This window comes from Halorubrum sp. DM2, from assembly GCF_901686465.1.
Taxonomy (GTDB): Archaea; Halobacteriota; Halobacteria; order Halobacteriales; family Haloferacaceae; genus Halorubrum.
In genome coordinates this window covers 112,614-221,569 of the sequence record NZ_LR594487.1, presented here as the reverse complement: position 1 = coordinate 221,569, position 108,956 = coordinate 112,614, and the positions used below count along the sequence as shown (strand labels likewise).

Below are 108,956 nucleotides of genomic sequence, written 5' to 3'. Positions count from 1 at the left end.
GCTTCACCGGTTCATGCGCGACGAGAAGCGACACGAACTCCGTCGACTGAAGTCGATCGAGCAGCGGCTCGTCGAGAACCGGTGGGACATCAAACGCTACGTGGTCTCGGGAGAGGACCGAGACACGGTCGAGGAACTCCGACGGCGGATGGAGATGGTGAGCTCGACGAACGAGTATCCGGCGACGTTCAGCATCTGGTCGCAGCTGCTTCTCAGCATCATCATTCCGAAGGCCACCCAACTACTCGTTGCAAGAATATAGCGACGCGAGTCGAGCGCCGTCCTACGCAAGTCGAGCGCCGTCCTGCCGGTCGACACTCGGGAAACGGTACGACGGTCGATTCCGACTGTTTCGACGGCCGCCGAGCCGCCGGGCTATCGTTCTGTCACACCGCGGGGCGCTCCGCGGGTTCGGGCTCGGTCTCGTCAAGCGCGATCGGACGCACGTCGGCCCACGTCCAGCCGATGATCGCGGCCGCAGCGACGAGCGCGTAGAACTGGACGAAGACGCCGGCGATCGTACCGAGGACCGGCACCACGGAGAGGACCCCGATCGCGAGTGCGCCGGCGAGGACGACAACGGCCGCGGTGAGCCAGCCGGTCGCGTACGCGCGCTTGGTGACGACGCCCCAGAGGGTCGTCACGGCGAAGCCGTCGCCGACCTTCCCCGATTCCGCGACGGCGGCGACGGCCGCCGGCGTGACGTACAGTCCCGCGAGCGAGAGGGCGAACCCGACGAGTCCGAGTGCCAGCACGAGGATGCCCACGACGGCGGCTCCGAGGAACGTACCACCGCCGCCCGCGCCGCCACCGGGCACCACGACGAACGTCCCGAGGGCGACCACCGCCGCGACCGCGACGACCGCGAGCGGAACGAGCGAGTAGACGAACGTGACGGCGAACGTCTTCAGACCGTCGACGAGGAGGTCGCCCCACGCCTCGAAGACCGGCGGCTCGTCGTCGCCGTCGGCGGTCCCCCGGACGACGCGAGCGACGTAGCCGAACACGAGAAACGAGGGAATGACGAGCGGACTCGCGAGCAGGAGGAGTCCGCCGATAACGGTCGTGACGACGGCGTCGTCGCCGTCGCGAAGGTAGTTGAGAGACGATTCTATCATGATGTATCACCCCTTCAGACGCGCGCTGAGGTATTAAGCTAGTACGGCGACGGGCCGCAATCGCGACGCCGGGTCGTGCGGCGCGCGAGCAACCGCGTAGATGGAGGGTTCTGGACTCCGCAACTTGGATTTCGTGACGGATTCGAGGGCCCCGTAACGGACTCGGAGGCTTCGCGGCGGATTCAGAGGCTCCGCGGCGAACTCGGAGGACCGCAGATTTATGCCGCGGACGCGCCGAGCCGCTGGCATGCCGGATCTCAACCCCGTCGCGAAGCGGATCCACAACGTCCAGCCCCGGCCGGTGCGACTCGAACTCGACTCCGGCGAGACCGGCGTCTACGAGTTCTCCTCGACAGAGTTCTTCCAGCGTGAGTTCCGCGGCGAGGGCGTCCGGGTCGACGCCGACGGCGACGCCGACTTCCGGCTGATAAGCTCCGAGGACTACGAGCAGATTCTGCTCGGCCGGTCCGAACCCGACGAGGAGGGCTGGTCGATGGTCGGCGAGGTGGTCGCGGCCGAGCGCGCCGAGGAGTGACCGCCGGCGCTCGCCGGAGGCCGCCGACGTTCACCTAACGACGGTGACGGGCACTTCGGCGCGGCGGACCACGCCCTCCGCGACGCTACCGAGGAGGACCCGAGAGAGTCCGGTTCGACCCTGACTCGCCAACACGACGTGGTCGAACGGTTCGCCGGATCCCTCGTCCTCGCCGACCGCCGCCTCGCCGCCCGCTACGTCGAGGATCGTCCGCTTCGGGCGTCCGACCTCCAGTCTCGTCGCGACCGGGCGGTCGACCGCTCCCGTCGCCTCGGCGAGGATCCGCTCGCCGCGCCCTTTGGCGCTTTCGTACCACTGATCGGAGGCCCCCGGGAAGCCGCCGTCGGCCCCCGTCGCCGAGTCCGCCGGGTTGATCACGTGGAGGGCCGTGAGGTCGGCGTCGGGCCACTCCTCGGCGGCGAACCGTAGCGCCTCAGTCGCCTCCGCGGAGCCGTCGATCGCAACGAGGATACGCTTGGACATACGCGAGGGTTCGCTCGCTCGGATTAAAAACCACCGCGCCGGCTCCGATACGGCGACAATCCGGCTCGGGAGGCGACGAGAGGGAACCGCTCGGCGGGAGAGAGGGCGCGTCGTCAGCGTATTCGAGGCGGAGCCTCCGGCCTCAAGGAGCGAGCGGAGCGAGTGAGTAGGCCGGAGAGGAAGCCGACAATCCCGCCACATCCCACGAACTGTTGCCGTCCTTTCTCCCCAACGTTGATAAATCACCGGGTACACATCTGACGTATGGAAGTGCGGCGAACTGTCCCGGTCAAACTCGACGTAAACAGCGACGACGCCGCACTTCTGCGCGAAACAGTAGACGAGTTTCTGTGGGCCGCCAACTACGTCGTAGACCACGCTTGGCAGGGCGAATATAAGACGGCCAGCAAGGCTCAATTGCAGGAGGAAACCTACGACGAGGTACGCAATCAGACACGCTTACACGCGAACCTCGTCCAGAACGCCCGCAACAAGGCCGCCGACGCCGTACAGAGCGTCGTCGCCCGCTGGAAACAGGGCGAGTACGCGGGCAAACCGCACTTCTCGACCCCGACCGCTGTGTACGACAAGCGGTGTGCGACCTTCCACGACGAGTACGTGTCGCTGGCAACCGTGGACGGACGCATCGAAGTTGACTACGTACTCCCTGACCCGGAGCGGGACACGCCTCACAGTCGGTATCTCGACCATAACGACTACGAGGTGACGGGCGCGGAACTCCACCACAAGGGGGGCGAGTGGTTCCTTCATCTCCGAACAAAGGCGGATTTGGAGTCTGACACGCCGGAACAGGCAACGACCGGGCACAGCACAGTCCTCGGCGTTGACCTCGGCGTGAACCAACTTGCGGTCACTTCGACAGGCACATTTTGGAGCGGCGACGAGTTCGACCACTGGCGGCGCGAGTACGAGAAGCGGCGGGCATCACTCCAACAGTGCGGAAGTCGTCACGCCCACGAGAACATACAGGCAGTCGGGCGGAAGGAGACGGGGCGGTTCAAGATGACACTCCACGGGATTGCCAACGGCATCATTGAGGAAGCCGCCGAGAACGGGTGTACGGTTATCGTTTTTGAGGAGTTGACTGGCATCCGTGACAGAGTTCCCGAAGCGGCGTGGGGGCACAAGTGGGCCTTCGAGCGGCTGTACGAGTACGTTGAGTACAAGGCCGAACCACGCGGTATTACGGTTGGACGAGTGGAGCCGGAGAACACGTCTCGTCGGTGTTCAACGTGTGGCTTCACGCACCCAGACAACCGCAACGGTGAGGAGTTTGAGTGCCTGAAGTGCAACTACAAAAACCACGCCGACTACAACGCGGCGAAGAACATCGGTCTGCGGTATCTCCGCCGTAACCAAACTGGGGACGGCGGAGGCGCACCCGTAGGCGTGCGCTTGAATCGCGGGATGTTGAACGCGAACGGAGAATTTGAACCTCCTGCCGGACATTCCGGCCAGAGCGGGAGTCCACGCGAAAGCCCCACCCTCAACGAAGCGAACGGCGAAGCCGTGAGCGAGTAGGGTGGGGTAGTTTACTCGTGTCGCGTCACGCACTCGGAGAGGCCGATCAGCTCGACCGGCTCGGAGTTGTCCGGCGAGTAGACGACCATCTGTCCCTTCTCCATGTACGGGACCTTCCCGGCGAGGTTCGAGGGGATGTTGACGCTCGATATCGCGTCCTCGTCGCCGAGGTTCAACACGACCTTCGTGTTCACCTGTTTGAACACCGACTCGGCGACGTCCTGCGGGTCCTGCGTGATGAGAAACAGCCCGAGCCGCTCCTTGCGGCCCTGCTTCGCCGCCTCCGTGAACTTCTGGACGACCTTCTGTGCCTGGACGTTGTCGGCGTCGGCGAGGAAGTTGTGCGCCTCGTCCATCCCGACCAAGAGCGGCGTCTCCTTTATCCGGTCGCTCGCCGGGTCGTTCGAGAGCTTGTCGTCGATGAGCAGCCCCGCGACCGCGAGGACGACGATCTCCTTCTGCCGGGAGGTCGGCAGGTGGTAGGTGGGGACGACCGAGAGGCCACCGGGACGCACGAGGGTGTGGTCGAGTTCGGTGATCGGCTTCGCGTCCTGGTCGAAGACGCCGCTCGGGACGCCGCGGACGCGGCGCTTGACGGCGTCGAACGTCGCCTCGTGGACCCGACCGCTCTCGTGAAGCTCCTCTTTGAGCGCCGGGTCGTCGAGGTACGAGAGGAACTGGCTGTACGTTCCCGAGTCGCCGTAGTTGTCGAAAAAGCGGTTGAGAAGCGTCAACAGCGCGGGGTACTGGTTGTCGTTGAGTCCGGACCCGGCGACCAGCCACGGCATGTCCCGTGCCAGCGAGAAGGGGATCGTAAACTCGACGCGCTCGGCGCGGTGGCCCTCGCCGGGGTACGTCGCGTTCGCGGCCCGGGGAACGAGGGCGACGGTGTCGTCGTGACCGCCGTGGGCGATCCCCTCGCGCTCCAGCCGTCGCGCGAACGCGTCGTCGAGGTCGGGGTTGTCGTCGTGCATCTGCGCGTACTCGTCTTGCGGATCGAACTGGACCACCGCCATCCGCGACTCGCGGCCGTCACCCATCGGGTACGTGCGGTCCGAATCGAGGTACTGCCGGAGGACGTTCTTCGAGGCGTGGGTCTTCCCCGACCCCGTGCCGCCGGCGACGAGCGTGTGCCGGAACGCGAGCGGGTCGCCGTCGGCGTAGTCGTCCTTCACTCGGTAGTCGACGGTGGGAGGCTCCGCCGCGGTCCGCACCTTCTCGCCGCCGACCGAGAGGTGGCCGAGGAAGACGCCGTCGTCGGGGATCTTCAGCCCGGTCTTGATCTCGGCGTCGTCCGCGGCCTCCTCGGCGACCGCGCCGGGTTTGGGGACCCGGTCGGTCATCCGGCGTTTCATGTCGTCGCCCTCCCCGTACACGACCGACATCGGCTCCAGGTCGGCGACGAACTTGTAGTCGCGCTCGGCGAACTCGTCGCGGCGCATCTGCCGGCGGGCGTGGATCTCGGTCGCGTCGTCCGACTGGAACTCCTGTGCGTACTCCAAGCCGGTGATCCGGCAGAACAGGCGCTCGCCGTCCGGGTACGGGATCAGGAGGTACTTCCCGAGCCGCACCGCCTCGCGGTTGTCCGTCGTGACGAACGCCTTCAGCGACGTCTCGTCCTCCTCCTCCGCGATGCGGAGCCCCTGCGACACCGACACGACGCCGAGCCCCGCGTCGCTGCCCGCGGGCGTGGCGTCGTAGGCGGCGAAGTCGTCGTCCTCGCGGTCGCCGGACGGATCGCCCCCCCGCGTCCCGGAGTCGACCGCGCTCCCGCCGTCGACCGCAGACTCGGGACCGACCTCGGACTCGCCCCTGCTCTCGGCGTCGGCGACCTCGTCCGGAGCGGCGGCGTCGTCGCCCTCGGCCGCGGCGTCACCCTCGCCGTCACCGTCTCCGGTGTACTCGGTGAAATCCTCCAGCGTCATGGCGTATCCACCGGTCGCCGGGCCGAAAGCGTTTGCCCTCGTGTCGCAGCGGCCGTCTCTGGGCTCGGTGTCCAGATGAGGATTTCAACAGAGCCGGAGGACAGGCACTTAAACGCGTCTTGACAGAGATCACCGAGACCAGACCTTTTTATTCGTTGCCAAATTCTCCTAGTTTATGAATAGGCGGAATGTCTTACAGTTTTTCGGGGTATCCAGTGCGGCAGCGTTGGCCGGCTGCGGAGACTCCTCTACTGTAGATAATGAATCCTCTAACGGAGATAGTGAATCTTCGAACGTAGCCAGTGAACGGATCGTGATTAGAGACATCGAATGGGATTGGGGCGACGATGGCTTAGATCAGGTTACGATTGTGGTGGTGAACAAAGGAGAGTACCCCGTTCAACTCGAAAGAGCAGAATTCACGCTAGAATCTCCTGACACAGATTTATCGAGAAGTCTCAACACTACTCTTAGCCCCGGTACCGCGGATAAAATTGCGATCTCATCATCTCAGAGTATAAAAGTGGAAAACTTGGGAACACAGATCGGGACGGCAACCGTTGAGACAGACATCGGGACGGTGAGTGAGAGCTTCCCGTATGATCCAGGTCTCCCAGCTTTACTAACATTCGTATCGTTGAGACCGAGCTGGGACGGAAACACAATAACCGATGCTACTTTTCGTGTTGGAAATCTGGGCGAATTACTGACTAGTGTCCAGATCTCGGCAACCGCCAACGGTGAAGAGGTAGCGACGGCTCCGACTGAGAAGATCTATCCGGGCACAGGCCGGAGTCTAGTGGTTAGCGATCCGGAATCGCTACAAACGGCTACTTCTGGTGAAGATGCGGAGCTTGAATTCACCGCAGACTCGCCGGCAGGGCAGGCTGCCGGAATAATATCGCAGCAGATCACCGATACTGACCTCTCGGTCGACTCGATGTCGTCCGGGTGGGCGAACGGACAGTTCGTCGAACTGCTGGCAACGCTTAGCGTCAACGCAGATACTGATCTCAGCCCCTCGGCCCAGATAACGATCGACGATAACAAAATTAAGAATGGAAGTTTCACGATCCAAGCGAACGAGAGGCTTGAGGATCTACCGTTCTATGACGAAGCATCGTCTCTTGGCCGGCAAGCTATTGAGCCTGACCCGTATGAAATTCGGACCGGCGGAACACACGAGGTGGTCTTGAATCTGGAGCTAGAAGACGGGTCAATCTCGGCGTCTCATTCGAAGGAATTCGACGGGCTGGATACTGTCTTCTCAGATATCGAAGCGTCGTTTTCCAGCCCCGGCAACGGCACAGACGATGTCGAACTCTCTGAGGTGAAGTTCGGTGTGCGAAACGATGGGGACGTAGTTCTGCGCTATGACTCGATAGAAATCGGGATCGGAGATCCCTCACGCACGGACGAACTGACTTCCAGTAAGGGGTTACTTCCGGGTTCATCGGAGCAAGAACACGTGAGATTGAGCAACGGAATAGCGGTGTCACCGGGCGAAAAAGAGCTCACGATTTCGCTGTTGTACAAAGGTGACGAGATTGAACGTACGACGACCACGGTAACAGCATAATCGGAGAATCAGTACGACGAATACGACCTCGGTAGGCGGGAGTTGGCGGCAACGACAGCCCTGAGGTAGGACAGTCTTCATGTCGAAAAATCGCAGATATCGCTGGGGCCGTGGCGGTATTCGACCGAAGCGAAATTCGCGATCTGTTACGACTGTCCGAGTGTGCGATTTCATCGCGGAATCGGTGTTGCGGCAGAATATCTGACTCCTTGAGAAGTTCGCGTGGAACGGCTCATCCGAACAGTATCTCCCAGCACACCGCCCTTATCCGGCTCGACCCCTTACTTGTGGCATGATACTCGTTCGCGGCAGCGGCGGCGGCACGGACCTCACCGGCACGGTGTTCGAGCGCGGCGAGGAGCCGCCCGCGTACAAGGGCGCGCCGAACGAGGACGCGCCGTACGTCTGGGTGTGCGACGCCTTCTACGAGGTCGAGAGCGGCGGCTCGCCGCTCGTCGTCGACGGCGAGGAGATCCGGGTCGCCTTCGAGGAGCCGATGCCCCGCGGGTTCGACACCCGCGATCAGGCGGTCGAGGCCGCCCGCGACCACGTCCGCACGCAGTTCGCCCGGATCGGCGTCGACCCCGCCGACGTCGAGGTCGAAGTGAGCGCGGCGGACCCGGCCTGAAACCCAGTAGCGATTCGGCTGACGCCGGTCAAGGGCTTCGACCGCTGTCGGCCCGGGCGCGACCCCGCCGTCCTCGTGGTTTTTCCCGTTCCGCCTCGGTACGGGAGGTATGCCCGACCCACCGGAGGACTTCGACCCCGAGTCGCGGGAGGAGCGCGAGGTCGCGGCCGAGGCCGCGAGCGACCGGTCCGACTTCCTCTCGCTGATGGGCCACACGTACCGCGGCGAGCTCGGGCGGACCAGCTCGTGGCGGACGCGAATCGACCGGACGACCAACTGGGCCGTCGTGGTGACGGCATCGCTCCTGACGTGGACCTTCTCGAACGAGTCGCGGCCGCACTACGTGCTGCTCATCGGACTCGTCATGCTCAGCGTCTTCCTCGGGATCGAGACCCGCCGGTACCGGACCTTCGACGTCTGGCGGTCGCGCGTGCGGCTCTTGGAGGAGAACGTGTTCGCGAACGCGCTCGACCCCGAGGGCGTCGAGCAGTCGAACTGGCGGGAGCTGCTGAGCGAGGACCTCCGCGAGCCGACGATCAAGATGCCGGGCGTCGAGGCGGTCTCTCGGCGGCTCCGCCGGGTGTACGCCCCGCTCTTTTCCGTCCTGATCGCCGCGTGGGTCGTCAGGCTCACGGTGTTCACGCCGCCGGGAAGCGGCGTCGTCGCGACCGCGGCGGTCGGTGCGATCCCGGGCGCGTTCGTGCTCGCGCTCGTCACCTGTTTCTACGTCGTCGTCCTCGGACTGACGCTTCGCCGGGCCCCGCGGCAGGCCAAAGGCGAGATGGGGACGGCCGAGGACGCCGACGAGTGGAAGTGAGCCGGCCGGGCCGCCGGTACCCGCAACCCCTTTTCGGTCTCGGCCCAACCACGTCGTATGACCGAGCTACCGGACCGCGTCGTGGGCGACGCGCGGACGAGCGACTTCGGGTGGAGCCTCCTCACGGACCTGACCGACATCGGTAATCGGATGGCCGGATCGGCCGGCGAGCGGCGCGGCGCTGAGCGTGTCGTCGAGGCGTTCGAGGCGGCCGGGCTGCGGAACGCCGGCCTCGACGAGTTCGAGATCCCCGGCTGGTGGCGCGGCGAGTCGTCGCTGTCGGTGTCGGGGGCGGTCGACCGCCACCACGAACGTTCCCACGAGGTGATCGCGCTTCCGGGCACGCCGAGCGGGGAGGTGACGGCCCCGCTGGTCGACGTCGGCGACGGCACGGACGAGGAGTTCGCGGCCGCGGGCGACGCGCTGGAGGGCGCGGTCGCGATGGCCTCCTCGCGCACGCCGGAGAGCCACGACCGGTGGATCCACCGGATGGAGAAGTACGTCGCGGCCGCCGAGCGCGGCGCGGTCGGGTTCGTCTTTCGAAACCACATCGAGGGAGCGCTCCCGCCGACCGGCGAGATCGGCTACCACAACCGCCCCGGACCGATCCCCGCGGTGGGCGTCTCGAAGGAGGTCGGCGACCGGCTCTCGCGGCTCGCGGTGGGAGCGGGGAAGGGAGGCGGGGTGGGCTCGGAAGGCGACGACGGGCCGACCGTCTCGCTCGACGTCGACTGCCGGAACGAGCCGACGACCTCGGTGAACGCGGTCGCGGAGGTCGGGCCGGACACCGACGAGGCGGTGTACCTCACCGCGCACGTCGACGCCCACGACGTGAGCGACGGGGCAAACGACAACGGCGCGGGGTCGGCACTCGTCGCGGAGGTCGGCCGCCTGCTCGCGAGCGTCGAGGACGACCTCGACACGCGGGTGCGTCTCGTCACGTTCGGCTCCGAGGAGATCGGCCTGTGGGGCGCGTACCACGCCGCCGAGACCACGCCCCGGGAGGAGATCGCCTGCGTCGTCAACCTCGACGGGGCGTGTAGCTCGCGGAACCTCCGCGTGGGGACGAACGGGTTCGACGGGATGCGGTCGGTGTTCGAGGCGGTCGTGGACGCGTTCGATGCACCGCTCGCGACCGGTGAGACGATCTCACCCCACGGCGACCAGTGGGCGTTCGTTCAGGAGGGCATTCCGGCCGTGATGGTCTCGACGACGAGCGACCAGTCCGGTCGCGGCTGGGGCCACACCCACGCCGACACGCTCGACAAGCTCGACTCGCGGGACCTCGGCGAGGTGGCGACGCTCGTCGCGGCGTCCGTCTATCGGTTCGCGACGGGAGAAGTCGAGGCGGCCCACCGGTCGCGGGAGTCGATCCGCGACGCCATCGACGAGGGGTACGTCGAGGAGCTGAAGACCGGCGGACGGTGGCCCTACGAGGGGTGAGCAGGCACGAAAGGAGGTTCGGCGCGCGCGGCGGCTCGGGGACGGTTCCCCGCCCGTCGGACGGCCGACTCACTCCTTCTCAGAGCAGTCGGAGACGCCGAGCGGGAGGCTCTCCGGGGAGTCCGAGTCCGCGTCAAGGCCGGCGTACGCGTCGTCGATGAGCCGGGCCAGCTGCGTCTCGGGACTCACGCCGCGGGCGGCGGCGAGAGCCGCGAGCCGCTCGTACTGCTCGTCCGGCACGGAGACGGTTCCGTCGTCCATACGCGGCGCTCTGTCCCGAAGCTACAAAAGCGTTGTTCGGGGGGAGGTGGCGGCGGGTCCGCGATTCGCGACGGATTCACGATTCACGACGAGTCCAATCGGTCCGCCTCGCGGACGGCGGTGACCGGCTCTCCCTCCGCGAACCGGTCGAACAGCGCGTTCATCACCGCCGACTCCGCGCGAGAAATGTGTTCCCACACCGTCGTCGAGCCGAGTCCGAGTTCGGCGGCGACCTCCTCGACGCCCACGCCGCCGCCGTGGTCGTAGTAGCCCGCGGCGATGGCGGTCGCGAGGACCTCCCGCTGTCTGTCGGTGAGGTCGTCGAGGAGACCGGACGCCGGGAGCTGCGGGGAGCGCTCGATCGACGCCAGCTCCACGTTCCGCGCCAGCTCCACCTCGTTGCCGCCGCGTTCGAGTTCGCGCATGACCGCCGAGAGGTCGTCGGCGTCTTCGAGGTACGCCGTCCAGCGCTCGACGCCGCCGGAGATGGTCGTCCCCGTCCGGTAGTGGATCCCCATCCGCGAGAAGCGGTCGCCGATCCCCTCCCAGTCGGCCGCCGCTACGTCGATCGTCAGGGCGACGTACGCGTGGGTGCCCTCGATCGGCGCGAGCGGCTCGGCGGAGACTATCAGGTCGAACTCGCGGAACTCCTCGACGAACGCCTCGATCTCGGCCGGCGGACCGGTGAGTTCGGCGATCCGCTTGCGCTCCGGACCGCTCCCGGTCATCGACGATACGGACCGGTAGCGCACCTCCGGGTGGTTCGCGCTCACCTCGCACTCCGGCTCCCCCGCGTGGTAGATCCGGAACGTCACTTCCCGCATGCGGGAGTCGAGGCGGTCGAGGTTCAAACGGGTTCCGGAGCGTCGCGAGCCATTTATATCCGCGACCGCGCAATCGTCGGTGTGGTGGCCATGACGATCCGTTACCCCCTCTAAGCCCCTTGTGATGAAAACTTCAACCGAGCCACCACTTCTACATGCCGAGTTACAACACTCGACACACTCGCCACGGTCTAGTAGTAGTTCTCGACTTTCTCCACCGAGCCACCGTTCCCACGACCGCCAGCGACCCGGTCCGTTCACGACCCGCTCGCGGCCCGAAACCTCGCCGATCGTTCGCGGAGCGGCCGCTCGCGCGGTGCGGAGTGAAAGTGATCGTGGAGGGCGAATACGCTCCGCTGTCCGGCGGTTTCGACGCGAAAGAAGCGGGTCAGTCGGAGCGTCGAGGCGGCGGTCCGTCCGGCGCTCAGTACGACGCGGCGCGCTTGTCGAGGCCGGCGGCCTCAATGTCGTCGCCGTCGACGGAGGTGCGGAGCACGTCCATCCCGTCGTCGCGGTCGATGTCGAAGTTGCGGGCGTACAGCTCGTCGACGCGCTCGTACTCGGCGTCGGAGAGCGGCGGCACGCCCGCCGCGCTCCACTCGGCGATGTCGTCGCCGTCGCGGAACGTCGGCGTGACGGAGGCGACCTCGTCGTGCGCGAGCAGCCAGCGGATCGCGGCCTGCGCCATCGTCCGCGTCCCGTCGGCGTGGTCCGGATCCTCGAGGAACCGGATCGCCTCGACCTTCTCCCAGCCCGTCTCGTACCACTCCTTCGGGCGGTGCGAACGGTGGTCGCCGTCTTCGAGGACGGTGTCGGGCGTCACCTGCTCGTTGAGCAGGCCGGAGGAGTGCGGGACGCGAGCGATGACGGAGGTGTCCGAGTCGGACTCGCGGATCGACTCCACGAAGTGTCGCCCCGGCTCCTGCTCGAAGAGGTTGAAGACGGTCTGGACCGCGTCGAACTCCTCGTACTCGACGGCGGCGTCGCCCTCGGCGAGCCAGCCGATCGAGGGGCCGAGCGCCCAGCCGAGCGCGCGGACGCGGCCGTCGGCCTTCCACTCCGCGAGGAGGTCGCGCACCTCGGGGGTCACCTCGTCGACGTTGGCGTTGTGAAGCTGGAGCACGTCGACGTAGTCGGTGTCGAGCCGGTCGAGCGAGGCCTCGAACGCCTCGGTGAGGTACTCGCGGTTCAGCTCCTTCGGCAGTTCGCCGTGGCCCGCCTGCGGGTTGTCGTAGAAGTCGTAGCCGATCTTCGTCGACAGCGTCACCTCGTCGCGGCGGCCGTCGATGGCCTGCCCGATTATCTCCTCGCTGTCGCCGTGGCCGTACACGTCGCCGGTGTCGACGTAGGTGACGCCCGCGTCAAGCGCGTCCTCGACCATCCCGACCGCCTGTTCGTCGGAGCGGTCGCCCCACCAGTCGGTGCCGACGACCCACGCGCCGAAGCCGATCTCGGAGACCTCGACGCCGGAGTTCCCCAGTTCGCGGTGTTGCATACCCACCGATTGGCGGTCGGGACACTTATCGGGCGCGGTCGGTCTCGCTGGCGCGGAACGAGGGCGTGACCGCCGGTCCGGATCCGAGCAGACCGGTGAAATTTACGGGATCGGTCGCGTTCGTGGCCCGTATGGAGAACTCCCTCCGTCGGCGGCTCGACGCCATCGTCGGCCTGCTCGCGGTCGTCGCCCTAACCTATACCCGTCCCCGCGGACTCATCCGCGCATGGACGAGTCCCTCCACGACGCGCTCGACGTGATCGCCTTCCTGCTCGCGGTGATCGCCGCCGCCGCGCTCACGGACCTCACTCTCCGGTACGGTCCGATCGGTCTCATGGTCGCGGTGCTGTTTCTGATCGTGTTGGGCTTCGTCGGCGTCGCGATCGGGCCGGACCGCGACGGACTAGTCGACGGCGGCGACGGCAGCGACGGAGACGGCGACACGGGCGCGTCCCACAGAGGCGACCGACCGAGTAGCGACGCTCCCTGACGCCGCGGTCGCACAACCGAATCCCTTTGAGGCGTCGCGCCGAACGGAAGGGCAATGACGAAGCGACACGTGTCCCTGCCCGACGGCGCGGAGGCCGGGGTCCGAGGGTTCATCGACGAGGTGGACGAGCGGCTCTCCTCGGACGAGGACACCTGCGAGGTCGTCCGCGACGTGCTCGTCGACCTCCACGGCGACCGCGAGGCGTGGGATGCGTGGCAGGACGGCGAGTCCGTCTCGCGGGCCGAGCGCGTCCGCCTTCAGGGGTACGACCCGTGTAACGCGACGCTGGAATCGGAGTACTACGCCGAGAAGGACGAGGACCGCTTCCAGCGCTCAAAACACCTCCAGTGGCTCTGGCGGCAGTTCGACGCCACGCCGATGGCGGACAACGTCGAGTTCGCGCTCCGCTTCCGGCAGATGCTCGGCAACCACCTCTTCGCCGAGTGCGGAGACAACTGTCGGTTCTTCAAGGGTATCTCCGTCACCTACGGCCACAACATCGAGGTCGGCGACAACGTCGTGGTCCACGACGGCGTCCACCTCGACGACCGCGGGAAGCTGACGATCGGCGACCGCGCGTCGATCTCCGACGGCGTCCACCTCTACAGCCACGACCACGACATCGTCGACCAGACCACGGTCCGGAACTTCCACACGATCGTCGAAGCCGACGCCCGCGTCACCTACGACGCGATGGTTCGGGCGGGCTGCCGGATCGGCGAGAACAGCGTCGTCGGCGCGCGCTCCGTGGTCCAGGGCGACGTGCCCGACCATCACGTCGTCGTCGGATCGCCCGCCCGATCCGTCCGCGTCAAGCCCGGCTGGGAGTCCGCCGCCGAGGAATTAGAGGACGGGCGGCTGCCCGACAATCAGGACGACCGCGAGATCGAGTACGAACTCCCCGACGACCTCGATCAGTTCGACGAGTTCGGCCGGGACCTGAAGCCGCCGGACGTCGAGAACCCCTCGCCGCCCTCGACGGAACGGTAGGACGCTAAAACGCGTTTTCGCGAACAGCCTGTAGCGGCTGTCAGAAGGTGAGTCGATCGGTCAGACGGCGGTGTTCCTGCTCGTAAATTGCTGATCGGCACGAACCGTTCCGAAGCCCCAGCCGCGAGGCGGGCAGACGCTCGCTGTGCTCCTCGCTCGGTCGCTTCGCTCCCTCGCTGCGGTGCTTACGTCGTCATCAGAACGCTTCGCGTTCTGATTGGCTCACGAGAGCTTCGCTCTCGTGAACGCCTCTGCCCGCCTCGCGGCTGCCCCTTCGAGTCCCGCCCCGCAACCGCACAGCACCTCATGCCTCCCCAACCTCGTCAGTCGCCGTCGCTCCGCTCCGGCGACTGACTCCCTCACGCGGCGCTCCTCGGCCGCGATGCGGCCTCGGAGGCGCGCGCCACCGCGAACTGCGGTCGCGGTCGGTTGTCGAGATTAGTTCGTGGTGTGCTACCGCTCGCCAGTATCGTTATCTGCCAGCAGCGCGTATTCCGAGGTGGTATTACAAACATGACAGGACAGCAGATACTGATGATCGTCGGCGACTTCGGCGAGGACTACGAGATCATGGTGCCGTTTCAGGCGCTTCAGGCGGTGGGCCACGAGGTCCACGCGGTCTGCCCGGACCGGGAGAGCGGCGAGTCGGTCAAGACCGCGATCCACGACTTCCGGGGCGACCAGACGTACCTGGAGACCCGCGGTCACAACTTCGAACTCACGCACGGCTTCGACGAGGTCGACCCCGCGGAGTACGACGCCTTAGTCGTCCCCGGCGGACGCGCCCCCGAGTACCTCCGCGGCTACGACGAGGTGCTCGACGCGGTCCGACACTTCTTCGAGGCGGACAAGCCGGTCGCGTCGATCTGTCACGGCCCGCAGATCCTCGCGGCCGCCGGCGTCCTCGACGGCTACGAGATGACGGCGTACCCCGCCGTCAGGCCGGAGGTCGAGGCCGCCGGCTGCTCGTGGGTCGACGGCGTGACGACCGACGGGAACCTCGTCACCGGACAGGCGTGGCCCGACCACCCGGAGTGGATCGCGCAGTTCCTCGACCTGCTCGGGACGGAGATCGAGCACGGACCGGCGGCCGCGACCGCGGACTGACCGCGTCGGACAGGCTGTCCTCCGGCGGCTGCGGTCGACACCGCGATTTATGTCGTGCGCTACCGTTACACTAGCCATGAGCGACGACGCAACCGATTCGACGGACGACCTCAACCGCGGCGCGCCCTCCCAGCTCGGCCGCGTGCTGCTCGGGGTCGGCCTCGCCGCGCAGGCCTCGGAGGACTTCCGCGACATGGACGACACGGTCGAGTACGCCGAGTCGGCGGGCGTGCCGATGCCCGAGGTCGCCGCGCCGTTCGCCTCCGGGATGATGGTGGTCGCCGGAGCCGGCATCGCGCTCTGGCGGCTCCCGCGCGTCGCCACCGGTGCGGCGGTCGCGTTCCTGACGGTCGTGACCGCGACGATGCACGACTTCTGGAACGCCGACGAGGACGACGCGAGCGGCGAGCGACTCGCCTTCTTCGGGAACCTCGCGATGCTCGGCGGGGCCTTGGTGTTCCTGCGGGAGGCGTACAAGAACTGAGCGACGATACGGAGCGCTGTTCCGAACGGCCGGTTGATTGGTTATAGTCCGGTAATCTCGGAGCGACGGCAAACACCGCCGAAGCCCCAGCCGTGAGGCGGACAGACGCTCGTTGCGCTCCTCGGTCGTTCGCTTCGCTCACTCCCTGCGGTGCTTACGTCGTCTCTGTCCGCCTCACGGCTGCCCCTTCGAATCCCGCCCCGCACAGCACCGCAACCGCACCTCATACCTCCCCAGCCTCGTCGCTGGCGGTCTTCGCTCCGCTCAACCGCCAGCGACTCCCTCGCGCGTGCGGTTCGTGGCCTACCGGCCACTCACCGGCACGCGCCACCGCAGCGGATTTATAAGTCGCCCGCGTCCAGCGGGTCCTCCAACTGGCCCATCACCGCCTCCAGCGCATCGGTCGCGGTGATCAGCCCGACGACCGCGCCGTCCTCGATCACGAGCGCCAGTTCCTGTCGCTCCGCCTGGAACTGGTCGAAGGCGTCGCTCACGCTCGTCGCGGCCGAGACGGTCATCGGCGGGGCGGCGATCTCCGCGAACGTCGTCTCGCCCGCCCGGAGCTCGTCGAAGTGACTCACGATCGACGGCGCGTACACGATCCCCTCGAACGCCGTCAGGTCCGTGCCGACGAGCGGGAACCGCGCGTGCGGCGTGTCGCTGATGCGGTCGAGGTTCGCCTCGGCGGACGCGGTCGTCGACAGCGAGACGATCTCGTCGGCCGGCGTCATGACGTCGCCGACCGCCACCTCGTCGACGTCGAGCGCGGCGAGGACCTCCTGTCTGCGCTCCTCGGGCAGGTCCACTTCTTCCATCATCGAGCCGAGACGGGTGCGGAGCTGCGCGCGCGTCTCCAACACCTCCCCTTCGGTCTCGGTCCACGACCCGGTCATCTCGACGCCGAACAGCCGGAGCGTTCCCTTCGCGACCCGGTCGCCGAACGTGATCAGCGGGGAGATGAGCCACGCGAACCAGTAGAGGGGACGCGCGCCGTACTCGGCGACCTGCTTCGAGCGCTCGACGCCGAGGTACGTCGGCGTCTGCTCGCCGTGCGTGAGGTGGACCATGTTGATGAGGAAGAAGGCGAGGAGCGACCCGGCACCGGCGGAGGCGAGCGTCGTGTTCTCGAACACCGGTGCGAACACCGCCGCGAGCCCCGGCTCGGCGACGATACCGAGCGCGATGCTCGTGCCCGAGATCCAGATCTGGCAGGTGGTGAGGTAGAACTCCAGATCGTCGGTCATCTCCCAAGCGCGGCGCAGGCCGGGAGAGTCCATCTCCGACTCGGGGTACTGCCTGAGGCGGGTCAGTCCGAACTCGATCGCCACGAAGTACGCGTTGATCAGGATGAGGAAGACGCCGGCCGCGATCCGGAGGGCGACCTCGCCGGGGGGCATCGCCGTCGCGAGCGGGATCATCGTCCCCACGGTCTCGACGCGGGACGCAAAAGCGTTGAGGGACGGTCGGCGGTCGGCGAGGCGGACGGAGGTCGGGCGCTACTCGTAGTCCTCGTACGTCGGCAGTCCCTCCTCGGGCGGGAACTCTTCGACGGGAACCGTCGTCTCGTCGCCGCTCGACATGTCTTTCACCGTGTACTCGCCGTTCTCCAAGTCGCGTTCGCCGACCACGACGACGGTCTCGGCGTTGATCGAGTCGGCGTAGCCGAGCTGCGCGCCGAACGAACGGCCGGAGACGTCCTGCTCGACGACCACGTCGTCGTCGAGCGCGCGGAGGTCGTTCGCGAGCGCGGCCGCCTCGCTGCGCGTGTCGCCCACCGAGAGCACGTAGTAGTCGGTCGAAAGCTCCTCGTCGGGCCAGACGCCGGCGCGCTGACAGAGGAGCTTGAGCGTCGCGTGGCCGGGCGCGACCCCGACCGCGGGGGTGGGCTGGCCGCCGAAGCTCTCGATGAGGTCGTCGTAGCGCCCGCCGCCGAAGACGGAGCGGGACACCTCGCCCGTGGAGTCGAAGCACTCGAAGACGACGCCGGTGTAGTAGTCGAGTCCGCGGGCGGTCGTCAGCGACACCTCGCAGAACTCGCCCGCGCCGAAGTCGTCGGCGGCGGCGAGGACGTTCCGGAGGTTCTCGACCGCCGCCTCGACCTCCTCGCCGCCGGCCTCGGCGACGGCGTCGAGGTCCTCGACCGTCTCGACGCCCGAGATGAGGTCGTCGAAGTCGCGCGCGGTGTCGCGGGCGAGGCCCGCGTCGGAGAGCAGGCCGACGTACTCGCCGTCGTCGACCTTCGCGCGCTTGTCGACCGCGCGGATCGCGGCCTCCGTGTCGACCGCGCCGGGGTCGTCGGCGAGCGCGCGGACGAGGCCACCGAGGATGTCGCGGTGCGAGACGCGGAACTCGAAGTCGTCGCCGGTGAGTCCGAGGGACGTGAGCGCGTCGGCCGCGACGGCGAGCACCTCGGCGTCGGCCTCGGGGGCCGAGGAGCCGAACACGTCGATGTTCGTCTGGTAGAACTCGCGGAACCGGCCCTGCTGGACCTGCTCGTAGCGCCAGAACGGCCGGGTGGACATCCACTTGATCGGCTTCGACAGCTCTTGTCCCTTCGCGACGACCATCCGCGCGACGGTCGGGGTCAGCTCCGGCGTCAGCGAGACGCCGCGCCCGCCCTTGTCGTCGAAGGCGTACAGCTCCTCGACAATCTCCTCGCCGGACTTGTCGACGTACATCTCCGTCCGTTCGAGGGCGGGGGTAGCGATCTCGCGGAAGCCGTGCCGGCTCGCGGCGTCCTCGATGGCGTCGGTCACCTCGCGGCGGGCGGACTGCTCGCCGGGGTAGAAGTCACGGAATCCCTTGAGGCCGTCGTACATGGGCGTCGGTTCGACGAGCGCCCGCTTGAAAGCATCCTTTCGGGGCGGGAGCGCGATCGTCGATGCCCGGAATGTGTTCGACGAGACGCGGCTCGTCTCGGCTAGTCGTTCTGGTACTCCTTCTGGAACCCGCGGAACTCGGTCCGGTGGGCCTCCTCGTCGGAGAGGAGCGTCACGGCGAGGTCTTCGGTGACCGGGTCGTCGGCTTCCTCGGCGGCGTCGATCAGATCGTGGTACGTCGCGATCGCGCCCTCTTCGGCGTCGAGCACGCCGTTGATGACCGTCAGTACGTCGGTCGAATCCGCGGGCGGCTGTAGCGAGTCTTGCTTGGCCGTGAACTCGGCCGATCCCGGCGGGCGCGCGTCGAGCTGTTTGAGCCGCTGTCCGAGCTGTTCGGCGTGACCGAGCTCCTCTTGGACGTCCTGTTTGAGGCTCTCTTTGATCTCCTCGGCGCGGACGCCGTCGAGGACGATGGCGTTCGTCTGGTAGTTCATCACGGTCTCGATCTCGTCGGCATACGCCGTCTTCAGCAGGTCGACGACTCGTTCGGATGACATACTCGACCCTACGCCCGCGGGGTCGAAAGTAGTTCCGGCTATTGCGAGTCGACGGAAGTCCGCCGACCGCGCCCGGTGCGGCGCGCGGCGCGATCGGCCGCCGAGGAGGGGGCGCGAGGTGACCGGCCGCCGCGGGGGAGGGGACGGTCGGGGCTGACGAGGGAGGCCGCGACTCAGTCGTTCCGGCCGTGGACGTACGTCTGGTCGTGGTCCGGGAACACGTCGCCGACGGTCTCTTCGCCGTACTCGCCGGCGATGAGCGTCCGGAGCTCGTCCTCGTAGTCGGCCTTGGGGACCTCCTCGCTCGGGCCCTGCTGGACGTCGAAGGTGGCGTCGACGAGCTGGTCGACGGCGTGCCGCCCGAACCCGGAGAGCGGCGAGATGTAGTCGATCCCGTTGCGGTCTTCGAGGCTCTGCGCCTGCGCCCGCGACACCGTTGGGACGCGGTCGTCGCGGCGCGTCCCGTCGGCGATGGCGTCGACGTCGAGCGCGGCGATGGTCTCTAACGCGTGCTCGTGGACGCGCTGGATCCCGTTTCGGGGGTAGCCGTCCGCGACCATCGTCTCGGCGGCGCCCTCCGCTACCTCACGGTCGAGGTCGACGCGCTCGAACGGGAACCCCAGTTCGTCGGCCGCGCGCTCCGCGTGCTCCCAGTCATCCGTGAGTCCGAAGCTGCCGGTGACACAGCGGACGTCGTAGAACCGGTCGAGCAGGTGGGCGGCGAGCGAGGAGTCTTTCCCCCCACTGTACAGCAGCGCGAGCTCCATCTACCGGCGGCGGATGTCGAAGCTCTTCTGTTCGGGCTGAAGCTCCTTGAGGAGCTCGCGCATCTGGTCCTCGTCGATCTGTCCCTGAACGCGCCCGCTCTGTGCCAGCGCGGCGACCTGCTGTTTCACCTTCTCGCCGAACTGCGGTTTCGACATCTCGACGGCGTTGAGCCGCTGGCGCGCGCCGTCCGTGAGGTACTGCTTGAGCACGGCCTCCTGCTGCTGCTCGGCGCGCTCTTGGGCCTCCTTCTGGGCCTCGGCGGCGTCGCCCTCGCCGCCCTGTCGCTCGCGAAGCTCCTCCATCTTCTGTTCGCGCAGTTCCTCGAGCCGTTCGTCGTCGGGGTTGCCGCTCATACACGCCCGTTCTCGGTCCGTGCGAAAAACCATTTCGGAGGTCGAGACCCGCGCGGATCGCCCGGCTCCGCGCTCGCAGCCGGCGACAGCGACCGGCGCGGTCCGCGCCGCTTAAACGGGTCCTCGGCGTAGCCGCGGGCAATGAGCGAGTCGCGAGAGTTCTGTCCGCGCTGCGGCGACCCGGTCCCCGAGCGGCGCGACCCCCTCCCGGGCGAGCCGCGCGGGCGGGACGCGCTGCTCTGTGACGACTGCTACTTCGAGGACTTCGAGCTGGTCGACGCGCCCGACCGGATCGAGGTGCTGGTCTGTTCCGGCTGCGGCGCGGTCCGGCGCGGGGAGTCGTGGCGCGACGTGGGCGCGCGCGACTACACCGACGTGGCGGTCGACGAGGTCGCGGAGGCGCTCGGCGTCCACGTCGACGCCGACGACGTCGAGTGGGGCGTCGAGCCGGAGCAGGTGGACGAGAACAACGTCCGGATGCACTGCCGCTTCTCGGGGGTCGTGCGCGGGACGCTCCGCTCCGCGGAGGTGACGGTCCCCGTCAAGATCTCGCGGGGGACCTGCGACCGCTGCGGTCGCATCGCCGGCGGCTACTACGCCGGGATCGTTCAGGTCCGCGCCGACGAGCGCGACCTCACGCCCGCGGAGCGCGCCGAGGCGCTCGACATCGCCGAGACGTACGTCGCCGATCAGGAGGCCGACGGCGACCGCGAGGCGTTCATCACCGAAGTCAACGAGACGGACGACGGCCCGGACATCAAGCTCTCCTCGAACCGGCTCGCGCAGAACGTCGCGACGCGGATCACGGAGTCGCTGGGCGGGAGCTTCGAGTCGTACCCGACGCTCGTCACCGAGGACGGCGACGGCAACGAGGTGTACCGCGTCACGTTCGCGGTCCGGCTCCCGAAGTACGCGGACGGCGAGATCATCGACCCCGAGGACGGCGACGGCCCCGTCCTCGTCACCGGCGTCTCCGGCCGCCTCCAAGGCGTCCGCCTCGCCACGGGTGCCGAGTACACCTCCGCGTTCGCGGACGGAGAGGCCCCCGACGCGACCCGACTCGGGACCCGGGACGACGCGACGGAGACGACCGTGGTGACCGTCGAAGACGAGAACGCGATCCAGGTGCTCGACCCGGTCACCTACGAGGCGAAGACCGTGCCGAACCCCGCGTTCGTCGACGACGACGCCGACGAGGTCCTCGCGTTCGAACACGAGGGAGCGGTCCACCTCGTGCCGAGAGAGGGCGACGCTCCGACGGTGACGGGGCGTTCGGACTCGGAGTAAATATTCTACGGTCAGAACGCTTCGAGGACTGTTCCGCCAAGTCACTACAGTGGCGCGCGCCTGCGAGCGGTCGCCCCCGGCGACCGCGAGACAGCGTCGCGCGAGGGAGTCGGCGGCGACCAACGGGAGCCGCCGACGAGGCTGGGGAGGCGTGAGGTGCGGTTGCTGTGCGGGGCGGGAATCGAAGGGGCAGCACCGAGGGCGAACCTCGGCGACGTAAGCACCGCAGCGAGTGAACGAAGTGAACGAGCGAGGAGCGCAACGAGCCGCGGGAGTCCTCGGGGCTGGGGCTTCGGCAGTCGTGTCGATCAGCGATTTACGAACGCCTTCGAGCGACAAAGCGTTTCAAGCGGGGATGTCGCTGAAAGAGAGAATTTCGACAGAAACAGAAATCGATCATCCGTGGCGTTCTCGCATCTCTGCCGGGAGATGAATGCCGACCGAGAGCGCGACAGATCAGTCGGCGCGGGCGGGCTGTTCGTTGCCGAGCGCCGCGGCGCGCTCGGAGTCGGTCACCTCGATGCCCCGGCGTTCGAGCTGCTCGATGAACTCGGCCTCGCTGAGCCCCGCCTGCGCGGCCGCCTGTGACAGGGTCAGGGTTCTCGCACCGTACAGCGTCAGCGCACTCGACAGCCCGTTCGTGGCCATACACTCAGTAGTCGAGTGAGGGATTATGAAGGTTACTACTTCATTGAGGGACCTGATACACCTTATACGATATATATTGACGAGTGATCGAAACGGTGATAATAATACACGGAGCCACGGCTACCGGTTTCGCGGTCGTGTCAGGAGCGCGATCGCGCGCGTTCGGCTGTACAACCGTCGCCCGCAGGAGTTATGTCGCTCTACGGTCGAGACGCGGGCATGGACAGACAACAGCTCTTCGCGCTGTTCTTCGCGTTTCTCATGGTGAGCTCGATGGTCGCCTACGGCGTCTCCCTGCTGTAGCCGGCGAGAGATCCCCGCTCCGGTCGACGACTCCCGGATTCACCCGTCGCCCCAGACGTCGGACAGGGGGTGGTCCTTCCGTCGCTCGGCGTCCCGTTCCGAGCGGGTCCGGACCGAGCCGCCGTCGTCCGAGTCGGCCGCGGCGGTCGCGCCCGCGTCGCCGTCACCGTCGCGACCCCCTGAGCGGCCGTCGCCCGCACCGCTCGACCCGCTCGACTCGCTCGACCCGCCCGACCGGCGGCTCCGTCGCCGTCCCGCGCCCGCGCCGCGGGAGGGCGACGCGTCGATTCCGGCGAGCGCCGCCTCGGGGTCGAACGCCGGCAGCGACGGGGTGGTCATCGCGTCGACCTGATCGCGGAACCACGGGGGAGTGTCGGCCTCGGCGCGCTCGAAGAGGTCGAGCAGGGAGTCGTCCGCGAGGTACGTCGCGCCGTAATCGTCCGGGGCGCGGACGACCCGCCCGCAGGCCTGAATGACGGTGCGCAGCGCGGTGCGGTGGTACCACGCCCACTGGCCGTCCGCCAGCCGGCGGGCGACCCGCGAGTCGTTCGTGTTCCGGTACGGGGCCTTACACACCACCTGCCAGCGACACAGGTCACCTTTCAGATCCAGCGCCTCCTCCATCTTCACCGAGACGAACACCTCGGGGTCGGCGCTCGCCTTCCACGCCTCCAGCTCGGCGTCGCGGTTCTCGCGGTCGTGCCGCCTGACGCGCGCGGCGACGCCGAACTCGCCGAGGCGCTCGGTGAGCCGCTCGGCGATGTCGTACGAGTGCGCGTGGATCAGCCCCTTCTCGTCGGGGTGTTCGGCCATCAGGCGGACGATCAGGCGGGCGATCTTCGGGACCGTCTCGTCGCGGTGTTCGTAGGTCATCGATCCCTGCGTCACGTCGTACAGCGGCCGGTTTTCGAGCGGGAACGTGTGCTCGACGTCGACCAAGGCGACGTCGGCGGGGTCGAGTCCGACGCCGCGGCAGAACGCCTCCTTCGAGAGGATCGTCGCCGACAGCAGCGCGAACCGGTTCCCGCGGTCCCACACCGTGTGCCGGAGGTACCGCGCCGGGTCGAGCGGCTTGACGTCGATCGCCGACCCCTCGCCGCCCGGCTGGTCGACGACCCACGAGGTCGGCGACTCCGGGTCGCGGTAGTCCTCGAGGAACCAGCCGAGCTCGCTTATCAGCTCCTGGAGCCGGTCTCGGCGGGCGACCTCCTCGCGGTCGAGTTCCGGCCGCCCGACCAGCTCGTCTTTCGCGCGGATCGCCACGTCCCGGAGGGTCTCGACGAACCGCGCGGTCCGGTCGACCGCGTCCTCCTCGGGGCCGGCGTCGGCCTCGACGTCGGGGACGCCCACGTCGTCCCACACCGGGACGCGCTCGGGCGAGATCTCGATGGTGGCGTACATCTCGGACCACTCCGCGAGCCCGTGGGCCTCGTCGATCACGACGACATCGCGCTTCCGGAACACTTCGGAGCCGGCGGTGCGCATGAAGTAGGCGAGCGTCATCGCGGCGAAGCGGTTGCCGGAGGCGATCGCGCGGTCGGAGAAGTACGGGCAGCGGTGCCGGATCGAACAGTCGAACCCCTGCTGGCGGGCGCAGGGCGCGCGGTTCACGGGCGTGTCGTGCTCGCCGGGGAGCACGCAGTCGTAGTTCGACTTCCCGCGGATCACCGCCAGATCGTCGAGGAGCTCGTCGGCCTCGATGTCGTCTATCTGTGACACCTGTGGGGTCGTGTAGTACGCGCCCGTCGCCTCGCTGGGGGCCGCCTCGCCGGCGGTCTCGGCCGCGCCCATGATCGCCCGGGCGAGCAGCGACTTGCCGCTCCCCGTCGGCGCGCGCACCAGCACGACCCGGTTCCCGGCCGCGAACGCGTCGCGGATGTCGTCGAGCGCCTGCTCCTGTGCGCCGCGGAAGCTCGGCGCGGGGAACTCGTCGGGGATCCGGCTCGGGTCCACACGACGCCCTCGCGCGCTGGCGGAATTAAACCCTCGCTTGGCGGACCGAGCCCCGGACACCGCGCCGCGATCCGTCGCCTCGGGCACCGCGCCGCGACCCGTCGGCCCAGACCGGTCAGTCGTCGGCCGCCGCCTCGTGCGGCTCCGGCTCCTCGGCGGGGGTGTCCTCGGCCGCCGGCTCGATCCGGACCGCGCACTGCTTGAGGTTCGGTTCGTCGGAGCGCGGGTCGGTCGCCGGGAGCGTCACGGCGTTCGTCTCCGGGTGGTGGATCGGCAGCCAGACGACGCCGCGCGGGACGGCCGCGTCGGGGGTCAGCCGAGCGCGCACCCGACCCCGACGCGAGGCGAGCCGGACGGGCGACCCGTCCGCGTCCCCCTCGTCACCGAGCGTCGCGGCCGTGTCCGGGTGGACGCGGGCGACGGGGGTCGCCGGGTCGTCCGGGTCCCGAGACCGGACCCCGGTGTTGTACCCGTCGGGATCGCGGCCGGTCGTGAGGGTGAGCGGGTAGTCGTCGTCGGTCGGCTCCGGGACGCCGCCGTGCGTTCCGGTCGAGAACCGCGCCCGGCCGGAGGGCGTCTCGAACTCCCAGTCGCTACCTGTTGCGGCGTCGCCGTCTCCGTCGCCGCCCTCGTAGTACCGGTAGCCCCCCTCGGAGACCGGCGTCGGCGCGGGCCAGCGCACCGCCCGCTCCTCGTCGAGGCGGTCGTAGGAGAGGCCCGACAGGTCGGCCGGCGTGCCGGCGGTCAGCGCCGCGAACTCGTCGAAGACGGCCTCCGGGTCGGAGTCGCCGAGCAGCCCCGGCGCGAGCGCCTCGCCGACCGCCGCGATGATGTCGAGGTCGGTGCGCACGTCCGGCGCGAGGTCCGAGGCGGGTCGGACCCGGGAGACCCGTCGCTCCATGTTGATCGCCGTGCCCTCGGACTCGCCCCACGTCGCCGCCGGAAGCACCACGTCGGCCAGCGCCGTCGTCTCCGTGTGAAACGCGTCCTGCGCGACGAGGAACGCGTCCTCCAGCCGCTCGCGGGCGGCGGCGGCGTCGGGCAGCCCGGCGGCCGGGTTCGTCGCGACCGTCCAGACGGCCTCGACCGGTCCGTCGTCGACCGCCGCCACCGTGTCGATCGGGCCGGGACCGGTGTCGTCCGGCAGGCGGTCGACGGGGACGTCCCACGCCGCCGCGACCGTCCGGCGCTCGGCGGGGTCCGCGAAGCCGCGCATCCCCGGCCACGACCCCTTCGACGAGACCACCCGCGTGCCCATCGAGTTGGCCTGCCCGGTGAGCGAGAAGGGGCCCGTGCCGGGACCCATGTTCCCCGTCGCCAGACACAGGTCGATCAGGGCACCGGCCGTCGGGGTCCCCTGCGTGCTCTGGTTGACGCCCATTCCCCAGTAGACGAGCGTCGGGTCCGCGAGCGCCGCGGCGATCCGGTCGACGGTCTCGACGTCGACTCCGGCGGTCGCCGCCGCCGCGGCCGGGTCCGGGAGTTCGTCGAGCAGGGCGTCGAACCCGGTCGTCGCCTCGGCCACGAACGCCTCGTCGACGTCGCCGCGCTCGACGACGCGGGCGAGGACGGCCCGCGCCAGCGCCAGATCCGTCCCCGGTACCGGCGCGACGTGACGGTCGGCCGCCTCCGCGGTCTGCGTCTCGACGGGGTCGACCACGAGGAGCCGGCTCCCCTCGGCCTCGGCGCTCTCCGCGATCCACCGGAACATGACGGGGTGCGCCACCGCCGGGTTCGCTCCCCACACGACGTGCGTCTCCGCGTCCTCGATGTCGTCGTAGGTGGGCGGCGGCGCGTCGCTCCCGAAGGCGTCGTAGTACGCCGTGACCGCCGAGGCCATACACAGCGTCGTGTTCGCGTCGTAGAACCGCGTGCCGAAGCCGCCGCGGGCGAGCTTGCCCAGCGCGTACGCCGCCTCGTTCGTCTGCTGGCCGCTCCCCAGGACGGCCACGCCGTCGCGGGTCCGGTCCAGCGCTTCGCCGAACGCGTCCGCGACCCGCGACAGCGCCACGTCCCACGTCGTCGGGTGGAGGTCGCCGTCCCGCCGGACGAGCGGCCGGGTGAGCCACTGCCCCTCGGGGTCCGCCGTCTCCCGGATGCCCCGCGAGCACGCGAGGCCCCGGTTGACCGGGTGCTGGACGTCGCCGCGGACTCCGTCGATCCCGTAGCCGGCGTCGACCCGGCCGGTGAGGTGGCCGCAGCCGACCGCGCAGCGCATACACGTCGTGGGGACCGGGTCGTTCACGGGTCCCTCCGGCCGAGGTCCGCGCGGCCGTCCGAGGACGCCCGCGTCGCGTCCTCGCCGCCGTCGGCCGACGCCGGGAACAGTTCCGGGGCGACGTCCATCGGAGCCACCGGAACCGACTCGCACACGTCACTCGCCGCCTCGCGCTCGTCGTCCGCCGCCTCGCGCCGCCGTCCCGCGTTTGCGTCTGTCATCGGTGTGTCCGTCATCGGTGGATCAGTCGTCGCTCTCGGCCGCGGGGGACGTTCCGTCAGCGGCCGCCGCGGGACCGTCCCCGTCGGCGAACGGGTACCACGACTGCTTCGCGTCGTGGAGACAGGGGTCCTCGTAGTCGGTCTCCTCGGGTTCGGCCAGTTCGACTATCGCCTCGGTGCCCGTCGCCTCGACCCACTCCCGGAACGTCTGTCCCGCCTCGCGGTCGGCCGCGAACGCCTCCAGCAGGTTCCTCAGGAGGCCGGGGACCTCGTCGGCGGGCACGCGCTGGCGGACCCACTCGACGAACGAGGGGTCGGGACCGACGCCGCCGCCGACGCCGACGTCGAGCGCCTCCACCATCTGCCCGTCCTTTCGGGCCCGCATCCCTTGAAAGCCGATGTCGGCGGTCATCGCCTGTCCGCAGTCGGCGGTACAGCCCGAGTAGTGCAGCTTGACCTGCTGGACGTCGTCCGGGAGGTCGACGTTCGCGCGCAGCCAGCGGAGCATCGCGGCCATCCGCGCCTTCGTCTCGGTCAGCGCCAGCGAGCAGAACTCCGTACCCGTACACGCCATCGCGCCGCGGGTGAAGACGTTTGGCTCCGGCGTGTGGGTGTCGAGCAGGTCCGCGGAAAGCAGCGCGTTGAGCTCCGACTCGGGCACGTCCACGATCAGCGGGTTCTGCCGCCGAGTGAGCCGAACCGCGCCCGAGCCGTGTTCGTCGGCGAGGTCGGCGAGTTCGATCGTCTCCGCGGCGGTCAGCCGCCCGATGGGGACCGAGAGGCCCACGTAGTAGTCCCCGTCGTTCTGCTCGTGGACGCCGACGTGGTCGTGTTTCCCCTCGTCGGGGGACTTCCCAGCGTTGTAGGTGTACTCCTCGCGGAGGTCCTCGCCGGCCGTACGCAGTTCGAAGTCGACGTATTCGTCCTGAAGCAGTTCGCGGATCGCCTCGGTGCCGCGCTCGTCGACGAAGAAGCGGCTCCGGTTGTTCTGGCGGTTCTCGCGGTTCCCGTGGTCGTGGTACAGTTCCACGAATCCGCGGACCACGTCGTAGGCGCGGTCGGGTTCGACGAACACGTCGAGGCTCCGGGCCCGGCGCGGCTCCCGGCCGCCGAGCCCGCCGCCGACGCGGACGTTAAAGCCGCGGACCGCCTCGCCGTCGACCGCCTTCTCGGCCGGTTCGAGACCGATCCCGTTGATCGAGTCCTGCGCGCATCCCTCGCGGCAGCCGGTGACGCTGATGTTGAACTTCCGCGGCATGTTCGCGAGCGCGTCGTCGTCGCGGAGCTTCGCCTTGATCTCGTCGAGGACGGGCTGGGCGTCGACGAACTCCGCCTTGTCCCGCCCGGCGACCGGACAGCCCGAGATGTTCCGCATCGTGTCGCCGCCGGCGGACCGCGAGGTGACGCCGACGCCCTCCAGCTTCTCCCAGATCTCGGGGACGTCCTCCAGCTTGAGCCAGTGGAGCTGCACCGACTGTCGGGTCGTGAGGTCGATCCACGCGTCGCCGAACTCGGGGTTCGCGACCGGACCGGCCGCGTACTCGCGGGCGATCTCACCGATCGCGCGCAGCTGTCCCGGTTTGAGGACGCCGTTGGTGTTCGCGAGCCGCATCATGAAGTACCCCTCCTGCCCGGAACGCTGGTGGAAGACGCCCCAGAACTTGAACCGGGAGAACCACATGTCGCGTTCGTCCCCCGGGATCGACTCCCAGCCCTCCTCGGCGAACTCGACGATCTTCTCGCGGACCTCGTCGCCGTACATCCCGTCTTTCCACTCTTCCTTCTTGTTCGCCATCAGCGACCACCCGCGGCGGCCGGTGTTTCGGACGGCCGCGACGTATTGGTTGATTGCTTCATTTTCACGGTGTATCATTCACAGTAGAGCATAAAATACTGACTGTTTAAAAAATACAGAAATTATTGGGCGATCTCTGTGAAATACACGCCGGCGCGCACGACCCCAGTTGAATCCATATTGAAGAAGAAGAAATTTAATTCGGAGAAGTTTCGATCGCCGAATCTTCACAGTTCCGTAATGACACGGTTTATAATCATAAACAAGGGTTATCTATGGTCCAAGTTACCAAACGGTTGAACGGCGAATGACAGAATGATCGAACAGGAAGCGTCACGACCGACTGAACGGTGCGAGACCGCGGCCGGAACGGCCGGCCGGCGGAACGGCGGATCGATTGACGGAGCGCCCGGTGGATCGATCGACGGAGCGCCCGGCGGAGCGGCGGGGAAACGATGACCGATCGACGGCCGACGACGTGTATGCGGTGTGCGGTCGGCTGCGGGTACCTCCAGACGGGCGCGGACGACGGGTGCGGCGTCGACGTCAGCGGGAACCCCGACCACCCCACGAGCGCCGGGCTCAAGTGCCAGCGCGGGGTCCGCGAGACGGTTGATCCGGACGCCGAGCGCCTGACCGAGCCGCTGATCCGGCGCGGCGGCGAGCTCCGGCCGACAGACTGGGACACCGCCCTCGGCGTCGTGACGACGCGGCTCGTCGAGGCCCTCCGGCGGGACGCGGACAACGTCGCGGTCCTGGGCAGCGGGCAGCAGACGAACGAGGCGGCGTACGCCTTGGGGAAGGTCGCGCGCGGCGCGTTCGGGACGCGGTACTACGACGCGAACACGACGCTGTGTATGGCCTCCGCCGTCGCCGCGTACTACCAGGCGTTCGGCAGCGACGCGCCCCCGCCCACCTACGACGACGTGCCGCTCGCCGACACGCACGTCGTGTGGGGGGCGAATCCCGCGGTCGCGCATCCGGTGTTGTACCGCTGGATCGCCAACAGCGCGGCCGACGGCCGGCTGATCGTCGTGGACCCCGTGGAGACGAAAACGGCGGCCGACGCCGACGTCCACGTCGCGCCGGAGCCGGGGACGGATCTGGCGCTGGCCCGCGCCGTCCTCACCCGCGTCGTCGAGCGCGACGGCGTCGACGAGCGCTTCGTCGACGCCCACACCGAGGGGTTCGACGAGACGCGGGCGGCGCTGCCGGACGTCGAGACGGCCGCGGCGACGGCGGGGGTCGACGTCGAGACCGTCGAGCGGATCGCGGCGGCCCTCCACGCCGACTCGCTCGTGTACTGGGGGATGGGCGTCAACCAGAGCATCCAGGGCACGGACACGGCGCGGGCGCTCATCGACCTGTGTCTGGCGACGGGCAACGTGGGCCCGGGGACCGGCCCCTTCTCGCTCACCGGACAGGCCAACTCGATGGGGAACCGCGTCTGCGCCTCGAAGGGGACCTGGCCCGGCCACCGCGCCTTCGACGACCCGGACGAGCGGCGGGAGATGGCGAAGTTCTGGGGCGTCCCGCTGAGCCGGCTCCCGGAGTCCGCGGGCCCGGGGTTCGTCCGCATCGTCGACGAGCTCGCCCGCGACAACGTCGATGTCTGCTGGACGGTCGCGACCAACCCGGTCGCGGGGATGCCCGACGCCGGCCACGTCAGGGACGCCCTCTCGGAGACGTTCCTCGTCGTCCAGGACGCGTTCCGCTCGGACACCGTCGAGTGCGCCGACGTGGTCCTCCCGGCGGCGACGTGGGGCGAGTCCGCGGGCACGACGACGAACATGGAACGGCGCGTCTCGCGGGTCAGTGCCGCCGTCGACCCGCCCGAGGGCGTCCGACAGGACGTCGACATCATCGCCGCGATCGGGAACCGGATCCACCCCGGGCTGTTCGACGCCCCGCCGCTCGACCCCGAGTCGCTCTTCGAGGAGGTCCGCGAGCTGACCGCGGGGACGAACGCGGACCTGTCCGGAATCTCCTACGACCGGCTGGACGACGAGCTGGCCGTGCGCTGGCCCGCGCCCGACGCGGACGGCGAGGGCAGCTACCGGTACTACGACGGCGACGCCGACGCGGACGGTCGGTGGTCGTTCCACACCGACTCCGGCCGGGCGCGGTTCTCGACCGCGACGCACGGGCGCGTCCCCGAGCCGACCGGCGACGACTATCCGCTCACGCTGACGACCGGCCGGACCGACGGCGTGTACAACACCGGGATGCGGACCCGCGGCGAGGGCGGCGAGGCCGGTACGGGACCGCCGACCGCGCGGATCCACCCGGAGACGATCGCCGAGCTGCTCCCGGCGTTCGACCGCGGCCGCACCGTCCTCGCGTCCCGGCGCGCGGAGGTCACGGTGGCCGTCGCTCCGAACGACGGCGTCCCGCCGGGAATGGTGTGGCTGCCGATCCACAACGCGGCCGCCAACGAGCTGACGCTGTCGGCGGTCGACCCGGACTCCGCGGAGCCGAACCTCAAGCAGTGCGCCGTGGCGCTGCGCGCGCCGGAGCGGTCCGACCCGGAGCGCGACGAGGTCGCCGCCCCGCGGTAGGGGCGACCGGCGCGAGTCGCCCCGGTCCGAACGCCGCCACCGAGCGGAGAATCGACCGAATAACGCCTAAAACAGTCATTTTCACCGATTCGAATCGGCTCGTCGGCCCGCGCTCAACCACGCCGGACGTCCGGGATATTTTGTTATCGATCGTGTTGTTTCGAGTCGTCGACGAAGAGCGCGCCGAAGTTGACAGAATTTAATTCTTACCTTTAATTCTGTAATAATATTGTACCGACACGCGCGGTTAACCATCGGTCGAAACACGACTCAGATGTGTATGTTCGGTCAGCGAACTCCTTATTAAATCGGAGTATATTCGGCTAAGACGTGAGAAACAACAAATTCATCGGGACCTCATTCGATTCCGTGCGGATGTCACGTAGCGAGTTGACCGATCGGTTCCCGTCCCGGCAACGCGTGGTCGATCCGTTCGACGACCGGGCGGTCAATCCCGTCGACCACCGGGCGAGCGCGTCGGAGGGGATCGCATGAACAGCCCGATCGAGATGACGAAGTACCGGACGCTGCTGCTCGCGACGGTCGGATTCAACTTCTCGTTCCTGATCTGGTTCTCGTTCGCGCCGTTCACGGGGCCGATGGCCGAGGAGTTCGGGCTGTCGGTCGCGGAGATCGGGATCTTGGCGAGCGCGGCGATCTGGCTCGCGCCGTTCGGCCGGATCCTGACGGGGTGGCTCTCCGACAAGTTCGGCGCGCCGGCCGTCTTCGCCATCGTCTTAGCGTACGTCGGCGTGTTCTCGATGTGGAGCGCGGTCGCGGAGTCGTACGCCGTCTTCTTCGGCACGCGGCTGATCGTCGCGACGGCCGGGATCACCTTCGTCATCGGGATTCAGCACGTCTCCGAGTGGTTCGACGAGGCGGAGCTCGGCACCGCCGAGGGGATCTACGCCGGGATCGGGAACGCGGGCGCGGCCGGCGGCGCGCTGCTGCTCCCGCGGGTGTTCTCGACCGGCTGGGACGGCCCCCTGTTCAGCGTCAACTGGCGGGCCGCGTTCTTCTACACCGGGGTCGTCTCGATCCTGCTCGCCGTCGTCTACTACGTGTTCGGCGAGGCCGCGAAAAGCGACGAGAAGCGGCGGGCGACTGCCGAGGGCGCGAGCTTCAAAGAGTGGGTGTTCACCGCCACGCGGTACGGGACGGTCGTGCTCGCGTTAGCGTACGTGATGACGTTCGGCCTCGAACTGTCGATGAACGGCTGGCTCGCGACCTACTACCGCGAGGGGTTCAACACGGAGAACCTCGTCCTCGCCTCGACGTTCGCGGCGACGTTCTCCGTCGCGGCCGGCCTGCTGCGCCCGATCGGCGGGTACGTGAGCGACCGGCTGGCCCGCGCGGAACGGAACATCCTCCCGATATTCCGGGGGCGGTACCGCGAGCAGTGGACGTTCGTCTCGCTGTGTTTCGTCGTCGTGACGATGTTCGCGATGACGCTCGCTGGGCTGAGCGGGCGGGTGGCACTCGCCGTCGGCACCGGGTTCCTCGTCGGGATGGGCTGTGCGTTCTCCGAGGGAGCCATCTTCGCGCAGGTGCCCGCGATGTTCCCGAACAGCTCCGGGGCGGTCGCGGGCGTCGTCGGCGGCGTCGGCACCGTCGGCGGGATCGTCTACCCGCTCGTCTACGCCGCGCCGTTTCTCCCGAACCTCCACCTCGGCTACTCGATCGTCGCCGTCACGATGGTCCCGATCGTGCTGCTGACGGCGTGGGTGTTCCAGCCGCACGTCGCCGAGCGGGCGACCGACGCCGGGTTCGTCGGGGACGACGAGTCGGCGGCCGTCGCGGACGACTGATCTGGCGCGGCCGACCCGGTACAACCGACCGACACGGGGCGGCCAACCCGGCGCGGTCAAGACGGGACGCGTCGCTCTAAGAGAGTTCAGCGCGCGTCGTTCGAGAAAATGCTCCGGCTGGGATTCGAACCCAGGTCATCACCGTGAGAGGGTGATATGATTGGCCGGACTACACCACCAGAGCACGTCCGTTCGTCGCAATCTACGGTAGGAAAGACGATACTAAAACAGTTCCGCTTCGACGCCGCCGTGCCCCGGTTTGTCGTGGCGAACCGACCGAGAGCGGACGGATCTCGGAGCGGGCTCCGACGGCGAGCGAGTCAGACGTCGACGGCGAACGGGTTCGGCGTCGAGTCGGCGTCGCCCGCGGCAGATCCGATCGCGGCGAGGAGGTCGGCGACCGCGTCGAGGTCCGTCGTGTCGATCACCTCGACCGGGGTGTGCATGTAGCGGTTCGGGATCGAGACGTTGAGCGCCGGCGTCCCGCCCCGCGTCGTGTAGAACGCGTCCGCGTCGGTGCCGGTCCGGGTGCCGGCCGCCTGAAGCTGGACGTCGACGCCGGCTCTCTCGGCCGCGTCGCGCGCGAGGTCGACGAGGACCGGGTGGTTCGCGCTGCCCCGCCCGATCACGGGGCCGGCCCCGAGTTCGACCGGGCCGCGCCGCTCGCGGTCCACGTCGGGGGTGTCCGTGGCGTGCGTGACGTCGACCGCGACGAACGCGTCGACGTCGTCGAGGTCGACACCGACCATCCGCGCGCCCTGGAGGCCGACCTCCTCCTGGACGGTCGAGACCGCGTAGACGGTGGCTTCGACGTCGCGCTCGGCGGCGCGCCGGAGGCCCTCCGCGGCCGCCCACGCGCCGGCCCGGTTGTCGACCCCGCGGGCGGCGATCCGGTCGCCGACGAGCTCCTCGACGCCCGTCGAGAACGTGACCGGGTCGCCGACCTCGACGTGCTCGCGCGCCTCGTCGGCGTCCTCGGCACCGACGTCGACGAACTGGCCGGCGATCTCCTCGTACTCGTCGTCGTCGCCGTCGCGCAGGTGGATCGCGGTCTGGCCGATCACGCCCTGAACCGGCTCCTCCGCGTGGACCGTGACGTGTTGGCCCTTCGAGACGGTGCGGTCGGCACCCCCGATGCGCGCGATGCGGAGGAACCCGTCGTCGAGCACGTCGCGGACGATGAACCCGATCTCGTCGGCGTGGCCGGTGACGGCGACCGTCGGCGCGTCGGGGTCGCCCTCGTGGACCGCGACGGCGTTGCCGTACGCGTCGGTGTCGACCCGGTCCGCGAACTCGCGGACGTAGTCGGTCCAGACGCGTTGTGCGGCGGTTTCGAAGCCCGAGGGACTCGGCGTCGCGAGGAGGTCGTCGAGGAACGCTCGGCGCGTGTCGTCCATGCGTGGGGCTGTGTGGGGTCCGGCAAGAAAACGTCGGATCCGGCTCTCCGGGGCCCGCAGAGGGCCGGCCGACACAAGCGCTTTGAGGCGTCCGCCCGTCGGATCGGCATGGACATCCTCCGAAGCGTCCGGGCCGTCGCCGAGGCCGAGGGACCGGGCGTCGTGGACTGGGACCGGGCCGCGTCGGCCGCGAAGAGCGCCACCGACCCCGGATCGATCGCGCTCACCGACGCGGAGCGAGCGGGGTACGCCGAAGACGTCCGCGACGCCCGCTCGCGGCTCTCGACTGTCGCCGGAATCGACTTCGACGTGCCCGACACCGTCGAGGTCCAGAACCGCCACCACTGGATCGACGCGAGCGTCGGCACGTTCCGGCGCGTGATGGGTCCGATCGAGACGGCCGCGGCCGAAGACGCCGGCGGCGGTCTCGGTGGCGACCCCGGCGACAGCCCCGTCGGCTCCGACGCAGAAACCGGCTCGATGGACGTGATGCCGGACGCCTCGACCGGACCGGTCGGGTCGACGCCCGGGGCCGCGTTCGCGCAGGACCTCTCGCGGATCGCCAACACCGGGTCGATGGCGTTCGCGCTGGGCTTCCTCGCGCGGAACGTCCTCGGCCAGTACGACCCGCTCCTGCTCGCCGACGAGCCGGACGCCGACCACGGGCTCTACTTCGTCCACCCGAACATCGTCGCGGTCGCGGCCGCGCTCGACGTGGAGTACCCCCGGTTCCGCCGCTGGATCGCGTTCCACGAGGTGACCCACGCCGCCGAGTTCGGCGCGGCACCGTGGCTCCCGGAGTACCTCGAGTCGCGCGTCGAGCGCGGGATCGAGGGGATGACCGGCCGCGGCCTCGACCCCGACGCGTTCGCGGAGCTACAGACCGCGATGACCGCCGTGGAGGGGTACGCCGAGGTGCTGATGGACCGCGCGTTCGACGGCGAGTACGCGGACCTCCGGCGGAAGCTCGACGACCGCCGCGGGGGCGGCGGCCCGGTGCGCCGGCTCGCGCAGCGCCTCCTCGGACTGGGGCTCAAGCGTCGGCAGTACGAGCGCGGTGCTGCCTTCTTCCGGCACGTCGCCGACGAGCGCGGCGTCGAGGCCGCGGGGGCGGTCTGGGAGCGCGCCGAGAACCTCCCGACCGCGGCCGAGATCGACGACCCCGAGGCGTGGATCGTCCGCGTCGACCCCTGAAACACCGACGACACCGTCCCGTCTCGGACGACCCCGGCTCACTCCAGTTCGAACTCGCGCTTGCGGCCCGCGCCGGACGCTCCGGACGCCGATCCGTCGGACTCGACGCGGTCGAACCGCTCGTCGAGGTCCTCCGTCGCCAGCAGGCGGTCGAGCTTCCGCTCGAACTCGGCCTCGTCGATCTCGCCGGTTGCGTACCGTTCGCGAAGCGCCGCGACAGGGTGTTCGGCCGTCGTCGACCGGCTGACGGCGGTGTCAGCCTCGTTTCCGGACGCGACCAGCGGGAACTGGTCGCCGAGGACCCAGATCAGCGGGATCAACACGAAGAACCCGAGGATGAACGTGGCGGGGATCAGCGCTCCCAGCACCTCCGGGAGCAGGACGGCGAAGAGCGACGTGAGTCCGAACGAGAGTACTCCGACGAGGGCGGTGAGCCGCGTCTTTCCGAACGTGGGGAGGGCCATGAATCAGTGATTTGGTCACGTTGACAAAAACGTACTGCCACCGACCGACTTCCCCGCCCGCGACCGACGGCTATTCGTCGGGCGCGCACCCACGCCGATCCGTGCTCAGGTACGTGACGACGAACCCGGGGAAGGTGCGCGAGGCGGAGCGGTACCTCCCGGACGGCTCGGTGGAGCGACTCGACTTCGACTACACGGAGATCCAGGCCGACGAACTCGGCCCGATCGCGGCACAGGGGGCCCGCGAGGCGTACCGCCACGCCGACGCGCCGGTCCTCGTCGACGACGCCGGGATGTTCGTCGAGGGGCTCGACGGCTTCCCCGGCCCGTACTCGTCGTACGTCGAGGACACGCTCGGGGTCGAGCGCGTCCACGAGATCGCCGCCGACCTCGACGACCGGCGCGCCGCCTTCCGGTGTGTCCTCGGCTACTGCGACGGCGAGGGGTTCGCCGCGAGCCCGGACCCGGTCGACCGCGGCGACCGCGACGCGGCCGCGGCGGCGGGACCCGAAGGAGACGAGAGCGCCGGCGACGCGGACGACGCTGACCGCGCCGACCCGCTCCCCGTCAAGCTGTTCGAGGGGTACGTTCCGGGCCGGATCGTCGCGCCGCGGGGCGACGGCGGGTTCGGCTACGACCCGATCTTCGAACACGACGGGGAGACGTTCGCGGAGATGAACACCGACCGGAAGAACGCGGTTTCACACCGGGGACGGGCGCTAGAGAAGTTCGCGGAGTGGTACGCGGACCGCTAGGCGGGAGCCGCAGCCGGCACAGTCGGATCAGGCCGCCTCGGCGATCGCGTCGGTCAGCAGGTCGGCACCAAGGTCGATCTCGCGTTCGGTGACGTCGAGCGGCGGGAGGATCCGGAGGACGTTGTGGCCGCACGCCAGCGTGAGGAGTCCGCGCCCGAAGGCGTTCTTCACGACCGCGTCGCGGCGCTCCTTCGTGTCGAACTCGACGGCGAGCATGAGTCCCTTCCCGCGGACATCCTCGACGGGGTCGAGGTCGGCGTCGCGCATCGTCTCTTTGAACTGGCGGCCGCGCGTCACGGCGTTGTCCATGAGGTCGGCCTCCTCGATGGCGTCGAGCGTGAGCGCGCCCTGCGCCGAGGCGATCAGGTCGCCGGCCCCCCACGTCGAGGAGAGGCGGCCGGTCTCCTCGGGGAAAACGTCGGAGCGCGAGACGGTCGCACCCACGCGGAGCCCCTTCGCGCTCGCGATCACGTCCGGTTCGTAGGCGTAGTGGTCGGAGCCCCACATCTCGCCGGTGCGGCCGACCCCGGACTGGATCTCGTCGGCGATCAGCGTGATGTCGTGTTCGTCCGTCAGCGCCGCGATCTCGTCGGTGAACGCCTCCGAGGGGAATCGGTAGCCGCCCTCGCCCTGGATCGGTTCGAGGATGAGGTAGGCCACGTCGTCGGGGTGGACGTTCCCCCGCTTCGGGTCGAGCTTCCGGCGCAGCCGCGAGACGCCGTCCGCAAAGAAGCCGCACGAGCAGGTCTCGGCCGAGCAGGTGCGGTCGTCGCAGTAGGGGACGTCCATCACGCCGCTCACCTCCGGGAAGTCGCGGCGGTACACCGCCTTCGATCGGTTCAGGGAGAGCGCGCCGAGCGTCCGGCCGTGGAACGCCCCGTCGAAGGTGATCGCGTACTTCGCGCCGTCCGACTCGTCGTAGGCGATCTTGATCGCGTTCTCGACCGCCTCCGCACCGGAGTTCGAGAGGAAGACGGTGTCCATGTCGTAGTGGGCGGTGAGGTCCGTCAGGCGGTCCATAAGTCCCGAAGAGCCGGGCAGTCCGTCGTCGGGCGTGGGGCCGCCAGCGGCGTAGAAGTCCTGTCCGGCGATCTTCAGCGGGTCGACGAGGTCGAACTCCTCCAGTCGGTCCATGATCAGGGGGTTGTTGTAGCCGAGCGGCGCGGCGGCGACGTGGCTGGTGAAGTCCATGAGGACGTTGCCGTCCACGTCGGTACAGAACGGACCCTCAGCGGGGGCGGTGCGGTCCCAGACGAACTCGTAGACGTAGGTGCTCGGCGCGGCCGACTCGTGGTGGTACTCGACCCACTCCCGAGCGCGCTCGCCCGGGAGGTCGTCGACGGCGGGCGTGGCGGTGTCGCGGTCCATGGGTCCGAGTGGCACGCGAATAAAATAAGTCCGGGGCGATCGCGAAACGGTTGGATATTTCTCCAACTGGGCTTCGTGGGTTCGGAGAGTGTGGGAGTGCGCGGCGTCCGGCGTTCGGGACGCCGGGAAATCGGATCGGAACACAGTTGTCCGAACGGGTACGAGGATCGGTGTTCAGATGACCGAAAGCAACGGTTCCGACCGCGCCCGCAGTCAGCCGGTCGTCGTTCAGGAGGACACCCATCAAAACGAGATCCCGGAGAACATCGACTCGGAGCTGTACTCGGCGGACAGCCCGAGCAACTCTTTCCACGAGTTCAGGATGGAGCCGGGCGACGACCTCGTCGAAGCGCTCCGCGAGAACGGCCACACGGTCGTGTTCAGGGACTAATCCGGGGCCGACACCGCGCCGACGCGCGGCCGACCCCGTACGACTTTGAAGATCCGTCGCCACGGGAGAGACATGAACCGCGAGGAGTTCGCCGCCAGCATCGACCACACCGTGCTCGGCCCGGAGACCACGTGGGCCGACACTCGAACCGTTCTCGACGAGGCCGCCGACCACGGGATGAACGCCTGTATCCCGCCCTGCTACGTCGCCGAGGCGGCTGCGTACGAGAACGCCCCCGACACGATTGCCACCGTCGTCGGGTTCCCGCACGGCCAGCACGCCCCGGAAGTCAAGCGCGACGAGGCAGTCGCGGCGTGGGAGGACGGCGCGGACGAGATCGACATCGTGATCAACGTCGGCCGGCTGAAGGCCGGCGACGACGGGGCGGTCGCCGACGAGCTCTCCGACGTGGTCGCCGCCGTCCCGGTCCCCGTGAAGGTGATAATCGAGACCGCGCTCCTCGACGACGGCGAGAAGCGCCGCGCCTGCGAGGCCGCCGTCGCCGCCGACGCCGCCATGGTGAAGACTTCGACCGGCTTCGCGGACGGCGGCGCGACGGTCCCGGACGTGGAGCTGATGAGCGAGTACCTCCCGGTCAAGGCCTCCGGCGGCGTCGGCTCCTACGAGGAGGCGATGGCCATGCTCGACGCGGGCGCGGTTCGGATCGGGGCCTCCTCGGGCGTCGAGATCGTCGAGGGACACCCCGAGAGCCCGAATTAACGTTCGGCTGACTGCTCCCGATCGTCTGACGACCTGTTTCGGCTATCTGACGGCCCGTCTCGTCCGTCTGACGACCCGTCCACCTCGTTCGACGGCCGTTTCCGCCCGTCGCCGTCGGCGGCGAGCCCGTCGTCGGGCGTCGAGTCGTTACCGGGCGTCGAGCCCTCGCCGGATCCGGCGGTCGCTCCGTCCGTTCCGTCGTCGATCTCGTCGGGGTCGACGTCGACCTCGAAGGCCGAGACCGACTCCGAGAGCGACGCCGCCTGGTCCCTGAGCCGGTCGGCGTTCTCCGCGATGGTAGTGACGGTCGCCGTCTGCTCCTCGGCGGCCGCGGACACCTGCTCGGACCCGGACGCGACCTCGCCGCTCACCTCGGCGACGTCCTCGACGCCCTCGACCGCGCGCTGCGTCGACCGCGCCTGGTCCTCGGCGGCCTCGCTTATCTCCTGGACGCCGTGGTTCGTCTCCTCGACCGCGTCGACGACCGCTTCGAGCGACGAGGAGGCCTGTCGGACCGTGTCGGCTCCCTCGTCTATCCGGGCGTTCGTCTCGCGGATGTTGTCGACGGTCTCGTCCGTCTCCTCGCGGACGCTTTCGATCTGCGATTCGATCTCCGCGGCGGCGTCCTGCGTCTCCTCGGCGAGGTCCTTGACCTCGTCGGCGACGACCGCGAAGCCCTCGCCGGCCTCGCCCGCGCGGGCGGCCTCGATCGAGGCGTTCAGCGCGAGGATGTTCGTCTGCTCGGCCACGTCGGTGATGAAATCGACGACCTCGTCGATCTCGTCCATCCGGTCGTCGAGCGCCTCCATCTGATCGACCGCGGCCGCGGAGCGGTCTTCGATCGCGTCCATCTCGTCGAGCGCCTCGGTGGCCGCCTCGCGGCCGGCCGCCCCGCGCTCCGAGGCGGCCTCCGCGGTCTCGGCGACGGACGCGGCCGACGAGGCGACCTCCTCGATGCTCGCGGAGAGGTCGCTCATCTCGTCGCCCACCGCGTCGAGCTGTTCGTCCTGTCTGACCGCGCCGTCCGCGATCTCCTGAATCTGCTCGCTGACGGTTCCGCTCGCGGTCTCGACCTCGTCCGCGCCGGCCGCGAGGTCCGCGCTCGCGTCGTCGACCTCGCCGGCGAATGCGGCCACCCGAGCGGTGGTCCGCTCCAGCTGCGCCACCATGTCGTTGAACTCCTCGGCGATCTCCCGCATCGCGTCGCGGTCGGCGTCGGGGTCCATCCGGCGGGTGAGATCGCCGTCGGCGACCGCGCCCATCACCTCGCTGTAGTCGGCCGCGCGCGCCTCCATGTCGCGGGTGACGGCCTCGGCCTCCTCGCGGGCCGCCTCGGCCTCGTCCGCCGCGGTCTCCGCCTCGCCGATCCGCTCGCGGAGCGAGTCGCGCATCTCGGCGAAGCTCGTGAACAGGCGGCCGATCTCGTCGATCCGACCGGTCGACAGGTCCACGTCGAGCTGGCCGGACTCGATCCGCTCGGCGCGGTCCCGCAGCCGCGCGAGGGGAACGACGGTCCGGCTGCCCAACACGACGCCGACGACGCCCAGCGACGCGAGCGTGAGGAGGATGAGGAGCAGCACCGAGTTCCCCACGTCGTTTCGAACCGCGAAGGCCGTCGACTGGTCGACGCTCGTGACCGCGACCCAGTCGGTCTCGGGGACCGACGCGTACGCGTGGACCTGCCCGTCGCCGATCCGCGTCGCCGTCGTGGCGTTCCCCTCCCGGACCGTCCCGATGCCGTCGGCGTGTTCCGCCTCGTCCGCCGTACCGTCGATGTCGAGGACGGTCTCGCCGGCCGCGTTGAGGATCATGGTCTCCTCGCCGGTGTCGGTGTTCTGGATCCGGTCGAGCTGCGGCTGGATCCGGGTCACCACGACGAGGTACCGCCCGTCGTCCCGCGGCACGGAGCTGGCGAACGCCATCACCGGTCTGTCGTTCAGCACCGGCGACCGGTACGAGCGGGCCGACTGCCAGACGCGGTCGTCGTCGCCGACCCCCTCCGGCACGTCGGCGTCGCTCCACGGCGCGTCGAGGTCGCTCGGCGCGCGGCCTTCGAGCGGCCGCTCCGTGCTGGCGACGACCCGGTCTTCCCCGGAATCGACCACGTGGATACTGACGATGTCCCCGGAGAGCAGCTCGTCTTTCAACAGGATGTACGCCGGTGCGCGCCGGTCGGACCGGAGGGCGTCGGCCGCCGACATCGACCGCGTCTCGGTCCGCATCCGCTCGGTCCACGAGCCGATCGCGTCGGCCTGGAGGCCGCCGGTCTCGGCCAGTTGGGTCGTCGCGTCGGACTCGACGGTCTGTTCGGTCTGGAGGTAGGTGAACGCGCCGCCGGCGACGACGACCGCCGCGACGACGAGGAACGCCAGCGCGAACTTGGCGGCGTACCGGCGGCGGATCGCGTCCGGGAGGACGCCGTCGACGACGCGCGCCAGCCGTCCGATGATCCCGTCGCTCATTGGCCCACCTCTTCGGGGTCCGAGGGGACCGACAGGTCGCCGGCGACGATCCGCTCGCCGGACTCGGCGATGGCGGCGCGGACCTCGTCCGGGATCACCGGACCGAGCGACGTGCCGTACACGAGCGCGACGCCGTCCTCGGCGAGGCCGAGGGCCGTCGTCGACCCGGTGTCGAGGTCGCCGTCGATCGTCCGCTCGGCGGCGTCGTACACCGCGGTGCCGACCCGCTTCACCATCGACGCCAGAATCACGTCCGCGTACCGCGGGTTGCTCCGCGACTGGTCGGAGTCGACGCCGATCGCGTACCGGCCGTACTCCTGTGCGGCCTGGAACACGCCGAGCCCGCTGCCGCCGGCCGCGTGGTACACCACGTCGGCCCCCGCCTCGTACATCTCCGCGGCGGCGTCGTACCCGCCCTCGGGGTCGTCGAAGTCGCCGAGGTAGGTGGAACGGATCGACACGTCCGCGGCCGCGTGGTCGACGCCGGCGCGGTAGCCCGCCTCGAACTTGCGCACGAGGTCCGACTCGACGCCGCCGACGTAGCCGACGGTCCGCTCGTCGGGGCGGGTCGACCCCGCGCCGACGGACAGGTCGCGGCTCGTCACCACCCCGGCGAGGTGGCCGGCCTGGAACGACCCCTCGTGTTCGCGGAACACGTAGCTCGCCACGTTGTCGCGGTCGACGACCGAGTCGACGATGGCGTACCGCTGGTCCGGGTACTCGCCCGCGACCGTCGAGAGCGCGTCCGCCTGAAGGAAGCCGATACAGCAGACCAGGTCGTAGTCGGGGTCGTCCGACGCCGACAGGTCGGCCTGTGTCGTCTCGAACTCCGGAACCGATGTCGGCTCCTCGTTCGCGAACGCCACGTCGTGGTCGAGGCGAGCGCGCTGGATCCCCCGGTTGGCGGCGTCGTTGAACGACCTGTCGTCGAGCCCGCCGAGGGCGTATATCATTCCGACGGTCGTGCCGGCGTCGACCGCGTCCCGATCCCCATCCGTCCCGCCGTCCGTCGAGTCCCCGTCCCCGGACTCGATCGACGCCGCGCCGGACGTCTCGTCGCCGAGACAGCCGGCCAGCGTGCCCGCGACCGCGCCGCCGAGACCGGCGGCGAGACGGCGGCGAGAGAGCGTCGTGGTTCGAACGTTATTCATCTCGTGGGTATCCGCAGGAGGGGAATAAAACGCCTCCGCGTAAATTATCAACGCCGATAGAAAGTGACGGTAGCCACTCTCTCCCGCGGTCTCGGCGGCGTTCTCCGAGAGTGAGAATCCCGCCCGACGGGTTTACCTTCGAGACGCGTACGGGGAACCATGAGTCACCAATCGGGATCGCCACGCTTCGACCTCGACGCGGCGTTCAAGGCGTTCGGCGCGGTCGGGATCGCCATCTCCGTCGCGCTCGTCGTCGCCGTGTTCGCGCTGACCGACCCGTTCGGAGAGTACGTCACCGCCTCGCCCGCCGTCTTCGGCACCCTCCTCTCCGTCGTCCTCGTCGCGGCGGTCGGCTACACGACGTACGCCCTCCGGCGGCGCTGACGGGACGTGCGTTCCGCGGGTCGAGCGCGACGGCGGGAGACATAAACCGCTCGCGGGCGGACGGACGCGTATGACCGACGAGTCGACCGACGCGGCGGTGGAACGGTTCCTCGACCGAGCGGCGTCAGCGCTCGACGACTACGATCAGGGGTACGCCGACGCGGACGCGACGCTGGCAACGCTGCGGACACACGTCGACGAGCTGTCGGCGAGCGTCGAGGAGACGGAGGAGTAGGCGGTACGGCGGTCCGACTACGGGCCGGCACCGATCAGTTCTCGCACGCGACCGACGTACTCGGCGAAGGCGGCGTCGCCGCGCTCGCGGGGGCGCTCGACGTCGACATCGACGACCTCGCGGACGCGGCCCGGGTCGGCGGCCATCACGACGATCCGGTCCGCGAGCGTCACCGCCTCCGCCACGTCGTGCGTGACGAAGAGGACGGTCTTCCCGGTCGACTCCCACACGTCGAGCAGCTCCCGCTGGAGCATCTCGCGGGTCTGGGCGTCCACCGCGCCGAACGGCTCGTCCATCAGGAGGAGGTTCGGGTCGACGGCGAGCGCCCGCGCGATGGCGACGCGCTGTTTCATCCCGCCCGACAGCGACTTGGGGTAGGCGTCGCGGAACTCCGTCAGCCCGACCAGTTCGAGCATCTCGTCGACCCGGCGCTCGCGCTCGTCGGGCGACCGGTCGCTCCGTTCCAACCCGAACCCGACGTTCTCCGCGACGGTCAGCCACGGGAACAGGTGGTACTCCTGGAAGACGACGCCCATGTCCGTCGTCGGCCCGGTGACTTCGGTGCCGTCGAGCAGCACCCGCCCGTCCGTCGCCTCGGTCAGGCCGGCGACGATCCGGAACAGCGTCGTCTTCCCGCACCCCGAGGGGCCGACGAGACAGACGAACTCGCCGTCGGCGACCGAGAACGACACGTCGTCGAGCGCGCGCACCGGATCGCCGTCGCCGTCGCCGGCGTACGTCTTGCCGACCGCGTCGAGCGCGACGCTCGCGTCCGCGGGCGGGAGGGAGCCCGTCTCTTCCTCGTCGGCCGCGCCGTTCCCGTTCACGCCCGCCATACCAACACCCTCCGTTCGACCGCGCGGAACGCCACGTCGACGAGCAGGTACATCAGGCTCAACACGAGGATGTACGCGATCGCCTGGTCGACCGCGAGGTTGTTGCTGGCGCGGATGATCTCGCGGCCGACCCCGGGAACGCCGAAGATCTCCGAGGCGACGACAAGCATCCAACACCGTCCCAGTCCGGTCCGGATCCCGGTCATGATCCCCGGCGTCGCCGCCGGCAACACGATCGACCGGACCGCGTCGAGGTCGCCCCGGACGCCGAGCGTCCGTCCCACGTCGAGGAGGTCCTCCGAGACGCCCTCGACGGCACCGTACGCCGCGTAGAAGTTGATCCAGAACGCGCCCACCGCGATGATGAAGGCCGCGCCCCAGTCGTTGATGCCGAACCACGCGATCGCGAAGCCGATCAGCGCGAGCGGCGGCACCGGCCGCAGCGTCCGGACGAGCGGCGCGGTGAGGTCGTCGAGCAGGCGGCTCCACCCGAAGGCGACCCCCGCGGCGACGCCGAGCGCGGTCCCGGCGACGGTGCCGGGGATCCAGTGCCGGACGCTCTGGTAGAGCGGCGTCGTCATGTCTCCCGAGGCCAGTTCGCTGCCGAACGCCCCGGCGACCGCGACCGGCGAGGGGACCACGTACGCGGGCGAGCCGAGGGAGACGACGTACCAGACGGCGAGGAACCCCGCGACGCCGAGCGCGCCGCGGAGGAGCCGGCGGGGGTCATCGAGACCGATCGCGACGGCCGCGTCCCCGTCCAGTTCCGATCCGGTTTCTGTCGCCATCAGAGCGAGTCGTACACCTCCAGATCGAATATCTCGTCGGTCGACAGCTGTTCGTCGATCTGGTCGTTTCCGGCCGCGAACTCCGAGAACACCTGCGTCGCGTCCGTGATCTCGTTAGGGTCCGTGATGAAGTTCGACAGCGGCGAGTCGAGCGCGTTCCGCGCGCGGTCGACCGGCATCCCGATCCCCTCGTTGACGTGTTCGGCCGTCGCGTCCGGCTCCTCGCCGATGAACTCGGTCGCGCGGACGTGCTGTTCGAGGAACTGCGCCGCGAGCGGCGAGTCCCGCACCGCGTCGCTCATCAGGGTGACCGCGGCGGGCTGGCCGGGGAGGACCTCGGCGGCGGTCCGAAGCATCGTCACGGACGAGCCCTCCGCCTGCGCGATGGTCGGCACCGGCTCCATGATCGAGGTACCGTCGATCTCGTCGTTAGCGATCGCCTGCCAGACCGAGCTGGCACCGCTGATCTCGATGATCTCCACGCTGTCGTTCGACTCGGGGTCGACGCCGACGTCGCGGAGCCAGTAGCGGAGCAACACGTCGGGAACGCTCCCCTGCGGGAACGTTCCGAACGTGAACGGCTCGCCCTGCTCTTCTTCCCACGTCGCGAACGCGTCGCCGCCCTGCTGCTCGAACGTCTTGTGGAACGACGACTCCGCCATGATCCCCATCGGCTCGCGGATGTTCGCCGCCGTCACCCGCGCCGGGATCCCGTTGTCTATCGCGATCATGGCGGGGACGATCCCGAACATCGCGACGTCGATGTCGCCGCCGCCGAGCGCCTGAACGATCGCCGGGCCGTTGCCGAACTCCTGTCCGGAGACCTCGGCGTCGATCTCGGAGAAGTAGCCCTCGCCCTCCATCACGTACCACTGGAGGTCGGGGTAGATCGGCATGTGCGCGACCGTCAGTTCGTCGAGTCCGCCGCCACCGCCGCCGAGACAGCCGGCGAGTCCGACCGTCGCAGTTCCGCCCGCGGCCGCGAGGAAGGACCGCCGCGACGCTGTCCGCGTTGATTCGTACATACTAACGGAAACGGGTCCGCGGGGAACACCCTCGCGTCACCAGCAACTGAAGCGGATTCCAATGACGCCGTCAGATAGCCGAAAACTGATTTGGGGACCGCTTTCGGGATATTAACCGGTCACAACAGTTGATGGCCCGTCACCGATCGGCGCAAATATTGTTGGTATGTGTCCTCGGCCGCACCGCTCGCACGGCGGCCGGTCGCGTCCCGTCGCTCACGGGTCCTCGGTCGACTCCTCGTCGAACAGTCCGAGATCCTCGGCGACGAGGTCGGCGAGGCGGTCTTTGATCGCCGGATCGACCTCCGCGACCTCGTCGCCGTCGTGTTTTTGCGCGTTGTGTTTATCGAGCGCGTCCGCGAGGTCGTCGAGGGGGACGCGGGTCTCCGTCTCGCACTCGTCGCACACGATCGGGACGGACGGCTCGTCGGTGGACATTGTTCGGTCAATCGCCCGTCGCGGGTATATGCCTTCGGGCGTCGACTCGGAATCGGGCGGCGCGTTCGGACGGGATCCGGTCCGACATGCGGGTCCCGGTCCGATATGCGGGTCCCGGCCCGACACGCGGGTCCCGGTCCGACGGCCGGGAACGCCGCGAACCGCCACCGTCTACTGACCCCGCCGCGAACGCCGCCCATGGACGTGCTCGTGACGGGGGCGGCGGGCGGGATCGGCGGCGGGGTCGCGCGCTCGCTCGCGGCCGCCGGCCACGACGTTCTCGGCGTCGACGTGGACGCCGAGGGGCTCGCCGCCCTGCCGGACGCGGTCGAGACCGCGGTCGTCGACCTCCGCGACGAGGTCGCCGTCCGGGCGCTGCTCGCGGACCGGCCGCTCGACGCGGTCGTCTCCTGTGTCGGCGGCTACGAGATCGCGTCGGTCGAGGACACCTCCGTCGAGGCGTTCCGCCGGCAACTGGACACGAACCTGACGGCGGTCCACGCGACGGTGTCGGCGGCGCTCCCGACGCTACGCGAGCGCGGCGGGCGGGTCGTGATCGTCGGCTCGATGGTCGGGTCGGTCGCCCTTCCGTACCACGGCGCGTACAGCGCCGCGAAGGCCGGACTCGACGGGTACGTCGACGCGCTCCGCCGAGAGGTCGCCCCTCACGGGGTCGACGTGACGCTGGTCGAACCCGGTCCCGTCCCGACCGGGTTCAACGAGCGGGCGGCCGCCGCGGCCGCCGAGGTCGACGAGGCGGACGGTCCCTACGCCGACGCCTACCGCGCGTTCGAGGGGTACTCCCCGGCGGCGACCGACCTCGAAACGGTCGTCGAGCGCGTGGTGACCGCGACGACCGCGGACCGGCCGCGGACACGCTACCGCGTGAGCCGCCGAGCGCGGTGGCTGCCGCGGCTGGCACGCGTCCTCCCCGACCGACTGTACGATCGGCTCGTCCGCGCGGGACTCCCCGGCGGGATCCTGTGGCGGCTGCTCCATCGGTGAGCCGCCGCTGTTCACCGCGAGTCGCGCCCGCGGTCAGTCGTCGGCCGCCCCGGATGACGCCTCCTCGGACTCGTCGGCGTCGTCCGCGGTCTCCGTTTCGGGCGTTTCGGCTTCTGTCTCGCCGGTTTCGACCGAATCAGTTTCGGCCGCGTCGCTCTCGTCGTAGAACTCCTCGGGCGAGGCGTCGATCCGCTCGAACTCGCCGAAGTCGCGCTCGTGGTGGCGGATGATCTGTTCGACGATCCACGCGCTGTACCGCTCCGAGTACGCCCACTCGGCGTCGGCGTCGGCCACTTGGAAGCGGTCGTCGGTGGCGAGCGCGGCGTACAGGTGGTAAAAGCCCAAGACGACGTCGCCGAAGTCGCGCGCCTCGCCGCCGATCGCCGCGCGCTTCTCCGCCAGTTCCTCGCGGCCCGCGTCGGTGAGCGCGAAGTACTTGCGGTCCGGCTCGTCGGCGCGTTCGACGCGCTCCGCGACCCCCTCCTCCTCGAACTTGTATAAGATTGGGTAGACGGAGCCGTAGGAGGGCTCCCAGTGGCCGCCGCTTATCTCCGTGATCTCGCCGAGCAGCTCGTAGCCGTACCGCGGGCGCTCGTCGAGCAGCTCCAAGACGAGGTACGAGATCAGTCCTTTCGGCGGGCCGCTTTTCCGCATTATCCCCACCTTTCGGGGTCGCGCTGAAAGGGTTTTGGTCACGGCGACGAGGAACGCAAGCCGCGACGATCCCGGCGATTCGAGCGCTTCGACGAACAGGTATTTGCGGTGGCGCGTGCCTGCGAGCGGTCGCCCCTGGCGACCGCGAGACAGCACCGCGCGAGGTCGCCGGCGGCTTTGCCGCCGGCTGCCAGAGAATCTTCGATTCTCGCTGGAGTCAGTCGCCGGAGCGAAGCGGAGGCGACTGACGAGGCTGGGGAGGCGTGAGGTGCGGTGCTGTGCGGGGCGGGACTCGAAGGGGCAGTCGCGAGGACGAAGCACGACGAAGCAAGCACCGCAGGAGCGAACGCAGTGAGCGACGAGGAGCACAGCGAGTCGCGCGAGTCCCGCGAGCGAAAGCGAGCGGGACCACGAAAGACGCAGCGCCGAGCGAAGTGAGGCGACCGTCTTTCGGAGGTCCTCGCGACTGGGGCTTCGGTGGTCCCGGTCACGGAATTACCCGCGGAAAATCTAGTCACGCACAGCCGATCAGCGGAGACTTCGAAACCACTGATGCCGTTTCCGTCTCTGACTCGACCGGGAACGGTCCGATTGATTTCCGCGTATCGGGACGACCCGCAAGCCCCTAAGTCGCGGGGACCCAAGCCGGCACATGGTCGAGGCTCCACAGACCGCCGAAGGGTGGTTCTCGCTACACGACTTCCGCTCGATCGACTGGGACGCCTGGCGCGACGCGCCGGAGTCCGAACGGCAGCGAGCGATCGAGGAGGGAGTGTCCTTCCTGAAACACCGCGAACTGGTCGCCGACGCGGACGCGGGCGAGTCCGCGCTGTTCTCCGTGCTCGGGCACAAGGCCGACCTCCTGTTCTTACACTTCCGACCGTCGCTCGACGACCTCTCGTCGATCGAGCGCCGCTTCGAGGACACCGCGCTCGCGGAGTTCACCGAGCGCGAGACCTCGTACGTCTCCGTCACCGAGGTGTCCGGGTACGTCTCGGACGACTACTTCGAGGAGGGGGCCGACGCCGTCGACGAGGGGCTACGCCGGTACATCGAGGGGAAGCTGAAACCCGAGATCCCCGACGACGAGTACGTCAGCTTCTACCCGATGAGCAAGCGCCGCGGCGAGGAACACAACTGGTACGACCTCGACTTCGAGGAGCGCGCCGACCTGATGGCGGGCCACGGGGAAGTCGGCAAGGAGTACGCGGGGAAGATCAAACAGGTGATCGCCTCCTCCGTCGGCTTCGACGACCACGAGTGGGGCGTCACGCTGTTCGGCGCGGACCCGACCGACATCAAGGACATCGTCTACGAGATGCGGTTCGACCCCGCCTCCTCGCGGTACGGCGAGTTCGGTGACTTCTACGTCGGCCGCCGGTTCCCGCCGCGCGACCTCGACGCCTTCCTCGCGGGCGAGACGGTCCCGACCGGGCGCGTCCCCGACGAGGACAGCGCCGGCCACCCCCACGGCGAAGGGAGTCATCACGGCGACGACGCGCACGGCCACGGCGACGACGGACACGGCCGCGGCGAGGGACACGACCGTTCCGGGGCTGGCGGGGGCCCCGCCCACGGCGACCACCCGCACGGCGACGAGGAGGCCGGCGGCGAGGGCGATCACCCACACGGCGAGGGCGGCAGTCACGGGGGCAAGGGGGACGCCCACGGCGATCACGGCGGCGACGGCGGTCACGGCGACGAGAGCGACGACGCGGACATCCGCGGCGAACTCGCCGACCTCGACATCTACGCCGGCAAGCCGCACGGCGAGGACGTGTACGCCACCGTCCTCTACAGCGAGGCCGACGTCGACGAGCTGTTCGACGAGGTCGAGGGACTGCGCGGCAACTTCGACCACTACGGCACCCACGTCAAGACCGCGGTGTACGAGGGGCGTCACACCGACCGCGCCGCCGTCGTCTCCATCTGGGACACGGCGTCGGCGGCCGAGACCGCGGGCGGCTTCCTCTCGGAGCTGCCCGACATCGTCGCGCGCGCCGGCGAGGAGTCCGGGTTCGGGACGATGGGGATGTTCTACACCGTCAAGCCCGACTACCAGACGGAGTTCGTCGACACCTTCGACGACGTGGGCGGGCTGCTCGCGGAGATGGACGGCCACGTCGAGACCGACCTGATGGTGAACGTCGAAGACGAGAACGACATGTTCATCGCCAGCCAGTGGAACGCGAAGGAGGACGCGATGCAGTTCTTCCGCTCTGACGAGTTCTCCGAGACCGTCCAGTGGGGCCGCGACGTGCTCGCCGACCGACCGCGGCACGTCTTCTTGGCCTGATACGGTTCGGGTCGGTCCGTTCCGGTCGGTGAACGACGCGCCGATTTTAGATCGCTGATCAGCGCGAACACCCCCGAAGTCCCAGCCGCTCGGTACGACGAGACTACTTCCGACAACACGGCCACCGAAGCCCCAGCCGCGAGGACGCCGCACGCTCGCTGCGGTCCTCAGTCGCTCACTTCGTTCGCTCCCTGCGGTCCTTACGTCGCCTGCGGCGTCCTCGCGGCTGCCCCTTCGAGTCCCGCCCCGCACCGCACAGCAACAGCACCTCACGCCTCCCCAGCCTCGTCGACCTCCCTCCGCTTCGCTCCGGTCGGTCGACTCCAGCGAGAATCGAAGATTCTCTGGCAGCCGGCGGCTTCGCCGCCGGCTATCAGAGAGACCGGAGGTCTCTCCCTACTCGCGGTCGCCGGTGGCGACCGCTCGCAGGCACGCGCCACCGCACTACGGTTCGTCAAATTGCCGACGACCCGTTCCCAAACGTCTCGCTCTCGGAGCGGACCGACCGCCGGGTTTTACCTACTCCACCGGCCAACGACCGTCCATGTTCGACACCATCGTGGTCGCGACCGACGGCTCCGACAGCGTCCAGCGGGCCGTCTCCGTCGCGGTCGACGTCGCGGCGCGGTTCGATGCCGAGGTCCACGCGGTGTACGTCGTCGACGCCAGCGAGGTGGAGTCGTCGCCGGACACGGTGCGCGACGACCTCCGCGAGGCCTTAGACGACCAGGGCCGCGACGCGCTCGACCGCGTCTCGGACGCCGCCAGCGACCGCGACGACGACCTCGACGTGACGATCGAGGTCCGCGAGGGACGGCCCGCCTCGGAGATCGACGCGTACGCCCGCGACGTCGACGCCGACCTCGTGGCGATGGGGACGCGGGGGCGTCACGGCGAGAACCGATTCCTCATCGGCTCCGTCGCCGAGCGCGTCGTCCGCACCTGCCCGATCCCGGTGTTGACCGTGCGACAGCTCACCGAGGAGGACCCGCGGCGGACCACGATCTGACGGGCGGCGAGCGACACGCGAGAGCCACGCCCCCGTGACCGACGCCGGGTCCCGCGACCGCCGAGCCGGCGCGAGAGCGGCGGAGTTTTCCGGCTGCCGCCCGGCTCGACGGTATGGACGACGACCTCATCGACGCGGGGGACGCCCCCCGATCGCGGTACACGAAGCTGCCCGGAACGGGATTCTTCTACCCCGACTCGCTCGACGACGAACGCGCGGAGCGGCGGGCCAGAGAGACGATCGAGGGCAGCGAGGCGGTCGTGATCGCCGACGGCGACGCCGACGGGCTCGCCTGCGCCGCGATGATCCGCGAGGCGTACGACGCCGCGCTCGACGTCGCCCCCTTCGAGGACGCCATTGCGGCGCGGCTCGCGGACGAGGCGGACGCGGACGACGACGAGCGCGACGAGGACGGGGAGAGCGACGACGACCGCGACGACGAGACGGACCCGACCGCCGACGCCCACGCCGAGTCGCCGGTCGGGCTGCTCTCCGCGGGCCCGTACTCGATCGACACGGCGCTCGAACGCGTCGACGCCTACGCGGACGACGATATCGACCTGTTCGTCTGTGACCTCTGTCCCGACGACTACGAGTGGATCGCGGACTCCCTCGAAGCGCTCGCGGACTCGACCGACTCGATCCGCTGGTTCGACCACCATCAGTGGGACGACGGGACCGCGGCGGCGGTCCGCGAGGCAGGCGTCGACCTCGTCGTCGGCGACTCGGACGAGGAGTGTACCGCCGACGTGACGCTCCGGTCGCTCGACCACGCGTTCGACGACCGATGGGCGGAGCTGGCGACCGTGACCCGCGACCACGACCTCTGGATCAAGGAGGACCCGCGGTCGGACGACCTCGCGGACTACTCCTACTGGGCGGGCGCGGAGGAGTACGCGGCCGTCATCGGCGCGTACGGGGTCGACCTCCCCGAGACGGTCCGGTCGTTCGTCGAGGACCGGCGGGTTGAGAAGGAGGCGCGCATCGACCTGGCGGTCGACCGCGCGGTCACCCACGAGGTCGGCGACTGGCGCGTCGCGGTTACCTACGGGCGCTGCTCGCAGAACGAGGTCGCAGAGCGGCTCCGCGAGAAGGGGGCCGACGCCGCCGTGATCGTCAAGCCCGCCGGCTCCGCGTCGATCCGCGGCTCCGAGGACTTCCGACACGCCCACGAGGTCGCCGGGAAGGTCAACGGCGGCGGCCACCCGCAGGCCGCGGGCTGCAAGCCCGACATCTACGACGACATGCTGGATTACGCCCACCACTGGAGCACCGAGGGACAGGCGTGTAAACGCGTGATCCTCGCCGCGTTCGAGGCGGTCGCGGAGGAGGTCGAGGACGCGGACGCCGGCGGCGACGGCGAGACGGGCGAGTAAGCCGGTCCCGATCCCCACCTTCATATCGCTCGACTCCGCTTGTCCGGCCGATGGCGGACTTCTTCGTGGCCGGCGAGACGCTCGTCGACTTCGTGCCCGAGTCGGGCGCGACGCTGCGCGACGTCGGCGGCTACGCGCATCGACCCGGCGGCGCGCCGGCCAACGTCGCGGTCGGGCTGGCGCGGCTCGGCACCCCGCCCGCGTTCTGGACGCGCCTCGGCGACGACTCCTTCGGCAATTTCCTCGCCGAGACGCTCGCCGACGAGGGGATTCCCGAGACCTACGTCAAGCGCGTTGAGGGGAAGACGACGCTGGCGGTGGTGTCGCCGCCGGACGCTGCCGGTCCTCGATTCGGCTTCTACGGCTCGCGCGGCGTGACGTTCGGGTTCGACCCGGACGCGGTCCCGACGGAGGCGCTGACGACTCCCGACAGAGAGGCATCGCCGGAGGGAGCGGCGTCACCTGCCAGAACGACCGCACCACCGTGGGTCCACCTCGGGGGCGTGGCGCTGACCCACCCGAGGGGGCGGGCGGCGACCCGCGAACTGTGCTCGGCGGCGACCGCCGCCGGCTGTCCGGTGTCGTTCGACGTGAACTACCGGTCGGACCTCGTGCCGGACGGCGCGGGGGAGGCCGTGTCGACCGCGGTCCGGGAGGCGGTGGCCGCGAGCGGCGTGGTGCTGTGTAGCGACGAGGACGTCGCGGCCGCCGGGCTGTCGACGAACGAGGGAACCGAACTGGCCCGCGACCTCCTTGCCGCCGGAGCGCACACCGCGGTCGTCACGCTGGGCGACGAGGGCGCGCTCGCAGTCAGTTCCGAGGCGTCCCCGTGGGGGGCCGCGACGGTCCGCCGCGGCGGGTTCGCGGTCGAGGCCGTCGACGCGACCGGTGCCGGCGACGCGTTCACCGCCGGGTTCCTCTCGCGGATCACGGGCGGTCGGAGAGACGAATCCGCAGACGGCGGTGGAAACGCCCTCCGCGAGGCGATCGCGTTCGGTAACGCGACCGCGGCGCTGTCGGTTCGGGAGGTCGGCGGGATGGGGTCGATCCCGTCGCGGGAGACGGTCGAGTCGTTCCTCGCGGAACGGGAAGAGAGAGCGGGGTGAAACGGGGAGAGAGCGAACGGGGTGAAGACGGGGAGCGGGTCGCGTCGTCTACGAGGAGGACGGCGACATCTCGATGTTGAGGCTCTTTTGGACGATCTGCGTGAACGCCATCGAGCAGAGGAAGTACCAGAGGATCCACATCTGGATCGGGCCGACGATCCCCGTGTCCCACGTGACGGTGCCGGCGAGCGGGACCACGAGCTCCTGTGCGGCGACGGCCGGGTACTCCGCAGTGGACCCGCGGTAGCCGATCACCCAGAACATCCAGAGGAACGCCGGGATGGTGAGGAACATGATCCACACCATCGGGCGGAACTGCTCTTTGAACATGCCGAGCTGGTCGCCCATCGCCTCCATCTGCTCTTCTTGGATCTCGTCGAGCGCCTCGTCGTCGTCGCGCTCTTCGGCCTCCTTCCGGCGTTCTTGGATGTCTTTCATCCGGTCTTGGTACATGGCCATCTTCTCCATGTCCATGAGCCCGGCGCGCAGCAGCGTCGAGTACAGCCCCGTCCCGAGCGCGATCACCATGATCACGACGTAAAAGGGGACGACGTTTAGGAGCGGCCCGAGGACGACGTCGATCCCGCCGGCGATCGCGTTGCGGACCGGGCCGACCGCGTAGCCGACGAACGCGCCGACCGTCGCCAGCCCCGCCAGCTTGTCCCACTTCGACCAGCTGGTCGTCTCGGGGGTCTCCACGTCGCTGCCGCCCGAGTCGTCGTCCTCCAAGCCGGCCTCGATCTCGTCGCGGTCGGCCAGCGCGAATCCCTCCTCGCCGTCGACGAGGATCTCCTTCTCGATGAGCCGGCCCCACTGTCCGCTGGATATCTTGTCGCGGACGTCGACCCATCGGACTTCGCCGCCGCTGGCGTTGTCGAGAACGGTCTCGATGGCGTCCCGCATCTCGCCGTCCTCGCGGACCAGCGAGCGGACCCGCCGTTCGACTTTGCTCATTAGCGGCCGATTAGCAGTCGATGGTTAAGAACCTTGTAGGATCGCGGCTCGGGTCGGTCTTCGACGACGCCGCGATTTGGCTTTCGATGACGACGCGATTTAGCTCTCGACGACGTCGGCGATCCGATCGAAGACCTCGTCCGGCGTCGCCTCCCCGTCGACCTCGACGAGGACGCCCTCGTCGCGGAAGTGGTCGACGACCGGCTCGGTGTTCTCGTAGAAGACCTCCAGCCGCTCGCGGGCGGTCTCCTCGGTGTCGTCCTCGCGCTGGATCAGTTCGCCGCCGCACTCGTCGCAGACGCCCGGCTCCTCCGGCGGCTGGAACTCGACGTGGTAGTTCGCACCGCAGTCGTCACAGACCCGGCGTCCCGTGAGCCGGTCGACGAGGACCTCTTCGTCGACGTCGAGCAGGATGACGGCGTCGAGGTCCGTAATCGAAGAGAGGTACTCCGCCTGATCGAGGTTGCGCGGGTAGCCGTCGAGGACGAACCCGTCGGCGTCGGCCAGCGCGGCCTCGACGATCTCGTTGACGACCGGGTCCGGGACCAGTTCGCCCGCGTCCATGAACGACTTCGGCGTGCCGTACTCCGTCTCCATCTCCTTGTTCGCGCGGAGCGCGTCGCCGGTCGTGACGTGTTCGACGCCGTACTCGTCGGCCAGCTTCGCGCTCTGTGTCCCCTTTCCGGCACCGGGTGCCCCGAGGAGTAGAATTCGATGGCTCATACCGGACTGGTCGCGCGCCGCCCCTAAAGACTTGAAGATTCCGGCCAACGCTACTCGGCCGCGTCGCCCCCGTCGCCCTCCGGCTCCTCGATCTCGCCGTCGGTCCTCGACTCCCCGGTCTCGCCGTCGGTCTCGGCCTCGGGGTTCAGCCGCAGCCCCATCTCCAGTTCGAAGCTCTCGGCGTCGGAGGTCTCGAAGCCGATCTTTTTGTACAGGGAGACGGCCGCGCGGTTCCACCGCTCGACGGTGAGCCACACCTTCTCGACGCCGTTCGCCTGCCCGTGGCCGAGCAGCCCGCGGATGAGGTGCGTACCGATCCCGGCGCGCTGGTACGCCTGGTGGACGAAGATCGCCAGTTCATAGGCGTCGCCGTCGGGCACGAGCGTCGCGTGGCCGGCCGCCTCGTCGCCGCACCAGGCGATCACGTTGTAGCAGTCGCCGGGGAGGATCGCCTCCAGCCACTCACGGATGCGCTCTTCGCCGCCCGGCGGGATCCCCTGCGCGCGGTCGGCCGGGTCGAAGCTGTCGTACATCTCCACGAGCGCCTCGCGGGCCTCGTCGTCCCCCTCGTACGGCCGGACCTCGATCTCGCGGTCCTCGCGGTCGGTGAACGTCGTCGGCGGCGGCGGGAACTCGTCGGCCACCGCGTCCGGGTACCCTCGGTCGCTCATCTGACCAGCGTGACCGAGGTCTTGGCGTTCAACAGGACGAACTCCGCGATCGACCCGATCGTGATCTTCCCCATCGGACTCGTGTGTCCGCCGCCGAGGACGATCTCCTCGAACCCCTCCGTCTCCGCGATCTCGACCAGCCGGCTCCCCGGGTCGCCCTCGACGCGCCGCACCTCGGCGTCGATCCCCGCCTCGTCGACGGCCGTCGTGGCCCGGTCCGCGACCTCGTCGGGCGACACCGAGGAGTCCTCGTTGTCGACCACGGCGATCGTCAGGTCGTCGTTCGCGACCGCCGCGCGCTCCACCGTCCGGTCGAGCGCGCGGAACGAGTCGTCGCTGCCGCCGATCCCGCAGAGCACCTTCATGTGGTGTCCCTCCACGCGACGGTACAAAAGTGGATCTCCGAGCGGTCGGCCACCGACAAGGCTTTTGCCCGGCCGCGGGGTTTCAACGGTATGAGCGACGACACCGGTCCGGCCGCCGACTCGGCCGACGAGACCGGCGGCGGAGCGGACGTCCCCGGCGGCGAGACCGGTGACAAGGCAGACGCGCCCGGCGACGAAGCGGACGTACCCGGCGGCGAGAGCGACGAGACCGGCGCAACGAACGCTTCCGACGGAACCGACGAGACCGGCGCAACGAACGCGTCCGACGACGTCCCGCGCGACGTCCGCAAGTACGAGCGGTTCAAGAAGATGGACGGGGCGCGCTACGAGCGCGTCAACGAGTTCCTGCGCGACCGGACGTACATCACGGCCCGCGAGTGGGCGATCGCGCGGCTCTGCGCCGACTTCCGCACCGAAACCGGCGTCGAGATGACGAAGATCGGCGAGAACCTCCCGGAACTCGTCCCCTTTATGACCGACACGTACACGCCGCAGGCGGTCAATCAGGCGCGATACTCCTTCGAGGAGAAGGTGACGAAGGCGGGCGCGACGTTCCTCTACGGCGCGATGTCGGGCTTCTTCACCGCCGAGGACTTAGACGAGATGATGTACGAGGTGACGGAGGTGGCGAAGTTCCTGCTGGAAGTGGAGGGCGTCGACCTCGCGGTCGCGGACGAACTGGAGGCCGAAGATAGGATTAGCGAGGTGATGCGCGACGTGCGCGCCTCCTCGGCCGACCTCCGTGGCGAGGAGGTCCGCTGCCCCGAGTGCGGCCACGTCCACGAGCCGACAGGGGAGTGACGATGGACGGATTCCCGGCGGCGTTCGACGCGCTCCCCGACCCGGTCGTGACCGTCGACACCGACGGCGTCGTCCGGGGCGGGAACGCGCGCGTCGAGTCGGTACTCGGGCACGCGCGAGACGACGTGGTCGGGATGGCCGTCGGAGAGCTGTTCTTCGACCCCGACGGGGGGGACGCGGGCGACGAGCTACGCCGGTACGTCGCCGACCCGGAACACCGGTCGATGTCGGTCGGGCTCGACCTCTGTGCCCGCCGGGCGGACGGGAGCGCGCTGCCCGTGGCGCTCGGGTTCGCCCCGTTCGACCGGGACGGCGAGACGCGCCTGCTGGTCACGGTCGTCGACGACAGCGCCGAGCGCAGGGCGGAGACCGACCTCCACCGCCGGACGCAGACCCTAGAAGCCCTCCACGAGGCGACGCAGGACCTCTTAAAGACCACCGACAGGGAGGTGGCCGCGGAGGCGGCCGTCGAGTACGTCGAGGAAGTCCTCGGCCACCCGATCGCGGCGATCTGGCTGTACGACGCGGACCGGGACCTCCTCGAACCCATCTCGTGGACGGCGCGGGCCGACGAGGTCGTCGGCGACCACCCGACGTACACCGCCGAGGGTCGGAGCATCTCGTGGGCGGTGTTCGAGTCCGGACAGCCGGAGTACGTCTCGGACACGCGGGCGGACCCGGACCAGTACAACGCGGACTCGCCGATCCGGAGCGAACTCGTACTCCCGCTCGGGCGGTACGGGGTAATAAACGTCGGGGCGACCGAGCCGGAGGGGTTCAGCGACGCCGACCTCGCGGTCGCCCGCCTGTGGGCCGCGACGGTGACGATGGTGTTCGTCCGGATCGAACGCGAGCGACAGCTCCGGACGCGAGAGGCGGAGATCGCCCGCGAGCGGGACCGGCTGGAGGAGTTCGCGAGCCTCGTGAGCCACGACCTCCGGAACCCGCTCAACGTCGCCGCCGGGAACCTCGACCTGCTCCGCGAGCGCCTCGAAGCCGGACAGGAGGACGTGACGGAGCTGGACGTGATCGGCCGGTCGCTCGACCGGATGCAGGAGCTAGTCGAGGACATGCTGGCGCTCGCCCGACAGGGGACCGAGATCGACGACACCGAGGTCCTCTCCCTGTCGGCGCTGGCCGAGGAGTGCTGGGACGGCGTCGACACCGAGTCGGCCGAGCTGGTCGTCCGGGGCGACGTCGCCGTCCGGGCCGACCGGAGCCGACTGCGGCAGGCCCTCGAAAACCTGTTCGCGAACAGCGTGGAACACGGTTCCACGAGCAGTCGGGCGGAGCCCGACGACAGCGTCGTCCACGGCGGCGACGACGTCGCCGTCGCGGTCGGGTCGCTCGACGACGGCGAGGGCTTCTACGTCGAGGACGACGGGCCGGGGATCCCCGTAGAACAGCGCGAGGAGGTGTTCGAGCCGGGGGTCTCGACCGACCCCGACGGCACCGGATTCGGGCTGAGCATCGTCGCCGAGGTCGCCGAGGCGCACGGCTGGACGGTCGAGATCGCCGAGAGCGAGAGCGGCGGCGCGCGGTTCGAGTTCCGTGGCGTCGCCGTCGAGCCGGACGGCGCGAGCGAGGAGTAGACCGCCGACGCTCGGCTGCGAAGCGTCAGTCGTCCGCGGTCGCCCGGCCCCCCGCGTCGAGACCGTCGCCGGGGTCGGGAACCGTGCCGTCGTCGTTCCAGCCGCGGATCGCGTAGTACTCCGAGAGCGCCGCGTCGAACCCTGAGATTGCGTCGGCGTACGGGAGGGTGTCGTCCTCGCGGTCGAAGCCGCGGGCGTTGTTGAACGCGCGCTCCAGCTCCACGACGCGAGCGCCGAGCGACTGGAGGTCGTCGTAGTCGGCGTCCAGCAGGGCGGCGAGGTGGTCGTCGGTGACGGTGCCTCGCGAGAACTTACAGACGACCGCCGAGTCGAGGACCGCGTTGCGGTTCTCCTTCTCGACGAGCTTCGGCGGCTTCCCGTCGAGCCCCGTCGGGTCGAAGGCGTCGTCGGGGTCGACGAGCGGGTACTCGTACGGGTAGAACTCCCCGTACATGTGGTCCGCGCCGCGGTTCGCGGTCGCGAACGCCAGCCCCTGCCCGTTGAGCGCGCGGCCGTCGTGGCCGGAGAAGGGCATCCCCTTCACGGTCCAGTCGTCGGCACCGAACTCCTCGTGGGCGCGGTGGACGCCCTCCGCGAGCTTGTCGCCCACTCCCTCGCGGTAGGCGATCTGCTCGACGAGCGAGCGGACCAGCCCCGCGTTGCCGAACTCGTCTTCGGACTCCAAGAACATCGAGACCACGTCGCCACAGGAGATGGTGTCCATCCCCAGCTCGTCGCACAGCTCGTTCGCGCGCATCACGTCGACGATGTCGTCGACGCCGGCGTTCGAGCCGAACGCCATCACCGTCTCGAACTCCGGGCCCTCCGTCTCGACGCCCGTCTCCTCGTCGCGGGTGGGGAGCTTACAGGCGAACGCGCAGCTTGAGCAGGTCCCCTTCTTGTACTTCTTCTCTTCGACGCGGTCGCCGGAGATGCCCTCGACGCCCTCGAACGACCGCTCCGAGAAGTAGTACGACGGGAGCGCGTCCACCTCGTTGGCCAGCTCCGTCACGCTCGTCGTCCCCTGTCGTTTCATGATCGAGTCGGAGGTGGCGGCCGCGCGGTGGATCTCGCCCGCGTCGTCCGGCCAGTCGAGGTCGACCTCTGCGTCTGCGTCACCCGCGAACGTCAGGGCCTTCACGCCCTTCGACCCGAGGACCGCCCCCAGCCCGCCGCGCCCGAACGCCCGCGTGTCCGAGGTCATCACCGACGCGAACCGGACGCCGTTCTCGCCCGCGGGACCGATACAGGCGACGTGTTCGGCCGAGAGGTCGTGGCTCTCCGCGAAGCGGTCGGAGACGGCCGACACCTCGGCCTGCTGTAAGTCCGGGACCTCCTCGAAGGTCACGTCCGGCTCGCCGTCCGGGCCGACCTCGCGGACGTGGACCGCGAGGAGGTCGTCGCTCGCGCCGACGAGTTCGACCGCGGCGTACCCCGCGCCCGTGACGTTCCGCGAGAGGAACCCGCCCGCGTTCGACGACAGGAGACCGTTCGTGAGCGGCGAGAGGCCCGTGGCCGCCATCCGGCCCGTGTACGAGGTCGTCGAGTACTGCATCGGGCCGGTCGAGAGGTACAGTCGGTTCTCCGGGCCGAGCGGGTCGGCGTCGAACGGGATCCGGTCGTACGCGAGCGACGTGTTGAGCCCGCGGCCGCCGACGAACGAGTCGAGCCGGTCGTCGATCGGCGTCGTCGTCGCGGTTCGCTCCGTCAGGTCAACGGTGAGGAGCGGCCCCTGTGCGTGTCTCATGGGCGTACGGAACGAGCGAGCGGCGATAAAACTCGGGGTGAGATCGGGGAGACTACGACGGGCAGATTCGGTTCGGAGATGTACCCGTCCGGCTCCGAGATAGATCGATCATTCAGACACGGACCCGTATGAAACAGCCGCTTGATGGAATCTGCGAAGAGAACACGGTCCGCTACTGTGACCCGAGAACAGCTTCGGGAGCAGAGAGAATGAGGAGGAGTAGCCCGGTCAGCAAGACGATTGCGGTGACACGCAATCCACCTGCTAACTGTCGGCGCTCCGATGGGAGGGACTCGGCAAGTCCAGACAGAGCGAATCCAACCGCCGCAACAAGCGAATTGATGCTGGGGACGCCGCGTAGAATACCGAAATAAATGTAGATGCTTCCCATACAGACTGAGCTAGCGAACATGACGAACGCTTGGGCTCGTCCGGAGGGTTCACTGAACACAACCTCTTTGATTTTGGAGGGCACGGAACAGGTTATCCCCTAGACACGGTAAATAGGTGTGGTACGCTCAGAAATCAGCCAAGCTGCTCCACATGTGGCCTGAGAATCGACGGTCGGAGAGCCCGTTTTGGCGTCGGGTCCGAGTCAGTCGTCGAGGACGTGATGCGTCACCGCGTCGACGCCCGACTCGGCGGTGTCGAGCGTCGCGACCCGGAAGGCGTCGTCCGCGCCCTCGACCGGGATGGGGAGTCCGCCGGGGTTCACGCGGACCGTCCCGTCACGCTCCTCGACGCCGTGGGCGTGAGTGTGGCCGTGGAACGCGTAGTCGTAGTCGCCGCAGTCGACGAGCGCGTTCACGACGAGGTCGCTCGTGCCGTGCGTGACCGCAATCGAGACGCCGTCCGACTCGCCGGACGCGTCTCCGTCACCGTCGAACGCGAGGCGCGCGGCCTCGCCGTGGTACGTTCCGAAGTCCTCAACGGTCGACTGGACGGCCCACTCGCCGTCGTTGTTCCCGCGGACTGCGTGGAAATCGACGCCGTCGAGGTCGAACGGCGTCACGGAGAACGGCGCGACGAAGTCGCCGCAGTGGACGACCGCGTCGACCCCCTCGCGCTCGAAAAGCGAGACGATCGCCTCGACTGCGTCCAAGTCGTCGTGGGTGTCGGAGACGATGCCGATGAGCATGTCGACGAGGAGGCGGCCGACGCACTTGAATCGCCGGCCGCCCGCCGACGAGACTGTCCCGCGCTACTCGCCCGTCAGCGCCTCGCTCGCGGGCGCGAAGTCGATAGTCTTCCCCCGGCCCGCGTCGCTCGCGCGCTCGTAGAGCATGTGCGCGGCCGCGACCGTCTCGACGCCGGTGCCGCCGGAGTCGAAGACGGTAACCTCCTCGCTGCTCGTCCGGCCGGGATGCTCGCCGGCGACGACCTCGCCGAGGTCGGCGGCGATTCCCGTCTCCGCGTCGACGAGTCCGGCGTCGACCGCGGCGAGGTACGAGCCCGCGTCCTGCGTCGCGCGCGCTCGGAGGTCGGGGACGTAGGTGGCGCGCGCGACGAGTTCCGGCGGGAGTTCGTTCTTCTCCGGGTCGTACTGGCCCATCGCCGTGACGTGGGTCCCCGGCTCGACGTCGGCGTCGGCGATCACGGGGTCGCTCGCGGTCGTCGCGGTGATCACTACGTCCGCGTCGTCGAGGGCGTCGGCCGCGCTCGCGACCGCGGAGACGTCGGCGGCGAGCCGGTCGTCGAAGTCGGCGGCGAACGACTCGCGGTTCTCCGGGGTCGGCGAGAAGACGCGGACCGCCTCGAACTCGCGGACGGTCGCGGTCGCCGAGAGCTGTCCGCGGGCCTGCGCGCCGCTGCCGATCACGGCGAGTTCGGTCGCGTCCTCGCGGGCGAGCGCGTCGACCGCGACCGCGCCGGTCGCCCCGGTCTTGAACGGGTTCATCGACGCGCCGTCGAGCAGCGCGAGCGGCTCGCCGGAGTCGGCGTCGAAAAGCGGCGTCATGAACCACGCGTCCTCCGCGCCGAAGCCGGCGGAGTAGGCGTAGCCGCCCATCGCGCCCGTCTCCGGGAGGACGGCGGCGTAGGTCGTGAACATCCCCGGCGGGTCGCGGTTGAGGAGCTTCGTCCGCGGCTCCGCGGGCGCTCCCTCGCCCACCTGTCGGTAGGCGTCGCGCACGGCGGCGACGTAGTCGGCCGGCTCCGCGAGGTCGTCGACCTCGGCGCTCGATAAGAACAGGGTGTCGGTCATATCCCACCCGTCGAGACCCGGGGACTAAACGGTACAGGAGCCGGCGATCGGTCGAGCGCCACGCGGACGACCGCCCGCCCGGACCGGACGGGGGATGGCGACCGAAGCCGAACCGGACAAGGAGAGTTAGCGAAGCCGAACCGGACAAGAAGAGTTAGCGAAGCCGGAAGTAGAGCGCGCGCCAGCCGCCGAGCGCGAGCGATCCCAACACGAGCATCACCGCGGCGAAGCTGAGTTCGGCACCGCCCCGGAAGACGAACGCGCGGAGCGCGAGGCCGACGACCGCGGCGGGGATCCACGACCGGACCACGAGCGGGACCGACGACTTCGCGGTCTCGGCCGCGCCCGCGGAGTAGGCACCGACGAGCGGCGCGATCAGGACCCACGCGATCAGGAAGGGCGCGTACACCTCGGGGAGGTACAGCGGGTTCGCGGTCAGGAACTCGACCGAGGTGTGGTTGAGCGTTCCGACGGTCAGGAGAGCGAGCAACGCGATCACGTCCCCGACGGCGAGCGGCGCGGCGTCGCGGTCGAGGCGAGCGGCGAGAAACGGCGGAGCGTCCATACCGACCCGTGGGACCCGCCCCCACTTTTACGCACGGATCTCTCCCGCGGGACGGCGCGGGTGTCGTCGAAGGCGGTGGCGACCGGTCGCTACTCGTACAGCGGGTGCGCCTCACAGAGTTCGACGACGCGCTCGCCGACCTCGTAGATCACGTCCTCGCTGTCGACGTCGTCGACGACGCGGTAGATCAGGTCGCCGACCTCCTCGATGGCGTCCTCGTCGAACCCGCGCGTGGTGAGTCCGGCGGTGCCGGCGCGGATCCCGGAGGGGTCGAACGGCGACCGCGTCTCGCCGGGCACCGTGTTCCCGTTGAGGACGACGTTCGCGGCCGCGAGCGCGTCCTCCGCCTCGCCGCCCGAGAGGTCGGGATGCGAGTCGCGCAGGTCGGCCAGGATCAGGTGGTTGTCGGTCCCGCCGGAGACCAGAGAGAGGCCGTGTCCCTGAAGCGTCTCGGCGAGCACCTCGGCGTTGTCGACCACCTGTTGTGCGTACGCCTCGAACTCGGGCGCTAAGGCCTCCTTGAAGCCGACCGCCTTGCCGGCGATGTTATGCATCAGCGGGCCGCCCTGCCCGCCGGGGAACACCGCGGCGTCGACGTCGTCCGCGAACTCCTCGTCGCACATCACGATCCCGCCGCGGCCGGCGCGGATCGTCTTGTGGGTCGAGCCGGTGACGAAGTCGGCGACGCCCACCGGGGAGGGGTGGACCCCGGCGGCGACGAGGCCGGTGATGTGGGCGATGTCCGCGAGGTGGTAGGCGTCGACCGCGTCGGCGGCGGCCTGGATCCGCTCCCACTCGACCGTGCGCGGGTACGCAGAGTAGCCCGAGACGACGATGTCCGGCTCGAACTCCTCGGTTGCCTCGCGGAGCCCCTCGTAGTCGATGTAGCCGGTCTCGGTGTCCACCTCGTACTGCTCGACGTCGTACAGCTGCCCGGTGAAGTTCGCGGGGTGGCCGTGCGAGAGGTGGCCGCCGTGGTTCAGCTCCAGCGAGAGGATCTTGTCGCCCGGTTCGAGGACCGAGTAGTACACCGCTTGATTCGCCTGCGTGCCGGAGTGGGGCTGGACGTTGACGTGGTCCGCGCCCCACAGCTCCTTGGCGCGCTCGACGGCCAGCTCCTCGACCTCGTCGGCGTACTCGCAGCCGGCGTAGTAGCGCGACCCCGGATACCCCTCGGCGTACTTGTTGGTGAGGACGCTCCCCTGCGCCTCCAAGACCGCCTCGCTCACGTGGTTCTCGCTCGCGATCATCGCGAGCGTCTGCTCCTGTCTGTCGCGTTCGCCCGCCAGCGCGTCGGCGACCGCCGGGTCGACTTCCCGGACGTGCTCGTGATCCATGTGTGAAACCCGGGCGCGACCGCGCATTAATCCTTCCGTCGCCGTCGGAAATTGGCTCCGTCGCGCCCCCGGAAGAACTCCCGCACCCACCGACGCGCCGAGGCCCGGCACTAGCACGGACCGCCTCCATCTCTACTGACCGGAATATCCGCTTTTTAGCCGTTTCAGGCCCGCTACGGAGGTTGTTCGCCCTCTAAATCCCGTTAATATTAAATACGCAACCGGCTTTTATCCGGAGAGATAAATGGTGTCGAATTTACTGGAGTCCGACGTCGAGGCGGCGCTCGAAGCGGCCTTCGCCGGGGACGACGACGAACTGCTCGTCGTGGACCCGTCGGCGGAGACGATCGAATCGCTGGTCGAGACCGCCGTCGGGCGGGACGACCTCCCGACGCTGTCGATGCTCGCGGACGAACGAACGCTCAAGGACGTGTTCGACGACTTCGTCGTCGCGTCCCGAGCCGCGGACCTCGTCGCCGACGGGGCCTTGGATCTCCGGGTGCTCGACGGCGAGGTCGACAACGCGCTGTTCGTCTCCCCGTCCCGGGTCGTCGCGCTGGTCACCGTCGGGGAGGGCGTCGCCGCGCTCTCGACCGACGACGGCGAGTTCGTCGACGAGGTGTACGAGACCCACCGGAGCGCGTTCGACGACGCGGCGACGTACACGCTCCGCACGCCGGCGATCAGCCGGGTCCGCGAGACGCTGGAGTCCGAGATCGGCGCGGAGGCCCGCGCCGACTTCGACGCCGTGCTCGCCGCGACCGAGGGCGACGGGGGTGTCGACCTCGACGAGGTGACCGTCTCGCTGCTCGTCGCGGCGAAGAACGACGTGCTCCTCTACGACATCTCGAAGTGGGGCGAGGACGTCGGCATCGCCTCGAAGGCGACGTTCTCCCGGACGAAGACCCGGCTCGAAGACCTCGGGATCATCGACACCGAGAAGGTCCCGATCGACGTCGGCCGACCGCGGCTCCGGCTGAAGCTCGGCGACGAGCGCCTTCAGGGCGTCGACGCCGAGGAACTGGCCGTCGAGGCCGCCGATCTGATGGCCGCGACCCCGGCCTGACCGCTCCCCCGCCGCCCGACGCCGCTCACCTCCGCTCCGATTTTCCGACCACGGGTCCGTGGCGCGGGCGCGCTCGCACCACGGACCCGCGGCTTTTTTTCGACCCCTCGCGTCGACCGGGTATGGACATCGGACTTGTCGGCGACGGTCCCGCAGTCGAGGCCGTAAGCGCCGCGCTCGGGGACGTCGACGTGAACGCGATGCCGGTCGAGCCGGACCTGCTCGATGGGTTCGACTTGGCGGTCGTCGTCGACACCGCCGGGTCGTCGTCGTTCGCGGCCGCGAACGAACTGCTCGACCGCTGGATCGCCGTCGAGGTCGGCGGGCTGGGGGGCGTCCCCCTCGCCGACCTCGACGCCGCGGTGACCGTCTTCGACGACGCCTGCTACGACTGCCTACGCGCCCGCGTCGAGAGCGGCGGGGCGGAGCCGGTCGACGCGCCGACGGGCCGCCGGTCCGCGGTGCGCTACGCCGGCGCGGTGGCGGGGCGACGGGCGATCCGACTGCTCGCCGGCGACCCGGTGGCGGACACCGTCGTCGAGGTGCCCGGCGGCGAGCGGACGCTGCTGCCCGTTCCGGGCTGCGGCTGCGGCGTCGACCCAGACGACGCGCTCCCGAGAGACCACGTCGAGCGCGGCCTCGACGAGACGATCGACCGCGCGGAGCGCGCGGTCGACCCCCGTATCGGCCCCCTGAGCGAGGTCGGCGAGCAGGAGTCGTTCCCCGTGCCGTACTACGTCGCGCGGGTCGCGGACACGACGCCCTTCTCGGACGGCGACGCGGTCGACTTCGGCGGCGGCGCGGCGGCCGACTGGGACGCCGCGTTCATGAAGGCGCTCGGCGAGGGGTTAGAGCGGTACGCGGCCGGGATCTACCGCGAGGCGTCGTTCACGCGCGCGCCGGCCGCGAACGTCCCGAACCCCGTGACGCCGGACGCGTTCGTCCGCCCCGACGGGGCCGAGGCGTACGACCGGGACGACCGGCTGGCGTGGGTGCGCGGCGAGCGTCTCGGAACCGGCGAGCCGGCGAGCCTCCCGGCGGAGTTCGTCCACTTCCCGCCGCCGGAGCGCCGGTATCGGCCGCCGATCACGACCGGGCTCGGGCTGGGCAGCTCCGGGCCGGACGCCGCGCTCTCGGGGCTGTACGAGGCGATCGAGCGCGACGCGACGATGATCAGCTGGTACTCCGAAACGGAGCCGCTCGGACTCGACGTCGACGATCCGGGGTTCGCCGAGCTGGAGAAGCGGGCGCGCGCGGAGTCGCTGTCGGCGACGCCGCTGCTCGTCACGACCGACATGGACGTGCCCGTCGTCGCGGTCGCGGTCGAGCGCGAGGGCGAGTGGCCGCGGTTCGCCGCGGGGTCGGGTGCCGACCTCGACCCGGCCGCGGCGGCGCGGAGCGCGCTCGCCGAGGCGCTCCAGAACTGGACGGAACTGCGCTCGATGGGACGAGAGGCGGCCGACGAGCAGGGCGCGGCGATCGGCCACCACGCCGATCGGCCGGCCGAGACGGCGGCGTTCTTCGATCCGGACGCAACCGTCTCGGCCGCGGAGGTGGGAGAGCCGGAGCCGTCGGGGACCGAGGAGCTGGCGGCCGTCGTCGACCGCGTCGAGCGCGTCGGACTCGACCCGTACGTCGCGCGGGTGACGACGCGTGACCTCGCGGCGCTGGGCTTCGAGGCCGTCCGGGTGCTGGTCCCGGGCGCGCAGCCGCTTTTCACCGGCGAGCCGTTCTTCGGCGACCGCGCCCGCGAGGTGCCGCGGTCGATGGGGTTCGAGCCGGCGCTCGACCGGGAGTACCACCCGTTCCCGTGACGGAGCGGGACGGACCGCTCCCGCGGATTTAGGTGGCTCCGGGTCGGGGGGACGCGTATGGACGTCGTACCGGACGCGGACGTGGAGGCGGTCGAGGCGGTCGACGGCGTGTTCCTCACGCAGGGGGCCGTCGGCGAGGAGATGAGCATCCAGCGGTTCGAGATCGACCCGGGCGAGGCGGTACCGGAACACGACCACCCGCACGAGCAGATCGGAACCATAACCGCGGGGTCGATCACGTTCGTGGTCGACGGGGAGGAGCGCGTCGTCGAGGCGGGCGACACGTACGTGATCCCCGGCGGCGAGCCCCACGCCGCGGCGAACCGCGGCGACGAACCGGTCGTCGGCTACGACATCTTCTCGCCGCCGCGGGCGAACCCGGACTGGGGAGAGTAGGCGGAGCGCCGGATTTCCCGGCGTCCGCGGTACCCGCAAGACGTACCGGACCGAAGGTGTGTTAGTGTTCGGGACCCCATATCGGGTAATGGGAGTTCAAGGACAGTACCCGTTCGACGTGGAGGCGCTCCGCGCCGACTTCCCGATCCTCGACCGGAAGGTCGGCGGGGACCCCGAGACCGCGGGCGAGGGCGAGGGCGACGACACGCCGCTCGTCTACCTCGACAACGCGGCGACCTCGCACACGCCCGACCCGGTGGTCGACACCATCTCCGACTACTACCGGAGCTACAACGCGAACGTCCACCGCGGGATCCACCAGTTGAGCCAGGAGGCCTCCGTGGCCTACGAGGAGGCCCACGACGCGGTCGCCGACTTCATCGGTGCCGCGGGCCGCGAGGAGATCGTCTTCACCAAGAACACGACGGAGGCGATGAACCTCGTCGCCTACGCGTGGGGACTCGAAGAGCTGGGTCCGGGCGACAACGTCGTCCTCAGCGAGATGGAACACCACGCCTCGCTCGTCACCTGGCAGCAGATCGGCAAGCGGACCGGTGCCGACGTGCGCTTCATCGACGTCACCGACGGGGGGCGACTCGACATGGACCACGCGGCCGAACTCATCGACGACGACACCGAGATGGTCTCCGTCGTCCACGTCTCGAACACGCTCGGCACCGTGAACCCGATCGGCGAGCTGGCCGAGTTGGTGCACGACCGCGACGCGCTGATCTTCGCCGACGCCGCGCAGTCGGTGCCGACGCGACCGGTCGACGTCGAGGAGCTCGGCGTCGATTTCCTCGCGTTCTCCGGCCACAAGATGTGCGGGCCGACCGGTATCGGCGCGCTGTACGGCCGCGAGGAGATCTTAGAGGGGATGCAGCCGTACCTCTACGGCGGCGACATGATCCGGCGCGTCTCCTTCGAGGACTCCACGTGGGAGGACCTCCCGTGGAAGTTCGAGGCCGGCACGCCCTCCATCGCGCAGGGGATCGGTCTCGCGGCCGCGATAGAGTATCTGGAGGAGATCGGGATGGACCGGATCGAGGCCCACGAGGACCTGCTGGCCGAGTACGCCTACGACGAACTGGAGGCGCTCGGCGGCGTCGAGATCTACGGCCCGCCGGGCGACGACCGCGGCGGACTCGTCGCGTTCAACGTCGACGGCGTCCACGCGCACGACCTCTCCAGCATCCTCAACGACTACGGCGTCGCGATCCGCGCCGGCGACCACTGTACGCAGCCGCTCCACGACGAGATGGGCGTCGCCGCCTCGGCGCGCGCCTCCTTCTACTTCTACAACACCGTCGAGGAGGTCGACGCGCTCGTCGACGCGGTCCGCGAGGCCCGCAACCTGTTCGCGTAAGCGGCGAGAAGTGGGTCGACGGTTCGCGACCGGTTTTCCGGATCAATTTTCTGCTACCGGCCGCCCGGCGTCCGGTGGTTTTTCTCGTTGTACTACCGAATAATCGGCCTTGCGGGCCGTGACAACGGTGATCGCGCAATCATTATGCCGGTGACGCCCGGAAGATAATATGAAGAAAGATAACAACTTTCGTAGTAAGTTGCTTCCCGCAGAGTCGTCGCCCCGCCACCACAACACATGACTGACCACTCACCGTCCGACACACGCGCAGACCCGCACGCAGCCGCCGACCGAACCGAATCGCCCACCGATGGGTCCGAAATCGCCGACCGAGAGCCGACCACCGTCCTCCACGTCGAGCCGAACGTCCGCTCCGCGGAGCTACTGGAGGCGTTCGCACGGCGGCACACCGGTCGGATTCGGGTCCGCTCCGTGGACTGCGCCGCGGACGCGCTCGACGCCGTCGACGCGGGCGTCGAGGTCGACGGCGAGCGGGTCGCGGTCGACTGCGTCGTGACGGAACAGCGCCTCCCGGACGGAACCGGGGTAGAGCTGGCCGAACGGCTGCGCGAGACGGATCCTAGGCTTCCGGTCGTGTTCTACACCACGTGTCCGAGTGAGGAGGGGGAAGCGGCGGCGTTCGGTGCCGGCGCGGACGCGTACTTCGAGAAGGGCTCCGACCGAGGCCGGTACGACGCGATCCTCGACCGGATCCGCGCGCTCGTCGACGAGCGACGCAACCGGGAGAAAGGCGCGCACGAGGGGGGCGCGGAGGCGGAAGTCGCGTCGACGACGCGAGCTTCCGGGTCATCGGAAGACGCCGTGCGCTCCGAAGAGTGAGGGCCGGCGTCGCCGAGCGGCGGACGGAGAGGGACACCGCGGTCCGGCGGAATCGGCGGAGAGGTCTGGTGGAAGCGTTCAGCGGAGATGTTCGGCGAAGCGGTTCGCTACCGTTCCAGATCGACCGTGAGGTCGGTCGCGATCCACGCGTCGGTGTTGCCCTGTTCGGTGAAGACGGTCCGCTCTTGCGAACAGCGGGTCGCGGCGACGGTCGGCCGTTCGTCGGCCGCCGACTCGACGTCCCGCTCGATCCGGTCTCCCGTTGTCATTACTACCCGGTCAGGGAGGGGCGGGCATATAGATTTCGGTCGGCCTAAACCGGCCGCGGCGATCCGCACGGGTGATCGGAGGGTCTTAGATCCCGGCGGTCGTTCACCCGCTCGTGACCGACACCCTGTTCACGCCGCTCACGCTGCGCGACGCGGAGTTCCGGAATCGCGTCATGCTGTCGCCGATGTGCCAGTACTCCGCCGACGACGGGCTGGCGAACGACTGGCACCGGGTCCACCTCGGCTCCCGGGCCGCCGGCGGTGCCGGGGTCGTGATGACCGAGGCGACGGCCGTCGCGCCCGAGGGACGGATCACGCCGAACTGCCTCGGGATCTGGTCCGACGAGCACGCCGAGGCGATCGAACCGATCGTCGAGTTCGTGCGGTCGCAGGGCGCGACCCCGGGGATCCAGCTGGCCCACGCCGGACGGAAGGCCTCGCACCGCCCGCCGGCCGAGGGGAGCGACCCCATCCCCGCCGACGAGCCGGACGGCTGGGAGACCGTCTCCGCGACCGACGAGCCGTACCCGCATCCGAGCGTCGACGCGGGCGACCTGACCGACACCCGGCGGCTGGACGCCGAGGGGATCGACGAGGTGATCGAGTCGTTCGCGGCCGCCGCGGAGCGCGCGCGTGAGATCGGCTTCGAGGTGGCGGAGGTCCACGCCGCCCACGGCTACCTGCTTCACCAGTTCCTCTCGCCGGTCACCAACGACCGGGACGACGAGTACGGCGGGAGCTTCGAGAACCGCACTCGACTCCTGCGCGAGGTCGTCGCGGCCGTCCGCGAGGTCTGGCCCGACGGCGATCCCGTCTTCGTCCGCATCTCCGCGACGGACTGGCTCCCCGACCGCGACTCGTGGGACGTGGACGACTCGGTCCGGCTGGCCCCCGCGCTCGCCGAGGCCGGAGCCGACCTGATCGACGTCTCCGGCGGCGGGATCTCCCCCGACCAGCAGATCCCCAGCGCGGGACCGGGGTATCAGGTCCCCTACGCCGAGGCGATCCGCGAGGGCACCGACGTGCCAGTCGCCGCGGTCGGCGGGATCACGGAGCCGACCCACGCCGACGCCCTGATCAGGAACGGGCGGGCCGATCTGGTCGCGCTCGGCCGCGAAATGCTCCGGCACCCCCACTGGCCGCTTGAGGCCGCCCACGAACTCGGCGAAGAGGCCGACTGGCCGGTCCAGTACCGCCGCGGGCGGTTCGACTGAGACGGGCCGAGAACGGGAACCCCTCGCACGCTTCGAGAAGACTTATTCGGCTTCCCCGAACCGACCGGGTATGGAGTACCGACCGTTCCCCGACGAGCGCGGCGACGAGTTCGCCGCGTTCATGCGGTACGCGTTCTCGCCCGAGACGGGACCGTACGACCCGGAGGAGGCCGACGACCACGACACCATCGCCGACAGGCGGGGCCTGTTCGACGGCGACGAACCGGTCGCGGTCTGCGCGCACCACTACTTCTCGCTGCGGATCCGCGGCGACGACCGCGAGGTCGCCGGCCTCTCCGCGGTCGCGTCCCCGCCGGAGCGCCGCCGGCGGGGGAACGTCGGCCGGATGCTCCGGGAGTCGCTGGCGGAATACCGCGAGCGCGGCGTGTCCGTCTCGACGCTGTGGCCCTTCGAGTACCCGTTCTACGCCGGCTTCGGCTGGGCGACCGCGAGCCGCTACCGCCGCCTGACCGCGCCGCCGGCCGAGTTGGGGTTCGTCGACGACTTGGTCGCGACCGCGGGCGACGAGGCGGGGGCCTTCCGCCGACTCGACGAGGACGACTACGCGGCCGTGAAGCCCGTCCTCGCGTCGATGGCGGACCGCTACGACCTGACGATGGACTGGACCGAGGAGTGGTGGCGCGAGCGGACCCTTCAGGGGTGGAAGACCGACCCGTTCGTCTACGGGTGGGAGCGGGACGGCGACCTCCGGGCCGTCTGCGCGTACAGCTTCCACGACGAGCCGGACGTGGACGACCCGGCGCTGCGCGTCACCGACGTCGCCGTCGCGGACGACGAGGCGTGGTTCCAACTGCTGCGCTTCTTCCGGAATCACGACTCGCAGGTCGACGAGGTCCGGGTGCGCGCGCCGCCGGACTCCCCCCTGCTCGATCTCGTCGACGACCCCCGGGCCATCGACTGCGAACTCCGTACCGGACCGATGGTCCGGCTCGTCGACGTCGCCGCCGCGCTCGGTGTACTCTCCCCCGATCCGGCGGTCGAGGGCGCGTTCTCGCTCTCGGTGAACGACCCCCTCGCCGACTGGAACGACCGGACCTACCGGGTCGCCGCCGCGGACGGGACGGTGACGGTCGGGCCGGTGGACGACGAGACCGCCGACGCGGAGTGTGGGAGCGACACTGACGCGGAGCGCGGGATCGCGGACGCCGCGGTCGACATCGGTGCGCTCTCGCAGCTGTACGTCGGGTATCGGTCGGTCGACGAGGTGATCCGGGGCGGTGGGCTCTCGGTCGACGAGGCGGCTGGAGGCGACGGGGTCGCGGACGACCTCCGCGCGCTGTTCCCGCCGCGGACGACCCACCTGCGCGAGGGGTTCTGAGCCGCCCTCGCTGCCGGGCTTTTTATCCGCGGACCGCCTACGGCGCGGTATGAGTTCCCGCGACCCGCGCGACGACGGCCTCGAGGAGCGGCTCGACGAGCTGGAGGACGTGTTGGGCGAACTCCGGGCCGACCTCCGGGAGACCGAGCGCGACCGCCGCGGTCCCCCGCGGCCGCCCCGGCTCTCAGAGCTGGTCCGGTTCACCGAGCAGTACACCATCCCGACGCTCATCGCGCTGCTGGAGACGACGATCAAGTCGCTCGAACTGCTCCAGGGCACCCTCCGGCTCGCCGACCCCGGGCGGAGCGTCGCCGAGGGGACGGAGGGAGCGAGCGACCGCCTCGCGGACGTCCGCGACGGCGCGAGCGCCGGCCTCTCGCGGTCGCTCTCGGAGCTTCGGACCGCGCTCTCGGAGGCGGACCTTCCCGAGGAGGCCGCCTCGCGCTCGATCATCGCCGACGCCCGCGACCTCACCGCGGAGATCGAAGCCCGGATCGACGAGGGACGGCGAGAGGCGGATTCGGCGCGAGACCGACGGACCGGACGCGACCGCGACCGGAACCGAGGCCGGGACGACGGAGAGCAGGACGAGGCGGACCGACGAACCGACGCCGACGGGAGTCCGGTCCGGATCGACGTGACCGAGCCCGGAGAGGGAGACGACGAAGCGGGCGGCAGCCTCGATGACGAGGACGAAGACGACGCCCCGGAGGTCGACGTCGAGTCCGAGTTGGAGTCGATCAAGCGGCAGTTCGACGAGGACCGGACCGCGGCCGCGGACGCGGCCGATGGACCGGTGGCAGACGAGAACGCGCAAGCGGACGAGGACGCGGCAGCGGACGACGATTCGGCGGGAGACGACGGGAGATCGGGCGACGAGGCGGACGGCTCGGACGACGCGGACGACGAGCGCCCCGACGACCCGGCGAACTGAGTCGCGGTCTCAGAAGGACGCACCGAGCCGATCGGCGACGCGCTCGGCCGAATCGATGAGCAGCGTCTCGTCGTCGGTGAACACCTCCAGCGCGACCGTCCCGTCGAAGCCGGAGAGCTCGGACGCGACGAGTTCGTAGTCGACCTCGCCGGCCCCCACGGGGAGGTGCGTGTCGCCGCGGCGGCGCACGTCATGGCAATGGAGGTGGGAGATCCGGTCGCCGTGGCTCCGGAGGAACCGCTGTATCGCCTTGTTTCCCTCCTCCATGTACGCGTGGCCGAGGTCGAAACAGATCGGGGAGTCCGTCTCCCGAGCGAGGTCGCCGAGGACGGAGAGCTGGAGCCCCGCGTGCTGGTGGCCGACGTTCTCGACGACGACCTCGACGCCCGCCTCGCGGCCGGCGTCGGCGACCCGACGGAGCTGCTCGGCGGCCGTCTCCCGAAACGCTACGTCGTCGCGGTCGGCGGAGGTGGCGTGGAGGACCGCCTTCTCCGCGCCGAGGTCGCCGGCCGCGTTCAGGAGTCGACGCTGGTAGTCGACGATGGCGTCGTTGACCTCGGGGACGTACGTCGCCAGCCGCTGGCCGTACGGGAGGTGGACGAGCAGGTCGCGGCCGTCGAGCGCGTCGCCCAGTCGGTCGGGGTCAATCTCGCCGGGCACGAGCGTCGGCTCGCCGATCCCGAGCTCGCAGAACTCGAACCGCGCCGGCGACGCCGCGAGTCGGTCGAGGTCGTCGCCGACGGTGAGACCGATATCCATGGCGGCGGTGGGTTCGGTGTGGCCTTATAAATGGCGTCGCTGGAGTGGCGACCCTGCCATGATCCGAGTGACTGTTTTGAGATCCCGGTCGTTCAGTACAGGATAAGAAGTTATCATACCTCTTTGGGCGGTGTTCAGATAAGGTTTGAAAGTGAGGCGGTGCGTTTTCAAAGTGTTCTATGCCAAAAAACGACCGCCTCAGCGGCTGTTTAGACGAGATCAACTTAGAGTTTGTGGAGCGAGAAGCAACACCGAGGCTGTTGATGAAGCTCAGTATTCAGCTCCATTTGTCTGGACTATCGCTTTCGAATACTGTTTCGTTTCTTGAGGTATTCGGTGTTGATCGAGTTCGATCGACCGTTCATAATTGGGTTCACAAAGCCGATCTACAGCCAGAAACTGGCCGGAGCCCGAATCACGTCGCGGTTGATGAGACAGTGATTCAACTCGATAATGAACAATATTGGCTGTACGCTGCTGTCGACCCTGATTCGAACGATTTACTACACACACGGCTTGAGCCGACGAGAAATAACGCGATCGCAGATCGGTTTTTCGCGGAACTTCGCGAAAAACACGATGTAGATGACGCGATCTTTCTCGTTGATGGCGCGGCTCCACTTCAGCGAGCCTGTCGCAAACACGGCCTCGATTTTAGATACGAACGACATGGAAATCGGAACAGCGTCGAACGTGTTTTTCGTGAGGTAAAACGCAGAACTACCAGTTTCTCAAACTGTTTCAGCAACGCCGAAGCAGAAACAGCAAACGAGTGGCTCAGATCCTTCGCCTTCGCATGGAATCAGCTTATCTGAACACTACCCCTCTTTGCGAACACAATATTTATAATCTGACACGATAGCTCGTGATCAATGGCCGAAAATTCAGTTCCGAAGGTCGTTGTTGAAGAAGATGTTGAAGTAAGTGTGTATGCGCTCGGGTGTGTCGGCGCTATTGCAGCCGCCTACTACACGGGACAGACTGGAGCTTGGGAGCCACTCATGGCGGTCTCTATAGGACTCTCACTTGCCACCCTGTTCGTTACCTCCGAGTCATGAGCAAGCACCCTCCAACGGCTGTCTCAGAGTGAGATAGAATGAAAATAAAACGGCAGCAGGATCGCCTCAGTCGTCGGCGAGCGGGTTGTCGAGGTCGATCTCACCGGCGTCGATCTCGGTCTCGACCTCGCGGACCGCGGTCACCATGTTCTCGGTCTTGCCGTACGCGATCTCGCGCGGGAGGAGCTTCAGCCCACAGTCGGGCGAGATCGTGAGCTTCTCCGGCGGGACGACGCGGAGGCCCTGCCGGATGTTCCGTTTGATCTCCTCGACCGACTCCACCTCGGCGGTGTGGGCGTCGACGACGCCGAGCGCGAGGTCCGGTTCGAGTTCGGGCTCTTCGAGGACGGGAATCTGCTCGTAGTCGCCGTTCGAGAGCTCGATGTCGAACTCGTCGATCGGGTAGTCGTTGACCTCGGGGTACACCCGCGAGTAGTCGCCGTAACAGACGTGGAGGCCGATCCGGACCTCCTCCGGGATGCCGGCGGCGATCCGTTCGAGCGCCTCGCCGACGATGGCGTGGTCCTCCGGCGTCGTCGCCAGCGCCGGCTCGTCGATCTGGATGTAGCGCGCGCCGGCCTCGACCAGCTTCTCAACCTCCTCGTTGACGAGGTCCGCGAGGTCGTACACGAGCTCCTCGGTGGAGGGGTACGCCTCGTTGAACGCCCAGAATCCGAGGGTGTACGGGCCGGTGATCGGGACCTTGACGGGGCGCTCGGCGACCGAGGACGTGAACTCAAACTCGTCGACCAGCCACGGCTCGTCGTACTCGACCTCCTCGACGACCGACGGCTTGTCGAAGTAGTTGTGGCCCCACACCTTCACGGGGCCGTTGAACTCGTAGCCGTCGATGCGGTCGGCGAAGAACTCCACCATCTCGTTGCGGCGCATCTCGCCGTCGACGACCGTGTCGAGCCCGGCGCGCTCGTGCTCGTGCGTGATGAGCCGACAGGCGTCGTCGTGGGCCTCTTCGAGGTCCGAATCGTCGAACTTCGAGTCCGGGTCGTCGACGAGTTCGTCCGCGCGGTTGAGCCACTTCGGCTTCGGGTACGAGCCGACGACCGTCGAGAGCAGGAACGTGTCGTTCGGATGGTCGTCGGGGCGGAACTGGTCGCGGTTGGCGGCGGGGTTTCGGGCCATCAGTCGAGCACCTCCGTGGCGGCGGCGAGCGTGTTCAGCTTCGCGCGGTACTTGTTGGTCGGCAGGTAGAACAGTTCGGTGTTCGGCGTCAGGTAGGTCCGGTCGAACGCCTCGTTCGGGATCTGCGACTCGAACCACTCGACGCGCTCCGCGATCGTCTCCGGCTCCTCGACGAGCGTGTTCTGCCCGTCGACGAGGCCGAGGGCGAGCGAGTCGGTCGCGCCGAACTCCTGAACGTTGTAGACGGTGTCGTCGCGGTCGCCGGCGACCAGATCGAGTCCGAGCGCGTCCGCACCCGCCTCGTCGACGAGGTGGGCGTACAGCTTCTCGCCGAGCGCGCCGTAGGCGGTCTGGACGACCACGTCGGCGTCGGTCGCGTCGGCGACGGTCGCGATCGCGTCGGTCGCCGTCGACTCCTCGCCCTCCGCGGGCGGAGTCGTCACCAGCGACGGCTCCAGCAGGAACAGCGTCTCGTGGGCCGGGAACGCTTCGACTTCCCCGGCGAGGAACTCGGCGATCGCGGCCTGGAACTCGGCCTCGTCGCCGTAGTGGTCGTCGGTCGCCAGCTCCGCGAGCGAGTACGGGCCGGGGAGCGTGGCGGCGAGCGGCGCGTCCGCAGCGCCGTCGGCGTCGGCGAGCAGGTCGCTCGCCCGCTCCAGCTCGCGCGCCACGTCGCCCGAGAAGCCGAGGTCGTCGACGACCCGCGGGTCGCGGTAGAAGTTGTTGTTGTCGTAGTACCGCACGATCCCGCCGGTCTCGACGGCGTCGTGAACCGTGAGCGGGTGCGCGATCATGTCGTCCCAGCGCCCCTGCCCCTCGGAGACCAGATCCAGGCCGGCGTCGAGCTGGTCGTCGACGTACTCGGCGCGCACCTCGGCGTACTCCCCGACTATCGCCTCGCTCTCGTCGCCGCTCAGGAGGTCCCCCTTCTGGTGGCCCTTCAGGTCCGAGAGCGTCTCTTTCGCCCAGTCCGGGAGCGGGTACAACCCCGGCGTGGCCGCGACTCGTTCGGTCATCACCGTTCGTTCGATATGCCGTCGTATAATATTTTCTAATGTACCTTATGCTTCTCAGTAATTAAACAGTGGGTGGAGACGCGGGCGGACGACGCCGTCTCACTCTCGTCGCAGCGCCAACACGGTGAGCGTCTCGAACGGGAACGACTCCTCGACGACCGGCTCGGGCGCGAATCCGGCGTCCTCGGTCAGCGCCAGTACCTCGTCGTAGCCGGTGAGCGAGGAGACCAGAAGCAGGACCACGCCGCCGGGCGCGAGCACGCGGCCCACGTCGTCGAGGAACGGCTCGATGAGCGCGCGGCCCGACTCGCCGCCTGAGAGCGCGTGTTCCATCCAATCGTCCCACTCGTTGTCCGGGTCGGTCGGGAGGTACGGGGGGTTGAAACACACCGTGTCGAACGCGTCGGCCCGGAACGGCGAGCAGAGGTCGGCGACGACCCCCTCGACGCCGCGCTCGCGGGCCTGCCGCGCCGCGTGGGGGTTGAGGTCGCTACCGACGGTATCGAGGCCGCGTTCCTCGGCGATCTGCTGGGCGACCCATCCCGACCCCGTTCCCACCTCTAGGACGCGTCCGTGCGCCTCCGCGAGCGCCGCCTCCGCGAGCAGGCCGGAGTCCTCGGCGGGCTGGTAGACGACGGCGTCGTCGACCCCGCGACGCGCTGCGAGGTCGTCGGTCATCGCTCGGACTCACCCGACCCGTCGTCGCCACCTCTCGATCCGCCGCTGTCTCGCGACCCGCCCCCGTCTCTGGACTCGCCGCGCGTCCCGGCCCGGTCCTCGACCGACGCGTCCAGTTGCGGCCCGGAGGCGTCGTCCGAGCGGGCGGAGAGCGTCTGCTGCGGGAACGGGATGACGATCCCCTCGGCTTCGAGCGCGTCCTTCATCGCTCCCATGGCGGCCGTCTGGGTCCGCCAGCGCTTCCGCATGCTGGGGTTGCGGATCCAGTAGCGGAGCCCCAACACGACCGCGGAGTCCGCGAACCGCTTCGTCACGGCGTTCGGCTCGGGCATCTCGGCGACGTCCTCGACGCCCGCGGCCGCCTCCTCGACGACCGCGGCCGCGCGCTCGACGTCGGTGTCGTAGTCGACGCCGACCTCGACTTCGATCCGCAGGCGGTTCCGCCGCGAGCGGTCGACGATCGACCCCGACCGGACGGTATCGTTCGGCATCGTGATCACCTCGCCGTCGAACGAGCGCAGCCGCGTGCTCATGATCGATATCTCCGTCACCGTTCCCTCGTGGTCGCCGATCTCGACCCAGTCGCCGACCTCGAACGGTCGAGAGAACATCAACACGAAGCCGGCCAGTATCGCGCCGAGCGTCTGCCGCGCCGCCATCCCGACCACGATCCCGAGGAACCCCGCGCCGACGAGGAGGCTTCCGACGTTGTCGGTGAACAGCCCGACGACGGAGACCAGCGCCGCGGTGTAGACGGTCAGCTGCGTGATCCGGAGGATCACCTCCTGCTGATGTTGGGAGATCGACGCGCTCTCGGTACCGATCTCGCGGATGACGCCGCCGAGGAAATCCGTGAGCGCGTACGCGGTCGCCAACAGGATCACGGCGAGGACGACGTTCGACAGCTGGTCGGCGCTCAGCGCCGACCGGGCGGTCTCGAAGAGCGCGCCGCTCCGGTCCCACACCGCGATCAGCGCGATCGCGCCCAGCGCGGTGGCGACGCCGACCGCCGCCGACAGCAGCAGCCGCTGGGTGGAGGTGAGATCCTCGTCCCGCCGCTTCAGTCGTCCCGTGAGGTACCGCACCGCCAGCACGGTGACGACGATCCCCACCGAGGCGGCGAACCGTCCGAGGTTGCCCGCGAGCGCGCTCTGGAGGTCCGCCGCGAGACCGATCCACCCCGTCATCTCACGACTCCGTCGGTGACCCGCGTTCGCGGGCCAGCTCGGCTAGCGCGGCGAATGCCGCCGGTTCCAAGGTTCCCGGCCGGCTGCTCAGTAGCTCCTCGTCGGCCGCGTCGACGACCGCCTCGGGGTCGTCGAGCCCGGAGATGTGCGCCGTGTTCCGCACCGCGTTCCGCACGGTCTTGCGCCGCTGGGTGAAAAGCGCCTTCACGAACCGAAGGAAGAACGCCTCGTCGCCGACGGTGTACTCGGGGTCGCGGGGCGTACAGCGCACGACCGCGCTCTCGACGGCCGGCTGCGGGTCGAACGCCTCCTTCGGGACGCGCTCGACGATCTCGACGTCGGCGTAGTGTTGCGCGGAGACCGAGAGCCGGCCGTACTCGGACTCGCCGGCCGACGCCACCATGCGCTCGGCGAACTCCGCCTGAAACATCAACACGAGCGGCTTCTTCTCCGGGAGCAGCCGGAACGCGATCTCCGAGGAGACGCCGTACGGGAGGTTCGCGACGCAGGCCGAGAAGGGCGGGAGGTCGACGTCGAGCGCGTCGCCCTCGACCACGTCGAGCAGGCCATCCGCGACCGCGGTCGCGAACTCCTCGCGGAGGAAGTCGGCGAAGACCCCGTCGCGCTCGATCACCGTCACGTGGCCCGGTTCGGCGGTCCCGGCCGGGGTCGCGTCGGCAGTCGGGGCCGCGGTCGCCGCCGCCAGCAGGCGGTCCGTCAGCGCGCCCGCGCCGCCGCCGATCTCCAAGAGGTGGCTCCGGTCGGCGTCGTCCGGGAGGTAGCCGGGAATGCGGTCGAGGACTCGGTCGTCGACGAGGAAGTGCTGGTCGCGGTCGGGGTCGGCGCGCGAGCCGGCCCGCCGCGCGAGCGCGTCGGGGTCGCGGCCCCCGTACGCGGCGTCCTCACCCGTCGATGAGTCGGTCATGGCCGGGATACACGCGGAGTTCGGGTAAAAGTCTCGTTTCCGGGACGCTGCGGCGGGTCGGGGTCGACGCCCGCGTCGTAGTCGACGCCCGGATCGCTGCCGACCGGTGACCGCTTCGGCTCACTCCTCGCGGCCGACGAACGTCCGGTACTTCAGGTCGTCTTCCCGGATCTCCTCGACGATCCGTTCTAAGATTACCTCCTGCGGGCGGTGAAGCCCGGCAATGCGCTCCTCGACGTCGTCGAAGCTCTCGAACGGACCGCGCTTCCGCTCGTCCAACAGGTCGTTCCGCAGCTTCTTGCCGATCCCCGGTAGCAGGTTCAGCTGGTGGAGCCGGAGGGTGATCGGCCCCGCCTCGTTGTAGAAGTCGACGAACCGCTCCTCGTCCGCCTCGACGACCGCCTCGACCGCGTACTCGACCTCCGCGGCCGCGTTCCGAGTGAGGTCGTCGAACGACACCTCGCGGTACCGGCCGACCGCGGGGCCGTCGACCCCGATCCGGTCGCCCACCGAGACGTCCGCGTCGCCGTCGAGCGTCAGTTCGTACAACGCGAACGAGTCGGTTCCCAGCCCGTACGCCACCGGCGACTTGCGCGACTGCGGGCGGTCGTCGTCCGGGCGTCCGTTCAGCAGCACGTCGAGCAGGACGGCGGTGGGACCGCCGTCGTCGACACCGTCCGCTCCGGTGTCCGCGGCGTTGCCACCCCCACCTCGATCGTCGCCCGGCGTCCCGTCGCCGTCGGCGTGGTCCATGTATCGTTTATCGCTCCGAGCGGTGAAAAAACCGCTGGCGAGAGCGGGCGCTCGCTCGAACGAGCGCGGTCGAACTCGGAGAAACGTGGGAGACGCGGCAACCGGAGAACAGGGCGGCCCGCGTTCAGGCGTACTTCGCGACGACGTTGAGGATCTCGTCGAGCTCCTCGCCGTCGAGCGAGTAGCGCTCCTGGGCGAACACCGAGCGGAGCTCGGTGCGGTCCTCCGGGAGCAGGTCCGTGATCTTCACCGCGGTCGGCACGTCGACCTGATCCAGCTCGGTCAGTTCCTCGACCAGCTCGCGGGACTCGTCGGCGTCGAGGTCCGCGAACCGGTTGACGTGTTCGATCGCGCGCGCCAGCTCGTAGCGGAGGTCGCGGTCCTCGTCGGCCGCGCGCTCGTCTTCGATCTCCACGAGGATCTCCTTCGCCTCGGAGACGGTGACGTACTCCTCGTCGAGCTTCTCTTTGAAGATCGTCATCTCAGTTCTGCTGGGCGCGCATGTGGGCGGCGGTGACGATGAGCGTCTTCGTCTTGCCGCCGTCCGGAATCTCGACTTTGAACGCCGACCCCTGCTTGCCGACGACGGTGCCCGTCCGGCCGTCGAAGCGCGGGTGGAAGCGGCCTTTGGGGACGCTGGGGTCGATCTTGAGGTGGACCTGCGATCCCTCGTCGAACTCTTGGATCGCTCGCTGCGGCGGGGAGGTGCCGCGGTTACGGGGTTTGTTCGAGAGCTTGTCGCGAGTCGCCTTCTGCGGCCCATTGGAACTCGGCATGGTCTTGGAATCCTTTCCGCTGCCGCCGTTATAAATCGTGCGTTACGGGCCGCAGCGCGTTGACGACTCTCACACGCGACGGTCATGGGGGCGGACATCCCCCGTGCGGTGCCGGATAGCACGCGCGACAACCAGACGGACCTCCCCTTCCGAAAGGGCTAATCCCGGGTGTTCCCTAACACGTTCGTAATGAGTCATCAGCTGCCGGACGTGCAGGCGTCCGCGCCCGACGTCACCGTCGGGCTCTCGCAGGTCGGCGTCACCGGCGTGGAGAAGCTCGTCAAGCTGGCGCGGGGCGACAAGCGTCCCATCGTTCTCATGGCGGAGTTCGAGGTGTTCGTCGACCTCCCCAGCGGCCGGAAGGGAATCGACATGTCGCGGAACCTCGCGACGGTCGACGAGATCCTCGAAGACATCACCCGCGAGGAGGCGTACCGCGTCGAGGACGTCTGCGGCGACGCCGCCGAGCGACTTCTGGAAAAGCACGACTACACCACCACCGCGGAGGTGTCGATGTCGGCGGAGTTGGTCACCCGCGAGGACACGCCGGCGTCCGGCATCGAGACGCAGAGCACGGCGACGATCGTCGCCAGCGCGACCGCAACCGAGGACGGGACGCGCGAGGAGATCGGCGCGGAGGTCACCGGGATGACCGTCTGTCCCTGCTCGCAGGGGATGAGCGAGTCCCGCGCCCGCGACAAGCTCGCCGAACTCGGCGTCGACGAGGAGACGACCGAGGAGTTCTTAGAGGCCGTCCCGCAGCCGGGCCACTCCCAGCGCGGCCACGCGACGCTGACGATCACGACCGACGGCCACCCCGACGTCGACCTCCGGGACGTGATCGACGTCGCCCGCGACTCGATGAGCGCGCGCATCTACAACATGGCGAAGCGGCCCGACGAGGACCACATGACCTACGAGGCCCACGCGGACGCGAAGTTCGTCGAGGACTGCGTCCGCGCCCTCGCCGAGGGGACCGTCGAGGAGTTCCCGCATCTCCCGGACGACGCCGTGGTCCACATGAAACAGTCGAACGACGAGTCGATCCACCAGCACAACGCCCACGCGGAACGCGAGGTCAAACTGGGCGACCTCCGCGACGAACTCGGCCGATAAGCGCGTTTGGACGCTGTCGCTGGGCCTTTTTACATAAGTCCGGGTGTCGCTGGCAACCGTTTGTACGCGGTTAGTGGCGCTCGGGTGAACACCGCCGAAGCCCCAGCCGCTCGGCTGTACGTATCCAACCTCGTCGTAACCGACCCTCTGACCGAGACCGCCGAAGCCCCAGCCGCGAGGACTCGGTGCGCTCGCTGTCGTTCGAAAGGCGCGAAGCGCCTTTCGTGATGACGAGAGAGCTTCGCTCTCTCGAACCACGCTCCTCGTCGCTCCTTTCACTCGCTCCTACGGTGCTTACGTCGCGCGCCTTCGCCCTCGCGGCTGCCCCTTCGAGTCCCATCCCACAATAGCACCGCACCTCTCACCTCCCCAGCCTCGTCAGTCGCCGTCGCTTCGCTCCGGCGACTGACTCCCTCGCGCGACGCTCCTTCGCGGTCGCCGGGGGTGACCGCTCGGAGGCGCGCGCCACCGCACCGTCGTTTATAAGCTATCATCACCCAAGTCCGGCCTACCCGAACGTCAGCGGCTCCGCCTCCGCCCAGCGCGGCTCGAACTGCTCTTTGACGCTCGTCGCGAACTCGATGTCCTTCACGTCGATCATCGCGAACGGCTCGTCGGCCGACAGTGGATGCGGCACCTCGATACACACCTCGATCTCGTCGAACACGTTGAACGTCCCGTCGACGCCGGGCGAGGTTCGGACCTGGAAGCCGTCCTCCTCGGCCAGCTCCGACGTGTATCGGCGGCCGACGCTCCGGGGGAGCTCGTCGACCGTCGCCGGCGACAGCAACACGCGGATCTCCACGCCGCGTTCGAGCGCCGACTCCAGTTCCGCGGTCACGCGCTCGCCGATCGTGCCGAGGTCGAACCCGGTCGCGGGCGCGCCGGCCACCACGACGACCCGGCGCTCCGCGGCGGCGATCCGCTCCAAGAGGAGGTCCGTCGCGTCCTCCGCGCCGACGGCCGCGGTCCAGAACTGGCCGTCGACCGGCTCGCCGGCGTCGAGTTCGGCCGACAGGTCGTCGACGACCGACTCGTACTGTTCGGCCTGCGTCTGGAGCTCCTGCTTCTTCTCGTCGAGCAGGCGGTCGAGCGCGGCGTCCGGCTCGACCGCGACGTACTTCTTCGGTCGGCTGGCCGCCTGACTGCGGACCAAGCTGTGTTGCTCCAAGCTGTTGAGCACGTCGTAGATCCGGCCCATCGGGACCTCGCTCGCCCGGGAGAGGTCCTTCGCGGTGGTCGGCCCGGTCCGGAGGAGCGCGCGGTACGCCCGGGCCTCGTACTCGGAGAGCCCTAAGTCGCGGAGAGATGCCATATCCGGGGATGCCGCGGCACCCGTATAAACGCGTCGCACGTTTACGATCTGGGCAGCCGCACCGGCGGAGCGCGACGACTCCGCCGCCGATCCGACGACACGTCGCGCCCGTCGCGTCGCCGGGCGTCAGGCCAGTACGTCGCCGACGCGGTCCATCAACTCGCCCGGCGTTTCCGCCGGCTCGGAGGCGTCGTCGCCCCCGAGGACGACCGCGGTGCCCGCCGGAACCGACCGCGGCGCGGGCGCACCCTCCTCGTGGGCGTTCGGCGCGACCACCTTCTCGTGGTCGGCGACCCGCCACGCGGCGCGGTGGAGGTCGCTGCCGGGTTCGGTCCCGACCGCGATGACGGTCGTTCCGCGACGGAGGCGGGCGGCGAGGCTCCCGTAGCCGGCCACCTGAACGCTGAGCCGCTCGGTCGCGCCGGCGAACGCCTCGGCCGTCTCGCGGGCGACCTCGTGATACCGCTCTTCGCCCGTGAGCGCCGCCAGATCGGCCAGCGCCGTCGCCATCTCCACGTTGGCGTCGAGCGGCCGGAACGACCGGTCGAGCAGCCCCGACCCGGAGCGTGGCCCGTCGACGAACGAGCCGTTGACGCGGAGCCTGTCGATCGCCCGGTCCGCGACCGCTCGGGCGACGTCGACCCCCTCGCCCCGCACGCCGGCGGCGCGGACATACGCGCCGATGACGCGGGCGGCGTCTTCGAGCAGGTCGGTCTCGCCGGCCTCGTCGCTGCCGCGGTAGTGGGTCACTTCGCCCGTCTCGGCGTCGATCAGGTCCCGTTCGAGTCCGTCGAAGATCCGGTCGGCGTACTCGCGGGCGTGCTCGTCGTCGGTGTACGCGGCCACCGCGAGCAGCGCGTCCGCGGCGAGCGCGTTGCCCCCGGCGAAGACGGTGAGGTCGCGGCGCGGGTCGTCCAGCTCGGTGCGGTCCGCGGCCGGAGCCGCGTAGTACGCCCGGCCGAGCCCGGGACCGAGGCTCCCGCCGACGCCGTAGCCGGTCCACAGGTCGTCGGTGAGAAAGTCGACCGCGTCGAGCGCGGGGTCGAGGTAGGCGTCGTCGCCGGTGTAGAGGAAGGCGTTGGCGAACGCGCGGGTCACCGCGGCGTTCGTGTCGAGGGGCTTCTCGTAGGCGACGTCGCCCCAGTCGCGGGTGCCCGCGTACCGGAAGAACCCGCCCGCGACGTCGTCGGCGAGGTGGTCGCGGACCGCGTCGAGCGTCCGGAGCGCGCGGTCCCGGTCGCGCTTCAGCGCGAACTCGACGGTGCGCGGCAGCGGGAACTTCGCGTCGGACCCCCAACCGGCGTACTCGTCGTCGTACTTCACCTCCAGTTGGCCAGCGAGGTGGCTCTCGATGGCGTCCGTCAGCTCGCCGCGGGGCGGGAGGTCGGCGTCAAGCGCGCGGGGGATCCGCCCCGCCTCGCGGCCCTTGTCGGCCCACATCGTCCGGACCGATTCGAGGACCTGCCGCATGCCGTCGACATCGAGGTACCCCGCACCGGTCAGCAGCGTCCCATCGGGGGTGAGGAAGGCGGTCGTCGGGAACCCGCCCATGTTGTACCGCTCGCGGACTCGCGGGTGGCGGTCGACGTCGACGCGGACGGGGACGAACCCCTCGTTGACGTTGGCGGCAATCCGCGGCTCGGCGTAGGTGACGGCGTCCATCTCGTGACAGCCCTCGCACCACGTGGCCGACAGCGAGAGCAGCACCGGGCAGTCACGCTCGTCGGCCTCGGCGAACGCCTCGGGACCCCAGTCGCGCCACTCGACGCGAGTCTCGTCGCTCATACCCGCAGTCGGACCGGGCCGGGGGTAAGCGCTTCGAGAGCGGAAGGCGAGGGAGGCGGCGGTCGGCGAGGGATAACAGCAACAGAGGGTGGGAGGGCGTCGCGTCCGTGTCCACGCGGCGCGGCGGCGGTCGTCCGAGCGGTTCGACGGCGGTCCTCAGCGCTTGTGGTCGTGGCCGAGCGCGAGCGCGAGGGCGTTCGCGAACAGCAGGGCGACGAACAGCTGGCCGGTGCCGCCGTCGAGCCCAGAGTGTAGCAGGACGGGGTACGTGGCGGGAATCGCGATGGCCGCCCAGAAGGCCGCGGCTTTGACGGTGCCGGTCATCAGCCCGGCGAGCCGTTCGCCGGAGGCGATCTGCGTGGGAGCGGGGGTTGACATGGACACCTCTCCGTACGACGGGGGACCACATATAGCCCGACGAGGGTTCGGTGAATTTCACCACGTTTCTCGACCGTCCGGGACATTTTAAAAGCCTCTCAGAAACGTTTTAACTATTTATCGGACCAGCTAATCCTTTGTTTCGGGATCCAAGCCGATCCGTCAGTTTCGGACCGATCCGACTGCCACGGACCGCTTTGGACGACGCGAGGACCGGCCCGGTCGCGGCGGCGTCGGACGCGAGCGGCTGCCGCGGCACCAACCGATTTGTCCGTCGGGGGCGAGGGGAAGATATGACCGGAACCGATCGCTGCGACCGACGCGAGGACCGAACCGACCGAGACCGTTCCGCGGCGCGCACCGACGGTGGCCGCCCGCGGGTAGCGGTCGTCGCTTGCGGCGGCACCATCGCCTCGGAGCCGGGAGACAACGGTGCGGCTCCCGAGAAGACCGGGGCCGACCTCGTTGAGGCGGTGCCGGCCGTGACGGACCACGCGCGGGTGACGACCAGAGAGGTGTGCTCACAGCCCGGGTTCGACGTCCGGTGGCAGGACGTGCTCGCAACCGCGGCCGCCGCACGCGACGCGGTCGGCGAGGGGTCTGAAGAGGCCTCTGAGGCGGACGAGGCCGCCGAGGAGGGCGCGGACGGCGTCGTCGTCACGCACGGGACGGACACCCTCGCGGACACCGCGTTCGCGCTGGACCTCCTCACCGACCTCGACGCGCCGGTCGTCGTGACCGGCGCGCAGCGACGGCTCGACGAGCCGTCAAGCGACGTGCCGGCGAACCTCGCGCTCGCGGTGCGGGCGGCCGCGGACGACCGGTTCGCGCCCGGGGTCCACGTCGCGTTCGACGACGAGCTTCACGCCGCCCGCGACGTGGTGAAGGGCCACAGCAACGCGCTGTCGACGATGACCTCGCCGGGGGCGGGACCGGTCGCGACGTTCACCCGCGCCGCCTCGCGGCTCCTCCGGACGCCCGAGCGCGGCGTGCCCGTCGACCCCCTCGCGGACGCGGTCGATGACGCCGCGGCCGTGCCCGAGGTCCCGGTGATCCACTCCGGGACCGGCGTCGGCGCGGGCGCGCTCGAACGCGCGCTCGACGCCGGCGTCGGCGGGGTCGTCGTGGAGGGGACCGGGCTCGGGAACGTCACCCGCGCGCTCGGCGACGCGGTCGGCGAGACGATCGACGACCCGTCCGTCCCGGTGGTCGTGGCGGGCCGTCCGCCGGCCGGACCGACGGAGCCGGTGTACGGGACGCCGGGCGGAGCCGTCACGCTCGCGGAACACGGGGTGACCTTCGCCGGAGACCTGCCGGCCGCGAAGGCGCGCGTCGCGCTCGCGCTCGGCCTCGCCGCCGGCCTCGATCGAGACGGGATCGAGGCGCTGTTCGCGCCGGCGTGATCGCCGGCCGCGGTCGCTCAGACGGCTGTTTGTGCGTACACGAAGCCCTTATATGCCGGCCGCGTACCGCGAGGTATGACCGAGTTCACGCGACGGAGGACCCTCTACGGTGTCGCCGCCGGCGGCGTCGCCGCGCTCGCAGGGTGTACCGAGGCCGGCGACCCCGTTCCGGGCGGGAACGGCTCCGACGGCGGAGACGGCGGCGACCCCGGAAACGACACGGACGGCGGGAGCGGTGACGGCGACGGCGGTGACGGCGACGGCGACGGCGGTGACGGAGGCAGCGACGGGGCCGACGACGACGGCGAGGTCTCGACCGGCGTCCACCAGGTCGGCGAGGCGCTCTCCGGCCCGGCATGGGACCGGACGCAACGGCGCGGGATCTGCGTGCTGATCACCGAGGAGGACGGCGAGGGCACGGGAATCCTCGACGGGGCCCCCGAGCCGGCCCGGGAGTTCCTCGCGAAGACCGACTTCGCGGAGTCGGTCGTCTGCTACGTCGAGTCCGTCGGGCCGACCACCTGTCACGACGAGATCGCGTTCGACGGGGTCGGCGTCGCGGACGGGACGCTCGTCGCGGACGCGACGGTTCGAGGCCGAGAGGACGAGGCGGTGGCCTGCGGCGAGGCGATCACCTACTCGTCCGCGCTGCTCCGCGTCACGAGCGACCCGCTCCCCGAGTTGGCCCAGTTCTCGGTCACCGACGGCTGGGGGGAGACGGGGGCGGTCCGAAACGGGGACGGGATCTCCGACCGGTAGCCCCGCGGGCGGCGTTCGCCCTGACGACGACCCGTCGAGCGTGCCGGCCTCGACCGCGACGGCGAGGGGTTACGCGCGGACCTCGATGAGGAGATCCGTCTCCGGCGACTCGCCCATCGTCTCGCGGACGCGCTCCCACGAGAGGTCGGTCCGCGCGGTCACCGACTCGGTCGCGACGGCACCGCAGGCGTTGGCGACCAGGATCGGCACCTGGTAGTCGCGCGGGTCGTGCGAGAACCCGTCGCCGGTTATCTCCGGCTCCCGCAGCGCGGCCGCGAGGAACCCGGCCGCGAAGGCGTCGCCCGCGCCGGTCGTGTCGACCGGGTCGACGTCGAACCCCGGGTGCGAGACGCTGCCGTGCGGGGTGCGGACCGTTGCGCCCTCGTCTCCGAGCTTGATCGCGACGACGCGGTCGTCCGGCTCCCACGGGTCGACATCGGTCCCGGCGTCGAGCGCGTCGGCCTCGCGGTCGTTTACGAACAGGACGTCGCTCGCCGCGAGCGCGGCGTCGAACTCGCGGTCGGCCACCCGGCGGCCGGGGTCGAAGCTCCGGGTCGCGCCCGCCTCCGCGGCCGCGGTCGCGAGCGCCGCCGCGGTCTCGGGCTGTTGCCCGGTGAGGTGGAGGTGGTCGGCGGCCGCGAGCGTGTCGCGGTCGAGTCCGGCCGCCGAGAACGACTCGTTCGCACCGTCGTTGGCGAGCATGAGCAGCTCGCCGCCGCCGTCGACGATGACGTACTTCACCGAGGTCGGCTCGGCGGCGTCGACGAGCACCTGTCCGGGGTCGACGCCGGCCTTCGACAGCTCGCGCAGCGCCAGCGCACCCGACTCGTCGCCGCCGACGCTGCCGTAGACGACCGACTGGCCGCCCAGATCGACGAGCCCGACCGCGACGTTCGCGGCGCTGCCGCCGCCGGACTGTTCGAGCCGCTCGATCCGGGTCTCGCCGTCCGGCTCCGGGAGGCTGTCGACGTGGATCGTCACGTCCCAGTTGATGTGGCCCGCGGAGACGACCTTCGGCACGCGAGCGCCGTCCTCGGGACTCAGGTCCGGGTCGGCGTCGACCGCGGGGTCGACCGCGTCGTCGCTTTCTCCGCCGTCGACGTCGGCGGGCGAATCGTCGGTCGCCGCCGCTCCGTCCGTCGTCGCCGCTCCGTCGTCGCCGGCGGGCGCGTCGTCGCCCTCCCACTCGTCGAGTTCGCGGTCCCACTCCGCGACCGTCTCGTCCCAGTCGTCGACGCCCTCCTCGCCGTCGCCGTCCGGGGCAGCGTCGTCGCGGCCGCTCATTGCTCTGCCCACGGTTCGGCAGCGCCCTCGCCGAACAGCTCCCGCATCAGCGCCACGATGCTCTCCGGAGGGAACTGCCCGTGTTCGGTGACGATCGCGTCCATGTACCGCGGCGGCGTCACGTCGAACGCCGGGTTCTCGACCGCGATCTCGCCGATCGCCTCGCGGGCCTCCGGGTCGATAACCTCCTCCTCGTCGCGCATCTCGATCTCGACGGTGTGGCCCGTCAGCGTCTCCGGGTGGAGCTTGATCGTCTGGGCCGCGGTCATGATCGGGACGCCGCGCTCGCGGGCGTTGACCGCCAGCCCCGAGGTGCCGATCTTGTTTATCACGCCGCCGTCCGCGGCGATCGAGTCGGCACCGACGACCACGTGGTCGACCTCGTCGAGGTACCGCCGCGCCGCCGAGTCGACGATCAGCGTGACGGGGACGCCCATCTCCCGGAGCGCCTCGGCGGTGATGTGCCCTTGCTGGCGCGGCCGCGTCTCCTTGACGACCGCCGATATCGACTTCCCCTGCTCGACCGCCGCCTCGATACACGCGAGCGCGTCGGTGGAGTGACAGTGCGTCATCACCGTGTCGCCGTCGGCGAGGCGGTTCGCACCGACCTCTCCGAGGTCCTCCTGCGCGCGGTCGAGCTGGCGGACGAACGCGTCGCTCGCGTCGACGACGCTGTCCCGAAGCGCGTCGACCGACTTCCCTTCCATCCGCTGGAGGACGTATCGGAGGGCGTTCGGCAGCGACACCGCCGTCGGACGCGTCTCGCGGAGGGAGCGTCCCGCGGCGCGCATCGACGCGCGGAACGCCTCGGGGTCGCTCGCGGTCGCGTCCGCCTCGGCCGCCGCCTCCGCCTGATCGGCGAGCGCCTCGGCGGCCGCGGCGGCGATGGTCGCCGCACCGCGGATCTCCATGGTCGCGATCGACTCGGCGGTCTCGCGGACCGCCGGGGCCGGCTCCGTGTCTGTCATACCGATCCCGTAGCCCGCCCCGGTATTTATAAAACCGGCTCTGCGTCGCCCGGACGGGGCGGGGAGAGGACGCGGACGTATCAGGCGTCGTCCGGCTGCTGGCCGTAGCTCTCGAACCGCTCCTCGACGGTCGCCATCTGCTCGTCGGTGAGGACGTGCGGCTCGCCCACCGCGGACGCGCGGAGGTAGAGCCGACAGATGTCCTCGACGTGGTGGGTGTTCTCGACGGCCGTCTCGACGTCCGGGCCGGTCACCACCAGCCCGTGGTTCGCGAGGATTGCCGCGTCGGAGTCGGCCTCGGCCATCGCGGCGACGACGTTCGCGGCCAGTTCCTCGGTGCCGTACGGCGCGTAGTCGGCCAAGGGGACCTCCCGCCCAACCGCGGCGATCATGTAGTGGATCGGGGGGAGCTTCCGATGGAGCGTCGCCATCGTCGTCGCCCACGGCGAGTGGGTGTGGACGATCGCGCCCGGCCGGTCGTGCTTGTAGATCCCCGTGTGCATGGGCACCTCGCTCGACGGGGCCATCCGGCCGGCCAGCCGCTCGCCCGAGAGCGAGACGACGGGCACGTCGACGGCGTCGAAGGAGTCGTACGGGACGCCGGTGGGCGTGACCGCCACGGCGTCGCCGTCGCGGACGCTCAGGTTCCCGGTCCGTCCCGGGGTCAGGTCCGCCAGCGCGGGCGCGTACTCAACGACCGCCTCGCGCGCCTCGCGGAGGAGGTCGGGGTCCTCTCGGCTCACGCCGCCACCTCCGTCAGGTCGGCGAAAGAGTCGAGTCGGTGGTCGGGGCGGCGCGGACCGGTGAGATCCGCCGCGGCGGGCGCGTCGCCGTCGGCGACGAACAGCGCCGTGTCGGTGCCGACGGCGTTCGCGCCGGCGACGTCGGCGTCGACGTTGTCGCCGACCGCGAGCGCCTCGGTCGGTCGGTAGTCGAGTTCGGCGAGCGCGGTCGTGAACGGGAGCGCGCTCGGCTTCTCGCGGCCGACCTCCTCGGAGGTGACGAGCAGGTCGATCCGGTCGTCGATCCCCAAGTGCGCGAGCTTGCGCAGCTGGACCCGCGTCGTGAGGTTGGTCACGACCGCAACGTCGGTCCCCGCCGCCCCGAGGGCGTCGAAGACGGTCTCGACTCCCTCACAGAGCGCCATCTCGTCGAGGAACCCGTCCCAGTAGGCGTCGCCGGCCGCCAGCGCGCCCGCGACGTCCGGCTCGCCCGCGTGCCGGTACAGGCCGCGCTTGAAGTAGACGTGCCGGTCGTGGGACGCGGCGGTGGTGCGCGTCTCGCGTTTCGCCTCGCGGCGGCCGACCGCGTACAGGTCGTCGAACGCGTCGCGGTCCAGTTCGTATCCGCGCTCGCGGAGGGCGTCGAGCGCGGCCCGCTTGCCCGCCTCGTTACACGGGGCGTACGGGTACAGGGTGTTGTCGAGGTCGAAAAGCACCGCCTCGTAGCTCATGGACGCACTCGGCGGGGCACCGACTTAAACGTGATTCGACGCGGCGACCGGGATCCTCGGCGGATGGGTTCCGTCGCCCGGCTACTGCTCGTTCATCGCCTCGCTGGCGATGTTGCGGCCGCGGGAGTTGAGCGCGACCTCCCGGCGGATCCGGACCTCCTCGACCACTTCGAGCTCGACCAGCCGCTCGAACGTCTCCTCGACGTCGTCGACGTCCATCCCGAGGAACGAGGGGATCTCGAACGGCGAGACGCCGGAGTACAGCGCCATCAACACCTCTCGGTCGCGACTGGAGAGGTCGACGTTCGTCGACGAGCGCTCCTCGCCCTTGCGGAGCCACGACTCGACGAACCGCATCCGGTTCGGGTCGCCCGCGACGTGGGTCTCGATACTCGTCCCCTCGTCGTCGGTGTGTGACACCTCGATGACGGGCTTCTTATCGCCGTTAACGGTGCGTTTCGCGGCGTCGAGCCCGCTGATGTCGTCGAGGTCGAACTTCACGAAGACGCCGCGCTCCAAGGCGGCGTTGAGACCGTTCTCGTCGATCTTCACGCGGGCCTGCTCCCACTCGGTGTCTTGGACGACGCCGCCCTCGATCGCGGGGTGTTTCGCCATCACGGTCTTCTGGTCGAGCAACGCGCGGTAGACGTCGCGCTCGAACGACTCGTGGTCGGAGGCCGCGACGAGAAGCACCTGCTCGCCCAGATCGAAGCTCACGTAGTTCGAGACGCGCGCGACCGTCTGGTTCGCGTCGTGGCGACCGCCGAGCCGCTCCAGCTTCGACAGGGGGACCGTCCGCTTCCCGTCGTTGCCGGCGAGGATCAGCCGCCGGTTCGAGAGGAGGACCCGTCCGGGGGTCCAAGAGACGTCGCTCACCTTCCGCCCCTCGCGGACCGCGACCGCGAACTTCGCTTGGGTGTCGGTGATCTTGTACTCGCTGTCCTCCTGAGACATTTACGGACCACCCGCCTTGAGCTTCGAGACCGCCGAGAACACGCGCTTTCTGACGGCCTGACTGTCGTCGTCGGCGTACTCTTCGAGGCGGTTCAGCGTCTCCTGTCCGCCGATCTGTCCGAGGACGAACACGGCCTTCGCGCGGGCGTCCTCCGGGTGTTCGGGGCCCAGCTTGTCGAGCAGTCGGTCCTCGACGACCGGGCCGCCGAGGCTCTTCAGACTCGTGGCCGCGAACTGCGCGGTCTGCGGATCGTCGTCCGCGAGCGCGTCCGCGAGCGCCTCCACCGCCGTAGGGGTGTCCGGGTCCGCCACGCGCCCGAGGATCCACGCCGCGTTCCGGCGCTGGCGGGACTGCTGGCCGTCGGTGAGGATCTCGACGAGCGGTTCGACGACCGTCGCGTCGTCGGCCGCCTTCAGCTCCGAGACGACCTGGTCGCGGACCGCGTGGCTCTGCTGGGTCGGCACGTTCGAGAGCAGTTCGATGACGGAGTACACCGCCGCGTTGCGCACGACCGCGCTCTCGTCGCCGAGCGCCCGCGCGAGCGGTTCGACCGGCTCCGGGTTGCTCGCCTTCCCGAGCGCGCCGGCCGCGATCCGTCGGATCGACTCGTCGCCGTCGTCGAGCAGGTCGAGGAGCGGCGACAGCGCCTCGTCGGTGCCGATCGCCCCGAGGGCGTTCGCCGCGGCACGGCGCACGCGCGGGACCTCGTCGCCGAGCGCGTCGCGGAGTCCGGGGACCGCCCGCGGGTCGGCGAAGGTCCCGCAGGCCTGCGCCGCGCGCAGTCGGACGCGGGCGTCCTCGTCGTTGAGCGCGCCCACCAGCGGTTGAACGCCGCTCGCGTCGTCGAGCCGGGCGAGCGCGTTCGCCGCGGCCATGCGGAGCTCCGGGCGGTCGGCTTCGAGTGCGCGGGCGAACTTGCGCGCGGTTACCCACTCGGCCTCGCCGTCGTTGCCACCCCCGGTGAGCTCTTCGAGGAGCTGTTCGAGCGCGGCCTCGCCGATGGCGTCCAGCGCGTCGACGGCAGCCCCGCGGACCTCGGGGTCGTCGTCGGTGGTCGCGGCGCTGAGTAGCCCGTCGATCGTCGGCTGGTCGCCCTCCTCGCCGATCTCGCCGAGGAACTCGGCGGCGCGGCGGCGGACGGCGGCGCTGTCGCTGCCGAGCGCGTCCCGGATCTGCTCCGCGTTCCCGTCCCGGGCGTGCTGGTACAGCGACATCAGCGCCTCCCGAACACCCGCCGTCGCTTGTCGATCGGCTCGTAGCGGTCGCTCCGGTCCGGGGGGACGCTCTCGGTCATTCCCAACACGAGGACGCCGTCCTCTGCGAGCGACGCCTCGAGCGTGTCGAACAGGGCGGCCTTGTGGTCGATGTCGATGTAGATCAGCAGGTTGCGGCAGAGCACCACGTCGAAGGGGTCGCGGGCCCCGTCGCGGATCAGGTCGTGCGTCTCGAACTCGACGAGGCGCTTGACCGCCGAGCGCACGCGGAACGCGTCCTCGTCGCGCTCGACGTAGCGGTCCGGGTCCGAGAGCGGCTCCAGCTCCTCGGCGATGTCGGTCGTCCGCGTCGTGTGGTAGACGCCCTCTCGGGCGTTGTCGAGCGCCTCCTCGCTGATGTCGGAGCCGAGCACCTCCACGCGCGACTCGTCTATCTCGTCGTCGTCGCAGGCTAACATTGCGACTGAGTACGGCTCGCGGCCGTCGGCCGACGGCGCGGACCACACCCTGACGCGCCGCTGGTTCGCGGTCCGCTCGCGCAACACCTCGCGGAGGACGTCCCACATCTCCGGGTTGCGGAAGAACTCCGTCACGTTGATCGTGAGCGCGTCCATCAGCGCCTCGCGCTCGTCGGCGTCCTCGCGGAGGATGCGCTCGTACTCGGCGTGCGACTCCGTGTCGCGCCGCCGCATCCGCGCCGTGATCCGGCGGTCGAGGTACGACTCGTTGTAGTACCCCGGCTCGAACGGAACCGTGTCGTCGATCTGCCGGAGAACGCCCTCGAACGCGGTCTCCCCCGCCGGGCCGTCCGTCGCGTCGCTCATAGGCTCACCACGTCGAGCACGGCCACGACATCCCCGTCCCCGAGGACGGCCGTGCCGCTGAGGCCGGGCGTCCCCGAGAGCGGACCGTCGAGCGGTTTGACGACCACTTCCTCCTGGTCTAAGACGGCGTCGCAGTGGAGCGCGACCTGGCGGGTCTCCTCGCGGATCCGCACGAGCATCCCGTCGTCGGTCGCGCCTCCGGCCTCCTCGGCCGCGTCCTCGTCGTCGCCGATCTCCGGTGCGTCGGCGCTCTCGCCGTCGACCGCGACGCCGCCGTCGGCGGCCGGGGTCTCCTCGGCGGACGTCTCGGCCGCGGTCGGGTCGATCTCGCCGAGCCGCTCGTTGAGCCTGACGACGGGGTAGAGGTCGTCCTCGTGTCTGACGACCTCGTCGCCGTGGACCTCCTCGACGTCGTCTGCGCGGGCGACCTCCGCGATCGATTTTATCGGGATGCCGTACTCCGTGCCGCCGACGTCGACGAACATCACCTTCACGATGGCGACGGTGACCGGGAGCCGGAACCGGACCGTCGTCCCCTCGCCCGGGTCGCTCTCGACCGAGACCGAGCCGTCGAGGTCGCGCGCGGTCGTTCGGACCACGTCCATGCCGACGCCGCGGCCGGAGACGTCCGTGACCTCCTCCGCCGTGGAGAAGCCGGGGTGGAACACGAGGTCGTACACCTCGTCGTCCTCCATCGCCTCGACCGCTTCGCGGCTCTTGACGCCCTCGTCGACCGCCTTGTCGCGGAGCTGATCGGGGTCGAGTCCCCCGCCGTCGTCGGTGACCTCGATGATCACGTGGTCGCGCTCGCGCTCGGCCGTGAGCTCGACGGTTCCCATCGGGTCCTTGCCGGCCGCCTCGCGCTCCGCCGGCGACTCGATCCCGTGGTCGACCGCGTTCCGCAGGACGTGGACGAGCGGGTCGCGCATCTCCGTGAGGATCGTGCGGTCCAACTCGACGTCGTCGCCCTCGATCTCGAAGTCGATCCGCTTGTCGAGGTCCCGCGAGATGTCGCGGACGAGCCGCGGGAACGAGTCGGACACCTGCGAGAACGGGATGAGCCGCATGTCCATCGCCGTGTCCTGAAGGCTGGAGGCGAGCTTGTCCAGCTCGTCTAAGGCGTCGGACTCCGCGTCCGTCCCCTCGATCTCGCGGCGGAGCTTGATCCGGCTCGTCACCAGCTGTTCGACCAGCCCGTACAGCTCGTCGACTTGGTCGACGTCGACGCGGATCGACTTGATCTCGTCGCCGGACTTGGAGTCGGACCCGCCGGACGACGACCCGCCGTCGTCGCTCTCAGATTCCGCCGGTTCGGGGTCGGCGGCCTCGAACTCGTCGTCGGCCGCGTCGCTCGGAGCGTCCACGTCTTCGGCCGCGTCGGCATCGTCGGCCGCATCCGCGTCGTCGGCCGTCGCGTCACTCGATCCGGCGTCCGCGTCGCCGTCGGCCGACCCGTCGACCGCGACCGCCGTCACCGACTCAACCTGCGTGAGCGCCCGGAGTCCCTCGGCGACGACCTCGGGGTCGGCACCGCCGACGAACGCGTCGAACCGCTCGTCGTACTCGCCGTCCTCCAACGCCTCCGGATCGGGGTCCGTCGCGTGCGCGTCGAACTGCTCGTCAAGGGCCTGAAGCACGAGCGCCGCGTCAACCCCGGCCATCTTCGCCTCGCCGATCGTCACGTCCGCGTACGCGACCGGCTCGGGGAGGTCGGCCGCGGCCGCCGGCGGCTCGGGCACCGAGACATCGGGCGCGTCGGCGTCGCCTTCGGCGTCGTCGCCTTCAGTATCGGAGTCGCCCTCGTCCGACGCCTCGCTTTCCGCGTCGTCAGCGGCGTCGCTCGCGTCGTCGCTTCCCGCGTCGTCAGTTCCGCCGTCACTCCCGTCGCCGCCGACGGTGCCGTGTTCCTCCATCTCGCGCAGGCGCGATTCGAGGTCGGAGGGGTCCGTCGACACGTCGCCGGTGTCGGCGATCTCCGAGACCATCGCCTCGACGGTGTCGACCCCCTCGAAGAGGAGGTCCATCAGCTCGGGGGTCACCTCGCGGTCGCCCTGCCGGACCGCGTCCAGCAGGTCCTCCAAGGCGTGTCCGAAGTCGGAGACGTCCTCGTACCCCATCGCCGCGGCGTTCCCCTTCAGGGTGTGCGCGACGCGGAACACGTCGTCCATCGCCTCGGCGTCCTCGGGGTCGGCTTCGAGGGCGAGCAGGGCGTTGTTCAGGTCCGTGATCCCGTCTTCCGCCTCGGCGACGAACGCGGCGCGGTGGGAGTCCATCAGGCCTCACCCCCCACGATCGCGCCGGCGACGTCGTCGAGGTCGTGTACCTCGTCGATCCCGCCGGTCTCGACGGCGCGCTTCGGCATCCCGTAGATGACGCAGGTGCCCTCGCTCTGCGCGAGCGTCCGCGCCCCGGCGTCGGCCATCGCGCGGATCCCCTCGGCGGCGTCGGATCCCATCCCGGTCAACACGACGCCGACGAGCGGGTCGTCGATCACCTCGGCGGCCGAGCGCATCGTCACGTCGGCCGCGGGGGTGACGGTGTGGGAGTCGTCGTCCGCGTCGAGCTTGACGCGGAGCCGCCCCGAGCGGTAGCTGTCGATCAGGGTGTGGCTGCCGCCGCGGGCGACGAGCGCCTCGCCGGCACCGATCCGCGCCCCGTCGCTCGCCTCACGCACGTCGTACGCGGAGGCCTCGTCGAGCCGGTTCGCGAACCGCGACGTGAACGCCTCCGGCATGTGCTGGACGATCACCACGCGGCAGTCGGCCATCGGCAGCGCCGACAGCACGCGCTCGACCGCGTTCGGGCCGCCGGTCGACGCCGCGATGACCACGGTCAGGGGTCCATCGACGTCGACCGTTCCCGCGTCGGAACCGGCGTCCGACCGACGCGACGCCGCGGAGCTGGGGTCGTCACGCTCGCGCGTCGCAGCGTCGAGGTCGGCGTCCGCGACCGACCGCACCGCCTCGACGAGCCGCTCGGACTCCCGCGAGACGCCGGTCGAGACCTCACCGCCGGGCTTCGCGAAGAAGTCGACCGCCCCGCGGTCGAGCGCCTCGAAGGTGACCTCCGCGCCCTCGTCGGTGTGCGCCGACAGCATCAACACCGGCGTCGGCGTCTCCTCCATCAGCCGCTCGACGGCTTCGAGTCCGCCCATACCGGGCATCTCGACGTCCATCGTCACGACGTCGGGGCGGGTCTCGGCGACCACCGAGAGCGCCTCTTCTCCGTCCCCCGCCTCGCCGACGACCGCGACCCCCGCATCGCTCAAGAGATCACTTATCAGACCCCGCATGAACGGGGAGTCGTCGACGACTACCACCCGCGGCGACCCGTCCCGACCGCCGCGCCGATCCGTCGTCCTGCTCATGTTCCACACCGGACCCAGAATCAGCATAAATCCACGGACCCAGTAATCACCCCTGATAATTCAGGGGACACGATTATTTGTCGGTTGACCGCAGGTACGGGCATGGCAGCCACAGAGGCGAACACGGAGTCGACGGCGGACGCCGAACCGACCAAGGTGTTGGAGTTCGGCCTAGGTGACGGGACGTACTGTCTGGACATCGGCGTTATCGACGAGATCGTCGACGCCGGCGAACTCACGCGGATCCCGAACTCGCCGGATCACGTCGAGGGCGTGATGGACCTGCGCGGTCGGACGACCACGATCGTCGACCCGAAGACGCTGTTCGACATCGACGAGGAGGGCCCCCGAGAGCGCATCGTCGTGTTCGACGACAGCGAGATCGACGAGGGCGGGACGGTCGGCTGGATGGTCGACGAGGTGTTTCAGGTCCGCGACGTCGCGCCCGAGGACGTCGACCAGAGCACCACCGTCGAGGAAGAGGGCGTTCGCGGCATCGTCAAGTCCGACGACCGCTTCGTCGTGTGGGTCTCCCCGGACGTGGACGACGAGCTGGCGGCCGAACTCGACGACGTCGAGGCCGCGGAGGCGTAGGCGGCGCTGGGAAAACGCCGAGACGACGCAGTGCCGACGAGGTGATTCGGGGGACGTCGGCGAACCGAATCGAGGATATCGGTTCTCACCCGTGAGAACCGGGTGACAACGCTTATCAGCCGTCCAACGGGTTGCGTACGTATGCGCGTCTCAAGCGGCGTCCCGGGGTTCGACGACCTCGTCGACGGGGGGTTCCCCGAGGACCGTCTGTACGTTGTGAGCGGTCCGCCCGGGAGCGGCAAAACGACCTTCTGTGCGCAGTTCGCGGCTCAGGGCGCTCGAAACGGCGAGGACGTGCTGTACATCAGCATGCACGAGACCAAATCGGGGATCCGCGAGGACATGAGCGGCTACGACTTCGGGTTCGACCGCGCGCTCGACTCCGACCGCGTCACGTTCCTCGACTCCTTCTCGTCGGACGGCCGGCGCTTCTTCGGGCTGCCCGGCGACCGCCGCGACCGGTCCGGCGTCACCAACCGCCTCACCGGGTTCATCAACTCCCGCGACATCGACCGGGTCGTCTTCGACTCCACCATGCTGTTGCGGTTCCTCTTAGACGACGACGAGGACACGATGATCCAGCTGCTCTCCTCGCTAAAGCGGACCGACGCCACGACCCTTCTCATCTCCGAGATGACCGATCCGAGCGCCTACTCGGAGGAACACTACCTCGCGCACGGCGTCGTCTTCATGCACAACTACCTCGAGGACGAGGGGATGCGCCGGGGCGTTCAGGTGCTGAAGATGCGTGGGACCGATATCGACACGGACATCCAGGACGTGGAGTTCACGGACGGCGGGCTCCGGATCGGCTCGGCGGCGACGGTGACCCACTGATGTACGACCGCACGTTCGGCACGGAGTGGGACGACCTCTCGCGGGAGGAGGCGATAGAGCGCGCCTTCGCGTTGGGCGTCGCGGCCGGGGTCGACAGCCCCCGCCCCGACGAGCTGGATCGGGTGTTAGAGGCGTTCCCGGGGAGCTACGACCGGATCATCGTGGAGCTGGCGTACGACGAGGGGCGAACGAAGGCGCTGGAGGCGAAAGCGGAGCGGGACGACCCCGACGACGAGGCGGTGTGGGACTCCCTCGTCGACGGTCTCGGAGCGCCGCGCGAGTCGCCGGTTCCCGCGGCGCTGCCCGGCGCGATACGCGAACTGACACTCACCGAGCGGCCGCGGGAGGGGCCGCCGTCCTCGCTCGACCTCCCTTCCATGCTCCGAAAGTGATCCCTCGGAAGGGTTTTACCCAACACTCTCTCACGTTCACCAAATGACTGTGCTTCCCGACGCTGTCCGCGGTGCCGACAGCGTCCTCATCAGCGGTCCTCCGATGAGCGGGAAGTACGACCTGTTCAACCGGCTGCTTGCGGCCTGGTCCGACGGTCCGGTCGTGATCTCGACGGGGCGGACCGCGGAGAAGGTCCGCGGCGACTACGAGGAACTCACGGGGAAAGCCGGCGACGACGTGGTCGTCATCGACTGTGTCACCCACGAGCAGGGCGACAAACGGGAGGACACGCCGACGACGAAGTACGTCGCGAGCGCCGGCAACCTCACCGACATCGGGATCAAGTTCACGGACGTCGTCGAGTCCTCCGCCGGCCGCGAACGCGCGGTCGGGATCTACTCGCTGTCGCAGCTGCTCATGTACTGGGACCCCGAGCGGATCTACCAGTTCACCCGAGTAATGACCTCCCAGACCTCCGGCGAGGGATGGCCGTTCGTCGGCGTCCTCGGCTCGACCGCCCACGACGAGCAGGTGGTCCACACCCTCCACGAGCCGTTCGATACCGTCGTCGAGACCCGGGTTGACGACGACGCGCGGGAGTTCCGCGTCCGCGACCGCGTCGGGCAGCCCTCCGACTGGCAGCCGTTCTGATCTGACCCGGCGGAGCGCGCGGACGGCGGCTCGACGAGGTGCGAGCCCGACGTCAGCCGACCAGTTCGAACTCCACGCCGATCGGGGGGCCATCGACCAGTCCCCAGTAGACGAACCGGTAGGTTCCGGGGCCGAGTTCCGGGCAGACCGTCAGTTCGACATCGGGCACCGCCGAGGCGATGGCCTGCTCGTCAAGGTCGATCGACCAGTTGTACACGCCGCTCGAATCGAGCGTCTCCTCGGACCGGGGGAGTTCGACCGTCTCTCCGGTCGTCGATCCCCGGATCTCGATCCAACCCGTCTCGGTCTCCCGCTGGATCGAGTAGGCGTGTCGGCCGAGCGCGGTCGCGGGGCCGTCGCCGGTGTTCCGTAACACGAGGCGGAGCGACTGGCCGTATGTCTCGGAGTTCCCCTCCGAGGACAGTTCGAACGTCGTCTCGCCGGCCTCGACGACCGTCTCCTCGACGTCGCCCTCGAAGGGCTGATCGAGCCGGACGAAGTTCTCGTTCTCGCAGGTCAGCGTCGCCGGCGTTCCCTCGGGTCCCTGCGGGCCCTCGCCCGCCGCGAAGTCGAGACAGCCGGCCGCCGCGACAGAGAGCGCGAGCGCGCTCCCGGCGAGCGCGTCGCGTCGGGTGTGGTCCATACCGGATCGAGGAACGCCAGCGGCATGAACCGCACGCGTCGGCGCAGACGGTCGGCGCGCCGAGCGCGTCGGGGACCCCTCGGCCGGGGCGGTTCGGAACCGCTTTCCCGTCGGCCGCCGGATTGCTCGGCATGGAGCTGTTCGGATCCAGCGGCATCCGCGGGGTGGCCCTGCGGTATCTCACGCCCGCGCTGGTCCTCGACATCGCGAAGGCGGCCGGGACGGTGTGGGACGCCGACCGCGTCGCCGTCGCGCGCGACACGCGGACCACCGGCGAGCTGTTCGCGAACGCGGCCGCGAGCGGGCTCGCCGCGGTCGGCTGCGACGTCGACCGGCTCGGCGTCGTCCCCACGCCGGCGGTCGGTAACTACTGCGAGTCGGCCGGGGTCCCAGCGGTCCTCGTCACCGCCTCGCACAACCCGCCGGAGTTCAACGGGATCAAGCTCGTCGGCGACGACGGCGTCGAACTCTCGGTCGACGTGTTAGAGCGGATCGAGCGTCGCGTCCTCGACGACGAGTACGACCGGGCCGACTGGCGAGACGCCGGGGCGACGACGCCGATAGAGGGGGTCGTCGACGACTACGTCGACCAGCTGATCGACGCGGTCGACCGCGACGCGATCGCCGACGCCGACCTCACCGTCGCGGTCGATCCGGGGCACGGCGCGGCCTCGGTGGCCTCCCCGCGGATTTACCGCCGGCTCGGCTGCGAGGTGCTGACCGTGAACGCGACCCCGGACGGGCACTTCCCCGGCCGCGACTCCGAGCCGGTCTCAGAGAACCTCGCCGACCTCCGGCGGCTCGTCGCGACCTCCGACGCCGACGTGGGGATCGCCCACGACGGCGACGCGGACCGGGCCGTCTTCGTCGACGAGACCGGCGAGTTCGTCGACGGCGACACCTCCTTCGCGGCGATGGCGGACGCCTGTCTCGAACCCGGCGACGCGGTCGTCAGCGCGGTCAACGTCTCCCAGCGCCTCGTCGACGTCTGCGCCGACAACGACGCCGACCTCGAACTGACCCCCATCGGCGCGACGAACATCATCACCCGGACCCGAGACCTCCACGGAGAGGGGACGAACGTCCCGATTGCGGGGGAGGGAAACGGGGGCGTGTTCTTCCCGCCGTACCGGCTCTCGCGGGACGGGGCGTACATCGGTGCCCGGTTCCTCGAACTGCTCGCGGCCGCGGACGGCGCGCCCGTCAGCGAGGTCGTCGCGCCGTACGCCGACTACCACTTCGTGCGGGCGAACGTCGAGTACGAGGACGACGACGAGCGCGACGAGATGCTCTCGGCCGCGCGGGCGTACGTCGAGACCGCCGACGCGGAGCCGAACACGACCGACGGCTACCGCCTCGACTACGGCGACGCGTGGGTGCTCGTCCGCCCCTCGGGAACCGAACCGAAGATCCGGATTTACGCCGAGTCCGCCGACGCCGACCGCGCCGAGCGGCTGGCGACAGACATGCGAGTCGCCGTCGAGAGCGGCCGATAACGACACTGTTTATGACTGAACTGCGGTGGCGCGTGCCTCCGAGCGGTCGCCCCCGGCGACCGCGAGGAGCGCCGCGCGAGGGAGTCGACCGGTCGGAGCAACGCGGAGACCGGTCGACGAGGCTGGGGTGGTGTGAGGTGCGGGGCGGTGCTTTGCGGGGCGGGACTCGAAGGGGCAGCCGCGAGGACGCCGCAGGCGACGCAAGGACCACAACGAGGGAGCGGAGCGACCGAGTGAGGACCGCAGCGAGCGTGCGGCGTCCTCGCGGCTGGGGCTTCGGCGGTCTCGGTCGATGTGTCAGAAACGACTACGTAGCAGCGATCGGCTGGACCCGCGAACGCTCACGTATTACCCGCGTCCGTTCGCTTATAACTAGCCTCAGTCTAACGCCGCGAGCGCCTCGGCCGCCTCGCGGGCCGCTTCGAGGTGGTCGCGGGCGCGCCGCGGGTCGTCGGTCTCCTCGGCGGCGCGAGCGAACCGAGTCAGCGTGCGCGTCAGCGACGCGCGAGCGGCGTCGATACCTCCCGCGTCGTCGGCCGATCCCGGGGACGCGGACCGACTGGACTCGGGGCGTCGAGATCCGGAGCGTTCGGGCTCGGAGGAGCGAGATGGCGCAGCGGCCGGGGGTGAAGGCGGCGATTCGCCGCTCCCTGACGCGCCGGAATCGACCGCCCCGACGCCGGAACTGACCGCCTCAACGCCGGAATTGGAGCGCGCCGGCTCCGCCGCGTCGGCGGGAGTTGCGGCGTCGCTGACAGCACCGGCGTCGGCCGCGTCGACGCCGCCTTCCGGGGCCGCGTTCGCGCCGGCGGGGGACTCGGTGGCGGCGTCGGCCGGGGTCTCACCCGCGTCCGCGCCGGGGGCCCCACCGGCCTCGTTCCCGCAGGTCGGACAGAACTCGCGGCCGTCGTGGCGGAATATCGGGTCGCCGCAGTTGTCGCAGTGACGGTTCGTCATCGTCGCGCCTTTCAAGAGGAGCTCCGACATCCGCTGGGTGTGCTCGCGCTTCTGTTCGTCGTCCGCGAACTTCTCACGGAGCTTCTCGCGTTCCGCCTCCTTGTCGAAGCCGTCGCTCATGGGCGGACGAACGTGGTTCGCGGGCAAAAGTCCGGTGGGGTCGGGACGAGGAGTCGCCGACGCGCGCTGGCCGCGACCGGCTACTCCTCGGTGGCCGGCTACTCCTCGGTGACCGTGCGGTCGTCCGGATCGTCGGGGTCGAGTTCGCCGCGGTGGATCTTCGCGCCGTCCTGTGCGACCTGTCGGCCTAACACCGCGCACTTCACGCGCATCGGCGAGATATCGACGCCGAGCATCTCGGTGACGTCGTCGGTGTCGAGCGCGTCGAGTTCGTCGACGCCCATCCCGTGGAGCCGCTCGGAGAGCATGCTCGCGGAGGCCATGGAGATGGCGCAGCCGTCGCCGGTGAACCGCACCGCCTCGACTGCCTCTCCGGCGTCGTCGAGCTGGACGTCCATCCGGATCGTATCGCCACAGGAGGGGTTCTCGCCGACGTGCGTGAAGTCCGGATCCTCGAGTTCCCCGTAGTTGCGCGGGTTCTTGTAGTGGTCGAGGATCTGCTGCCGGTACATGTCCGAGCCCAGTCCCATACTGCCTCCGAGTAGGCCGCTCCGGCTCAAAAGGGTTCCGTCGGTTTGAACGCCGACCGTAACTGGCGACGGTTCACCCGCTCCGGCCGCCGGTCTCCGCCGCGTGCTCGTCGACCCACGCCGCCAGCTCGTCGCCCGGGACGAACCCCTCGGCGCGCCGCGCGACCGGTTCGCCGTCGACGAAGAGCACGAAAAGCGGGACGCTCCGCACGTCGAACCGCTCGACGAGCGGCGGATCGTCGCGGGGATTGATCAGCCCGACCGACACGTCCGCGTCGACGCCGCGGGCGACGTTACCCAGCACCGGTTCCATGCTGGCGCAGATACCGCAGCCGTCGGTGTAAAACTCCACGAGCGCCACGTCGGCCTCGTCAACGAGGGCGTCGAGGGCGTCTTCGTCGGCCAGCGAGACCGGTCGCGCCGGCTCCGACGCCGTCTCGACACCTAGGGCCTCGGAACCGTCCGCGCTCTCCGACGTAGTATTGGTGTCCACACACATTATTGTCCCCCAACACGGATAAACGCTCGCGTCGGCCGGGAGTTCGGAATCGGACCGCGAGCCGACCGTGAGCCGGCGTCCACGGACCGCTCACTCCTCGGCGGCCTGACCGCGCTCGCGGCCGATGGCCTTCGCGACCGCGAGCAGGTAGCCGACCCCGTACTTGACTTCGGGGTCGCGGACGCCACGGGCGAGCCCCACGGCGCCGACCGGCTGCGGCTCGCTCCGCTGGGCCGCGCCGACGCCCTGAAGCAGCGTCGCGAGCCCGTCGCGGGCGTCGCCGTCCGCGGCCGCGTCCGCGACCTCGCCGAGCGAGGATCCGGTGGCCGCGAGCGAGCGGACCATCTCGTCGTCGAGCGCGGCCGTCGCGAGCGAGCCGACGCCGCCGAGTTCGGCCAGCTCGTCGAGCGTGCCGCTCCGCTGAAGCTCGATCAGCGTCTCGATCGCCTCCCGGAGGTCGTCGCCGTTCTCGCCGACTGTCGCCGCGAGCCGCGCCGTCTCGTCTGTCGCTAACCCGTCGGCCGACTCCGCGAGCGTCGACGCGGTGCCGGCGAGTTCGACGGCCATCTCGTCGGTGAGCGCGCCCTCACCGAGCGCGACCACGTCGAGCAGTTCGTTGACCGCGTCGAGTCGGTCGACGAATCCCGCGACCGCCTCGGGGTTCTCCGCGACCACGGCAGCCAGCTCGTCGCGGTCGAGGTCGGCGGGATCGAGCGCCTCCTCGTCGCCTCCCGCCTCCGCGTCGGAACCGGTGTCGCCTCCGGTCCCGGCGTCGGTCCCGTCGTCGGGGCTCCCTTCGCCCGCCATCTCAGAGCAACCCCCGTGCGGTGAGCCAGTAGGACTCGTTGTACGCCAGCTTCGACCAGTGGAGCTTCTCCGAGGGCGTCGCGGGCGACGGCGGCCGCTCGTAGTCGAACTCGACGAACGAGGCGGCGTCCATCCCCGTCTCGATGAAACAGAGCGTCTTCCCGTCGTACGTCGCGGTCGCGGGCCGCCCGCGGACCTCGCTCGCGAGCCGCTCCGCCACGACGCCCGCCTGATAGTGGGCGACACTGCCGGCCTTCGGCACGCCGGTCACCGCGGCGTCGCCGAGGGCGTACACGTCGTCGGCTCGTTCGGCCTCCAGCGTGTGCTTGTCGACGTCGACCCAGCCGCGGTCGCCCAGCCCCGCCTCGTCGACCACGTCGACGCCGCGGTGCGGCGGAATCGCGGCGAGGAGGTCGTAGTCGAGTTCCGTCCCCTCCATGGAGGTGATAGTCTTCGCGTCGGGGTCGATCGACTCGGCGTTGAAGAACGTCTCCGTGTCGATGTCGCGCTCCGCCATGATCGGCTCGGCCCACTCGCCGATGTGGGGGTTGCCGTGGACCCGGTTGATCGGATACGTGTACGTGACGTCGACGTCGTCGCGGAGCCCGCGCTCGCGGAACCAGTCGTCCGCCATGAACGCGAACTCCAGCGGCGCGGCGGGACACATGTGCGGCGTCCCGACGACGCTGAGGACGAGGTGCCCCTCGGTCATCGAGAGCAGTTCGTCCCGCAGGTCCAGCGCGCCCGACTCGGAGTAGTAGTCGTGGCTTCCCTCCGAGAGTCCCGGGACCTCGTCGGCCGCGAGCGTCGAACCGGTCGCGACGACGAGGTGGTCGTACGCGAGGGAGCCGGTGCCGTCGCGGAGCGCGAGCGCCTTGTCGTCGGTGTCGATCTCGGTCACCCGATCGATCACGAGGTCGACCCGGTCGTCGACTAGGTCGGAGAGCGGTCGACGCCCGTCTGCGGGCTCTCGCTGGCCGAACGCGACGTACAGCCACACCGGCTTGTACACGTGGTCCGGATCGTCGTTGATCAGCGTGACCTCGACGTCACCGGCGTCGATCTCCGGGGCGAGCCGCTCCGCGAGGTCGTTCGCGAGCACCGTCCCGCCCGTGCCACCTCCGAGGACGGCGATGCTGTGGCTCATCTCACGCGACCTCCACGTAGAAGTCGTAATCGTCGCCCGACTCGTCGACCGCGAGCAGTTCGTTGTCGGTCTCGCCGACCCACTCCGAGACGTCGGTCAGCGACTGATCGTTGTCGCTCAACAACGCGATCACGTCGCCGGAGTTCGCGGACCGGACGCGACCGATGAGGTCCATCAGCGGGCCGGGACAGGCCGCCCCGCGGGCGTCGACCGTGTCGGTGGGTTCGATGTCGATGTCGGACATGAGTTACAGTCGACCGTTCGACCGCTACGAGAATAATATTGTACTACAATCCCACTATAGTAGAATTCTATATGGTGATATATATGCCCCGAGCCGATCGCGGGCTCCGTGAGAGTTTCGAGGACAGCGCCGACGGGACCGCGACAACGGAGATTCCGACGCCGGCGAACGCTACGAGTCCGGCTCCGGCGGCGTCGGACGGACGAGCGGGGAGTCCCCGTTCGCACACTCGGGACGGCCGCAGACACCGGCGTCGGCACCGGCCTGCGAGACGCCCGAATCGAGCGATTCGATGGTCCACTCGACCTCGTGACCGGTCGTCGACTCGTGGTCGTTCACGGCGACGCGGGCGTCGCGGAGCCTGTCGTGGGTCGTCGCGAGCGAACAGTCGCGACACTGAACCGTGACGCGTGTCCCGTCCATACGATTGTCTTGCGTTACGCAAACATAACTGTCGCGGTCGGGACGCTAACGCGGAGAAAGGGACCGAGACCGCTACGCCGGGTCGTCCCCCTCTGGCTCGGTCCGCCACCCGCCCATCAGCGAGACGTACCAGACCACCGCGCCGGCGAGGACGAAGACGGCGGCCATGTAGGGGATGATCGGCAGTTCGACGCCGACGAAGTCCAGCACGGTCCGCATCTC

Annotated in this window: 112 protein-coding genes and 1 tRNA gene (2 of these 113 cut by a window edge); 46 read left to right on the top strand and 67 right to left on the bottom strand. The window is 69.5% G+C overall.

The window, feature by feature from the left end; genetic code table 11:
- Nucleotides 1–262, top strand: partial view of a hypothetical protein gene (locus QOL69_RS01115; protein WP_283401705.1) — the final stretch only. It extends 887 nt beyond the left edge of the window; the window shows 262 of its 1,149 coding nt (coding positions 888–1,149); the start codon falls outside the window, past its left edge; it ends in the stop codon at nt 260–262.
- Between the two features lie 124 nt (nt 263–386).
- On the opposite strand, the gene QOL69_RS01110 is transcribed toward QOL69_RS01115, so the two are convergent.
- Nucleotides 387–1,118 carry a DUF4013 domain-containing protein gene (locus tag QOL69_RS01110; RefSeq protein ID WP_283401704.1) on the bottom strand — a complete coding sequence of 244 codons (732 nt, stop codon included), beginning with the start codon at nt 1,116–1,118 and terminating at the stop codon, nt 387–389.
- 247 nt (nt 1,119–1,365) lie between these two features.
- Here QOL69_RS01110 and QOL69_RS01105 point away from each other — a divergent pair, with 247 nt between their 5' ends.
- Nucleotides 1,366–1,653 (top strand): DUF8072 family protein, encoded by a 288-nt coding sequence (locus QOL69_RS01105; protein ID WP_283401703.1) that lies wholly within the window; start codon nt 1,366–1,368, stop codon nt 1,651–1,653.
- 30 nt (nt 1,654–1,683) lie between these two features.
- Here the strand turns inward: QOL69_RS01105 and QOL69_RS01100 are convergent, their stop codons facing one another.
- Nucleotides 1,684–2,136, bottom strand: a complete 453-nt coding sequence (locus tag QOL69_RS01100) for a universal stress protein (protein ID WP_283401702.1) — start codon at nt 2,134–2,136, stop codon at nt 1,684–1,686.
- A gap of 264 nt (nt 2,137–2,400) precedes the next feature.
- Between QOL69_RS01100 and QOL69_RS01095 the strand changes: the two genes are divergently transcribed.
- On the top strand, nt 2,401–3,678 hold the full coding sequence (locus QOL69_RS01095; RefSeq protein WP_283401701.1) for an RNA-guided endonuclease InsQ/TnpB family protein: 1,278 nt from the start codon (nt 2,401–2,403) through the stop codon (nt 3,676–3,678).
- Between the two features lie 11 nt (nt 3,679–3,689).
- On the opposite strand, the gene QOL69_RS01090 is transcribed toward QOL69_RS01095, so the two are convergent.
- The gene (locus QOL69_RS01090; RefSeq protein ID WP_283401700.1) at nt 3,690–5,603 is read right to left on the bottom strand and encodes an ATP-binding protein; all 1,914 of its coding nucleotides are present in this window, start codon (nt 5,601–5,603) and stop codon (nt 3,690–3,692) included.
- 175 nt (nt 5,604–5,778) lie between these two features.
- Here QOL69_RS01090 and QOL69_RS01085 point away from each other — a divergent pair, with 175 nt between their 5' ends.
- The 4 genes from QOL69_RS01085 to QOL69_RS01070 all read left to right on the top strand — a co-directional run bounded on the left by QOL69_RS01085 (nt 5,779) and on the right by QOL69_RS01070 (nt 10,070).
- On the top strand, nt 5,779–7,182 hold the full coding sequence (locus tag QOL69_RS01085) for a hypothetical protein (RefSeq protein WP_283401699.1): 1,404 nt from the start codon (nt 5,779–5,781) through the stop codon (nt 7,180–7,182).
- 292 nt (nt 7,183–7,474) lie between these two features.
- The gene (locus QOL69_RS01080) at nt 7,475–7,810 is read left to right on the top strand and encodes a DUF7113 family protein (RefSeq protein ID WP_048077663.1); all 336 of its coding nucleotides are present in this window, start codon (nt 7,475–7,477) and stop codon (nt 7,808–7,810) included.
- A 109-nt stretch (nt 7,811–7,919) separates the two neighbouring features.
- Nucleotides 7,920–8,627: a DUF2270 domain-containing protein gene (locus tag QOL69_RS01075; protein ID WP_283401698.1), complete on the top strand. Its 708-nt coding sequence runs from the start codon at nt 7,920–7,922 to the stop codon at nt 8,625–8,627.
- A 57-nt stretch (nt 8,628–8,684) separates the two neighbouring features.
- Nucleotides 8,685–10,070, top strand: coding sequence for a M28 family peptidase (locus tag QOL69_RS01070; RefSeq protein WP_283401697.1), 1,386 nt, complete (start codon nt 8,685–8,687; stop codon nt 10,068–10,070).
- Nucleotides 10,071–10,139: 69 nt separating this feature from the next.
- Here the strand turns inward: QOL69_RS01070 and QOL69_RS01065 are convergent, their stop codons facing one another.
- The 3 genes from QOL69_RS01065 to QOL69_RS01055 all read right to left on the bottom strand — a co-directional run bounded on the left by QOL69_RS01065 (nt 10,140) and on the right by QOL69_RS01055 (nt 12,650).
- The gene (locus QOL69_RS01065; RefSeq protein WP_048078465.1) at nt 10,140–10,331 is read right to left on the bottom strand and encodes a hypothetical protein; all 192 of its coding nucleotides are present in this window, start codon (nt 10,329–10,331) and stop codon (nt 10,140–10,142) included.
- 83 nt (nt 10,332–10,414) lie between these two features.
- Nucleotides 10,415–11,155, bottom strand: a complete 741-nt coding sequence (locus tag QOL69_RS01060) for a helix-turn-helix domain-containing protein (RefSeq protein WP_283404193.1) — start codon at nt 11,153–11,155, stop codon at nt 10,415–10,417.
- 424 nt (nt 11,156–11,579) lie between these two features.
- Nucleotides 11,580–12,650, bottom strand: a complete 1,071-nt coding sequence (locus QOL69_RS01055) for an aldo/keto reductase (protein ID WP_283401696.1) — start codon at nt 12,648–12,650, stop codon at nt 11,580–11,582.
- 131 nt (nt 12,651–12,781) lie between these two features.
- Here QOL69_RS01055 and QOL69_RS01050 point away from each other — a divergent pair, with 131 nt between their 5' ends.
- The 5 genes from QOL69_RS01050 (at nt 12,782) to QOL69_RS01030 (ending at nt 15,721) form a co-directional block, all read left to right on the top strand.
- The gene (locus QOL69_RS01050; protein ID WP_283401695.1) at nt 12,782–12,910 is read left to right on the top strand and encodes a hypothetical protein; all 129 of its coding nucleotides are present in this window, start codon (nt 12,782–12,784) and stop codon (nt 12,908–12,910) included.
- On the top strand, nt 12,877–13,140 hold the full coding sequence (locus tag QOL69_RS01045; protein ID WP_283401694.1) for a hypothetical protein: 264 nt from the start codon (nt 12,877–12,879) through the stop codon (nt 13,138–13,140). Before QOL69_RS01050 ends, QOL69_RS01045 begins: the two co-directional genes overlap by 34 nt.
- Before the next feature lie 54 nt (nt 13,141–13,194).
- Nucleotides 13,195–14,130 carry an acyltransferase gene (locus QOL69_RS01040; protein ID WP_283401693.1) on the top strand — a complete coding sequence of 312 codons (936 nt, stop codon included), beginning with the start codon at nt 13,195–13,197 and terminating at the stop codon, nt 14,128–14,130.
- Between the two features lie 513 nt (nt 14,131–14,643).
- Entirely contained in the window at nt 14,644–15,237 is a 594-nt protein-coding gene (locus QOL69_RS01035; RefSeq protein ID WP_283401692.1) for a DJ-1/PfpI family protein, read from the top strand.
- A gap of 76 nt (nt 15,238–15,313) precedes the next feature.
- Entirely contained in the window at nt 15,314–15,721 is a 408-nt protein-coding gene (locus tag QOL69_RS01030) for a DoxX family protein (protein ID WP_283401691.1), read from the top strand.
- 341 nt (nt 15,722–16,062) lie between these two features.
- Here QOL69_RS01030 and QOL69_RS01025 read toward each other — a convergent pair whose 3' ends face one another.
- From QOL69_RS01025 to QOL69_RS01005, 5 genes are all read right to left on the bottom strand, one after another.
- On the bottom strand, nt 16,063–17,139 hold the full coding sequence (locus QOL69_RS01025; RefSeq protein WP_283401690.1) for a CNNM domain-containing protein: 1,077 nt from the start codon (nt 17,137–17,139) through the stop codon (nt 16,063–16,065).
- Nucleotides 17,140–17,217: 78 nt separating this feature from the next.
- Complete coding sequence (gene hisS / locus QOL69_RS01020; protein ID WP_283401689.1) at nt 17,218–18,540, bottom strand: histidine--tRNA ligase; 1,323 nt, start codon at nt 18,538–18,540, stop codon at nt 17,218–17,220.
- 101 nt (nt 18,541–18,641) lie between these two features.
- Nucleotides 18,642–19,097: a ferritin-like domain-containing protein gene (locus tag QOL69_RS01015; RefSeq protein WP_283401688.1), complete on the bottom strand. Its 456-nt coding sequence runs from the start codon at nt 19,095–19,097 to the stop codon at nt 18,642–18,644.
- A gap of 173 nt (nt 19,098–19,270) precedes the next feature.
- On the bottom strand, nt 19,271–19,864 hold the full coding sequence (locus QOL69_RS01010; RefSeq protein WP_283401687.1) for a DUF7411 family protein: 594 nt from the start codon (nt 19,862–19,864) through the stop codon (nt 19,271–19,273).
- The gene (locus QOL69_RS01005; protein WP_283401686.1) at nt 19,865–20,218 is read right to left on the bottom strand and encodes a DNA-binding protein; all 354 of its coding nucleotides are present in this window, start codon (nt 20,216–20,218) and stop codon (nt 19,865–19,867) included. It abuts the gene before it with no gap.
- 141 nt (nt 20,219–20,359) lie between these two features.
- Here QOL69_RS01005 and QOL69_RS01000 point away from each other — a divergent pair, with 141 nt between their 5' ends.
- Complete coding sequence (locus tag QOL69_RS01000) at nt 20,360–21,505, top strand: 60S ribosomal export protein NMD3 (protein WP_283401685.1); 1,146 nt, start codon at nt 20,360–20,362, stop codon at nt 21,503–21,505.
- 456 nt (nt 21,506–21,961) lie between these two features.
- Here QOL69_RS01000 and QOL69_RS00995 read toward each other — a convergent pair whose 3' ends face one another.
- The 5 genes from QOL69_RS00995 to QOL69_RS00975 form a co-directional block, all read right to left on the bottom strand.
- Nucleotides 21,962–22,153 carry a DUF7317 family protein gene (locus QOL69_RS00995; RefSeq protein ID WP_283401684.1) on the bottom strand — a complete coding sequence of 64 codons (192 nt, stop codon included), beginning with the start codon at nt 22,151–22,153 and terminating at the stop codon, nt 21,962–21,964.
- A gap of 342 nt (nt 22,154–22,495) precedes the next feature.
- Nucleotides 22,496–24,409 carry a helicase C-terminal domain-containing protein gene (locus QOL69_RS00990; protein ID WP_283401683.1) on the bottom strand — a complete coding sequence of 638 codons (1,914 nt, stop codon included), beginning with the start codon at nt 24,407–24,409 and terminating at the stop codon, nt 22,496–22,498.
- Between the two features lie 115 nt (nt 24,410–24,524).
- Nucleotides 24,525–26,654 (bottom strand): assimilatory nitrate reductase NasA, encoded by a 2,130-nt coding sequence (nasA, locus tag QOL69_RS00985; protein ID WP_283401682.1) that lies wholly within the window; start codon nt 26,652–26,654, stop codon nt 24,525–24,527.
- A complete protein-coding gene (locus tag QOL69_RS00980) occupies nt 26,651–26,848 on the bottom strand; it encodes a hypothetical protein (protein WP_283401681.1) in 198 nt (65 codons plus the stop codon). Before QOL69_RS00980 ends, nasA (QOL69_RS00985) begins: the two co-directional genes overlap by 4 nt.
- Nucleotides 26,849–26,870: 22 nt before the next feature.
- The gene (locus tag QOL69_RS00975; RefSeq protein WP_283404192.1) at nt 26,871–28,643 is read right to left on the bottom strand and encodes a nitrite/sulfite reductase; all 1,773 of its coding nucleotides are present in this window, start codon (nt 28,641–28,643) and stop codon (nt 26,871–26,873) included.
- A 455-nt stretch (nt 28,644–29,098) separates the two neighbouring features.
- Here QOL69_RS00975 and nasA (QOL69_RS00970) point away from each other — a divergent pair, with 455 nt between their 5' ends.
- Entirely contained in the window at nt 29,099–31,201 is a 2,103-nt protein-coding gene (gene nasA, locus QOL69_RS00970) for an assimilatory nitrate reductase NasA (RefSeq protein WP_283401680.1), read from the top strand.
- 509 nt (nt 31,202–31,710) lie between these two features.
- A complete protein-coding gene (locus QOL69_RS00965) occupies nt 31,711–33,009 on the top strand; it encodes an MFS transporter (RefSeq protein WP_195155815.1) in 1,299 nt (432 codons plus the stop codon).
- Nucleotides 33,010–33,118: 109 nt separating this feature from the next.
- Here QOL69_RS00965 and QOL69_RS00960 read toward each other — a convergent pair.
- Both QOL69_RS00960 and QOL69_RS00955 read right to left on the bottom strand, forming a co-directional pair.
- Nucleotides 33,119–33,193 (bottom strand) — tRNA-Glu (locus QOL69_RS00960).
- A 136-nt stretch (nt 33,194–33,329) separates the two neighbouring features.
- Nucleotides 33,330–34,406 carry a M28 family peptidase gene (locus QOL69_RS00955; protein WP_283401679.1) on the bottom strand — a complete coding sequence of 359 codons (1,077 nt, stop codon included), beginning with the start codon at nt 34,404–34,406 and terminating at the stop codon, nt 33,330–33,332.
- A gap of 108 nt (nt 34,407–34,514) precedes the next feature.
- Between QOL69_RS00955 and QOL69_RS00950 the strand changes: the two genes are divergently transcribed.
- Nucleotides 34,515–35,600, top strand: coding sequence for an Rv3195/Rv3626c family protein (locus tag QOL69_RS00950; protein WP_283401678.1), 1,086 nt, complete (start codon nt 34,515–34,517; stop codon nt 35,598–35,600).
- 38 nt (nt 35,601–35,638) lie between these two features.
- Here QOL69_RS00950 and QOL69_RS00945 read toward each other — a convergent pair whose 3' ends face one another.
- Complete coding sequence (locus tag QOL69_RS00945) at nt 35,639–36,064, bottom strand: SHOCT domain-containing protein (RefSeq protein ID WP_283401677.1); 426 nt, start codon at nt 36,062–36,064, stop codon at nt 35,639–35,641.
- Between the two features lie 101 nt (nt 36,065–36,165).
- Here QOL69_RS00945 and QOL69_RS00940 point away from each other — a divergent pair, with 101 nt between their 5' ends.
- On the top strand, nt 36,166–36,819 hold the full coding sequence (locus QOL69_RS00940; RefSeq protein ID WP_283401676.1) for a non-canonical purine NTP pyrophosphatase: 654 nt from the start codon (nt 36,166–36,168) through the stop codon (nt 36,817–36,819).
- Nucleotides 36,820–36,846: 27 nt separating this feature from the next.
- Here QOL69_RS00940 and QOL69_RS00935 read toward each other — a convergent pair whose 3' ends face one another.
- Complete coding sequence (locus tag QOL69_RS00935) at nt 36,847–38,187, bottom strand: aminotransferase class III-fold pyridoxal phosphate-dependent enzyme (RefSeq protein WP_048078179.1); 1,341 nt, start codon at nt 38,185–38,187, stop codon at nt 36,847–36,849.
- Nucleotides 38,188–38,365: 178 nt separating this feature from the next.
- On the opposite strand from QOL69_RS00935, the gene QOL69_RS00930 reads away from it, so the two are divergent.
- Together QOL69_RS00930 and deoC are read left to right on the top strand one after the other, a co-directional pair.
- Nucleotides 38,366–38,578, top strand: a complete 213-nt coding sequence (locus QOL69_RS00930; protein ID WP_048078191.1) for a hypothetical protein — start codon at nt 38,366–38,368, stop codon at nt 38,576–38,578.
- Between the two features lie 72 nt (nt 38,579–38,650).
- A complete protein-coding gene (gene deoC, locus QOL69_RS00925; RefSeq protein ID WP_048078178.1) occupies nt 38,651–39,298 on the top strand; it encodes a deoxyribose-phosphate aldolase in 648 nt (215 codons plus the stop codon).
- Here deoC and QOL69_RS00920 read toward each other — a convergent pair.
- Nucleotides 39,295–41,760, bottom strand: a complete 2,466-nt coding sequence (locus QOL69_RS00920) for a methyl-accepting chemotaxis protein (RefSeq protein ID WP_283401675.1) — start codon at nt 41,758–41,760, stop codon at nt 39,295–39,297. The genes deoC and QOL69_RS00920 overlap by 4 nt on opposite strands.
- Nucleotides 41,757–42,911, bottom strand: a complete 1,155-nt coding sequence (locus QOL69_RS00915) for a BMP family lipoprotein (RefSeq protein WP_283401674.1) — start codon at nt 42,909–42,911, stop codon at nt 41,757–41,759. The genes QOL69_RS00920 and QOL69_RS00915 overlap by 4 nt, the downstream gene beginning before the upstream one ends.
- Before the next feature lie 159 nt (nt 42,912–43,070).
- Between QOL69_RS00915 and QOL69_RS00910 the strand changes: the two genes are divergently transcribed.
- Both QOL69_RS00910 and QOL69_RS00905 read left to right on the top strand, forming a co-directional pair.
- On the top strand, nt 43,071–43,295 hold the full coding sequence (locus QOL69_RS00910) for a hypothetical protein (RefSeq protein ID WP_048078176.1): 225 nt from the start codon (nt 43,071–43,073) through the stop codon (nt 43,293–43,295).
- 70 nt (nt 43,296–43,365) lie between these two features.
- On the top strand, nt 43,366–43,530 hold the full coding sequence (locus tag QOL69_RS00905) for a hypothetical protein (protein WP_283401673.1): 165 nt from the start codon (nt 43,366–43,368) through the stop codon (nt 43,528–43,530).
- Between the two features lie 17 nt (nt 43,531–43,547).
- Here QOL69_RS00905 and QOL69_RS00900 read toward each other — a convergent pair whose 3' ends face one another.
- From QOL69_RS00900 to QOL69_RS00885, 4 genes are all read right to left on the bottom strand, one after another.
- Complete coding sequence (locus tag QOL69_RS00900; RefSeq protein WP_283401672.1) at nt 43,548–44,366, bottom strand: ABC transporter ATP-binding protein; 819 nt, start codon at nt 44,364–44,366, stop codon at nt 43,548–43,550.
- Nucleotides 44,354–45,154: an ABC transporter permease gene (locus QOL69_RS00895; protein WP_283401671.1), complete on the bottom strand. Its 801-nt coding sequence runs from the start codon at nt 45,152–45,154 to the stop codon at nt 44,354–44,356. The genes QOL69_RS00900 and QOL69_RS00895 overlap by 13 nt, the downstream gene beginning before the upstream one ends.
- Nucleotides 45,154–46,179: an ABC transporter substrate-binding protein gene (locus tag QOL69_RS00890; protein WP_283401670.1), complete on the bottom strand. Its 1,026-nt coding sequence runs from the start codon at nt 46,177–46,179 to the stop codon at nt 45,154–45,156. The genes QOL69_RS00895 and QOL69_RS00890 overlap by 1 nt, the downstream gene beginning before the upstream one ends.
- 216 nt (nt 46,180–46,395) lie before the next feature.
- The gene (locus QOL69_RS00885) at nt 46,396–46,617 is read right to left on the bottom strand and encodes a DUF8149 family protein (protein ID WP_048078172.1); all 222 of its coding nucleotides are present in this window, start codon (nt 46,615–46,617) and stop codon (nt 46,396–46,398) included.
- Nucleotides 46,618–46,815: 198 nt separating this feature from the next.
- Between QOL69_RS00885 and QOL69_RS00880 the strand changes: the two genes are divergently transcribed.
- Nucleotides 46,816–47,622, top strand: a complete 807-nt coding sequence (locus QOL69_RS00880) for an SDR family NAD(P)-dependent oxidoreductase (RefSeq protein WP_283401669.1) — start codon at nt 46,816–46,818, stop codon at nt 47,620–47,622.
- Nucleotides 47,623–47,655: 33 nt separating this feature from the next.
- Here QOL69_RS00880 and QOL69_RS00875 read toward each other — a convergent pair whose 3' ends face one another.
- Nucleotides 47,656–48,276 carry a PadR family transcriptional regulator gene (locus tag QOL69_RS00875; protein ID WP_283401668.1) on the bottom strand — a complete coding sequence of 207 codons (621 nt, stop codon included), beginning with the start codon at nt 48,274–48,276 and terminating at the stop codon, nt 47,656–47,658.
- Nucleotides 48,277–48,928: 652 nt separating this feature from the next.
- Between QOL69_RS00875 and QOL69_RS00870 the strand changes: the two genes are divergently transcribed.
- The 4 genes from QOL69_RS00870 to QOL69_RS00855 all read left to right on the top strand — a co-directional run bounded on the left by QOL69_RS00870 (nt 48,929) and on the right by QOL69_RS00855 (nt 54,063).
- A complete protein-coding gene (locus QOL69_RS00870; protein ID WP_283401667.1) occupies nt 48,929–50,572 on the top strand; it encodes a heme-binding protein in 1,644 nt (547 codons plus the stop codon).
- Nucleotides 50,573–51,116: 544 nt separating this feature from the next.
- Nucleotides 51,117–51,581 carry a universal stress protein gene (locus QOL69_RS00865; RefSeq protein ID WP_048078170.1) on the top strand — a complete coding sequence of 155 codons (465 nt, stop codon included), beginning with the start codon at nt 51,117–51,119 and terminating at the stop codon, nt 51,579–51,581.
- A 113-nt stretch (nt 51,582–51,694) separates the two neighbouring features.
- Nucleotides 51,695–52,957, top strand: a complete 1,263-nt coding sequence (locus QOL69_RS00860) for a DHH family phosphoesterase (protein WP_283401666.1) — start codon at nt 51,695–51,697, stop codon at nt 52,955–52,957.
- A gap of 50 nt (nt 52,958–53,007) precedes the next feature.
- Complete coding sequence (locus tag QOL69_RS00855) at nt 53,008–54,063, top strand: carbohydrate kinase family protein (RefSeq protein ID WP_283401665.1); 1,056 nt, start codon at nt 53,008–53,010, stop codon at nt 54,061–54,063.
- A 48-nt stretch (nt 54,064–54,111) separates the two neighbouring features.
- Here QOL69_RS00855 and QOL69_RS00850 read toward each other — a convergent pair whose 3' ends face one another.
- The 4 genes from QOL69_RS00850 to QOL69_RS00835 all read right to left on the bottom strand — a co-directional run bounded on the left by QOL69_RS00850 (nt 54,112) and on the right by QOL69_RS00835 (nt 56,776).
- A complete protein-coding gene (locus QOL69_RS00850) occupies nt 54,112–55,017 on the bottom strand; it encodes a DUF106 domain-containing protein (protein WP_048078168.1) in 906 nt (301 codons plus the stop codon).
- 99 nt (nt 55,018–55,116) lie between these two features.
- On the bottom strand, nt 55,117–55,740 hold the full coding sequence (locus QOL69_RS00845; RefSeq protein WP_048078167.1) for an adenylate kinase: 624 nt from the start codon (nt 55,738–55,740) through the stop codon (nt 55,117–55,119).
- Between the two features lie 50 nt (nt 55,741–55,790).
- Nucleotides 55,791–56,411, bottom strand: coding sequence for a GNAT family N-acetyltransferase (locus tag QOL69_RS00840; protein ID WP_283401664.1), 621 nt, complete (start codon nt 56,409–56,411; stop codon nt 55,791–55,793).
- Nucleotides 56,408–56,776: a universal stress protein gene (locus QOL69_RS00835; protein ID WP_048078164.1), complete on the bottom strand. Its 369-nt coding sequence runs from the start codon at nt 56,774–56,776 to the stop codon at nt 56,408–56,410. The genes QOL69_RS00840 and QOL69_RS00835 overlap by 4 nt, the downstream gene beginning before the upstream one ends.
- Before the next feature lie 90 nt (nt 56,777–56,866).
- On the opposite strand from QOL69_RS00835, the gene QOL69_RS00830 reads away from it, so the two are divergent.
- Nucleotides 56,867–57,598, top strand: a complete 732-nt coding sequence (locus QOL69_RS00830) for a DUF5806 family protein (RefSeq protein WP_048078163.1) — start codon at nt 56,867–56,869, stop codon at nt 57,596–57,598.
- A 2-nt stretch (nt 57,599–57,600) separates the two neighbouring features.
- Complete coding sequence (locus QOL69_RS00825; protein ID WP_283401663.1) at nt 57,601–59,190, top strand: sensor histidine kinase; 1,590 nt, start codon at nt 57,601–57,603, stop codon at nt 59,188–59,190.
- A 25-nt stretch (nt 59,191–59,215) separates the two neighbouring features.
- Here QOL69_RS00825 and QOL69_RS00820 read toward each other — a convergent pair whose 3' ends face one another.
- The 5 genes from QOL69_RS00820 to glyA all read right to left on the bottom strand — a co-directional run bounded on the left by QOL69_RS00820 (nt 59,216) and on the right by glyA (nt 65,042).
- Nucleotides 59,216–60,937, bottom strand: a complete 1,722-nt coding sequence (locus QOL69_RS00820) for an aldehyde ferredoxin oxidoreductase family protein (protein WP_283401662.1) — start codon at nt 60,935–60,937, stop codon at nt 59,216–59,218.
- Between the two features lie 595 nt (nt 60,938–61,532).
- Complete coding sequence (locus QOL69_RS00815; protein WP_283401661.1) at nt 61,533–62,075, bottom strand: metallophosphoesterase; 543 nt, start codon at nt 62,073–62,075, stop codon at nt 61,533–61,535.
- Nucleotides 62,076–62,138: 63 nt separating this feature from the next.
- Complete coding sequence (locus QOL69_RS00810; protein WP_283401660.1) at nt 62,139–63,140, bottom strand: ornithine cyclodeaminase family protein; 1,002 nt, start codon at nt 63,138–63,140, stop codon at nt 62,139–62,141.
- Nucleotides 63,141–63,294: 154 nt separating this feature from the next.
- Nucleotides 63,295–63,705, bottom strand: coding sequence for a DUF3054 domain-containing protein (locus QOL69_RS00805; protein WP_048078161.1), 411 nt, complete (start codon nt 63,703–63,705; stop codon nt 63,295–63,297).
- An 89-nt stretch (nt 63,706–63,794) separates the two neighbouring features.
- The gene (glyA, locus tag QOL69_RS00800) at nt 63,795–65,042 is read right to left on the bottom strand and encodes a serine hydroxymethyltransferase (protein ID WP_283401659.1); all 1,248 of its coding nucleotides are present in this window, start codon (nt 65,040–65,042) and stop codon (nt 63,795–63,797) included.
- A 244-nt stretch (nt 65,043–65,286) separates the two neighbouring features.
- Between glyA and QOL69_RS00795 the strand changes: the two genes are divergently transcribed.
- From QOL69_RS00795 to QOL69_RS00775, 5 genes are all read left to right on the top strand, one after another.
- Nucleotides 65,287–66,108: a transcriptional regulator TbsP gene (locus QOL69_RS00795; protein WP_283401658.1), complete on the top strand. Its 822-nt coding sequence runs from the start codon at nt 65,287–65,289 to the stop codon at nt 66,106–66,108.
- Nucleotides 66,109–66,230: 122 nt separating this feature from the next.
- A complete protein-coding gene (locus tag QOL69_RS00790; protein ID WP_283401657.1) occupies nt 66,231–67,922 on the top strand; it encodes a YcaO-like family protein in 1,692 nt (563 codons plus the stop codon).
- Nucleotides 67,923–67,979: 57 nt separating this feature from the next.
- Nucleotides 67,980–68,318, top strand: coding sequence for a cupin domain-containing protein (locus QOL69_RS00785; protein WP_283401656.1), 339 nt, complete (start codon nt 67,980–67,982; stop codon nt 68,316–68,318).
- A gap of 88 nt (nt 68,319–68,406) precedes the next feature.
- Nucleotides 68,407–69,684 carry an aminotransferase class V-fold PLP-dependent enzyme gene (locus QOL69_RS00780; RefSeq protein ID WP_283401655.1) on the top strand — a complete coding sequence of 426 codons (1,278 nt, stop codon included), beginning with the start codon at nt 68,407–68,409 and terminating at the stop codon, nt 69,682–69,684.
- Between the two features lie 237 nt (nt 69,685–69,921).
- Nucleotides 69,922–70,524 (top strand): response regulator, encoded by a 603-nt coding sequence (locus QOL69_RS00775; protein WP_283401654.1) that lies wholly within the window; start codon nt 69,922–69,924, stop codon nt 70,522–70,524.
- 107 nt (nt 70,525–70,631) lie between these two features.
- On the opposite strand, the gene QOL69_RS00770 is transcribed toward QOL69_RS00775, so the two are convergent.
- Entirely contained in the window at nt 70,632–70,793 is a 162-nt protein-coding gene (locus QOL69_RS00770; RefSeq protein WP_195155810.1) for a DUF7331 family protein, read from the bottom strand.
- A gap of 113 nt (nt 70,794–70,906) precedes the next feature.
- Between QOL69_RS00770 and QOL69_RS00765 the strand changes: the two genes are divergently transcribed.
- The 3 genes from QOL69_RS00765 (at nt 70,907) to QOL69_RS00755 (ending at nt 74,280) form a co-directional block, all read left to right on the top strand.
- Nucleotides 70,907–72,007, top strand: a complete 1,101-nt coding sequence (locus QOL69_RS00765; RefSeq protein WP_283401653.1) for an NADH:flavin oxidoreductase/NADH oxidase — start codon at nt 70,907–70,909, stop codon at nt 72,005–72,007.
- 70 nt (nt 72,008–72,077) lie between these two features.
- Nucleotides 72,078–73,346, top strand: coding sequence for a GNAT family N-acetyltransferase (locus tag QOL69_RS00760; RefSeq protein WP_283401652.1), 1,269 nt, complete (start codon nt 72,078–72,080; stop codon nt 73,344–73,346).
- Nucleotides 73,347–73,395: 49 nt separating this feature from the next.
- Nucleotides 73,396–74,280 (top strand): DUF7547 family protein, encoded by an 885-nt coding sequence (locus QOL69_RS00755; protein ID WP_283401651.1) that lies wholly within the window; start codon nt 73,396–73,398, stop codon nt 74,278–74,280.
- Nucleotides 74,281–74,289: 9 nt separating this feature from the next.
- Here QOL69_RS00755 and QOL69_RS00750 read toward each other — a convergent pair whose 3' ends face one another.
- The gene (locus tag QOL69_RS00750) at nt 74,290–75,039 is read right to left on the bottom strand and encodes a sugar phosphate isomerase/epimerase family protein (RefSeq protein ID WP_283401650.1); all 750 of its coding nucleotides are present in this window, start codon (nt 75,037–75,039) and stop codon (nt 74,290–74,292) included.
- Nucleotides 75,040–75,218: 179 nt separating this feature from the next.
- On the opposite strand from QOL69_RS00750, the gene QOL69_RS00745 reads away from it, so the two are divergent.
- Together QOL69_RS00745 and QOL69_RS00740 are read left to right on the top strand one after the other, a co-directional pair.
- The gene (locus QOL69_RS00745; RefSeq protein WP_283401649.1) at nt 75,219–75,854 is read left to right on the top strand and encodes an IS6 family transposase; all 636 of its coding nucleotides are present in this window, start codon (nt 75,219–75,221) and stop codon (nt 75,852–75,854) included.
- Between the two features lie 57 nt (nt 75,855–75,911).
- Nucleotides 75,912–76,097, top strand: coding sequence for a hypothetical protein (locus QOL69_RS00740; RefSeq protein ID WP_079890681.1), 186 nt, complete (start codon nt 75,912–75,914; stop codon nt 76,095–76,097).
- 66 nt (nt 76,098–76,163) lie between these two features.
- Here the strand turns inward: QOL69_RS00740 and QOL69_RS00735 are convergent, their stop codons facing one another.
- From QOL69_RS00735 to QOL69_RS00700, 8 genes are all read right to left on the bottom strand, one after another.
- On the bottom strand, nt 76,164–77,237 hold the full coding sequence (locus QOL69_RS00735; RefSeq protein ID WP_283401648.1) for a methionine synthase: 1,074 nt from the start codon (nt 77,235–77,237) through the stop codon (nt 76,164–76,166).
- Nucleotides 77,237–78,253, bottom strand: coding sequence for a 5-methyltetrahydropteroyltriglutamate--homocysteine methyltransferase (locus tag QOL69_RS00730; protein ID WP_283401647.1), 1,017 nt, complete (start codon nt 78,251–78,253; stop codon nt 77,237–77,239). The genes QOL69_RS00735 and QOL69_RS00730 overlap by 1 nt, the downstream gene beginning before the upstream one ends.
- A 99-nt stretch (nt 78,254–78,352) precedes the next feature.
- Nucleotides 78,353–78,931 carry a HemK2/MTQ2 family protein methyltransferase gene (locus QOL69_RS00725; protein ID WP_283401646.1) on the bottom strand — a complete coding sequence of 193 codons (579 nt, stop codon included), beginning with the start codon at nt 78,929–78,931 and terminating at the stop codon, nt 78,353–78,355.
- A complete protein-coding gene (locus QOL69_RS00720) occupies nt 78,928–80,118 on the bottom strand; it encodes a mechanosensitive ion channel family protein (RefSeq protein WP_283401645.1) in 1,191 nt (396 codons plus the stop codon). The genes QOL69_RS00725 and QOL69_RS00720 overlap by 4 nt, the downstream gene beginning before the upstream one ends.
- Nucleotide 80,119: 1 nt before the next feature.
- The gene (locus QOL69_RS00715) at nt 80,120–81,043 is read right to left on the bottom strand and encodes a 16S ribosomal RNA methyltransferase A (protein ID WP_283401644.1); all 924 of its coding nucleotides are present in this window, start codon (nt 81,041–81,043) and stop codon (nt 80,120–80,122) included.
- A 120-nt stretch (nt 81,044–81,163) separates the two neighbouring features.
- A complete protein-coding gene (locus QOL69_RS00710) occupies nt 81,164–81,796 on the bottom strand; it encodes a DUF655 domain-containing protein (RefSeq protein ID WP_283401643.1) in 633 nt (210 codons plus the stop codon).
- A 124-nt stretch (nt 81,797–81,920) separates the two neighbouring features.
- Complete coding sequence (locus QOL69_RS00705) at nt 81,921–82,277, bottom strand: RNA polymerase Rpb4 family protein (RefSeq protein WP_048078150.1); 357 nt, start codon at nt 82,275–82,277, stop codon at nt 81,921–81,923.
- A gap of 1 nt (nt 82,278) precedes the next feature.
- Nucleotides 82,279–82,572 (bottom strand): 50S ribosomal protein L21e, encoded by a 294-nt coding sequence (locus QOL69_RS00700; protein ID WP_006112901.1) that lies wholly within the window; start codon nt 82,570–82,572, stop codon nt 82,279–82,281.
- A gap of 189 nt (nt 82,573–82,761) precedes the next feature.
- Here QOL69_RS00700 and mptA point away from each other — a divergent pair, with 189 nt between their 5' ends.
- Nucleotides 82,762–83,688 (top strand): GTP cyclohydrolase MptA, encoded by a 927-nt coding sequence (gene mptA / locus QOL69_RS00695; RefSeq protein ID WP_048078149.1) that lies wholly within the window; start codon nt 82,762–82,764, stop codon nt 83,686–83,688.
- 508 nt (nt 83,689–84,196) lie between these two features.
- On the opposite strand, the gene QOL69_RS00690 is transcribed toward mptA, so the two are convergent.
- From QOL69_RS00690 to QOL69_RS00680, 3 genes are all read right to left on the bottom strand, one after another.
- On the bottom strand, nt 84,197–85,003 hold the full coding sequence (locus tag QOL69_RS00690; protein ID WP_283401642.1) for a TrmB family transcriptional regulator: 807 nt from the start codon (nt 85,001–85,003) through the stop codon (nt 84,197–84,199).
- Nucleotides 85,004–85,129: 126 nt separating this feature from the next.
- Nucleotides 85,130–86,788 carry a DUF255 domain-containing protein gene (locus QOL69_RS00685; RefSeq protein ID WP_283401641.1) on the bottom strand — a complete coding sequence of 553 codons (1,659 nt, stop codon included), beginning with the start codon at nt 86,786–86,788 and terminating at the stop codon, nt 85,130–85,132.
- Between the two features lie 156 nt (nt 86,789–86,944).
- A complete protein-coding gene (locus QOL69_RS00680) occupies nt 86,945–87,166 on the bottom strand; it encodes a DUF8028 family protein (protein WP_048078147.1) in 222 nt (73 codons plus the stop codon).
- A gap of 293 nt (nt 87,167–87,459) precedes the next feature.
- Between QOL69_RS00680 and QOL69_RS00675 the strand changes: the two genes are divergently transcribed.
- Together QOL69_RS00675 and QOL69_RS00670 are read left to right on the top strand one after the other, a co-directional pair.
- The gene (locus QOL69_RS00675) at nt 87,460–88,569 is read left to right on the top strand and encodes an asparaginase domain-containing protein (RefSeq protein WP_283401640.1); all 1,110 of its coding nucleotides are present in this window, start codon (nt 87,460–87,462) and stop codon (nt 88,567–88,569) included.
- 75 nt (nt 88,570–88,644) lie between these two features.
- Nucleotides 88,645–89,328: a hypothetical protein gene (locus QOL69_RS00670; protein WP_283401639.1), complete on the top strand. Its 684-nt coding sequence runs from the start codon at nt 88,645–88,647 to the stop codon at nt 89,326–89,328.
- Between the two features lie 69 nt (nt 89,329–89,397).
- On the opposite strand, the gene QOL69_RS00665 is transcribed toward QOL69_RS00670, so the two are convergent.
- From QOL69_RS00665 to cheB, 9 genes are all read right to left on the bottom strand, one after another.
- Complete coding sequence (locus QOL69_RS00665) at nt 89,398–90,612, bottom strand: ATP-dependent ribose-1-phosphate kinase (protein WP_283401638.1); 1,215 nt, start codon at nt 90,610–90,612, stop codon at nt 89,398–89,400.
- Entirely contained in the window at nt 90,609–91,580 is a 972-nt protein-coding gene (locus QOL69_RS00660; RefSeq protein WP_283401637.1) for a ribose 1,5-bisphosphate isomerase, read from the bottom strand. Before QOL69_RS00660 ends, QOL69_RS00665 begins: the two co-directional genes overlap by 4 nt.
- Before the next feature lie 80 nt (nt 91,581–91,660).
- Nucleotides 91,661–92,323, bottom strand: coding sequence for a ribulose-1-phosphate aldolase (locus QOL69_RS00655; protein ID WP_283401636.1), 663 nt, complete (start codon nt 92,321–92,323; stop codon nt 91,661–91,663).
- Nucleotides 92,320–93,033: a ribulose-1,5-bisphosphate 5-phosphatase gene (locus tag QOL69_RS00650; protein WP_283401635.1), complete on the bottom strand. Its 714-nt coding sequence runs from the start codon at nt 93,031–93,033 to the stop codon at nt 92,320–92,322. Before QOL69_RS00650 ends, QOL69_RS00655 begins: the two co-directional genes overlap by 4 nt.
- Before the next feature lie 81 nt (nt 93,034–93,114).
- Nucleotides 93,115–93,987, bottom strand: coding sequence for a CheF family chemotaxis protein (locus QOL69_RS00645; RefSeq protein ID WP_048078144.1), 873 nt, complete (start codon nt 93,985–93,987; stop codon nt 93,115–93,117).
- Nucleotides 93,988–95,202, bottom strand: a complete 1,215-nt coding sequence (locus QOL69_RS00640) for a HEAT repeat domain-containing protein (RefSeq protein WP_283401634.1) — start codon at nt 95,200–95,202, stop codon at nt 93,988–93,990.
- Nucleotides 95,202–96,026 carry a CheR family methyltransferase gene (locus QOL69_RS00635; RefSeq protein WP_048078145.1) on the bottom strand — a complete coding sequence of 275 codons (825 nt, stop codon included), beginning with the start codon at nt 96,024–96,026 and terminating at the stop codon, nt 95,202–95,204. The genes QOL69_RS00640 and QOL69_RS00635 overlap by 1 nt, the downstream gene beginning before the upstream one ends.
- Nucleotides 96,023–98,299, bottom strand: coding sequence for a chemotaxis protein CheA (locus QOL69_RS00630; protein WP_283401633.1), 2,277 nt, complete (start codon nt 98,297–98,299; stop codon nt 96,023–96,025). Before QOL69_RS00630 ends, QOL69_RS00635 begins: the two co-directional genes overlap by 4 nt.
- On the bottom strand, nt 98,299–99,393 hold the full coding sequence (gene cheB / locus QOL69_RS00625; RefSeq protein WP_283401632.1) for a chemotaxis-specific protein-glutamate methyltransferase CheB: 1,095 nt from the start codon (nt 99,391–99,393) through the stop codon (nt 98,299–98,301). The genes QOL69_RS00630 and cheB overlap by 1 nt, the downstream gene beginning before the upstream one ends.
- 102 nt (nt 99,394–99,495) lie before the next feature.
- Here cheB and QOL69_RS00620 point away from each other — a divergent pair, with 102 nt between their 5' ends.
- The 4 genes from QOL69_RS00620 (at nt 99,496) to QOL69_RS00605 (ending at nt 101,868) form a co-directional block, all read left to right on the top strand.
- Nucleotides 99,496–99,987 carry a chemotaxis protein CheW gene (locus tag QOL69_RS00620; protein WP_048078143.1) on the top strand — a complete coding sequence of 164 codons (492 nt, stop codon included), beginning with the start codon at nt 99,496–99,498 and terminating at the stop codon, nt 99,985–99,987.
- A 141-nt stretch (nt 99,988–100,128) separates the two neighbouring features.
- Nucleotides 100,129–100,824 (top strand): RAD55 family ATPase, encoded by a 696-nt coding sequence (locus QOL69_RS00615; RefSeq protein ID WP_283401631.1) that lies wholly within the window; start codon nt 100,129–100,131, stop codon nt 100,822–100,824.
- Entirely contained in the window at nt 100,824–101,216 is a 393-nt protein-coding gene (locus QOL69_RS00610; protein WP_283401630.1) for a DUF8057 family protein, read from the top strand. The genes QOL69_RS00615 and QOL69_RS00610 overlap by 1 nt, the downstream gene beginning before the upstream one ends.
- A 43-nt stretch (nt 101,217–101,259) precedes the next feature.
- Nucleotides 101,260–101,868 carry a DUF7504 family protein gene (locus QOL69_RS00605; protein WP_283401629.1) on the top strand — a complete coding sequence of 203 codons (609 nt, stop codon included), beginning with the start codon at nt 101,260–101,262 and terminating at the stop codon, nt 101,866–101,868.
- 52 nt (nt 101,869–101,920) lie between these two features.
- Here the strand turns inward: QOL69_RS00605 and QOL69_RS00600 are convergent, their stop codons facing one another.
- A complete protein-coding gene (locus tag QOL69_RS00600; protein ID WP_283401628.1) occupies nt 101,921–102,511 on the bottom strand; it encodes a hypothetical protein in 591 nt (196 codons plus the stop codon).
- 131 nt (nt 102,512–102,642) lie between these two features.
- Between QOL69_RS00600 and glmM the strand changes: the two genes are divergently transcribed.
- Nucleotides 102,643–104,007, top strand: coding sequence for a phosphoglucosamine mutase (gene glmM, locus QOL69_RS00595; protein ID WP_283401627.1), 1,365 nt, complete (start codon nt 102,643–102,645; stop codon nt 104,005–104,007).
- A gap of 378 nt (nt 104,008–104,385) precedes the next feature.
- On the opposite strand, the gene QOL69_RS00590 is transcribed toward glmM, so the two are convergent.
- From QOL69_RS00590 to QOL69_RS00555, 8 genes are all read right to left on the bottom strand, one after another.
- On the bottom strand, nt 104,386–105,084 hold the full coding sequence (locus QOL69_RS00590; RefSeq protein WP_283401626.1) for an Sjogren's syndrome/scleroderma autoantigen 1 family protein: 699 nt from the start codon (nt 105,082–105,084) through the stop codon (nt 104,386–104,388).
- Between the two features lie 98 nt (nt 105,085–105,182).
- Nucleotides 105,183–105,614, bottom strand: coding sequence for an iron-sulfur cluster assembly scaffold protein (locus QOL69_RS00585; RefSeq protein ID WP_283401625.1), 432 nt, complete (start codon nt 105,612–105,614; stop codon nt 105,183–105,185).
- 73 nt (nt 105,615–105,687) lie between these two features.
- Nucleotides 105,688–106,107 (bottom strand): thioredoxin family protein, encoded by a 420-nt coding sequence (locus QOL69_RS00580; RefSeq protein ID WP_283401624.1) that lies wholly within the window; start codon nt 106,105–106,107, stop codon nt 105,688–105,690.
- A gap of 96 nt (nt 106,108–106,203) precedes the next feature.
- Nucleotides 106,204–106,920, bottom strand: coding sequence for a helical membrane plugin domain-containing protein (locus QOL69_RS00575; RefSeq protein ID WP_283401623.1), 717 nt, complete (start codon nt 106,918–106,920; stop codon nt 106,204–106,206).
- Nucleotide 106,921: 1 nt separating this feature from the next.
- Nucleotides 106,922–108,067 (bottom strand): NAD(P)/FAD-dependent oxidoreductase, encoded by a 1,146-nt coding sequence (locus QOL69_RS00570; RefSeq protein ID WP_283401622.1) that lies wholly within the window; start codon nt 108,065–108,067, stop codon nt 106,922–106,924.
- A 1-nt stretch (nt 108,068) separates the two neighbouring features.
- On the bottom strand, nt 108,069–108,311 hold the full coding sequence (locus QOL69_RS00565; protein ID WP_048078138.1) for a sulfurtransferase TusA family protein: 243 nt from the start codon (nt 108,309–108,311) through the stop codon (nt 108,069–108,071).
- A gap of 171 nt (nt 108,312–108,482) precedes the next feature.
- Nucleotides 108,483–108,734 carry a DUF7542 family protein gene (locus tag QOL69_RS00560; RefSeq protein ID WP_048078137.1) on the bottom strand — a complete coding sequence of 84 codons (252 nt, stop codon included), beginning with the start codon at nt 108,732–108,734 and terminating at the stop codon, nt 108,483–108,485.
- Between the two features lie 72 nt (nt 108,735–108,806).
- Nucleotides 108,807–108,956 carry the 3' portion of a CbaC protein gene (locus QOL69_RS00555; RefSeq protein WP_283401621.1) on the bottom strand. Its footprint extends 66 nt past the window's final position, so 150 of the gene's 216 nt are visible here — the last part of the coding sequence; its start codon lies off the right edge, out of view; its stop codon occupies nt 108,807–108,809.

Excerpts from the sequence above, each read along its gene's own strand:
- QOL69_RS01110 (WP_283401704.1), bottom strand. The coding sequence starts at position 1,118 with ATGATAGAATCGTCTCTCAACTACCTTCGCGACGGCGACGACGCCGTC.
- QOL69_RS00945 (WP_283401677.1), bottom strand. The coding sequence starts at position 36,064 with ATGGCCCTCCCCACGTTCGGAAAGACGCGGCTCACCGCCCTCGTCGGA.
- QOL69_RS00710 (WP_283401643.1), bottom strand. The coding sequence starts at position 81,796 with ATGGACCACGCCGACGGCGACGGGACGCCGGGCGACGATCGAGGTGGG.
- QOL69_RS00955 (WP_283401679.1), bottom strand. The coding sequence starts at position 34,406 with ATGGACGACACGCGCCGAGCGTTCCTCGACGACCTCCTCGCGACGCCG.
- QOL69_RS00680 (WP_048078147.1), bottom strand. The coding sequence starts at position 87,166 with ATGTCAACCCCCGCTCCCACGCAGATCGCCTCCGGCGAACGGCTCGCC.
- cheB (WP_283401632.1), bottom strand. The coding sequence starts at position 99,393 with ATGAGCAGGACGACGGATCGGCGCGGCGGTCGGGACGGGTCGCCGCGG.
- QOL69_RS00755 (WP_283401651.1), top strand. The coding sequence starts at position 73,396 with ATGAGTTCCCGCGACCCGCGCGACGACGGCCTCGAGGAGCGGCTCGAC.
- QOL69_RS00685 (WP_283401641.1), bottom strand. The coding sequence starts at position 86,788 with ATGAGCGACGAGACTCGCGTCGAGTGGCGCGACTGGGGTCCCGAGGCG.
- QOL69_RS00880 (WP_283401669.1), top strand. The coding sequence starts at position 46,816 with ATGGACGTGCTCGTGACGGGGGCGGCGGGCGGGATCGGCGGCGGGGTC.
- deoC (WP_048078178.1), top strand. The coding sequence starts at position 38,651 with ATGAACCGCGAGGAGTTCGCCGCCAGCATCGACCACACCGTGCTCGGC.
- QOL69_RS00845 (WP_048078167.1), bottom strand. The coding sequence starts at position 55,740 with ATGAGCCATCGAATTCTACTCCTCGGGGCACCCGGTGCCGGAAAGGGG.
- QOL69_RS00725 (WP_283401646.1), bottom strand. The coding sequence starts at position 78,931 with ATGACCGACGACCTCGCAGCGCGTCGCGGGGTCGACGACGCCGTCGTC.
- QOL69_RS00830 (WP_048078163.1), top strand. The coding sequence starts at position 56,867 with ATGAGCGACGACACCGGTCCGGCCGCCGACTCGGCCGACGAGACCGGC.
- QOL69_RS01045 (WP_283401694.1), top strand. The coding sequence starts at position 12,877 with ATGGACGAGTCCCTCCACGACGCGCTCGACGTGATCGCCTTCCTGCTC.
- QOL69_RS00645 (WP_048078144.1), bottom strand. The coding sequence starts at position 93,987 with ATGTCTCAGGAGGACAGCGAGTACAAGATCACCGACACCCAAGCGAAG.
- QOL69_RS01000 (WP_283401685.1), top strand. The coding sequence starts at position 20,360 with ATGAGCGAGTCGCGAGAGTTCTGTCCGCGCTGCGGCGACCCGGTCCCC.
- QOL69_RS00600 (WP_283401628.1), bottom strand. The coding sequence starts at position 102,511 with ATGGACCACACCCGACGCGACGCGCTCGCCGGGAGCGCGCTCGCGCTC.
- QOL69_RS01090 (WP_283401700.1), bottom strand. The coding sequence starts at position 5,603 with ATGACGCTGGAGGATTTCACCGAGTACACCGGAGACGGTGACGGCGAG.
- QOL69_RS00650 (WP_283401635.1), bottom strand. The coding sequence starts at position 93,033 with ATGAGCTACGAGGCGGTGCTTTTCGACCTCGACAACACCCTGTACCCG.
- QOL69_RS00690 (WP_283401642.1), bottom strand. The coding sequence starts at position 85,003 with ATGGCATCTCTCCGCGACTTAGGGCTCTCCGAGTACGAGGCCCGGGCG.
- glmM (WP_283401627.1), top strand. The coding sequence starts at position 102,643 with ATGGAGCTGTTCGGATCCAGCGGCATCCGCGGGGTGGCCCTGCGGTAT.
- QOL69_RS00855 (WP_283401665.1), top strand. The coding sequence starts at position 53,008 with ATGGCGGACTTCTTCGTGGCCGGCGAGACGCTCGTCGACTTCGTGCCC.
- QOL69_RS00670 (WP_283401639.1), top strand. The coding sequence starts at position 88,645 with ATGACCGAGTTCACGCGACGGAGGACCCTCTACGGTGTCGCCGCCGGC.
- QOL69_RS01060 (WP_283404193.1), bottom strand. The coding sequence starts at position 11,155 with ATGCGGGAAGTGACGTTCCGGATCTACCACGCGGGGGAGCCGGAGTGC.
- QOL69_RS00975 (WP_283404192.1), bottom strand. The coding sequence starts at position 28,643 with ATGGCGAACAAGAAGGAAGAGTGGAAAGACGGGATGTACGGCGACGAG.
- QOL69_RS00780 (WP_283401655.1), top strand. The coding sequence starts at position 68,407 with ATGGGAGTTCAAGGACAGTACCCGTTCGACGTGGAGGCGCTCCGCGCC.
- QOL69_RS00660 (WP_283401637.1), bottom strand. The coding sequence starts at position 91,580 with ATGACAGACACGGAGCCGGCCCCGGCGGTCCGCGAGACCGCCGAGTCG.
- QOL69_RS01055 (WP_283401696.1), bottom strand. The coding sequence starts at position 12,650 with ATGCAACACCGCGAACTGGGGAACTCCGGCGTCGAGGTCTCCGAGATC.
- QOL69_RS00705 (WP_048078150.1), bottom strand. The coding sequence starts at position 82,277 with ATGACGATCTTCAAAGAGAAGCTCGACGAGGAGTACGTCACCGTCTCC.
- QOL69_RS00890 (WP_283401670.1), bottom strand. The coding sequence starts at position 46,179 with ATGTACGAATCAACGCGGACAGCGTCGCGGCGGTCCTTCCTCGCGGCC.
- QOL69_RS00665 (WP_283401638.1), bottom strand. The coding sequence starts at position 90,612 with ATGAGCGGCCGCGACGACGCTGCCCCGGACGGCGACGGCGAGGAGGGC.
- glyA (WP_283401659.1), bottom strand. The coding sequence starts at position 65,042 with ATGGATCACGAGCACGTCCGGGAAGTCGACCCGGCGGTCGCCGACGCG.
- QOL69_RS00950 (WP_283401678.1), top strand. The coding sequence starts at position 34,515 with ATGGACATCCTCCGAAGCGTCCGGGCCGTCGCCGAGGCCGAGGGACCG.
- QOL69_RS00770 (WP_195155810.1), bottom strand. The coding sequence starts at position 70,793 with ATGACAACGGGAGACCGGATCGAGCGGGACGTCGAGTCGGCGGCCGAC.
- QOL69_RS00720 (WP_283401645.1), bottom strand. The coding sequence starts at position 80,118 with ATGACGGGGTGGATCGGTCTCGCGGCGGACCTCCAGAGCGCGCTCGCG.
- QOL69_RS01035 (WP_283401692.1), top strand. The coding sequence starts at position 14,644 with ATGACAGGACAGCAGATACTGATGATCGTCGGCGACTTCGGCGAGGAC.
- QOL69_RS00820 (WP_283401662.1), bottom strand. The coding sequence starts at position 60,937 with ATGAGACACGCACAGGGGCCGCTCCTCACCGTTGACCTGACGGAGCGA.
- QOL69_RS00980 (WP_283401681.1), bottom strand. The coding sequence starts at position 26,848 with ATGACAGACGCAAACGCGGGACGGCGGCGCGAGGCGGCGGACGACGAG.
- QOL69_RS00760 (WP_283401652.1), top strand. The coding sequence starts at position 72,078 with ATGGAGTACCGACCGTTCCCCGACGAGCGCGGCGACGAGTTCGCCGCG.
- QOL69_RS01070 (WP_283401697.1), top strand. The coding sequence starts at position 8,685 with ATGACCGAGCTACCGGACCGCGTCGTGGGCGACGCGCGGACGAGCGAC.
- QOL69_RS00900 (WP_283401672.1), bottom strand. The coding sequence starts at position 44,366 with ATGGCGGGCGTGAACGGGAACGGCGCGGCCGACGAGGAAGAGACGGGC.
- QOL69_RS00810 (WP_283401660.1), bottom strand. The coding sequence starts at position 63,140 with ATGACCGACACCCTGTTCTTATCGAGCGCCGAGGTCGACGACCTCGCG.
- QOL69_RS01080 (WP_048077663.1), top strand. The coding sequence starts at position 7,475 with ATGATACTCGTTCGCGGCAGCGGCGGCGGCACGGACCTCACCGGCACG.
- QOL69_RS00615 (WP_283401631.1), top strand. The coding sequence starts at position 100,129 with ATGCGCGTCTCAAGCGGCGTCCCGGGGTTCGACGACCTCGTCGACGGG.
- QOL69_RS01040 (WP_283401693.1), top strand. The coding sequence starts at position 13,195 with ATGACGAAGCGACACGTGTCCCTGCCCGACGGCGCGGAGGCCGGGGTC.
- nasA (WP_283401680.1), top strand. The coding sequence starts at position 29,099 with ATGACCGATCGACGGCCGACGACGTGTATGCGGTGTGCGGTCGGCTGC.
- QOL69_RS00895 (WP_283401671.1), bottom strand. The coding sequence starts at position 45,154 with ATGGCGACAGAAACCGGATCGGAACTGGACGGGGACGCGGCCGTCGCG.
- QOL69_RS00630 (WP_283401633.1), bottom strand. The coding sequence starts at position 98,299 with ATGGACTCCCACCGCGCCGCGTTCGTCGCCGAGGCGGAAGACGGGATC.
- QOL69_RS01075 (WP_283401698.1), top strand. The coding sequence starts at position 7,920 with ATGCCCGACCCACCGGAGGACTTCGACCCCGAGTCGCGGGAGGAGCGC.
- QOL69_RS00875 (WP_283401668.1), bottom strand. The coding sequence starts at position 48,276 with ATGCGGAAAAGCGGCCCGCCGAAAGGACTGATCTCGTACCTCGTCTTG.
- QOL69_RS00915 (WP_283401674.1), bottom strand. The coding sequence starts at position 42,911 with ATGAATAACGTTCGAACCACGACGCTCTCTCGCCGCCGTCTCGCCGCC.
- QOL69_RS00930 (WP_048078191.1), top strand. The coding sequence starts at position 38,366 with ATGACCGAAAGCAACGGTTCCGACCGCGCCCGCAGTCAGCCGGTCGTC.
- QOL69_RS00885 (WP_048078172.1), bottom strand. The coding sequence starts at position 46,617 with ATGTCCACCGACGAGCCGTCCGTCCCGATCGTGTGCGACGAGTGCGAG.
- QOL69_RS00865 (WP_048078170.1), top strand. The coding sequence starts at position 51,117 with ATGTTCGACACCATCGTGGTCGCGACCGACGGCTCCGACAGCGTCCAG.
- hisS (WP_283401689.1), bottom strand. The coding sequence starts at position 18,540 with ATGTACGACGGCCTCAAGGGATTCCGTGACTTCTACCCCGGCGAGCAG.
- QOL69_RS00825 (WP_283401663.1), top strand. The coding sequence starts at position 57,601 with ATGGACGGATTCCCGGCGGCGTTCGACGCGCTCCCCGACCCGGTCGTG.
- QOL69_RS01025 (WP_283401690.1), bottom strand. The coding sequence starts at position 17,139 with ATGATCCCGCTCGCGACGGCGATGCCCCCCGGCGAGGTCGCCCTCCGG.
- QOL69_RS00785 (WP_283401656.1), top strand. The coding sequence starts at position 67,980 with ATGGACGTCGTACCGGACGCGGACGTGGAGGCGGTCGAGGCGGTCGAC.
- QOL69_RS00995 (WP_283401684.1), bottom strand. The coding sequence starts at position 22,153 with ATGGCCACGAACGGGCTGTCGAGTGCGCTGACGCTGTACGGTGCGAGA.
- QOL69_RS01010 (WP_283401687.1), bottom strand. The coding sequence starts at position 19,864 with ATGGAGCTCGCGCTGCTGTACAGTGGGGGGAAAGACTCCTCGCTCGCC.
- QOL69_RS00730 (WP_283401647.1), bottom strand. The coding sequence starts at position 78,253 with ATGACCGAACGAGTCGCGGCCACGCCGGGGTTGTACCCGCTCCCGGAC.
- QOL69_RS01050 (WP_283401695.1), top strand. The coding sequence starts at position 12,782 with ATGGAGAACTCCCTCCGTCGGCGGCTCGACGCCATCGTCGGCCTGCTC.
- QOL69_RS01100 (WP_283401702.1), bottom strand. The coding sequence starts at position 2,136 with ATGTCCAAGCGTATCCTCGTTGCGATCGACGGCTCCGCGGAGGCGACT.
- QOL69_RS00835 (WP_048078164.1), bottom strand. The coding sequence starts at position 56,776 with ATGAAGGTGCTCTGCGGGATCGGCGGCAGCGACGACTCGTTCCGCGCG.
- QOL69_RS00715 (WP_283401644.1), bottom strand. The coding sequence starts at position 81,043 with ATGACCGACTCATCGACGGGTGAGGACGCCGCGTACGGGGGCCGCGAC.
- QOL69_RS00790 (WP_283401657.1), top strand. The coding sequence starts at position 66,231 with ATGGACATCGGACTTGTCGGCGACGGTCCCGCAGTCGAGGCCGTAAGC.
- QOL69_RS00605 (WP_283401629.1), top strand. The coding sequence starts at position 101,260 with ATGACTGTGCTTCCCGACGCTGTCCGCGGTGCCGACAGCGTCCTCATC.
- QOL69_RS00635 (WP_048078145.1), bottom strand. The coding sequence starts at position 96,026 with ATGAGCGACGCGACGGACGGCCCGGCGGGGGAGACCGCGTTCGAGGGC.
- QOL69_RS01105 (WP_283401703.1), top strand. The coding sequence starts at position 1,366 with ATGCCGGATCTCAACCCCGTCGCGAAGCGGATCCACAACGTCCAGCCC.
- QOL69_RS00610 (WP_283401630.1), top strand. The coding sequence starts at position 100,824 with ATGTACGACCGCACGTTCGGCACGGAGTGGGACGACCTCTCGCGGGAG.
- QOL69_RS00675 (WP_283401640.1), top strand. The coding sequence starts at position 87,460 with ATGACCGGAACCGATCGCTGCGACCGACGCGAGGACCGAACCGACCGA.
- QOL69_RS00805 (WP_048078161.1), bottom strand. The coding sequence starts at position 63,705 with ATGGACGCTCCGCCGTTTCTCGCCGCTCGCCTCGACCGCGACGCCGCG.
- QOL69_RS00775 (WP_283401654.1), top strand. The coding sequence starts at position 69,922 with ATGACTGACCACTCACCGTCCGACACACGCGCAGACCCGCACGCAGCC.
- QOL69_RS00745 (WP_283401649.1), top strand. The coding sequence starts at position 75,219 with ATGCCAAAAAACGACCGCCTCAGCGGCTGTTTAGACGAGATCAACTTA.
- QOL69_RS00860 (WP_283401666.1), top strand. The coding sequence starts at position 51,695 with ATGGACGACGACCTCATCGACGCGGGGGACGCCCCCCGATCGCGGTAC.
- QOL69_RS00920 (WP_283401675.1), bottom strand. The coding sequence starts at position 41,760 with ATGAGCGACGGGATCATCGGACGGCTGGCGCGCGTCGTCGACGGCGTC.
- QOL69_RS01005 (WP_283401686.1), bottom strand. The coding sequence starts at position 20,218 with ATGAGCGGCAACCCCGACGACGAACGGCTCGAGGAACTGCGCGAACAG.
- QOL69_RS00565 (WP_048078138.1), bottom strand. The coding sequence starts at position 108,311 with ATGTCCGACATCGACATCGAACCCACCGACACGGTCGACGCCCGCGGG.
- QOL69_RS01030 (WP_283401691.1), top strand. The coding sequence starts at position 15,314 with ATGAGCGACGACGCAACCGATTCGACGGACGACCTCAACCGCGGCGCG.
- QOL69_RS00935 (WP_048078179.1), bottom strand. The coding sequence starts at position 38,187 with ATGGACCGCGACACCGCCACGCCCGCCGTCGACGACCTCCCGGGCGAG.
- QOL69_RS01015 (WP_283401688.1), bottom strand. The coding sequence starts at position 19,097 with ATGTCATCCGAACGAGTCGTCGACCTGCTGAAGACGGCGTATGCCGAC.
- QOL69_RS00905 (WP_283401673.1), top strand. The coding sequence starts at position 43,366 with ATGACCGACGAGTCGACCGACGCGGCGGTGGAACGGTTCCTCGACCGA.
- QOL69_RS00620 (WP_048078143.1), top strand. The coding sequence starts at position 99,496 with ATGGCAGCCACAGAGGCGAACACGGAGTCGACGGCGGACGCCGAACCG.
- QOL69_RS00700 (WP_006112901.1), bottom strand. The coding sequence starts at position 82,572 with ATGCCGAGTTCCAATGGGCCGCAGAAGGCGACTCGCGACAAGCTCTCG.
- QOL69_RS00740 (WP_079890681.1), top strand. The coding sequence starts at position 75,912 with ATGGCCGAAAATTCAGTTCCGAAGGTCGTTGTTGAAGAAGATGTTGAA.
- QOL69_RS00575 (WP_283401623.1), bottom strand. The coding sequence starts at position 106,920 with ATGGCGGGCGAAGGGAGCCCCGACGACGGGACCGACGCCGGGACCGGA.
- QOL69_RS00910 (WP_048078176.1), top strand. The coding sequence starts at position 43,071 with ATGAGTCACCAATCGGGATCGCCACGCTTCGACCTCGACGCGGCGTTC.
- QOL69_RS00870 (WP_283401667.1), top strand. The coding sequence starts at position 48,929 with ATGGTCGAGGCTCCACAGACCGCCGAAGGGTGGTTCTCGCTACACGAC.
- QOL69_RS01085 (WP_283401699.1), top strand. The coding sequence starts at position 5,779 with ATGAATAGGCGGAATGTCTTACAGTTTTTCGGGGTATCCAGTGCGGCA.
- QOL69_RS00815 (WP_283401661.1), bottom strand. The coding sequence starts at position 62,075 with ATGCTCATCGGCATCGTCTCCGACACCCACGACGACTTGGACGCAGTC.
- QOL69_RS01095 (WP_283401701.1), top strand. The coding sequence starts at position 2,401 with ATGGAAGTGCGGCGAACTGTCCCGGTCAAACTCGACGTAAACAGCGAC.
- QOL69_RS00750 (WP_283401650.1), bottom strand. The coding sequence starts at position 75,039 with ATGGATATCGGTCTCACCGTCGGCGACGACCTCGACCGACTCGCGGCG.
- QOL69_RS00640 (WP_283401634.1), bottom strand. The coding sequence starts at position 95,202 with ATGTCGCTGTACCAGCACGCCCGGGACGGGAACGCGGAGCAGATCCGG.
- QOL69_RS00850 (WP_048078168.1), bottom strand. The coding sequence starts at position 55,017 with ATGAGCAAAGTCGAACGGCGGGTCCGCTCGCTGGTCCGCGAGGACGGC.
- QOL69_RS00560 (WP_048078137.1), bottom strand. The coding sequence starts at position 108,734 with ATGGACGGGACACGCGTCACGGTTCAGTGTCGCGACTGTTCGCTCGCG.
- QOL69_RS00570 (WP_283401622.1), bottom strand. The coding sequence starts at position 108,067 with ATGAGCCACAGCATCGCCGTCCTCGGAGGTGGCACGGGCGGGACGGTG.
- QOL69_RS00840 (WP_283401664.1), bottom strand. The coding sequence starts at position 56,411 with ATGAGCGACCGAGGGTACCCGGACGCGGTGGCCGACGAGTTCCCGCCG.
- QOL69_RS00795 (WP_283401658.1), top strand. The coding sequence starts at position 65,287 with ATGGTGTCGAATTTACTGGAGTCCGACGTCGAGGCGGCGCTCGAAGCG.
- QOL69_RS00965 (WP_195155815.1), top strand. The coding sequence starts at position 31,711 with ATGACGAAGTACCGGACGCTGCTGCTCGCGACGGTCGGATTCAACTTC.
- QOL69_RS00735 (WP_283401648.1), bottom strand. The coding sequence starts at position 77,237 with ATGGCCCGAAACCCCGCCGCCAACCGCGACCAGTTCCGCCCCGACGAC.
- QOL69_RS00585 (WP_283401625.1), bottom strand. The coding sequence starts at position 105,614 with ATGGGACTGGGCTCGGACATGTACCGGCAGCAGATCCTCGACCACTAC.
- mptA (WP_048078149.1), top strand. The coding sequence starts at position 82,762 with ATGAGTCATCAGCTGCCGGACGTGCAGGCGTCCGCGCCCGACGTCACC.
- QOL69_RS00590 (WP_283401626.1), bottom strand. The coding sequence starts at position 105,084 with ATGAGCGACGGCTTCGACAAGGAGGCGGAACGCGAGAAGCTCCGTGAG.
- QOL69_RS01065 (WP_048078465.1), bottom strand. The coding sequence starts at position 10,331 with ATGGACGACGGAACCGTCTCCGTGCCGGACGAGCAGTACGAGCGGCTC.